This window comes from Futiania mangrovi, assembly GCF_024158125.1.
In the GTDB taxonomy this organism is placed as follows: domain Bacteria; phylum Pseudomonadota; class Alphaproteobacteria; order Futianiales; family Futianiaceae; genus Futiania; species Futiania mangrovi.
In genome coordinates this window covers 446,507-557,641 of the sequence record NZ_JAMZFT010000002.1, presented here as the reverse complement: position 1 = coordinate 557,641, position 111,135 = coordinate 446,507, and the positions used below count along the sequence as shown (strand labels likewise).

At 69.3% G+C, this 111,135-nt stretch carries 102 protein-coding genes and 3 tRNA genes (1 of these 105 running past the window's edge); 50 read left to right on the top strand and 55 right to left on the bottom strand.

What is annotated here, in order from left to right:
* Window positions 1–658: the 5' portion of a C4-dicarboxylate TRAP transporter substrate-binding protein gene (locus NJQ99_RS09540; RefSeq protein WP_269332597.1), read on the bottom strand. 383 nt of this gene lie to the left of the window's left edge; 658 of the gene's 1,041 nt are visible here — the first part of the coding sequence; it begins with the start codon at window positions 656–658; its stop codon lies beyond the left edge, outside the window.
* 131 nt (window positions 659–789) lie between these two features.
* Entirely contained in the window at window positions 790–1,950 is a 1,161-nt protein-coding gene (locus NJQ99_RS09535; protein WP_269332596.1) for an acyl-CoA dehydrogenase family protein, read from the bottom strand.
* A gap of 274 nt (window positions 1,951–2,224) precedes the next feature.
* On the opposite strand from NJQ99_RS09535, the gene NJQ99_RS09530 reads away from it, so the two are divergent.
* The gene (locus tag NJQ99_RS09530; protein ID WP_269332595.1) at window positions 2,225–3,439 is read left to right on the top strand and encodes a CaiB/BaiF CoA transferase family protein; all 1,215 of its coding nucleotides are present in this window, start codon (window positions 2,225–2,227) and stop codon (window positions 3,437–3,439) included.
* A 25-nt stretch (window positions 3,440–3,464) separates the two neighbouring features.
* Here NJQ99_RS09530 and NJQ99_RS09525 read toward each other — a convergent pair whose 3' ends face one another.
* Complete coding sequence (locus NJQ99_RS09525; RefSeq protein ID WP_269332594.1) at window positions 3,465–4,247, bottom strand: SDR family oxidoreductase; 783 nt, start codon at window positions 4,245–4,247, stop codon at window positions 3,465–3,467.
* Between the two features lie 197 nt (window positions 4,248–4,444).
* Between NJQ99_RS09525 and NJQ99_RS09520 the strand changes: the two genes are divergently transcribed.
* On the top strand, window positions 4,445–5,668 hold the full coding sequence (locus NJQ99_RS09520; RefSeq protein ID WP_269332593.1) for a CaiB/BaiF CoA transferase family protein: 1,224 nt from the start codon (window positions 4,445–4,447) through the stop codon (window positions 5,666–5,668).
* On the opposite strand, the gene NJQ99_RS09515 is transcribed toward NJQ99_RS09520, so the two are convergent.
* The gene (locus tag NJQ99_RS09515; RefSeq protein ID WP_331283307.1) at window positions 5,665–7,803 is read right to left on the bottom strand and encodes a N,N-dimethylformamidase beta subunit family domain-containing protein; all 2,139 of its coding nucleotides are present in this window, start codon (window positions 7,801–7,803) and stop codon (window positions 5,665–5,667) included. The genes NJQ99_RS09520 and NJQ99_RS09515 overlap by 4 nt on opposite strands.
* A gap of 162 nt (window positions 7,804–7,965) precedes the next feature.
* On the opposite strand from NJQ99_RS09515, the gene dapF reads away from it, so the two are divergent.
* The 4 genes from dapF to NJQ99_RS09495 all read left to right on the top strand — a co-directional run bounded on the left by dapF (window position 7,966) and on the right by NJQ99_RS09495 (window position 11,974).
* Window positions 7,966–8,856 carry a diaminopimelate epimerase gene (gene dapF / locus NJQ99_RS09510; RefSeq protein ID WP_269332592.1) on the top strand — a complete coding sequence of 297 codons (891 nt, stop codon included), beginning with the start codon at window positions 7,966–7,968 and terminating at the stop codon, window positions 8,854–8,856.
* Window positions 8,853–10,106 carry a tRNA (N(6)-L-threonylcarbamoyladenosine(37)-C(2))-methylthiotransferase MtaB gene (mtaB, locus tag NJQ99_RS09505; protein ID WP_269332591.1) on the top strand — a complete coding sequence of 418 codons (1,254 nt, stop codon included), beginning with the start codon at window positions 8,853–8,855 and terminating at the stop codon, window positions 10,104–10,106. Before dapF ends, mtaB begins: the two co-directional genes overlap by 4 nt.
* On the top strand, window positions 10,106–11,302 hold the full coding sequence (gene ftsY, locus NJQ99_RS09500; RefSeq protein WP_269332590.1) for a signal recognition particle-docking protein FtsY: 1,197 nt from the start codon (window positions 10,106–10,108) through the stop codon (window positions 11,300–11,302). Before mtaB ends, ftsY begins: the two co-directional genes overlap by 1 nt.
* Before the next feature lie 63 nt (window positions 11,303–11,365).
* Window positions 11,366–11,974, top strand: coding sequence for a septation protein A (locus NJQ99_RS09495; RefSeq protein WP_269332589.1), 609 nt, complete (start codon window positions 11,366–11,368; stop codon window positions 11,972–11,974).
* A gap of 4 nt (window positions 11,975–11,978) precedes the next feature.
* Here NJQ99_RS09495 and NJQ99_RS09490 read toward each other — a convergent pair whose 3' ends face one another.
* The 7 genes from NJQ99_RS09490 to ccmA form a co-directional block, all read right to left on the bottom strand.
* Window positions 11,979–12,371: a DUF2237 family protein gene (locus tag NJQ99_RS09490; protein WP_269332588.1), complete on the bottom strand. Its 393-nt coding sequence runs from the start codon at window positions 12,369–12,371 to the stop codon at window positions 11,979–11,981.
* A complete protein-coding gene (locus NJQ99_RS09485; protein ID WP_269332587.1) occupies window positions 12,368–12,943 on the bottom strand; it encodes an NUDIX hydrolase in 576 nt (191 codons plus the stop codon). Before NJQ99_RS09485 ends, NJQ99_RS09490 begins: the two co-directional genes overlap by 4 nt.
* 72 nt (window positions 12,944–13,015) lie before the next feature.
* On the bottom strand, window positions 13,016–13,573 hold the full coding sequence (locus NJQ99_RS09480; protein ID WP_269332586.1) for a DsbE family thiol:disulfide interchange protein: 558 nt from the start codon (window positions 13,571–13,573) through the stop codon (window positions 13,016–13,018).
* A complete protein-coding gene (gene ccmD, locus NJQ99_RS09475) occupies window positions 13,570–13,779 on the bottom strand; it encodes a heme exporter protein CcmD (RefSeq protein ID WP_269332585.1) in 210 nt (69 codons plus the stop codon). The genes NJQ99_RS09480 and ccmD overlap by 4 nt, the downstream gene beginning before the upstream one ends.
* Window positions 13,776–14,525 (bottom strand): heme ABC transporter permease, encoded by a 750-nt coding sequence (locus tag NJQ99_RS09470; protein ID WP_269332584.1) that lies wholly within the window; start codon window positions 14,523–14,525, stop codon window positions 13,776–13,778. Before NJQ99_RS09470 ends, ccmD begins: the two co-directional genes overlap by 4 nt.
* 47 nt (window positions 14,526–14,572) lie before the next feature.
* Window positions 14,573–15,277: a heme exporter protein CcmB gene (ccmB, locus tag NJQ99_RS09465; protein WP_269332583.1), complete on the bottom strand. Its 705-nt coding sequence runs from the start codon at window positions 15,275–15,277 to the stop codon at window positions 14,573–14,575.
* Window positions 15,274–15,957 carry a heme ABC exporter ATP-binding protein CcmA gene (gene ccmA, locus NJQ99_RS09460; RefSeq protein ID WP_269332582.1) on the bottom strand — a complete coding sequence of 228 codons (684 nt, stop codon included), beginning with the start codon at window positions 15,955–15,957 and terminating at the stop codon, window positions 15,274–15,276. The genes ccmB and ccmA overlap by 4 nt, the downstream gene beginning before the upstream one ends.
* A gap of 207 nt (window positions 15,958–16,164) precedes the next feature.
* Here ccmA and acnA point away from each other — a divergent pair, with 207 nt between their 5' ends.
* Complete coding sequence (gene acnA / locus NJQ99_RS09455; RefSeq protein WP_269332581.1) at window positions 16,165–18,843, top strand: aconitate hydratase AcnA; 2,679 nt, start codon at window positions 16,165–16,167, stop codon at window positions 18,841–18,843.
* Window positions 18,844–18,955: 112 nt separating this feature from the next.
* Here the strand turns inward: acnA and NJQ99_RS09450 are convergent, their stop codons facing one another.
* Genes NJQ99_RS09450 through NJQ99_RS09440 form a run of 3 tightly spaced genes read right to left on the bottom strand, consistent with a single transcriptional unit; the run spans window position 18,956 to window position 22,967 of the window.
* Entirely contained in the window at window positions 18,956–19,525 is a 570-nt protein-coding gene (locus NJQ99_RS09450) for a hypothetical protein (protein ID WP_269332580.1), read from the bottom strand.
* Window positions 19,522–22,158, bottom strand: a complete 2,637-nt coding sequence (locus NJQ99_RS09445; protein ID WP_269332579.1) for a GldG family protein — start codon at window positions 22,156–22,158, stop codon at window positions 19,522–19,524. The genes NJQ99_RS09450 and NJQ99_RS09445 overlap by 4 nt, the downstream gene beginning before the upstream one ends.
* Window positions 22,155–22,967 (bottom strand): ABC transporter ATP-binding protein, encoded by an 813-nt coding sequence (locus NJQ99_RS09440; RefSeq protein WP_269332578.1) that lies wholly within the window; start codon window positions 22,965–22,967, stop codon window positions 22,155–22,157. Before NJQ99_RS09440 ends, NJQ99_RS09445 begins: the two co-directional genes overlap by 4 nt.
* Between NJQ99_RS09440 and NJQ99_RS16310 the strand changes: the two genes are divergently transcribed.
* A complete protein-coding gene (locus NJQ99_RS16310) occupies window positions 22,900–23,712 on the top strand; it encodes a DUF2794 domain-containing protein (RefSeq protein WP_331283306.1) in 813 nt (270 codons plus the stop codon). The two genes, NJQ99_RS09440 and NJQ99_RS16310, sit on opposite strands and share 68 nt — an antisense overlap.
* 93 nt (window positions 23,713–23,805) lie before the next feature.
* On the opposite strand, the gene NJQ99_RS09430 is transcribed toward NJQ99_RS16310, so the two are convergent.
* From NJQ99_RS09430 to NJQ99_RS09420, 3 genes are all read right to left on the bottom strand, one after another.
* The gene (locus tag NJQ99_RS09430; protein ID WP_269332576.1) at window positions 23,806–24,519 is read right to left on the bottom strand and encodes a Bax inhibitor-1/YccA family protein; all 714 of its coding nucleotides are present in this window, start codon (window positions 24,517–24,519) and stop codon (window positions 23,806–23,808) included.
* A gap of 137 nt (window positions 24,520–24,656) precedes the next feature.
* Window positions 24,657–27,230 (bottom strand): ABC transporter permease, encoded by a 2,574-nt coding sequence (locus NJQ99_RS09425; protein ID WP_269332575.1) that lies wholly within the window; start codon window positions 27,228–27,230, stop codon window positions 24,657–24,659.
* A gap of 4 nt (window positions 27,231–27,234) precedes the next feature.
* On the bottom strand, window positions 27,235–27,984 hold the full coding sequence (locus tag NJQ99_RS09420; protein ID WP_269332574.1) for an ABC transporter ATP-binding protein: 750 nt from the start codon (window positions 27,982–27,984) through the stop codon (window positions 27,235–27,237).
* 18 nt (window positions 27,985–28,002) lie between these two features.
* On the opposite strand from NJQ99_RS09420, the gene NJQ99_RS09415 reads away from it, so the two are divergent.
* The 3 genes from NJQ99_RS09415 to thpR all read left to right on the top strand — a co-directional run bounded on the left by NJQ99_RS09415 (window position 28,003) and on the right by thpR (window position 30,426).
* A complete protein-coding gene (locus tag NJQ99_RS09415) occupies window positions 28,003–28,746 on the top strand; it encodes an arylesterase (RefSeq protein WP_269332573.1) in 744 nt (247 codons plus the stop codon).
* Between the two features lie 69 nt (window positions 28,747–28,815).
* Window positions 28,816–29,856 carry an aldo/keto reductase gene (locus NJQ99_RS09410; protein WP_269332572.1) on the top strand — a complete coding sequence of 347 codons (1,041 nt, stop codon included), beginning with the start codon at window positions 28,816–28,818 and terminating at the stop codon, window positions 29,854–29,856.
* Window positions 29,857–29,892: 36 nt separating this feature from the next.
* Window positions 29,893–30,426 (top strand): RNA 2',3'-cyclic phosphodiesterase, encoded by a 534-nt coding sequence (gene thpR, locus NJQ99_RS09405; RefSeq protein ID WP_269332571.1) that lies wholly within the window; start codon window positions 29,893–29,895, stop codon window positions 30,424–30,426.
* A gap of 9 nt (window positions 30,427–30,435) precedes the next feature.
* Here thpR and NJQ99_RS09400 read toward each other — a convergent pair whose 3' ends face one another.
* Together NJQ99_RS09400 and NJQ99_RS09395 are read right to left on the bottom strand one after the other, a co-directional pair.
* The gene (locus NJQ99_RS09400) at window positions 30,436–31,035 is read right to left on the bottom strand and encodes a hypothetical protein (RefSeq protein ID WP_269332570.1); all 600 of its coding nucleotides are present in this window, start codon (window positions 31,033–31,035) and stop codon (window positions 30,436–30,438) included.
* Window positions 31,036–31,128: 93 nt separating this feature from the next.
* Complete coding sequence (locus tag NJQ99_RS09395; protein WP_269332569.1) at window positions 31,129–31,683, bottom strand: hypothetical protein; 555 nt, start codon at window positions 31,681–31,683, stop codon at window positions 31,129–31,131.
* Window positions 31,684–31,843: 160 nt separating this feature from the next.
* Here NJQ99_RS09395 and NJQ99_RS09390 point away from each other — a divergent pair, with 160 nt between their 5' ends.
* Window positions 31,844–32,572 carry an NAD-dependent deacylase gene (locus NJQ99_RS09390; RefSeq protein ID WP_269332568.1) on the top strand — a complete coding sequence of 243 codons (729 nt, stop codon included), beginning with the start codon at window positions 31,844–31,846 and terminating at the stop codon, window positions 32,570–32,572.
* Window positions 32,573–32,593: 21 nt separating this feature from the next.
* On the opposite strand, the gene NJQ99_RS09385 is transcribed toward NJQ99_RS09390, so the two are convergent.
* A complete protein-coding gene (locus tag NJQ99_RS09385) occupies window positions 32,594–33,022 on the bottom strand; it encodes a metallopeptidase family protein (RefSeq protein WP_269332567.1) in 429 nt (142 codons plus the stop codon).
* Window positions 33,023–33,149: 127 nt separating this feature from the next.
* Here NJQ99_RS09385 and NJQ99_RS09380 point away from each other — a divergent pair, with 127 nt between their 5' ends.
* Window positions 33,150–33,443: a 4a-hydroxytetrahydrobiopterin dehydratase gene (locus NJQ99_RS09380; protein ID WP_269332566.1), complete on the top strand. Its 294-nt coding sequence runs from the start codon at window positions 33,150–33,152 to the stop codon at window positions 33,441–33,443.
* Window positions 33,444–33,449: 6 nt separating this feature from the next.
* Here NJQ99_RS09380 and NJQ99_RS09375 read toward each other — a convergent pair whose 3' ends face one another.
* Window positions 33,450–34,217: a 3-hydroxyacyl-CoA dehydrogenase gene (locus NJQ99_RS09375; RefSeq protein WP_269332565.1), complete on the bottom strand. Its 768-nt coding sequence runs from the start codon at window positions 34,215–34,217 to the stop codon at window positions 33,450–33,452.
* A 166-nt stretch (window positions 34,218–34,383) separates the two neighbouring features.
* On the opposite strand from NJQ99_RS09375, the gene NJQ99_RS09370 reads away from it, so the two are divergent.
* A complete protein-coding gene (locus NJQ99_RS09370; RefSeq protein ID WP_269332564.1) occupies window positions 34,384–34,782 on the top strand; it encodes a YkvA family protein in 399 nt (132 codons plus the stop codon).
* 11 nt (window positions 34,783–34,793) lie between these two features.
* Here NJQ99_RS09370 and NJQ99_RS09365 read toward each other — a convergent pair whose 3' ends face one another.
* A complete protein-coding gene (locus NJQ99_RS09365) occupies window positions 34,794–35,861 on the bottom strand; it encodes an asparaginase (protein WP_269332563.1) in 1,068 nt (355 codons plus the stop codon).
* Window positions 35,862–36,084: 223 nt separating this feature from the next.
* On the opposite strand from NJQ99_RS09365, the gene NJQ99_RS09360 reads away from it, so the two are divergent.
* The 4 genes from NJQ99_RS09360 (at window position 36,085) to NJQ99_RS09345 (ending at window position 39,565) form a co-directional block, all read left to right on the top strand.
* Window positions 36,085–36,627, top strand: coding sequence for an invasion associated locus B family protein (locus NJQ99_RS09360; RefSeq protein WP_269332562.1), 543 nt, complete (start codon window positions 36,085–36,087; stop codon window positions 36,625–36,627).
* A gap of 37 nt (window positions 36,628–36,664) precedes the next feature.
* A complete protein-coding gene (rlmN, locus tag NJQ99_RS09355) occupies window positions 36,665–37,825 on the top strand; it encodes a 23S rRNA (adenine(2503)-C(2))-methyltransferase RlmN (RefSeq protein WP_269332561.1) in 1,161 nt (386 codons plus the stop codon).
* Between the two features lie 4 nt (window positions 37,826–37,829).
* A complete protein-coding gene (locus NJQ99_RS09350; RefSeq protein WP_269332560.1) occupies window positions 37,830–38,237 on the top strand; it encodes a P-loop NTPase family protein in 408 nt (135 codons plus the stop codon).
* 107 nt (window positions 38,238–38,344) lie between these two features.
* A complete protein-coding gene (locus NJQ99_RS09345; RefSeq protein ID WP_269332559.1) occupies window positions 38,345–39,565 on the top strand; it encodes an argininosuccinate synthase in 1,221 nt (406 codons plus the stop codon).
* Window positions 39,566–39,633: 68 nt separating this feature from the next.
* Here NJQ99_RS09345 and folD read toward each other — a convergent pair whose 3' ends face one another.
* The 3 genes from folD to NJQ99_RS09330 are packed head-to-tail and all read right to left on the bottom strand — an operon-like array spanning window position 39,634 to window position 41,131.
* Window positions 39,634–40,524: a bifunctional methylenetetrahydrofolate dehydrogenase/methenyltetrahydrofolate cyclohydrolase FolD gene (folD, locus tag NJQ99_RS09340; RefSeq protein WP_269332558.1), complete on the bottom strand. Its 891-nt coding sequence runs from the start codon at window positions 40,522–40,524 to the stop codon at window positions 39,634–39,636.
* Window positions 40,521–40,844, bottom strand: coding sequence for a DUF167 domain-containing protein (locus NJQ99_RS09335; protein WP_269332557.1), 324 nt, complete (start codon window positions 40,842–40,844; stop codon window positions 40,521–40,523). Before NJQ99_RS09335 ends, folD begins: the two co-directional genes overlap by 4 nt.
* Window positions 40,841–41,131 carry a YggT family protein gene (locus NJQ99_RS09330; RefSeq protein ID WP_269332556.1) on the bottom strand — a complete coding sequence of 97 codons (291 nt, stop codon included), beginning with the start codon at window positions 41,129–41,131 and terminating at the stop codon, window positions 40,841–40,843. The genes NJQ99_RS09335 and NJQ99_RS09330 overlap by 4 nt, the downstream gene beginning before the upstream one ends.
* Before the next feature lie 206 nt (window positions 41,132–41,337).
* Between NJQ99_RS09330 and NJQ99_RS09325 the strand changes: the two genes are divergently transcribed.
* Window positions 41,338–41,413 (top strand) — tRNA-Ala (locus NJQ99_RS09325).
* A gap of 63 nt (window positions 41,414–41,476) precedes the next feature.
* Here NJQ99_RS09325 and NJQ99_RS09320 read toward each other — a convergent pair.
* The 8 genes from NJQ99_RS09320 to NJQ99_RS09285 all read right to left on the bottom strand — a co-directional run bounded on the left by NJQ99_RS09320 (window position 41,477) and on the right by NJQ99_RS09285 (window position 53,434).
* On the bottom strand, window positions 41,477–42,211 hold the full coding sequence (locus tag NJQ99_RS09320; RefSeq protein ID WP_269332555.1) for a glutamine amidotransferase-related protein: 735 nt from the start codon (window positions 42,209–42,211) through the stop codon (window positions 41,477–41,479).
* Between the two features lie 36 nt (window positions 42,212–42,247).
* On the bottom strand, window positions 42,248–43,033 hold the full coding sequence (locus tag NJQ99_RS09315) for a glucose 1-dehydrogenase (RefSeq protein WP_269332554.1): 786 nt from the start codon (window positions 43,031–43,033) through the stop codon (window positions 42,248–42,250).
* Window positions 43,034–43,158: 125 nt separating this feature from the next.
* Complete coding sequence (locus tag NJQ99_RS09310) at window positions 43,159–43,980, bottom strand: peptidylprolyl isomerase (RefSeq protein WP_269332553.1); 822 nt, start codon at window positions 43,978–43,980, stop codon at window positions 43,159–43,161.
* Between the two features lie 5 nt (window positions 43,981–43,985).
* A complete protein-coding gene (narI, locus tag NJQ99_RS09305; protein ID WP_269332552.1) occupies window positions 43,986–44,708 on the bottom strand; it encodes a respiratory nitrate reductase subunit gamma in 723 nt (240 codons plus the stop codon).
* A gap of 11 nt (window positions 44,709–44,719) precedes the next feature.
* Window positions 44,720–45,424 carry a nitrate reductase molybdenum cofactor assembly chaperone gene (gene narJ, locus NJQ99_RS09300; RefSeq protein WP_269332551.1) on the bottom strand — a complete coding sequence of 235 codons (705 nt, stop codon included), beginning with the start codon at window positions 45,422–45,424 and terminating at the stop codon, window positions 44,720–44,722.
* Window positions 45,424–46,947 carry a nitrate reductase subunit beta gene (gene narH / locus NJQ99_RS09295; protein ID WP_269332550.1) on the bottom strand — a complete coding sequence of 508 codons (1,524 nt, stop codon included), beginning with the start codon at window positions 46,945–46,947 and terminating at the stop codon, window positions 45,424–45,426. The genes narJ and narH overlap by 1 nt, the downstream gene beginning before the upstream one ends.
* A complete protein-coding gene (locus tag NJQ99_RS09290) occupies window positions 46,944–50,696 on the bottom strand; it encodes a nitrate reductase subunit alpha (RefSeq protein ID WP_269332549.1) in 3,753 nt (1,250 codons plus the stop codon). The genes narH and NJQ99_RS09290 overlap by 4 nt, the downstream gene beginning before the upstream one ends.
* Window positions 50,697–50,713: 17 nt before the next feature.
* The gene (locus NJQ99_RS09285; protein ID WP_407933368.1) at window positions 50,714–53,434 is read right to left on the bottom strand and encodes a nitrate/nitrite transporter; all 2,721 of its coding nucleotides are present in this window, start codon (window positions 53,432–53,434) and stop codon (window positions 50,714–50,716) included.
* Window positions 53,435–53,698: 264 nt separating this feature from the next.
* Between NJQ99_RS09285 and NJQ99_RS09280 the strand changes: the two genes are divergently transcribed.
* The gene (locus tag NJQ99_RS09280) at window positions 53,699–54,397 is read left to right on the top strand and encodes a cyclic nucleotide-binding domain-containing protein (RefSeq protein WP_269332547.1); all 699 of its coding nucleotides are present in this window, start codon (window positions 53,699–53,701) and stop codon (window positions 54,395–54,397) included.
* A gap of 140 nt (window positions 54,398–54,537) precedes the next feature.
* Here the strand turns inward: NJQ99_RS09280 and NJQ99_RS09275 are convergent.
* The 5 genes from NJQ99_RS09275 to hemC form a co-directional block, all read right to left on the bottom strand.
* Window positions 54,538–54,612, bottom strand: a tRNA-Thr gene (locus tag NJQ99_RS09275).
* Window positions 54,613–54,748: 136 nt separating this feature from the next.
* Window positions 54,749–56,335 carry a heme biosynthesis protein HemY gene (locus tag NJQ99_RS09270; RefSeq protein ID WP_269332546.1) on the bottom strand — a complete coding sequence of 529 codons (1,587 nt, stop codon included), beginning with the start codon at window positions 56,333–56,335 and terminating at the stop codon, window positions 54,749–54,751.
* Entirely contained in the window at window positions 56,332–57,639 is a 1,308-nt protein-coding gene (locus NJQ99_RS09265) for a COG4223 family protein (protein WP_269332545.1), read from the bottom strand. The genes NJQ99_RS09270 and NJQ99_RS09265 overlap by 4 nt, the downstream gene beginning before the upstream one ends.
* A gap of 95 nt (window positions 57,640–57,734) precedes the next feature.
* Window positions 57,735–58,445: a uroporphyrinogen-III synthase gene (locus tag NJQ99_RS09260; RefSeq protein WP_269332544.1), complete on the bottom strand. Its 711-nt coding sequence runs from the start codon at window positions 58,443–58,445 to the stop codon at window positions 57,735–57,737.
* A gap of 16 nt (window positions 58,446–58,461) precedes the next feature.
* A complete protein-coding gene (gene hemC, locus NJQ99_RS09255) occupies window positions 58,462–59,388 on the bottom strand; it encodes a hydroxymethylbilane synthase (protein ID WP_269332543.1) in 927 nt (308 codons plus the stop codon).
* A gap of 125 nt (window positions 59,389–59,513) precedes the next feature.
* On the opposite strand from hemC, the gene tsaD reads away from it, so the two are divergent.
* From tsaD to NJQ99_RS09220, 7 genes are all read left to right on the top strand, one after another.
* The gene (tsaD, locus tag NJQ99_RS09250) at window positions 59,514–60,575 is read left to right on the top strand and encodes a tRNA (adenosine(37)-N6)-threonylcarbamoyltransferase complex transferase subunit TsaD (protein ID WP_269333210.1); all 1,062 of its coding nucleotides are present in this window, start codon (window positions 59,514–59,516) and stop codon (window positions 60,573–60,575) included.
* Between the two features lie 103 nt (window positions 60,576–60,678).
* On the top strand, window positions 60,679–61,677 hold the full coding sequence (locus tag NJQ99_RS09245) for an NAD(P)H-dependent glycerol-3-phosphate dehydrogenase (protein ID WP_269332542.1): 999 nt from the start codon (window positions 60,679–60,681) through the stop codon (window positions 61,675–61,677).
* A 17-nt stretch (window positions 61,678–61,694) separates the two neighbouring features.
* A complete protein-coding gene (locus NJQ99_RS09240; RefSeq protein WP_269332541.1) occupies window positions 61,695–62,135 on the top strand; it encodes an EVE domain-containing protein in 441 nt (146 codons plus the stop codon).
* Complete coding sequence (locus NJQ99_RS09235) at window positions 62,132–63,493, top strand: MFS transporter (RefSeq protein ID WP_269332540.1); 1,362 nt, start codon at window positions 62,132–62,134, stop codon at window positions 63,491–63,493. The genes NJQ99_RS09240 and NJQ99_RS09235 overlap by 4 nt, the downstream gene beginning before the upstream one ends.
* Window positions 63,490–63,846 (top strand): Rieske (2Fe-2S) protein, encoded by a 357-nt coding sequence (locus tag NJQ99_RS09230; RefSeq protein WP_269332539.1) that lies wholly within the window; start codon window positions 63,490–63,492, stop codon window positions 63,844–63,846. The genes NJQ99_RS09235 and NJQ99_RS09230 overlap by 4 nt, the downstream gene beginning before the upstream one ends.
* Before the next feature lie 219 nt (window positions 63,847–64,065).
* Window positions 64,066–66,000 (top strand): acetate--CoA ligase, encoded by a 1,935-nt coding sequence (gene acs, locus NJQ99_RS09225; protein ID WP_269332538.1) that lies wholly within the window; start codon window positions 64,066–64,068, stop codon window positions 65,998–66,000.
* Window positions 66,001–66,142: 142 nt separating this feature from the next.
* The gene (locus NJQ99_RS09220) at window positions 66,143–67,069 is read left to right on the top strand and encodes a sterol desaturase family protein (protein ID WP_269332537.1); all 927 of its coding nucleotides are present in this window, start codon (window positions 66,143–66,145) and stop codon (window positions 67,067–67,069) included.
* A gap of 12 nt (window positions 67,070–67,081) precedes the next feature.
* Here NJQ99_RS09220 and NJQ99_RS09215 read toward each other — a convergent pair whose 3' ends face one another.
* Window positions 67,082–67,276 carry a DUF1674 domain-containing protein gene (locus NJQ99_RS09215; protein ID WP_269332536.1) on the bottom strand — a complete coding sequence of 65 codons (195 nt, stop codon included), beginning with the start codon at window positions 67,274–67,276 and terminating at the stop codon, window positions 67,082–67,084.
* A 103-nt stretch (window positions 67,277–67,379) separates the two neighbouring features.
* On the opposite strand from NJQ99_RS09215, the gene htpX reads away from it, so the two are divergent.
* Genes htpX through purH form a run of 4 tightly spaced genes read left to right on the top strand, consistent with a single transcriptional unit; the run spans window position 67,380 to window position 72,967 of the window.
* Complete coding sequence (gene htpX / locus NJQ99_RS09210) at window positions 67,380–68,258, top strand: zinc metalloprotease HtpX (RefSeq protein ID WP_269332535.1); 879 nt, start codon at window positions 67,380–67,382, stop codon at window positions 68,256–68,258.
* Window positions 68,242–69,588 carry a transcription antitermination factor NusB gene (locus NJQ99_RS09205; protein WP_269332534.1) on the top strand — a complete coding sequence of 449 codons (1,347 nt, stop codon included), beginning with the start codon at window positions 68,242–68,244 and terminating at the stop codon, window positions 69,586–69,588. Before htpX ends, NJQ99_RS09205 begins: the two co-directional genes overlap by 17 nt.
* Window positions 69,589–69,639: 51 nt before the next feature.
* Window positions 69,640–71,337 carry a heparinase II/III family protein gene (locus tag NJQ99_RS09200; RefSeq protein WP_269332533.1) on the top strand — a complete coding sequence of 566 codons (1,698 nt, stop codon included), beginning with the start codon at window positions 69,640–69,642 and terminating at the stop codon, window positions 71,335–71,337.
* A gap of 55 nt (window positions 71,338–71,392) precedes the next feature.
* The gene (gene purH / locus NJQ99_RS09195) at window positions 71,393–72,967 is read left to right on the top strand and encodes a bifunctional phosphoribosylaminoimidazolecarboxamide formyltransferase/IMP cyclohydrolase (protein WP_269332532.1); all 1,575 of its coding nucleotides are present in this window, start codon (window positions 71,393–71,395) and stop codon (window positions 72,965–72,967) included.
* An 87-nt stretch (window positions 72,968–73,054) separates the two neighbouring features.
* Here the strand turns inward: purH and NJQ99_RS09190 are convergent, their stop codons facing one another.
* The gene (locus tag NJQ99_RS09190; RefSeq protein ID WP_269332531.1) at window positions 73,055–77,887 is read right to left on the bottom strand and encodes an NAD-glutamate dehydrogenase; all 4,833 of its coding nucleotides are present in this window, start codon (window positions 77,885–77,887) and stop codon (window positions 73,055–73,057) included.
* Between the two features lie 376 nt (window positions 77,888–78,263).
* Between NJQ99_RS09190 and NJQ99_RS09185 the strand changes: the two genes are divergently transcribed.
* The gene (locus tag NJQ99_RS09185) at window positions 78,264–78,467 is read left to right on the top strand and encodes a cold-shock protein (protein WP_269332530.1); all 204 of its coding nucleotides are present in this window, start codon (window positions 78,264–78,266) and stop codon (window positions 78,465–78,467) included.
* A gap of 76 nt (window positions 78,468–78,543) precedes the next feature.
* On the opposite strand, the gene NJQ99_RS09180 is transcribed toward NJQ99_RS09185, so the two are convergent.
* The gene (locus NJQ99_RS09180; protein WP_269332529.1) at window positions 78,544–79,578 is read right to left on the bottom strand and encodes a polysaccharide pyruvyl transferase family protein; all 1,035 of its coding nucleotides are present in this window, start codon (window positions 79,576–79,578) and stop codon (window positions 78,544–78,546) included.
* Window positions 79,579–79,716: 138 nt separating this feature from the next.
* On the opposite strand from NJQ99_RS09180, the gene NJQ99_RS09175 reads away from it, so the two are divergent.
* Window positions 79,717–80,793: an ELM1/GtrOC1 family putative glycosyltransferase gene (locus NJQ99_RS09175; protein ID WP_269332528.1), complete on the top strand. Its 1,077-nt coding sequence runs from the start codon at window positions 79,717–79,719 to the stop codon at window positions 80,791–80,793.
* A gap of 6 nt (window positions 80,794–80,799) precedes the next feature.
* Here NJQ99_RS09175 and NJQ99_RS09170 read toward each other — a convergent pair whose 3' ends face one another.
* Window positions 80,800–81,642 (bottom strand): hypothetical protein, encoded by an 843-nt coding sequence (locus NJQ99_RS09170; protein ID WP_269332527.1) that lies wholly within the window; start codon window positions 81,640–81,642, stop codon window positions 80,800–80,802.
* Between the two features lie 143 nt (window positions 81,643–81,785).
* On the opposite strand from NJQ99_RS09170, the gene NJQ99_RS09165 reads away from it, so the two are divergent.
* From NJQ99_RS09165 to NJQ99_RS09130, 8 genes are all read left to right on the top strand, one after another.
* Entirely contained in the window at window positions 81,786–82,586 is an 801-nt protein-coding gene (locus tag NJQ99_RS09165) for an IclR family transcriptional regulator (protein WP_269332526.1), read from the top strand.
* Entirely contained in the window at window positions 82,583–83,599 is a 1,017-nt protein-coding gene (locus NJQ99_RS09160) for a thiamine pyrophosphate-dependent dehydrogenase E1 component subunit alpha (protein WP_269332525.1), read from the top strand. The genes NJQ99_RS09165 and NJQ99_RS09160 overlap by 4 nt, the downstream gene beginning before the upstream one ends.
* Window positions 83,599–84,603: an alpha-ketoacid dehydrogenase subunit beta gene (locus NJQ99_RS09155; protein WP_269332524.1), complete on the top strand. Its 1,005-nt coding sequence runs from the start codon at window positions 83,599–83,601 to the stop codon at window positions 84,601–84,603. The genes NJQ99_RS09160 and NJQ99_RS09155 overlap by 1 nt, the downstream gene beginning before the upstream one ends.
* Window positions 84,604–84,670: 67 nt before the next feature.
* The gene (locus tag NJQ99_RS09150; RefSeq protein WP_269332523.1) at window positions 84,671–85,696 is read left to right on the top strand and encodes a DctP family TRAP transporter solute-binding subunit; all 1,026 of its coding nucleotides are present in this window, start codon (window positions 84,671–84,673) and stop codon (window positions 85,694–85,696) included.
* A 109-nt stretch (window positions 85,697–85,805) separates the two neighbouring features.
* Complete coding sequence (locus tag NJQ99_RS09145; RefSeq protein ID WP_269332522.1) at window positions 85,806–86,333, top strand: TRAP transporter small permease; 528 nt, start codon at window positions 85,806–85,808, stop codon at window positions 86,331–86,333.
* Window positions 86,333–87,628: a TRAP transporter large permease gene (locus NJQ99_RS09140; protein WP_269332521.1), complete on the top strand. Its 1,296-nt coding sequence runs from the start codon at window positions 86,333–86,335 to the stop codon at window positions 87,626–87,628. The genes NJQ99_RS09145 and NJQ99_RS09140 overlap by 1 nt, the downstream gene beginning before the upstream one ends.
* 50 nt (window positions 87,629–87,678) lie before the next feature.
* Entirely contained in the window at window positions 87,679–89,406 is a 1,728-nt protein-coding gene (locus NJQ99_RS09135; protein ID WP_269333209.1) for a thiamine pyrophosphate-binding protein, read from the top strand.
* A 189-nt stretch (window positions 89,407–89,595) separates the two neighbouring features.
* Complete coding sequence (locus NJQ99_RS09130; RefSeq protein WP_269332520.1) at window positions 89,596–90,960, top strand: malonyl-CoA decarboxylase; 1,365 nt, start codon at window positions 89,596–89,598, stop codon at window positions 90,958–90,960.
* A gap of 48 nt (window positions 90,961–91,008) precedes the next feature.
* Here NJQ99_RS09130 and NJQ99_RS09125 read toward each other — a convergent pair whose 3' ends face one another.
* The 4 genes from NJQ99_RS09125 to NJQ99_RS09110 all read right to left on the bottom strand — a co-directional run bounded on the left by NJQ99_RS09125 (window position 91,009) and on the right by NJQ99_RS09110 (window position 95,413).
* Window positions 91,009–92,526 carry a malonate--CoA ligase gene (locus tag NJQ99_RS09125; RefSeq protein WP_269332519.1) on the bottom strand — a complete coding sequence of 506 codons (1,518 nt, stop codon included), beginning with the start codon at window positions 92,524–92,526 and terminating at the stop codon, window positions 91,009–91,011.
* 58 nt (window positions 92,527–92,584) lie between these two features.
* Window positions 92,585–94,036, bottom strand: coding sequence for an amidase (locus NJQ99_RS09120; RefSeq protein ID WP_269332518.1), 1,452 nt, complete (start codon window positions 94,034–94,036; stop codon window positions 92,585–92,587).
* Window positions 94,037–94,106: 70 nt separating this feature from the next.
* Window positions 94,107–94,985, bottom strand: coding sequence for an MBL fold metallo-hydrolase (locus NJQ99_RS09115; RefSeq protein ID WP_269332517.1), 879 nt, complete (start codon window positions 94,983–94,985; stop codon window positions 94,107–94,109).
* A gap of 119 nt (window positions 94,986–95,104) precedes the next feature.
* On the bottom strand, window positions 95,105–95,413 hold the full coding sequence (locus NJQ99_RS09110; protein ID WP_269332516.1) for a hypothetical protein: 309 nt from the start codon (window positions 95,411–95,413) through the stop codon (window positions 95,105–95,107).
* A gap of 209 nt (window positions 95,414–95,622) precedes the next feature.
* Between NJQ99_RS09110 and NJQ99_RS09105 the strand changes: the two genes are divergently transcribed.
* From NJQ99_RS09105 to NJQ99_RS09095, 3 genes are all read left to right on the top strand, one after another.
* On the top strand, window positions 95,623–96,243 hold the full coding sequence (locus tag NJQ99_RS09105; RefSeq protein WP_269332515.1) for a glutathione S-transferase family protein: 621 nt from the start codon (window positions 95,623–95,625) through the stop codon (window positions 96,241–96,243).
* Window positions 96,244–96,389: 146 nt separating this feature from the next.
* Window positions 96,390–96,803 carry a universal stress protein gene (locus NJQ99_RS09100; protein ID WP_269332514.1) on the top strand — a complete coding sequence of 138 codons (414 nt, stop codon included), beginning with the start codon at window positions 96,390–96,392 and terminating at the stop codon, window positions 96,801–96,803.
* Window positions 96,804–96,883: 80 nt separating this feature from the next.
* A complete protein-coding gene (locus NJQ99_RS09095) occupies window positions 96,884–98,503 on the top strand; it encodes a BCCT family transporter (protein ID WP_269332513.1) in 1,620 nt (539 codons plus the stop codon).
* A gap of 86 nt (window positions 98,504–98,589) precedes the next feature.
* On the opposite strand, the gene NJQ99_RS09090 is transcribed toward NJQ99_RS09095, so the two are convergent.
* The 3 genes from NJQ99_RS09090 to NJQ99_RS09080 all read right to left on the bottom strand — a co-directional run bounded on the left by NJQ99_RS09090 (window position 98,590) and on the right by NJQ99_RS09080 (window position 102,067).
* A complete protein-coding gene (locus tag NJQ99_RS09090) occupies window positions 98,590–99,294 on the bottom strand; it encodes a transglutaminase-like domain-containing protein (protein WP_269332512.1) in 705 nt (234 codons plus the stop codon).
* Window positions 99,291–100,886 carry a GNAT family N-acetyltransferase gene (locus tag NJQ99_RS09085; protein WP_331283303.1) on the bottom strand — a complete coding sequence of 532 codons (1,596 nt, stop codon included), beginning with the start codon at window positions 100,884–100,886 and terminating at the stop codon, window positions 99,291–99,293. The genes NJQ99_RS09090 and NJQ99_RS09085 overlap by 4 nt, the downstream gene beginning before the upstream one ends.
* Window positions 100,887–100,999: 113 nt before the next feature.
* Window positions 101,000–102,067: an SDR family oxidoreductase gene (locus tag NJQ99_RS09080; RefSeq protein WP_269332511.1), complete on the bottom strand. Its 1,068-nt coding sequence runs from the start codon at window positions 102,065–102,067 to the stop codon at window positions 101,000–101,002.
* 203 nt (window positions 102,068–102,270) lie between these two features.
* On the opposite strand from NJQ99_RS09080, the gene NJQ99_RS09075 reads away from it, so the two are divergent.
* The gene (locus NJQ99_RS09075; protein ID WP_269332510.1) at window positions 102,271–103,020 is read left to right on the top strand and encodes a TSUP family transporter; all 750 of its coding nucleotides are present in this window, start codon (window positions 102,271–102,273) and stop codon (window positions 103,018–103,020) included.
* A gap of 40 nt (window positions 103,021–103,060) precedes the next feature.
* Here NJQ99_RS09075 and NJQ99_RS09070 read toward each other — a convergent pair whose 3' ends face one another.
* The 4 genes from NJQ99_RS09070 to NJQ99_RS09055 form a co-directional block, all read right to left on the bottom strand.
* On the bottom strand, window positions 103,061–104,044 hold the full coding sequence (locus NJQ99_RS09070) for an NAD(P)H-dependent flavin oxidoreductase (protein WP_269332509.1): 984 nt from the start codon (window positions 104,042–104,044) through the stop codon (window positions 103,061–103,063).
* 74 nt (window positions 104,045–104,118) lie between these two features.
* A complete protein-coding gene (locus NJQ99_RS09065) occupies window positions 104,119–105,651 on the bottom strand; it encodes an inorganic phosphate transporter (protein WP_269332508.1) in 1,533 nt (510 codons plus the stop codon).
* A 12-nt stretch (window positions 105,652–105,663) separates the two neighbouring features.
* Entirely contained in the window at window positions 105,664–106,278 is a 615-nt protein-coding gene (locus NJQ99_RS09060) for an NUDIX hydrolase (protein WP_269332507.1), read from the bottom strand.
* A gap of 115 nt (window positions 106,279–106,393) precedes the next feature.
* Window positions 106,394–106,468 (bottom strand) — tRNA-Gly (locus tag NJQ99_RS09055).
* A gap of 227 nt (window positions 106,469–106,695) precedes the next feature.
* Here NJQ99_RS09055 and NJQ99_RS09050 point away from each other — a divergent pair.
* From NJQ99_RS09050 to NJQ99_RS09030, 5 genes are all read left to right on the top strand, one after another.
* Entirely contained in the window at window positions 106,696–107,220 is a 525-nt protein-coding gene (locus NJQ99_RS09050) for a prolyl-tRNA synthetase associated domain-containing protein (protein ID WP_269332506.1), read from the top strand.
* Between the two features lie 73 nt (window positions 107,221–107,293).
* On the top strand, window positions 107,294–108,232 hold the full coding sequence (trxA, locus tag NJQ99_RS09045) for a thioredoxin (protein ID WP_269332505.1): 939 nt from the start codon (window positions 107,294–107,296) through the stop codon (window positions 108,230–108,232).
* Window positions 108,232–108,909, top strand: a complete 678-nt coding sequence (locus NJQ99_RS09040) for an LON peptidase substrate-binding domain-containing protein (RefSeq protein WP_269332504.1) — start codon at window positions 108,232–108,234, stop codon at window positions 108,907–108,909. The genes trxA and NJQ99_RS09040 overlap by 1 nt, the downstream gene beginning before the upstream one ends.
* A gap of 12 nt (window positions 108,910–108,921) precedes the next feature.
* Window positions 108,922–109,125, top strand: coding sequence for a Trm112 family protein (locus NJQ99_RS09035; protein WP_269332503.1), 204 nt, complete (start codon window positions 108,922–108,924; stop codon window positions 109,123–109,125).
* Window positions 109,122–109,493: a DUF971 domain-containing protein gene (locus tag NJQ99_RS09030; protein ID WP_269332502.1), complete on the top strand. Its 372-nt coding sequence runs from the start codon at window positions 109,122–109,124 to the stop codon at window positions 109,491–109,493. The genes NJQ99_RS09035 and NJQ99_RS09030 overlap by 4 nt, the downstream gene beginning before the upstream one ends.
* A gap of 12 nt (window positions 109,494–109,505) precedes the next feature.
* Here the strand turns inward: NJQ99_RS09030 and NJQ99_RS09025 are convergent, their stop codons facing one another.
* Window positions 109,506–110,006 (bottom strand): L,D-transpeptidase family protein, encoded by a 501-nt coding sequence (locus tag NJQ99_RS09025; RefSeq protein WP_269332501.1) that lies wholly within the window; start codon window positions 110,004–110,006, stop codon window positions 109,506–109,508.
* Window positions 110,006–111,109, bottom strand: coding sequence for a GTP cyclohydrolase II (gene ribA / locus NJQ99_RS09020; protein ID WP_269332500.1), 1,104 nt, complete (start codon window positions 111,107–111,109; stop codon window positions 110,006–110,008). The genes NJQ99_RS09025 and ribA overlap by 1 nt, the downstream gene beginning before the upstream one ends.
* Window positions 111,110–111,135: the final 26 nt, after the last annotated feature.

Genomic DNA, 111,135 nt, shown 5'->3' with positions numbered 1-111,135 from the left:
GGGCGTAGGTGTAGGGGAACGAGGCCGCGTCGACCGTGCCCCGCTCCATCGAGGTGTAGACCTCCGTCGCCGGAACCGTGGTGCGGGTCGCGCCCAGCACTTCCATGGCGAGACCGAGGCCACCGCCCGCACGCACCCGCTTGCCGTTCCAGTCCGAGAGCTTGAGCGGCGGCTCGCCGCGGCCCAGGAACTCGTACTGCGGCAGCAGCGCCGACATGTACGGCATGGCGTTCCAGCCATCCATGTCCGCGATGAAGGCCGGATGCTTGTACATCGCGCGCGTCACCTTCTCGCGCACGTCCCAGTCGCCGATTGGCAGGAACGGCATGGTGAAGATCATCCACGCGGGGTTCTTGCCCGGATGGTAGAAGTTGCAGAGCTGCGCGGCGTCGAACGCGCCGAGCTTGATGCCGTCCAGGTTCTCCCGGGCCTTGGACAGCGCCTCGCCATAGAAGATCTCGATGGTGAAGTTGCCGCCGGTGCGCTCCTTGACCACCTCGGCGATATGCTCGATCCCCTTGGTGAATGCCCGGGGGTTGCCCCAGGTGGAAAGCTTCCAGCTCACCTTCGGTCCCTCGACCGTCTGGGCGCCTGCCGGCAGGGCGAACGCTGCCGCTGCGGCAACCGCCGCCGCGAGCGCAAGTACCTTAGTCTTCATGTGCTCAACCTCCCTTGTCTTAAGCACTGATTTTCTTGAATTTCGTTGACGTGCCGATGAGCCTCAAACGCTAGCACGAAGCCCGCACCCCAACAAGCGCGCGAGAGCACGGCCCCGCGCGGAGTCCCGCGTCACCGGCGCTGGTCGAACCGCTTGCCGGCCAGTGCCGCGGCGATGTTGACCTTCTGGATGTCGATGGCGCCGCCGGCGATGCCCCAGCCCCAGGCGTCCCGGAACCGCTGCTCGGCCGGGTATTCCTTGGAGTAGCCGTAGCCGCCCATCAGCTGCATCGCCTTGCCGGTCACATCGCGCACCATCTCGTTGGAGAAGCACTTGGCGATGGAACTGTTGGCGATGGAGGGGAAGCCGTGCTCGGCCTGCGTCACGGCGCGCCAGATCAGCAGGCGCGCGGCGTCGACCTGCATCGCCATCTCGGCGATCTTCATCTGGACCGCCTGGAACTCGATCAGCGGCTTGCCGAACTGGGTGCGCTCCTTGACGTAGGCGAGCGCCTCGTCGAGCGCGGCCTGCGCGATGCCGAGGCACATGGTCGAGTTGCCGCAGCGTTCCAGGTCGAAGGCCTGCATCAGCTTCGGGAACCCGCCTTCCGGCACGACCACGTGGTCGAGCGGCACCTCCACCTTGTCGAAGAACATGTCGGCCGAATAAATGCCGCGGAAGCCCATCAGCTGCTCGCGCTTGCCGAAGGTCAGGCCCTGCGCGTCGCCCGGCACGTAGACCGCGCCGATCCCCTTGGCCCCCGCGCCGTCGCCCATGCGCGAATAGACGAGGTAGCCGTCCGCCTTGCCCCCGCCGGAGCACCAGCGCTTCGTGCCCGTGACGACGACCTTGTCGCCCTTGATCTCCGCGCGCGTCTTAAGGTCGGTGAGCGCGGTTCCCGCCTCGGGCTCCGACATGGCGACGGCGACGACCGCGTCGCCGGTCGCGACGCGCGGCAGCAGGTCCTTCTTCAGGCTGTCGGTCCCGAACTTCTCGATTGCCTTGATCGGGCCGACGCTCGCCTCGAAGATCGGGAAGGCGACCCCCGGGTGCACCTGCACGAACTGCTCCAGCACCAGCAAAGCGTCGAGGTCGGAGAGGCCGAGCCCGCCATATTCCTTCGGCAGATTGACGCCCAGGAAGCCCATCTCGCCGTACTTGTGCTTCCATTCGCGCGAGAGGGGTTCGCTCGTCGCCTCGATCTCCCTGGCGACCGGCGCCATCTGTTCGCGGGCGAAGGTGCGCGCGGCCTCGCGCAGCTCCTTCTGGTCGGCCGTCAGTTCGAAATCCATGCGATGCATCTCCTTGGCAAGGACGTGTCTTGTCTTGTGATTGCGGCGCACGGACGGGGTCGTTGCCCCGGCGCCGGTAAAGGGTCGGGTTCACACGGCGGAAGGTACGCGGGCGCCCTCCTGCGGCATGGGGCGGAATGCGCGCGCGCTGGCGCATGTGCGCGCGGCGAGCGCCTGCTCCACGGTCAACGAAGTGGTCGTTTCGGTCATCTGTTGCTAAAAGCGCCGTCGCCAGTGAAACGATGTTCCGCAATTTCCTAACGGGTGAATTCAGATGGCACAAGGGCCCTTGGCAGGGATCAGGGTGGTGGACCTCACATCGGTGGTTCTCGGCCCCTACGCGACGCAGACCCTGGGCGACATGGGCGCCGACGTCATCAAGGTCGAGGCTCCCGAAGGCGACGTTCTGCGCGGCATCGCCCCCCTGCGCTCGCCCGGCATGGGCGCGGTGTTCATGAACGCCAACCGCAACAAGCGCTCGGTCGCGCTGGACCTGAAGCAGAAGGCGGCGCGCGCCGCACTGCTGCGCCTCGTCGCGGGCGCGGACGTCTTCGTCCATTCGATGCGGCCCAGGGCCATCGCCCGGCTGGGCCTCGCGTGGGAGGATCTGAAGGCCGTCAACCCGCGCCTCGTTTATTGCTCGGCCTGGGGCTTCGGCCAGGGCGGGCCCTACGAGGACAAACCCGCCTATGACGACGTGATCCAGGCCATGTCGGGCGTGGCCGACCTTGCCGCCCGCCAGCGCGCCGACGGGGAGCCGCGATACGCCCCGACCATCCTCGCCGACAAGACGGCGGGCCTCACCGTCACCTGGGCCATCGCCATGGCGCTCTTCCACCGGGAGCGGACGGGCGAGGGCCAGGAGGTCGAGGTCCCGATGTTCGAGACGCTGACCTCCTTCGTGCTGCTGGAGCACATGGCGGGCGCGGTATTCGACCCGCCGGGAGGGCCGATGGGCTACGACCGCGTGCTCGCGCCCCATCGCCGGCCCTATGCGACCGCCGACGGGCACATCACGGTCATGCCCTACACGACGAAGCAGTGGCAGCGCTTCTTCGTGGCCGCCGGGCGGCCCGAAATGGCAGACGACGTGCGCGTCACCGACGCCGGCGCGCGCAGCCGCGCCATTGCCGAGCTTTACGGCATGATCGCCGACGCGATGCCCGCGCGTCCCACCGCCGAGTGGCTCGCGACCTTCGAGGAGGCGGACATCCCCGCCATGCCGGTCAACCGGCTGGAGGACCTGCCGGAGGACCCGCACCTCAAGGCCACGGGCTTCTTCCAGCGCCTCGACCACCCGACCGAGGGACCGCTCGTCACAACCGCGATCCCGGTGCGCTTCAAGGCATCGCCCGGCGCGATCCGGCGCGGCGCCCCCCGGCTCGGCGCCCACACGCGCGAGGTGCTGGCCGAGGCGGGGCTCAGCTCGGGCGAGATCGACGCCCTGCTCGCCACCGGCGCGGGCCGCCAGGCGGAGGATGCCGCCTGACGGTGTCTTCTGCGGGAGCCAGGCCTCAGACCGCGCGGATATAGCCGCCGTCGACCCGCATCAGCGTGCCGGTGACATAGCTCGCCTGCTCCGAGCACAGGAAGGCCGCGGCGTCACCGAACTCCTTCGGCTGGCCGTAGCGCGCCGCCGGGATGCCGGCCAGCGCCTGCGCCCGCACCTGGTCGACGGTCCGGCCCTCGCGCCTGGCCTTCGCCTCGTCGAGCTGGTCGACCCGGTCGGTCTGGATCCGGCCCGGCAGGATCACGTTGCAGGTGACCCCGTCCGCCGCCACTTCGGCGGCAAGCGTCTTGTTCCACGCCAGGAGACCCGCGCGCAGGCTGTTCGACAGCGCCATGTGCGGCAAGGGCTGCACCGCCGCCGAGGACGCGACCGTCACCAGCCGCCCCCAGCCGCGCGCCCGCATGTCGGGCAGGAAGGCGCCCGCCACGTGTATCAGCGTCTCTACCATGCGCTCGAACCACAGCTTCCAATCCGCGCCGGAGATCTCGATGGCCGGGGCGGGCGGCGGGCCCCCACCGTTGAGCACGAGCACGTCCACGCCCCCCAGCTTCTGCTGCACCACGCGGATCAGGTCGTCGACCTGCGCGCGGTCGTGCAGGTCGCACAGGATGCCGTGCACCTGCGCGCCGGTCTGCGCGGCGATCTCGGAAGCCGCCTTGTCCGCGCCGTCGCGCCCGCAGATCACGACCTCGGCCCCCTCCGCGGCGAGCGAGGTGGCGATCGCCCGTCCCAAACCGCGTGTCGAGGCGAGCACCAGCGCGCGGCGTCCCTTCAGTCCGAAATCCATGGTTCCCTCATCCCTAGCCGGTCTACGGTCCTGTCCGGTGCCGGAAGGTGGACCGATCCAGCGCGCCAGGCAAGCCGCTCAGCCCCCCGGCAAGCCTGCCATGCCGCCGCCCGCGATGGACAAGGCCGCGCGCTTGCCCCAGAAGGCGCGGTGAACCACATGCGCGAGAAGGCGCTATACGCAAGGGGTGAGTGAGGATGCCTGGACCGCTCGGTCACATCAGGGTGCTGGATCTGTCGCGGGTGCTGGCGGGGCCGTGGGCCACGCAGTTCCTGGCCGACATGGGCGCGGACGTCGTCAAGGTGGAGCGTCCCAAGCAGGGCGACGACACCCGCACCTGGGGGCCGCCCTGGCTCGTCGAGCCGACCGACAAGGACCCGGGCCTCTCGGCCTACACCATCGCCGCGAACCGCGGGAAACGCTCCGTAACCATCGACTTCACGACGCCGGAGGGGCAGGCACTCGTCCGCAAGCTGGCGGAGAAGGCCGACGTGGTGGTCGAGAACTACAAGGTCGGCGGCCTGAAGAAATACGGCCTCGACGCCGACAGCCTGCGCGCCATCAACCCGCGGCTCGTCTATTGCTCGGTCACGGGCTTCGGCCAGACCGGACCCTATGCGAAGCGGGCGGGCTACGACTTCCTGATCCAGGCCATGAGCGGGCTGATGAGCATCACCGGCCAGCCGGACGGCGCGCCGGGCGCCGAGCCCATGAAGATCGGCGTCGCCATGTCGGACCTCACGACCGGGCTCTACGCCACCGCGGCGATCCTGACCGCGCTCGTCAAGCGCGACCACACCGGCGAGGGCGAGACGATCGACGTGGCCCTCCTCGACTGCCAGATCGCGGCGCTCGCCAACCAGGCGTCGAACTATCTCGTCTCCGGCAAGGCGCCGGTGCGCATGGGCAACCGGCATCCGAACGTGGTGCCCTACCAGGTGTTCGCGACCGCCGACGGCCACATCATCCTCGCCGTCGGCAACGACGCGCAGTTCGCCAAGTTCTGCAAGGCGGCGGGCCTCGACGCGGTGGGGGCCGACCCGCGCTTCACCCGCAACGTGGACCGGGTCATCAACCGCGACGCGCTGACCGACCTGCTGGGCGGGGCCATCGCCGGGCGAACCTCGGCCGACTGGATTGCGCTGCTGGAGCAGCACGGCGTGCCCTGCGGCCCGATCAACGACATCGAGGCGGTGTTCGCCGACCCGCACGTCAAGGCGCGCGGGCTGCAGCGCGACTATCCGGACGACCGCGCGGGCACCATCCCGCAGGTCGGCAACCCGGTGAAGTTCGCCAGCACCGACACGACCGCGCCGACGCCGCCGCCCTATCTCGGCCAGCACGCCCGCGAGGTGCTGACCGGCGAGCTTGGCCTCACTGACGCGGAGATTGCGGACCTCAAGGCGAAGGGTGTGCTCTAGTCCCTCAGGAACCGCCGCATCACGTTCTCGAGGACGCGGCTCACATTGTTCTCGAACCCGTTGTGCGGAAGGCTGCCGCAGAAGGTGATGGAGCCGGTGGCGAACACCTCGCCGCCGCCCGGCGCCCTGAAATAGGCCATGTCGGCGCGGATCAGCTTCTGCCAGGGCTCGCCGGGCCAGGTGGTGATGTGGGTCAGCTGCTCCTCGGGCACCAGCACGAAGGTGGACCCGTGCGCCTCGGAGCTGGCGACCACCTCGATGTCCTCGGGCGAGCCTAGGCGGACGTCCGCGCGGTCCAGCTCGAACCCCGCCGCACCCCCGGCGCTCAGCCCGAAATTGCCGATGATCTCGTCGTCGACGCCCTCGAAGATCCAGGCGGCCGACGGCGGCGCGTCCGGCCCGATCCGGCGGCGGTAGTAGGACGCCTCGAACTGGCCCTGCGCGGAGAAGCCGATCCCCGCCAGCATCTGCGGCGGCCGCCCGCTGCGCCGCCACAGGCCGCCATAGGCCCCGTCGAAGGCGTTGTAGTATTCGCCGGGCTCCGCCGCCCAGGCGCGGATGCCGCCCTCGCCGCGCCGGATCTCCAGGATGTCCGGGTTCTCCGGGTGCACGGCGATGCGCCAGTAGAAGCCGTTGCCGCCGAGATAGATCAGCCGCCCGCCCGTGTCGCGGTAGGTCTGCAGCGCGTCCAGCGTCTCGCGCGTGTGATATTCGGGGTGGGTGCCCGTCACGACGGCCTTGTAGCCCGCGATGGCCGCCCCGCCCTCCTCGTGCAACTCCCGGTCGGTGACGATGTCGTAATCGATGCCCTTGGCGTGAAGCCAGGCGATCAGATGCGTGTCCGCCGGGAAGTGCCTGAGGCCCGACCCCTCGCCATAGCCGAAGGTCAGATAGCCGGGCTTCAGGTTCATCAGCGGCCGCAGGTGGCTGCCGTGGCAGATGCCCGACCGGTCGGAGTGGTAGTTGTAGGTCGACAGCCCGTACTCCGGATGCTCCGCCGGGTTCCAGGGATAGGCATTCCACGCCTCGAACCGCGCCTTCCATGCCGGCACGAAGTCGGGCCGCGCATGGTTGCCGTAGATCGCGTAGGTGAAGGTGGAAACCAGCACGCAGAGCCGCGCGCGACGCTCCCCCCTTGGCGGCGCCACGAAGAACGGGATCGCGTCCTCGTGCGCGCCGCAGGCGATGCGCGCTGCATAGATGCCGGACGGCAGGTCCTCCGGGATGGTGAAGCTGAAATCGGTCTCCCAGCCTGCGTCGTAGAGGTCGTCGTCGTGGAAATGGATCGCGCCGTACTGGCCGGGTGCGTGCCGCCAGCACATCTCCTCGCCGGTCCAGGACGCACCGGTCATCGCGCGCGCCGGGTAATTGAACAATTGCCCGTGAAGGCCCTTCGGCCCCGTGTCGACGATCCGGGTCGAGGACATCTCGCGTGCGAAGTCCCAGCGCAGGGCGAGCGCGGCCTCCGCCCCGTCCGCATCGGCGTGGATCGCCGGGGCCTCGATCTTGCCGTTGAAGACATGGCGCGTGTCGCCCTCCCACGCCTCGGCGGCGACCGTGACCGGCGCAGGGGCCAGGCCCGGCAATGCCTCCATCGGCGCGCTGGCCGCCCGCGGCGCCTCGCCGCCGTGGCCCAGCGGGTCGGCGCCGACGCTCAGGGTCCGTCCGTCGGCGCTGAGGCTCATCCAGGCGCTGTACCAGTGCCGCCCATGCAGCTTTCCGTGCGCCTGCACGACCGTGTCACCCACCCGGGCTTCCAGCAGGCCACCCGGCGCGAGATCCAGCGCGACCGGCCCCCAGGCGAGGACGGTCTGCCGGTCGGACACCTCGTCCGTGCGCGTCGGCCAGATCAGGGCGGAGAGGCGCAGCCCGCGTGCGCCATCGAGGTCGAGCGTCCCGTCGGACCGACCCCAGGAGCCGGGCTTCAAGGGCTGCACACGCGAGGGGTACTCCCCTGCGAAATCCGCCGGCACCTGCTCCTCCAGGATGCCGGGGCCGGCCGGATTGGGGTCGGAGCAGACGATGCGGACGAGGCTTGCCGTGAAGGGCTCGCCCCCCGCGCTCGATACCTTGAAGCCGATGGTGTCGCCCGGCCGGCCCGACAGCCGGTCCGCATAGCCGATCAGCGGTATCATGCGCATCATCCCCCCTCGCTTGCGTTTTCGCCTTCCCCTCACTCTAGGAACCCGCGCCCGCGGCGAAAAGGGCACGCACGCACCCCGATGTGGCTCCCGCGCCATTTGTGCCGCCGCGTGCGATCCCATATAAGCGGCGGCAGTTCGAGCGTGGAGACGACCATGACCGGCCTCGGCTTCGTGAAGGCGCATGGCCTCGGAAACGATTTCGTTGTGATCGACCGGCGGGAAACCCCCTGCCCGGTGACGCCCGCGCTCGCCCGCGCCATCGCCGACCGGCACCGCGGTGTGGGCTTCGACCAGCTCATCACCGTGGACCGGCATCCGCAGGTTGCCGCCACCGTGACCTTCTGGAACTCCGACGGCTCGGAATCGGGCGCCTGCGGCAACGGGACGCGCTGCGTGGCAGGCCTGCTGATGACGGAGCTTGAGACCGACGCCGTGACGCTCAAGACCGAGCGCGGCCTCCTCGTCTGCCGCGACGCCGGAGAGGGCCAGATCACGGTCGACATGCTGGAGCCGCGCCTCGAATGGGACCAGATCCCGCTGGCCGAGCGCATGGACACCCGCGGCATCGACCTGAAGCTCGGGCCGATCGACGCGCCGACGCTGCATTCGCCGGGCTGCGTCAACATGGGCAATCCGCACGCGGTGTTCTTCGTGGACGACGTCGCCGCCCACGACATCGCGCGCGCCGGGCCGTTCCTGGAGAACCATTTCCTCTTCCCGGAGCGCGCCAACATCGGCTTCGCGCAGGTCCGCGATCCGGGCCGCATCCGGCTCAGGGTTTGGGAGCGGGGCGCAGGGCTGACGCTCGCCTGCGGGTCGGGCGCGTGCGCCGCGGTCGTCGCGGGCGTGCGCAAGCAATTGCTCGACCGCACCGTGGAGGTGGAGGTCGACGGCGGAACCCTCACCGTCACCTGGCGGGAGAGCGACGGCCACGTGCTGATGACCGGGCCGTGGTCCCGCGTCTTCGATGCGGAGTTCGACGCCGACTGGCTCGCCGCCGTGCGGGCGGAGGCGGAGGCCGGAGGCCCGGGGCAGGCGGCATGAGCGTTGACATCGTCACCTTCGGCTGCCGCCTCAACACCTACGAATCCGAGGTGATGCGCCGCAATGCGCAGGATGCGGGCCTCGACAACGCCATCGTGTTCAACACCTGCGCGGTCACGGCGGAGGCCGTGCGCCAGGCCCGCCAGGCGATCCGGCGCGCGCGGCGCGAGAACCCGGACGCGCGCATCATCGTCACGGGCTGCGCCGCGCAGATCGACCCCGCCCGCTTCGCCGCCATGCCGGAGGTGGACCGCGTGCTCGGCAATGCCGAGAAGCTGGAGGCGCGCCACTTCGCCCCCGACTTCGGCACGGGCGTGGCCGAGCAGGTGCGCGTCAACGACATCATGTCGGTGCGGGAGACCGCGGCCCACATGGTCGACAGCTTCGACGGACGCGCCCGCGCCTATGTGCAGGTGCAGAACGGCTGCGACCACCGCTGCACCTTCTGCATCATCCCGTTCGGGCGCGGCAACTCCCGCTCCGTCCCCGCCGGGCCGGTGGTGGAGGAGGTGCGCCGCCTCGCCGCCGCGGGCTTCGCGGAGGTGGTGCTGACCGGCGTCGACCTCACCTCCTACGGCGCGGACCTGCCGGGCAGGCCCACGCTCGGCGATCTCTGCCAGCGCATCTTCCGGCTGGTGCCGGAGTTGCAGCGGCTGCGGCTCTCCTCTCTCGACGCGGTGGAGGTGGACGAGACGCTGTTCCGCCTGATCGCGGAGGAGAAGCGCCTGATGCCGCACCTGCACCTGTCGCTGCAGGCGGGCGACGACATGATCCTGAAGCGCATGAAGCGCCGCCACCTGCGCGCCGACGCCATCGCCTTCTGCGAGAAGGTGCGCACGGTCCGCCCCGACGTCGCCTTCGGCGCCGACATCATCGCGGGCTTCCCGACCGAGACGGACGCGATGTTCGAGGGCTCTCTGCGCCTGCTCGACGAGTGCGCCATCGCCTATGCCCATGTCTTCCCCTTTTCGGCGCGTGAGGGCACGCCCGCGGCCCGCATGCCGCAGCTTCCCCGCGAGGTCGTGAAGGCGCGCGCCCAGGCGCTGCGGGCGGCGGCGGCCGCGCGGCTGGCCGCCCATCTCGATACCAAGATCGGCCAGATCGACCGCGTGCTGGTGGAGAAGCCGGGCGAGGCGCGGGCGGAGGATTTCTCGACCGTTGCCGTGCCCGACACACTCGCCCCCGGCACGGTCGCGGCGGTGCGGCACATCCGGCACGACGGCACACGGACCTACGCGGAGGCGGCGTAATGGCACTCTGGCCCTTCGGAAAGAAGAAGCCCGCCCCGGAGGAGGCGAAAGAGGCGCCCCGGCCCGACGTCACACCTGACGAGACCGGCGAGGAGCGTCCGCCGGAGGACACCGGACAGGCCGCGGTCGAACCTGAACCCCAACCCGAGGCCGCACGGGAACCGGCCCCCGAGCCCCAGCCCGTGGCTGCGCCCGCGCCCGCCACGAAAGCCCCCGTCTTCGCGCGCGCCGAAGATACGCCCGCACCGGAACCCGAACCCGCCCGCAAGCCGGGCTTCTTCGCGCGGCTGACGCGCGGCCTCACCCGCTCCTCCTCCCGCCTGTCGGAGGGGATCGGCGCGATCTTCACCAAGCGCAAGCTCGACGACGACACGCTGGAGGAGCTTGAGGAGCTGCTGATCTCTGCCGACCTCGGCGTAAAGGCGGCCTCGCGCATCACCGCCGCGCTCGCCAAGGGCCGCTTCGGCAAGGAGCTTGCGCCGGAGGAAGTGCGCGGCGCGCTCGCCGCGGAGATCGCACGCACGCTCGAACCGGTGGCGAAGCCCCTGCCGCTGCGCGCGGATGCAAAACCCTACGTCATCATGTTCGTGGGCGTGAACGGGACCGGCAAGACCACGACCATCGGAAAGCTCGCGAGCCAGCTGAAGGGCGCGGGTCTCAAGGTCATGCTCGCCGCCGGGGACACTTTCCGCGCCGCCGCGATCGAGCAGTTGCAGGTCTGGGGCGAACGCTCCGGCCTACCCGTCGTCTCGGGAAAGGTGGGCGCGGACGCCGCCGGCCTCGCCTATGACGCACTGACGCGGGCGAAGGCGGAAGGCATGGACGTTCTGATGATCGACACCGCTGGCCGCCTGCAGAACAAGACGGACCTCATGGCGGAACTGCAGAAGATCGGCCGCGTCGTGAAGAAGATCGACGTGGACGCGCCGCACGCCACGCTGCTCGTGCTCGACGCCACCACGGGGCAGAACGCGATCAACCAGGCGGAGGTGTTCCGCGAGATGGCGGACGTGACCGGCCTCGTGGTGACGAAACTCGACGGATCCGCCAAGGGCGGCGTGCTGGTCTCCATCGCGGAGCAGACGGGCCTGCCGGTGCACGCCGTCGGCGTGGGCGAGGGGATCGACGATCTGCAGCCCTTCGACCCGATGGATTATGCCCGCGCGATCACCGGCGCAGCGCCGGGGACGTCTTAAGGGGACGGCAAGCCGCCCCGCGCTATGTCACGGGCCCAGACGCGGCCCGGAGAGGGAGAACGGATGAACGCGCTCGTCAAACTGCTGCTCGAGGTCGGACCGCTCGGCGTCTTCTTCCTGACCTTCACGCAGGCTCCGCCCATGACCATCGGCGGGACCGAGTATGCGCCCATCGTGCTCGCCACGGGCACCTTCATGATCGCGACGGCCGTTTCGCTGACCACGTCCTACATCATGGTGCGCAAGCTGCCGGTCATGCCCATGGTCTCGGGCATCGTGGTGTTCGTGTTCGGCGGCCTGACGATCTTCCTCAACGACGAGCTGTTCATCAAGCTCAAGCCGACCATCGTGAACGGCCTGTTTGCGGCGATCCTGCTGGGCGGGCTCGGCTTCGGCAAGTCGCTGCTGAAGCCCCTTCTGGAAGAAGCCTTCCCCATGACGGCCGAGGGCTGGCGCACGCTGACGCTGCGCTGGGGGCTGTTCTTCGTCTTCCTCGCGGTCCTCAACGAGGTCGTGTGGCGCAATTTCTCGACCGAGACCTGGGTCAGCTTCAAGACCTTCGGCGTGATGCCGATCACGCTGATCTTCACCTTCGCGCAGATCCCGCTGATGAACCGCTCGATGACCGAGGCGGAAGCGGAGGCGGAAGCGGGCGCGCGTCCCCGTGCCTGACGCCTCAGCTCAGGTCGCGCGCGCATTCCTTGAGCGCGGCCAGCGGCACGATGGCGAGCGTCGCCTCGTTCGTCGCGCGCAGGAAGACCGGCGCCGGGCAGCCCTCGTCATAGGCCTGGTACCAGCGCGCCGCGCACACGCACCAGCGGTCACCGGGCTTCAGCCCCGCGAAGCCGAACTCCGGCCGCGGCGTCGAGAGATCGTTGCCCACATATTTCGAGAAGGCGAGGAACTCCGCCGTCATCTCCGCGCACACCGTGTGCACGCCATGGTCGCCGGCGCCGGTGTTGCAGCAGCCGTCGCGGTAGAAGCCCGTCAGCGGCGAGGTCGAGCAGGTCTCCAGCGCCTCGCCCAGCACGTTCCGCTGCGTTTCCGTCTCGGTTTCGCGTCCGCTCATGCGCCCTCTCCCTTGATACGTCCTGCCCGCCGCATGTCGCCCGTGGCGCCCGGCGGATTGGTGTAGGGGGCGAACCCCGCCCGGCCCCGGCTTTCGTCCCAGGCGGCCAGCGCCCAGTGCACGCTGGGGAACGCGATCCGGTCCCACGGGATATCGTCCCAGGCGAAGAGTCCGACCTCCTCGCTCTCCGGGCCCGGCGCGACCTCGGGCCGCGTGAGTCGCGCCCGGTAGATCAGCTGCACCTGGCTGATCCGTGGGATCGAATAGACCGCGAGCAGCTGGTCGATCTCGATCTCGGCGCGCGCCTCTTCCCATGCCTCGCGGACCGCCCCCGCCTCCGTCGCCTCGCCCAGCTCCAGGTATCCGGCGGGCAGCGTCCAGAAGCCGCGCCGCGGCTCGATCGCGCGGCGGCAGAGCAGCAGCCTCGCGCCGTGGCTCACGACCGCGCCGACGACGATCTTCGGGTTCTCGTAGTCGACGAAGCCGCAATCGCTGCACACGCGCCGCTCCCGGTCGTCGCCGTCGGGCACGCGCCGCACGAAGCGGTGGGGGTCGGCTGGAAGCTCGCTCATGGTCACGAGATGTGGCGCGAATCGGGGGCCGCGTCCAGCCCTCGCGGGCCGGGTCAATCCGCTCAGCCCGGCTCAGCCTTGCGGCGGGGTCGCGCGCGCCTTCTCCAGCGCAGGCAAGATCTTGCCCTCGATATCGCCGGGGACGAGCGGGCCGATATGCTTGTAGACGATGCGGCCCGCCCCATCGACGACGAAGGTTTCCGGCACACCGTAGACGCCCCAGTCGATGCCGGTGCGCCCGTTGCGGTCGACGCCCACCTTGTCGAACGGGTCGCCCAGCTCGTCGAGGAAGGCGCGCGCATCCTCCGGGTCGTTCTTGTAGTTGAGGCCGTAGAGCGGCGCGAGCCCGCGCTCACGGATCTCCATCAGCAATTCATGCTCGGCCCGGCACGGCACGCACCAGGACGCCCAGACGTTCACGATGGACGCCTCGCCCTGCATGAGGTCGGCGGTGGCGAAGCGTTCGGCCCCTTCGGCGAGCGGGGCGAGATCGAACTGCGGCGCGGGCCGCCCGATCAGCGCGGAGGGCACTTCGCGCGCATTGCCGAAATAGAGGCCCCAGAGAAACGCCCCGGCGATGCCCAGGAACACGAGCACCGGCAGCAGGACGAGGATGCGCGTGCGGTTCACGATGCCTCCTCCGCCCCGGCAGCCGCCGTTTCCATGGCGGCCCGGCGCCGGGGTCCGCGGCGCGCCTCCTCCCGTTCCAGCGCGGCAGCGACCGAGCGGGCCTTCAGCGCATAGGCGAGCGAAAGCCCCCCAAGCACCAGCACCGTCACGCCCCAGGAGGGCCAGACATAGGCCGCGTATCCGCCCATCGCCAGGAAATCGCTCATGCGGCCCGCGCCTCCCCGGCAGCACCGTGCGCGCGCGCCACCCGCAGCGCATGCAGCCGCCGCGCCCTGACCTCCGTCCGCATGCCGACGAACAGCAGCGTCACGAACACCAGCTGGAACGCCAGCCCCATCACCAGCAGCGGCCACAACATGTCGGGATGGATCGTCGGGCCGTCGAGACGCAGCACCGAGGCCGGCTGGTGCAGCGTGTTCCACCAGTCGACCGAGAACTTGATGACCGGCAGGTTGATCGCGCCCGCGAGGCCGAGGATCGCCGCCGCGCGCGCCGCCTTCGCCGGGTCCTCGATCGCCGCCCACAGCGCCATGTAGCCGAGATAGAGGAAGAACAGCAGCAGTACCGACGTCAGCCGCGCGTCCCACACCCACCAGGTGCCCCACATCGGCTCGCCCCACAGGCTTCCCGTCACCAGCGCGATCAGCGTGAAACCCGCGCCCAGCGGCGCGGCCTGCCGCGCGCAGGCGTCGGCCAGCGGGTGCCGCCAGATCAGCGAGAAGAGGCTCGCCACGGCAATCGTCGCATAGGCGAACATGGCCATCCACGCGGCGGGCACATGCACGTACATGATGCGCACCGTCTCGCCCTGCTGGTAGTCGGGCGGCGCCATGAAAGACATCGGCACGCCCACGGTCAGCGCCGCGAGCGCCAGCGCCGCCACCCACGGCAGCAGCCGGGACGACAGGCGCATGAAGCGGGCGGGATTGGCGTAACCGAACATGACGCTCATTTAGGGCGGCAGCCCCCCCTCCCGCAAGCTGAACCGGACACCGGGCCTCAGCCCAGATTGAGGCGTAGCGCCGCAGCCGCCCCCAGCGGGCAGAGCGCCAGGGCCGCGAGGCTGACCGCACCCAGCAGCGCCAGGTGCGGCCACACGGGCGCCAGCGTGATCGCCGCCTCCACCGCGCTCGCCCCGAAGATCAGCACCGGCACGAACAGCGGCAGGACCAGCAGCGACAGAAGCAGCCCGCCGCGCCGCAAGCCGACGGTCAGGGCCGCGCCCACCGCGCCGATCAGGCTGAGCGCAGGCGTCCCGATCGCCAGCGCCGCCAGCAGTGCCGGCAGTCCCGCCAGAGGCAGATTGAGCAGCAGCGCAATGAGCGGCGCCGCCGCGATCAGCGGCCAGGCCGTCGAGCTCCAGTGCGCGATGGCCTTCGCCAGCACGACGAGCGCCAGCGGCAGCCCGGAGAGCGCAAGCTGGTCGAGCGAACCGTCCTCCATGTCCGCCTGAAAGAGACGGTCGAGCGCCAGCAGCACCGACAGCAGCGCCGCGATCCATACGACCCCGCCAGCGATTCGCGCCAGCAGCTCCATCTGCGGCCCAACGCCGAAGGGCACGAGGCTCGCCACGATCACGAAGAACACGGTCGACAGCGCCCCCGCGCCTCCGCCCCGCCAAGCAAGCCGCAGGTCGCGCCGGACGAGCGCCAGGAACGGCCCGGCGAGACCCGGTTCGGCGGCCTCCGGCCCGGGCCCGCTCACCACGCCTCCTCCGGCGCGGGCGCGAACGCGCCAAGGTCCAGTGTCTCCGCCCCGTCGAGCGCGAGGTCGATGTGGGTTGCGGCGAGGATCAGCCCGCCCGCCGCCCGGTGTTCCGCCATGGCCGCCGCGAGCCGGTCCACCGAAGCGGCATCGAGCGCCACGCTCGGCTCGTCCATGAGCCAGAGCGGGCGGCGCGCCAGCAGCAGGCGGGCAAGCCCCAGCCTGCGCCGCTGCCCGGCGGACAGGATCTGCACGGCCATGTCGGACAGACCGTCGAGCGCGAAGGCTTCGAGCGCGGCGGCAACCCGTTCAGCCCGCAACGCCCGCGGCACGCCGAAGAGCGCCGCCCAGTCGCCCAGTGTCTCCTCCACCGTCAGCACGGGCTTCACCGCGTCGAGGTGGCCCGCATAGGACGCGATGCGGGCGCGGGCGTCCAGATGGCGCGTGATGTCCTGTCCGCCCCATGAGATCGTGCCGCCCGCTGCCGGCAGGAGCCCCGCCACGAGACGCAGCAGCGTCGACTTGCCGGACCCGTTGGGGCCGCGCAGCACCAGCGCGCCGCCGGGCGCCACCTCGGCGTCCAGCCCGGCGAAGACGCCCCGTCCGCCGCGCCTGCAGGCAAGCCCCCGCAGGCCGAGCGCGGCGGGCGGCGTCTGGAAGGAGAACACGGCGGATCGCATCGGCAGAAGGCACCTCGGGCGGGCCGGCCAGGGCCGGCTGCTTCGAACGGCGCGGAGTGTGACGCGGCCATGTCGCTGCGTCCAGTGGACAGACACCCGTTCTCCGCCCTATAGAGACGCGCGAAACAACCGCCTATCTCAAGGAACGCGGGGCCGCATCCGCTGGACAGGACGGACCGCAAGGGACGAAAGCGAGGGATAGCCACCGTGACCACCCCCGGCATCGATACGCTGAAGACGCGCCGCACGCTCGACGTGAACGGAAAGACCTATGCCTATTACAGCCTGCCCGCCGCGGCCGAGAAGTTCGGCGACCTGGCGCGCCTGCCCTACTCGCTGAAGGTCCTGCTGGAGAACATGCTCCGGTTCGAGGACGGGGGCACGGTCACGACCGACGACGCGAAGGCTGTCGCCGACTGGCTGAAGGATCGCCGCTCCGACCGGGAGATCGCCTATCGCCCGGCGCGCGTTCTGATGCAGGACTTCACCGGCGTGCCCGCCGTCGTCGACCTTGCCGCCATGCGCGACGCGACCGCCCGCGCCAAGGGCGATCCCAAGCGGATCAACCCGCAGGTGCCCGTCGACCTCGTCATCGACCACTCGGTCATGGTCGACGCCTTCGGCACGCCGAAGGCCTTCGCGACCAACGTCGACCTCGAGTACGAGCGCAACGGCGAGCGTTACCAGTTCCTGCGCTGGGGCCAGCAGGCGTTCGACAATTTCCGCGTCGTGCCGCCCGGCACCGGCATCTGCCACCAGGTGAACCTCGAGAACCTGGCCCAGACCGTCTGGACCTCGACCGCGCCCGACGGCGCCGAGATCGCCTATCCCGACACGCTCGTCGGCACCGACAGCCACACCACCATGGTCAACGGCCTGGCCGTGCTTGGCTGGGGTGTCGGCGGGATCGAGGCTGAGGCCGCCATGCTCGGCCAGCCGATCTCCATGTTGATCCCGGAGGTCGTGGGCTTCCGCCTCACCGGCAAGCTGAAGGAAGGCGTGACCGCGACCGACCTCGTGCTGACCGTCACGCAGATGCTCCGCAAGAAGGGTGTCGTCGGCAAGTTCGTCGAGTTCTTCGGCCCCGGCCTCGCCGACCTGCCGCTGGAAGACCGCGCGACCATCGCCAACATGGCGCCGGAATACGGTGCGACCTGCGGCTTCTTCCCCGTGGACGGCGAGACTCTGCGCTACCTCCGCGCCACGGGCCGCGAGGAGGACCGCATCGCCCTGGTCGAGGCCTATGCCAAGGCGCAGGGCATGTGGCGCGACGAGACGGTCGAGCCGGTGTTCACCGACACGCTGGAGCTGGACATGAGCACGGTCGAGGCCTCCATGGCCGGCCCGAAGCGTCCGCAGGACCGCGTGCCGCTGAAGGACGCAGCGCCGATGTTCGCCGAGGCGCTGAAGACCGAGTTCAAGAAGGACACTGCCGCCGAGGTGGCCGTCGAGGGCGCGAACTACTCGCTCTCGCACGGCGACGTGGTGATCGCGGCGATCACGAGCTGCACGAACACCTCCAACCCCAGCGTGATGGTCGGCGCGGGCCTGCTCGCCCGCAACGCCGTCGCCCGGGGCCTCAAGGTGAAGCCGTGGGTCAAGACTTCGCTCGCGCCGGGTTCCAAGGTGGTCAGCGACTATCTCCAGAAGGCAGGCCTGCAGGGCGATCTCGACCGGCTGGGCTTCAACCTCGTCGGCTACGGCTGCACGACCTGCATTGGCAACTCCGGCCCGCTCGCGGACCCGATCGCCGACGCGATCACCAAGGGCGATCTGGTGGCGTGCTCGGTCCTCTCCGGCAACCGCAACTTCGAGGGCCGCGTCAACCCGCACGTCAAGGCGAACTACCTCGCCTCGCCGCCGCTGGTCGTGGCCTACGCCATCGCGGGCAGCATGTCGGTCAACCTGACGGCGGAGCCGCTGGGCGAGGACGCGGACGGCAAGCCGGTCTACCTCAAGGACATCTGGCCCTCCTCCGCCGAGATCGCCGAGACGATCCGCGCCACGATCACGCCCGACGTGTTCGAGAAGGAGTATGGCGCGGTGTTCGACGGCGACGAGCACTGGCAGAAGATCGAGACGGCGACCGGGCTCACCTACACCTGGGACGGCGCCTCGACCTATGTCCAGAACCCGCCCTACTTCGTCGACATGAGCGCACAGGGCATCAAGCCGGTCGAGGGCGCGCGCATCCTCGGGCTCTTCGGCGACTCCATCACCACCGACCACATCAGCCCGGCCGGCTCGATCAAGGCCGACAGCCCGGCGGGCCGCTACCTGCGCGAGCACGGGGTCGAGGTGAAGGACTTCAACTCCTACGGCTCGCGCCGGGGCAATCACGAGGTCATGATGCGGGGCACCTTCGCCAACATCCGCATCAAGAACGAGATGACGCCCGGCATCGAGGGCGGTGTGACCCGGCACTACCCGAGCGGCGAGACCATGGCGATCTACGACGCCGCCATGAGATATGCCGAGACGGGCGCGCCGCTGGTGGTCATCGCCGGCAAGGAGTACGGCACGGGCTCGTCCCGCGACTGGGCGGCGAAGGGCACCAAGCTGCTCGGTGTGAAGGCCGTCATCGCGGAATCGTTCGAGCGTATCCACCGCTCCAACCTCGTCGGCATGGGCGTGCTGCCGCTGCAGTTCAAGGAGGGGACGGACCGCAAGTCTCTCGGCCTCACGGGTGCGGAAACCGTCGACGTCCTCGGGCTCTCGGAGGACCTCAAGCCCCGCCAGGACCTGACGCTGCGCATCACCTACGAGGGCGGTGCGACCCGCGAGGTGCCGGTGACCTGCCGCATCGATACCGCGGACGAGATCGGGTACTACCGCGCCGGCGGCATCCTGCATTATGTGCTGAACGGGCTGAACAAGGCTGCCTGACCGGGCGGACCTTACCGGCCCTACCATGGGCCGGCCGGCTTCGGAGCGGGGCGCCAGACGGCGCCCCGTTTCCTTTTTGGGCGGGGCTGCACGGGCAGGCGGAAGCCTGGCCCTACTGGGCGGCGCGCCAGGCGTCCGGCAATGCCAGCGCATCCGGTGCACCGCGTGCCAGCCAGGCCTGCGCGGCGCCCGGACGGCGCACGAACCGCTCCCCGGGCAGGCCGGGTGCAGGCGGGATCCGCACCTTGCCGAGGATCAGGTCGGCCCGGACGCGGTCGTCGATGTCATAGACGGTTACCCGCGTCCCCCTGCCGCTATCCTCCGGGTCATCGACGGCGATCAGGCCATACCGCTCCGGAAGCCGGGTCTTCTCCTCCACCAGCCGAAGCTGCGCCAGGCCCCCGAGCAGGGCTGCCACGCGCGCCCCATCGGCGGCGGCGCCGTCCTCTCCGGACGCGACCTCCCAGCGCGTGCTCCCGCGGACCAGGACCGCCGCTCCCTCCGGCCCTGCAATCCGGATCCGCGCAACCGTGTCCAGTGCCGCCCCGAACCCCGGAAAGGCGAGCATCGGCTCGATCTCTTCCACCGGTAGGGCCGGCCTGACCGGAGAGGGCGCCGCCAGCGCAAGAAGGCATGCGGCACCGGCAATCGCCGAAAGCAGCAACAGGTCGCGCATCCTCATCCGGCGATCCTCCCCGCACGCCATGCCCGGGCCAGCGCGCGTCCGATGGCAGCGCCCGCCAGCAGGACAAGCGCAGCCAGCAGCGGGGCTGCGACCATGTTGAGCAGCATGAGCCGCAGTTTCAGTGTGGCGATCGCCGCATCGTATCGATGACGTACCGCCCGCAACGCTGCGCGGGAGGCGGCAACGTCCGCCCGCAGGGCCTCGATTTCCGTCTGCCGGCGACTCCCCGCGAGCGCCAGTGGACCGTCCGCCTCGGTCTCTGCCAGGCGGGCCTCGGCATCCTTCAGGCGCTGGGCGAGCGCGCTCTCCTCGGCCTGCATTTCCCGGGCTGCGGCCCGGCGCATCTCTTCGATCCTGGTAAAGCGCCGGTCGGTCACGGTGCGGCCACGCAGCGCCAGCAGGTCCGTCGAGCCCAGCATGTGATCGACCGCATTGACGAGAAACGCAGCGTTGTCGGAGGAGGGCACGCTGGCCCGCGCCCCGAAGCGGGCGCTCGGCTGGCGCCAGAGCCGGGCATCGGCGAGATCGATGTCGCCGATCAACAGCACGCTGCCGGGTCTGGGGTCGCTCCCGGCGGCCTCGCCGTCCGGTAGCGGGAAGCGGCCCGACAGGCGCACGGCGAGCATGCGCTGGCCCCGGTTATCCGCCGCACGCACCGCGGCCAGCGCAGCCTGCGGCTCGCGCAGGGCCGAGATCGGTATGGTCACCGCCGCCGGGCTGGACACCAGCACCGGTTCGGGAATGAGGCCGGGGACAAGCCCGGAGACGTCGATGGCCCCCGCACTTGCCAGCACGATCCGGGCCAACTGGCTCGCCACCGGGTCCGAGGAAGCCATGTCTTCCGTGCCCAGCGTCAGCCATACCGGGTAGAACCCGCCCTCCCCGCCAGGCCCGAGACCGGCGACCCGTGCCGCGCGCCCAGGATCGGCAACGACACGGGACCGGTCCATGGCAACGCCCCAGGAGGCAAGCACGTCCGGCAGATGGCTGGCTGCCGCGACGCCCGGCAGCCGCCGGCCGAGCGCGTCGGGTGCCGCGACCAGTTCGGAGAAGGGGTCGAGCAGGATGACCGCCTTGCCGCCGTCGGCGAGAAAGCGCGCGACCGCCCCGCCCGGCCCCTCGGAGAGCACGGGCGGATGGAGGATCAGCAGGACGCCGATGGACGGCGGCACAATCTCCAATTCCGAATTCAGTATTTCGAGATCGAAATAACTCGCCAACTCGCTCCAGATGGGAAACGGCTGCGCTTCGCCCCGCAGCGCGGCCCCGGGACCGCCGGGTCCCGTGGCGAGAGGCAGGCTCGACAGCACGCCGACCCGGGGTTTCACCACACGGTCCAGGCCATCGATCATCTGCAGCAAGTCGTATTCGAGGAGTTTTGCCCGCTCGGTCAGGAAGAAGGGTATCGCCGCACGCCCATCCACCGTGTTCGCCCCGGCGAGACCGAAATAGACGCGGCGGCCGTCGCCCGCCCCGACCGCGCGCATCCCGTCGGCCACCGCCCGGTCCTCCATTTCGGAGAAGGGCGCGGGATCCAAGATGTCCAGCACGACCTTCCCGTCGGCGGCATGCGCGATTTCCCTCAGCAGGTCCTCCACCCGCCGGGCAAAGCCTGCAAGTTCGGGCGCCTCGCGCAACGTCTCCGGCGTGCGGTAGAAGCGCAGGCTCACCGGCTCCTGCAGGCGCGAAAGGATCGTGCGCGCGGGCGCCCCCAGCGTCCATGCTCCTTCCGCGGTCAGGTCGATGCGCGCGTGCCGCAGAAACCCCGACGCAGCGACGTTGAGGGCGATGACCGTGACCGCGACCAGAATGAGCGCCGCAGCGGTCCGGACGCGGGCGAAGGGCGCACCGCCGGTCCGCCAGCCCGCGACCACGATGGCTGTCGCGGCCAGCCCCCCGCCGATCACGGTCAGGAAGTATACCGCGTCGCGCGCCTCGAGCACCCCCCGCAGGATCGCCGTGAAATGGCCGAGGATGGACAGGTCCGCAAGCGCTGCAAGCGCACGTCCCGGCAGAACCGCTGCGGCGGGCTCCAGCACCAGCGGCAATCCCGCCGCCGTCAGAAGCGCTCCTGCCGCCACGGCCGCAACGAAGGCCACGACCTGGCTCGCCGTCAGCGCCGAGGCCAGATGCCCGATCGCGAGGTATGCGCCGGCCATCAGGAGGCTCGCGAGATAGCCGGCGAGCACAACCCCATGATCCGGATTGCCGAGCCAGGCCACGGTCGCCCAAACGGGCGTCGTTGCCGCGAGCATCGTGGCTGCGAACACCCAGGTCGCCAGGAACTTCGCGCCAACGGCCGCCCAGAGGGGGAGCGGCAGGGTCAACAGCAACTCGGCGCTGCCGCTGCGCCGCTCCTCCGCCCACGCACGCATCGCCAGCGCTGGCATCAGCACCATGTGCAGGTAGGGGTGCGTCGCGAAGAAGGGGTCGAGCGTGGCCTCGCCCCGATCGAGCAGCCCGGTCGCGTGAAAGCTCAAGGCCGCCGCGAAGAAGACGAAGACCACAGCGAACAGGACGGCCAGCGGCGCGCCGAAGATGGCCGCTGCCTCGCGCAGGAACACGGCCGCGAAGCCGGACCGCCAGGCCGAACCCCCGAGGGAGGCGACGGCAGGCCCGCGCCGCGTCATGGCAGATCCCGCATGGGCGCGCTCCCGTGTCCGGTCAGGCGCGCGAACACTGCCTCGAGCCGCGTGCGCGTTCTGGCGTCGCGCGCCCCGGGCCCGGCCCCCGCCGCCGCCAGCATGGCGGGCGTGGTATCTGCGACCAGCTGCCCGCCCGCGATCACCGCGACCCGGTTGCACACCGCCTCGACCTCTTCCAGCGCATGGGTGGAGATCAGGATCGCCGTTTCCGCCTGCAGGGCGCCGATCAGCGCGCGCACCTCCCGCTTCTGGTTGGGGTCGAGACCGTCGGTCGGCTCGTCGAGCACCAGGACAGGCGGATCGTGCAGGATCGCACCGGCGAGCGCCACCCGCCTCCGGAACCCCTTGGACAGGGTGTCGATACGCTGTTCCGCCACCTCTTCCAGCGCCGTACGGGCCATCGCCCGGGCGATGGCGAAACCGGCCGCGGCACCGGACACCCCCCGCGCGCGCGCCTGGAAGGACAGGAGTGCCGCCGGCGTCATCTCTCCATAGGCCGGGGCACCTTCCGGCAGGTAGCCGAGCAGCGCCTGGGCCTGCCGCGGCGCACGGACAACATCGATCCCGGCCACTTCCACCCGACCGGCGTCCGGGGCGAGGAAGCCTGCGATCATCCGCATTGTCGTGGTCTTGCCCGCCCCGTTCGGGCCGAGAAACCCCATGACGTCCCCGCGCTCCAGCGCGAAGGACACATCATCGACCGCCGTCCGGGCGCCGAAGCGCTTGATGAGGCCGGAGACGCGGATCATGGCGCGGTCGGTCAAGGCAGTCAGCGTCCGGTCGGTTCGAATCATCCCATGGCAGTGCGCAGGCGCCTGCGTTCCCGCCGAAGGTGCGCCGGACGCGATGCCAAAATCAAGGGAAAGCCCGGGTATCGGGCCGACATGCACGGGAAGGGAAGAAGGTGCCCGGTTCCGGGGCCGCCTGCCAGCGGGGTTGGGGGGCAAAGGATGGCAGGCGGGTTTGTCCGGAACCGGGCCACATGTCGGCATCGCCAACTGCCAGCAGAGAGTGGCGGCCGCATATGGCTGCGCGCTGGCACGTTTGCGGCAAAATCGGGGCATCTGCGTCGCGTTCTGCGCGCCGTCGTGCTGGCGTCGCGGACGCAGGCCTCTTGCAATCGAAGGCGCGGGCTTTCATGCTTCCGTCCCAATGGAGGAGTCAACGCCCATACCTTTCCTCGCGCGGGCCGCGGCAGCTGCGCCGGCAGCTGCGCGGCAGGCGCCCCCGCCCATCACGTCCTTCGACCGCAGGGAGCTTGCGCAGATCTTGCGCATCTACGGGCAGATGGTCGCCGCCGGGGAATGGCGCGACTACGCGATCGACTGCCTCTCGGACAGGGCGGTCTTCTCGGTGTTCCGCCGGACCAGCGAAACGCCGCTCTACCGCATCGTGAAGGAGCCGCGCTTCGCCCGCAGGCAGGGGGCATTCGCGGTGATGACCGGCACCGGGCACATGCTGAAACGGGGGCGCGAGCTTGCCGGTGTCCTCAAGGTGCTCGAACGCAAGGCGCTGAAGGTTCTCGACGGCGCGGACTGACGCAAATGTCGCCGCATATGAAAAGGCCCCGCCGAACGCGGGGCCTTCTTCGTTTCGCAGAGCAGATACTTCAGGCAGATGAGGGCGCGTGCCCTATTCCCGGTTGCCGAAGAAATGCAGGAGCATCATGAACAGGTTGATGAAGTCGAGATAGAGCCGCAGCGCGCCCATGATCGCCTTCTTGCCTGCCGTCTCGCTGCCGTCGCTTTCGGCGTACATTTCCTTGATCGCCTGAGTGTCGTAGGCGGTCAGGCCAGTGAAGATCAGCACACCGATGACAGAGATCGCGAACTGCAGCGCGCTCGACGCGAGGAAGATGTTAACGACCATCGCGATGATCAGGCCGATCAGCCCCATGAACAGGAAGGAGCCCATGCCCGTCAGGTCGCGCTTCGTCGTGTAGCCCCACAGGCTCATCGCGCCGAACATGGCCGCCGTGATGAAGAAGGTGCGCGCGATGCTCTCGCCGGAGAAGGCCAGAAAGATCGTCGAGAACGCAACCCCGTTCACCGCCGCATAGACCCAGAATGTCGTCTGGGCAGCGGCGAAGCTCATCTTGTGGATACGGAAGCTCAGGAAGAACACGAGCCCAAGCGGCGCCAGCATGGCGACCCACATCAGCGGCGTGCCCATGACCGCGCCATAGAGCGCCGGAGTGGCCGCGAACAGCAGCGCAACCGCGCCCGTCAGCGCCAGGCCGACACCCATGTAGTTATAGACCCGCAGCATGTAGCTGCGCAGGCCCTGGTCGATCACGCCGGCTTCGGCATGCGTGCCGGCCGACATGCGACGCTCGTAGTTTGCCATCAAACGCTCCGTCAGAAGGTGAACCTCCGCGAGGATATTGGCATGCATTGGCAGCGGTTCAAGGAGAATCGGACCGAAAAGAGATCGAGTTCTCCAATGCTTACCCGTTAATTAACGCCACGGGCGCACCCGGCGCCCTATCCCGCCCCCTGGCGGAGGGGACCGGCGGGCCGCGCCGACAGCGTCCGCCAGCTGAGCGCGATGCCGATGCCGACCGTCACGACAAGCGTTCCGGCGACCGTCGCCAGCAGCGTCCAGGGCAGCACCGTGAAGCGCGCGCCCATGACCAGGTCGACCACGGCCCACGCTCCGACGGTGCCGAGCGCCGCCGACACGACGGCGGTCGCAAGCCCGAGCAGCGCGAACTCCGTCAGGTGCACCGCCGCCAGCCGCCCACGTGTCGCGCCCAGCACCTTCAGCACCACCGCGTCATAGGTCCGTGCCCGCTGTCCCGCCGCCAGCGCCCCTGCAAGCACCAGCAGGCCCGACAGGATCGTCACCGCCGAGATGCCGCGCACCGCCGCGCCCAGGTTCTCGACATAGGTCGCCACCGTCTCCAGCGCGTCGCGTACCCGGATCGCGGAGACATTGGGGAAATCCTGCGCCACCGCGCGCTCGACCGCGGCCTCGGCCGCCGGCGTCATCTCGGCCGTGGCCAGGACCGTCTGCGGTGCGCCTGCAAGCGTGTTCGGCGTGAAGATCATCAGGAAATTGATGCCGAGCGTGCGCCAGTCCAACTCGCGCAGGCTGGCGATTTCCGCCGTGATCTCGCGCCCCAGCACATTGACCGTGATCGTGTCGCCGATGCCGATGCCAAGCTCCATCGCCCCTTCCGCCTCGAACGAGACCAGCGGCGGGCCGTCGTAGTCCTCGGGCCACCACTTGCCCGCAACGATGGTCGTGCCCTCGGGCGGGCGGGCGGCATAGGTGAGACCGCGGTCCCCGCGCAGCATCCATTCCCCGCCCGGCGCGACCGTGGCCTCGCTCGCCGGCACGCCGTTGATAGCCACGAAACGGCCCCGCAGCATCGGGCTGCGGTCCACGGCACGCACGCCGGGTATGGCAGAGACCGCCTCCGCGAAGGCGTCCGACTGCGGGCCCTGGATGTCGATGAAGAAATAGGCGGGCGCGTTCTCGGGCAGGTCCTCCTGCACCTGGCGCGCGAGATTGCCGTCGACCAGCGAGACCGTTACCAGCACGGTGAGGCCGAGGCCAAGCGACAGCACGACCGAGGGCGCTGGGCTCCCGGGCCGATTGAGATTGGCGAGTGCGAGGCGCACCACCGCACCCGGCCGCAGCGCCTGCAGCGCGCGCGCCAGCCGGACCGCCAGCCATCCCGTCAGCCGCAGAAGCGCGAAGGCCGCGACCAGCCCTACCCCGAACCATATCACGAGAAGCGTGTCGCGCGCGGTCGCCAGTGTCAGCGCGGCAAGCACGATCAGCGCCCCGAACCCGAGGGCGGCGTCGCTCCACCGCACACGCCGCCCGGTCGCGGCGACGAGCGCCCGGAACAACCGCGCAGGCCGGACGTCGCGCGTCGCCGCCAGCGGCCATACCGCGAAGGCCAGCGCGACCAGGAGGCCGGATGCGCCGGCCACGGCAAGCGGCACGGGATAGAGCCCTGCCACCGCCGGAACCGGCAGAAGATCGGCCAGGAGGGCCAGTCCGACCGGCGGTATGACCGCACCAAGGACAAGCCCGCCGAGGATACCCGCGCCTGCGAACGCCAGCACTTCCAGCATGAACATGCGCACGATGAGGCCGTCCGTCGCCCCGATGCACTTCAGCGTCGCGATGGTGCCGATCTTGCCGTCGAGGTAGTCCTTCACGCCGTTCGCCACGCCAACGCCGCCGACGACCAGGGCGGTCAGTCCGACCAGCGTCAGGAACATCGCCACCCGCTCGACAAATTCGCGGACCTGCGGCGTGCCGTTGCGCCGGTCTCGCACCTGCCAACCTGCGTCCGGGAATTGCGCCTGCAGCGCAGCCCGCGCCTGTTCCACGTCCGCGCCGCGGGAGAGGGCCACACGGTAGTGGTAGTTCACGAGGCTGCCCGGCTGGATCAGCCCCGTTTCGGCGAGACTGTCGAACGCCACCATGACGCGGGGGCCCCAGGTCAGGCCTGCCGACCCGCGATCGGGGGTCGTCAAGATCTCGGCCCGCACCTCGTAGTCGAGCGTGCCGATCCGCAACGTGTCGCCGGGGGCAAGGCCCAGCCTGCGGGCGAGCGAGCCTTCGACGACGGCACCCCATGCTCCGCCAGTCTTCGCCAGCGCCGCGTCCACCGGTAGGGCCGGGTCGAACCGCGGCGTACCGTATAGCGGATAGGCCCCGTCGACCGCCGAGAGTTGCACGAGCGTGCGGCGCTCCTTCGTCCCGTCCGGCGCGATCCTTCCGGCCATCGCCCGCATGTCCGCCATCCGCGAGACGGTCCCGAGGTCTTCCAGGTAGGACTGTTGCTCCGGCGTCGCCTCGACATGGACGATGCGCACGGCGAGGTCGCCGCCGAGCAGCGCTGCGCCTTCCTTGCTGAGCCCGGCCTCGATGGAGGCGGCGAGCGAGCCGACCGCGGCGATCGCGGCAACGCCCAGCAGCAGGCAGGCCACGAAGATGCGCACGCCCTTCAGCCCGCCGCGCAGGTCGCGCCGGGCGAGCCGCGCCGCGAGGCGCCAGGAGGTCGCGGCACCCGGTTCTGCCGTACGGTCGGACATGGCCCTACTCCGCGACCGAGAGGCGTTTTTCCGGCGCCGCATGTGCGCCGGGCCGGATGCGCGCGATCAGGCCATCGTCGATCTCGATCACGCGGTCGCAACGGTCGGCAAGCGCCGGATCGTGCGTGACGAGGACCAGCGTCGTACCCTGTTCGGCATGCAGGTCGAACAGCAGCGAGACGATGTCCGCGCCCGTGCGCCCGTCGAGGTTTCCTGTCGGTTCGTCTGCGAGAAGCAGCCTGGGACGCCCCACCGTCGCGCGAGCCAGCGCGACCCGCTGCTGCTCGCCCCCTGAAAGCTGGCCGGGGTAGTGCCCCATGCGATGACCCAGACCGACGCGAACCAGCGCCGCCTCTGCCGCCTCGAACGCCTCGGGCTTTCCGGCAAGCTCCAGCGGCACGGCCACGTTTTCCAACGCGGTCATGGTGGGAATCAGGTGGAAGGACTGGAAGACTATGCCCACGGCATCGCGGCGAAAGAGCGCCAGCCGGTCCTCGTCCAGCGCCGTCAGGTCGCGCCCAAGGACCTCCACGGTCCCGGAACTCGCCCGCTCCAGCCCGCCGAGGATCATCAGCAGCGTCGACTTGCCAGACCCCGACGGCCCGACGATCCCCACCGTCTCGCCCGCGCCGACGGCAAGATCGATGCCGCGCAGGATGTTGACCGGACCGGCCTCGCTCCCCAATGTCAGGGAGAGGCCCGTCAGCCGGATGGCCGGTTCGGTGCGGTCGGCGGAACTTGATGAAACGGTCACGGGGACGTCCTCTCGACGATGCAGACGGACACAACATGCGCGGCCAGTGCCGCACTCCGGCGCGGCGGGGATGACGCGCCTTCCGGATATGGCGCCCGGGGCAGGATTCTCAATGCCGCGCGGCTTCGGACCTTATGGATTACGCTTGCTGCAGCCCTCTGGTTCATTGCTCTTGGCGCATCCGCGCAGGCGGAGGCGGTACGCATCCTCGCGTTCGGCGACAGCCTGACCGCGGGCTACGGCCTTGCACAGGGCGAGGGCTTCGTGCCCGCGCTGGAGCGGGAGTTGCGCGCCCGCGGCCATGACGTGACCGTGATCGACGGAGGCGTTTCGGGCGACACGACGGCGGGCGGCCTTGCCCGCCTCGACTGGTCGCTGGGCGAACGGGTGGACGCGGCCATCGTCGAGCTTGGGGCCAACGACGCGCTGCGCGGCCTGCCACCGGAGGCGGCGCGCGCCAACCTCGACGCCATTCTCGAAAAGCTCGCCGACCGCGGCATTCCGGTGCTGCTCGCAGGCATGCGCAGCCCGCCCAACCTGGGGCCGGAGTATCGCGCCGCGTTCGAGCCGATCTATCCCGAGCTTGCCGAGAAACACGGTACCCTCCTCTACCCCTTCTTCCTCGATGGGGTGGCAGCGGACGCCTCCCTCAACCAGGCGGACGGAATCCACCCGACCGCGGAGGGTGTGCAAGTCATCGTGGACCGCATCGCGCCCTTCGTGGAAGATCTGATCGGGCGGGTGCAGGCGCGCGCGCAATAGTCTCGTCACCAGGGCGCGCAGGGGTGTCGCGCCGCAGTCGCGTTTTCCAGCAGGGGGATACCGGACAGGATGAAGATGACGCCGCTCGGCCGCAGCGGGCTGACCGTGAGCGAGGTCTGCCTGGGCACTATGACCTTCGGGGAGCAGAACAGCCGCGAGGACGCCTTCGCCCAGCTCGATCTCGCCCAGGACCGGGGCATCAATTTCCTCGACACCGCAGAGCTTTACGCCATTCCGCCCCGTACGGAGACACACGGCAAGACCGAGGAGTACATCGGCGACTGGTTCGCCGCGCGCGGCAACCGCGACCAATGGATCGTGGCGAGCAAGGTGGTCGGCCGCTCCGCCATGGACTGGTTCCGTCCGTGGGACGGCGAGACCCGCGTCGACGAACGCAACATCCGGTATGCGATCGAGGGCAGCCTGAAGCGCCTGAAGACCGACCGCATCGACCTCTACCAGATCCACTGGCCGGACCGGCCCATGAAGATCTTCGGCGCGGTCGGCTACGACCACCAGCCGGGCGACGCCGTACCCATCGAGGAGCAGCTTGCGCTCCTCAAGGCCCTCGTGGACGAGGGCAAGATCCGCGCGGTCGGCCTGTCGAACGAGACGCCGTGGGGCGTGATGCGCTTTCTCGAGGCTGCCGACCGCCTCGGCCTGCCCCGCGTCGCCTCCGTGCAGAACGCCTACAGCCTGCTCAACCGGGTCGACGACACCGCGCTTGCCGAGGTGCTGATCCGCGAGGAGGTGGGCTACCTGCCCTACTCCCCGCTCGGCCAGGGCGTGCTGACCGGCAAGTATCTGGGCGGCGCGCGGCCCGAAGGCTCCCGCAAGGTGCTGTTCGACCGGCTGCAGCGGTACGAGACGGAAGGCGTCGAGACGGTCATCCGGGCCTATTGCGACCTTGCGCAGGCGGCTGGGCTGACGCCCGCGCAGATGGCGCTCGCCTTCGTGCGCCAGCGGCCCTTCGTCACCTCCACCATCATCGGCGCGACGACGCTTCCGCAGCTTCAGGAGAACCTGTCGGCCTTCGATGTGACGTTGAGCGCGGACGTGCTAAAAGGCATCGAGGCGATTCACCGGCTGCGTCCCAATCCCTGTCCCTGACGGGGTCCGCGGCCCGGGCGAACGGAGGGCGGCCCCATGCGGCGCATCTTTGTCGGTCTTGCCCTGCCGGAGGACGTGCGCGACCGGATCGCGATGATCCAGACCGGCCTGCCCGGCGCGCGCTGGGTGAAGCACGAGAGCCTGCACCTGACCCTCGCCTTCATCGGGGAGACGCCGGAGCACCTGATCGAGGACGCGCACAGCGCGCTCTCGGTCATCCGCGCGCCCTGCTTCGACCTGCGCCTGTCCGGCGTCGGGCAGTTCGGGGACGCGAAGCCCCGCGCGGTCTGGATCGGCGTTGAGAAATGCGACGCGCTCGTCACGCTGCAGGGCCGGGTCGAGACGGCGCTGCGCCGCGCGGGGCTCGACATCTCGGCCCGCAAGTTCATGCCACACGTGACGATCGGGCGGCTGAAGACCACGCCGCCTGACCGCGTCGGCCGCTACATCCAGCGGTTCGGCCTGTTCTCGACCGGTCCCGTGCCCGTACGGGAGTTCCACCTGTTCGAGAGCCACCTTCTCTCCGACGGAGGCGTCTACGAGGCGCTGGCCGATTACGAACTGGTCTGACGTCCCGCCTCAGAACGCACCCTGCCGCCCACCGCCGAGCGCCCAGCCGAGGGCGCCGAGAACGCCGCTCAGCACCCAGCCGAGGCCCTGGCCGATCTGGCCCATAACCTCTCCGGCGTCCCGAAGGAAAGCCCCCGCCCGCGCACCGGCGCCCGGCCGCTCGGTTCCATCGGGCTTGTAGAGATTGTCGATCTGCCCCTTGAGGTCGTCCACCTGCTCCTTCAACTCCCGCAAGCCTTCGAGTTCCTCCTCGGACAAGGCGTCGCTGCACACCGCCAGCACCGCGTCGATCGTGAACTGCAGCTGCTTCAGATCCTGATAGGCCGCCTGAACATAGGCGGATTTCTCAACCTTGTTGCCTGCCCGGTCCAGGGCATCGGCCTGGCTCAGGTTGCGCATGAAGCGATTGTAGAAGGTGTAGACGTCCGCAGCCATGGCGCGGCACGCGCGGAAGGCGCGTTCGTCGTCGGTGCTGACGGCGACCACCATGGCCGAGGCGCTTGCTGGTTGCGTGCCGGGTGCGGTCATCAGCGTTGCGAACGCGTCGGCGTCTGCCGGCGCGCCGCCGAACGCGCCGGGGGCCACGGGCGGCAAGTCGATCTGTGTCATTCGGGCTACTCCTCGAATATATCGCGGCGGAACCGAGGGGCCGGTCGGCCGCGCCGGGAAACACGAAGGTGAAATCCCACCGGGAACAGGCGATCAGAACGCGCCCTGGCGCCCGCCGCCGAGCAGCCAGCCGAGACCGCCCAGAACTGCGCCAGCCGCCCACGCAAGCCCCTGGCCGATCTGGCCCATCACCTCGCCCGCGTCCTGCAGGAAGGCGCCCGCCCGCTCGCCCAGCGTCGGCTGATCCGACTCGAAGCGGCGGAGCAGACCGTCGACACGCGCCTTGATGTCCTGCATCTCCCGGATCTCTGCGTCCGACAAGGCGCCGATCTTCACGCAGTTGCCGAGCAGTTCCTCCAGCGTCCACAAGAGTTCCTGCAGCTTGGCGTATGCCTTGTCGGCATAGCTCTGCGCCACGCGGTCCTGACCCATGTCCTTGTACTGGAGCGCAAGCCGCATGTTCTCCTGCGCCTGGCCATAGTCGCGCCGCGCATGGCCGATCAGATCGCGGCAGGCGCGGAAATCGTCGTCCTCGCCCACGCCCGCCACCAGCGTCGCTTCCGCCGGCATCAGGCTTGCGAACTCCGCCGCCTCCGGTTCTGTCGCGCCGAGCGGCGCCGCGCCGAAACCGGTCTCGATACCCGTCATAACGCAACTCCATATGCTGCCGCAGCGCTTGATCGCGCCGCGGTTTCGATGATCCTGAGATGTGAGGGAAGGTGCTGTTCACGGCGGGGTCACCCCCGCTCAGCTGGGTGCCTTATTCCAGACCTGCCCCCCGAACGCAAGACCCGGAGACGCCCCACCGATGACGCCGAACAAGCGCGCCCTGCACCCCTCGATCGTGATCCTGACCGGCGCCGGCATCTCGGCGGAATCGGGGCTTGGCACCTTCCGCGACGTGGGCGGGCTGTGGACGCGCTACAACCTTGAGGACGTCGCGACGCCGGAGGGTTTCGCGCGCGATCCCCAACTGGTCCTCGCCTTCTACTCCGCGCGGCGGGAGAACCTGGCGGGCGCACGCCCCAACCCCGCGCACCTGGCGATTGCCCGGCTGGAACGCGAGTGGGCGGGAGAGGTGCTCGTCGTGACGCAGAACGTCGACGACCTGCACGAGCAGGCGGGCAGCACGCGCCTTCTCCACATGCACGGAGAACTCGCGAAGACCCGCTGCATGGCCTGCGGCGACGTGTGCACCGACCGCGCCGCCATCGATCCCGGCAGGGCCTGCGCCGCCTGCGGTCATACCGGCGAATTGCGCCCCGACGTGGTGTGGTTCGGGGAGATGCCCTACCACATGGACGAGATCGAGGTGGCGCTTTCCGATTGCGCCCTGTTCGCGGCCATCGGCACTTCGGGCAGCGTCTATCCGGCGGCAGGCTTCGTGCGCGCGGCCCGCGCCGCGGGTGCACGCACAGTCGAACTCAATCTCGAGCCGTCGGAGGTGCGCAGCGCCTTCCACGAGGGGCGGTATGGCCCGGCGAGCGAGGTCGTACCGGCGTGGGTGGAGGATCTACTCTCGGGGCGGACCGGGTAGCCTCCCGGCCCTACCGGGCGCTCAACGGGCCGCCGCCTCGATCGCCTCCATGTCGTCGTCCGAAAGGCCGAAATGGTGCCCGATCTCGTGCACGAGCACATGGGTCACGAGATCGCCGAGCGTCTCCTCGTGCTCCGCCCAATAGTCGAGCAGCGCCCGGCGGAACAGGACGATGCGGTTGGGGGCTTCCGGCGCATCGAAGCTCGACGCGCTCGCAAGGTCGATCCCCTCGTAGAGCCCGAGGAGGTCGAACGGCGTTTCCAGTTCCAGGTCCTCGGCGGTCTGCTCGTCGGGGAACTCGACGACGAGGATCGCGATGTCGCCGCAGCGGCGCGCGAACACCTCCGGCAGGCGTGCGAAGGCGTCCTCCGCGATCTGCGCGAGGTCGTCGATGCTCGGCGCCATCATGTGCGCCCAGGCGTTTTCCCGTCCGTCTGCCCTGCTGGCCATGCTGTACCCCATCCTTGCCTGGTGCCGGAACAAACCTTGACGTGCGGCCCGCGTCCTGTTGGTCTCCGCCCCGAGCGGGGCACGGCCGCCGCCCGTCTGGCGGCACACCTAGGGAGAGGCGACCACCATGTCGAACGACAAGCTCGAAGGCGACGCGCGCGACGCGGCAATGAACACCCTCGACGGCTGGGCCGAGGTCTATGGCCGCGACGCCATCACCAAGACCTTCACCTTCCGGGACTTCAACGCGGCCTTCGGCTGGATGACCCGGGTGGCTCTGGCCGCCGAAAGGATGGATCACCATCCCGAGTGGTTCAACGTCTACCGCACGGTGGACGTTACGCTCTCGACCCATGACGCGGGCGGGCTGACGCAGCGCGACATCGACCTTGCCCGCATCATGGATCAGTTCGCGGCCTGACCGGCCCTACTTCGGCGCCATGCGGATCGCGCCGTCGAGGCGGATCACCTCGCCGTTGAGCATCGAATTCTCGGCGATGTGGACCGCCAGCGCGGCGTATTCCGCCGGGCTGCCGAGGCGCGAGGGGAACGGCACCTGCGCGCCCAGCGAGTCCTGCACCTGCTGCGGCAGCGACTGCAGCAGCGGCGTCAGGAACAGCCCCGGCGCGATCGTGCACACCCGCACGCCCAGGTTCGCGAGGTCGCGCGCGGCGGGCAGGGTCATGCCCACGATGCCGCCCTTCGAAGCCGCATAGGCCACCTGCCCGATCTGCCCGTCGAAGGCGGCGACCGAGGCCGTATTGACGATCACGCCGCGCTCCCCGTCCGCGGTCAGTGGCTCGGCTTCGCTCATGCCCGCGGCCGAGTGCGAGAGGCAGTTGAAACTGCCGATCAGGTTGACGGCGATGACCTTGTTGAACAGCGCCGGATCGTGCGCGCGGCCCTTGGAGACGGTCTTCTGTGCGGGGCCGATGCCGGCGCAATTGACGAGGACGCGCTCCTGCCCGTGCGCGGCGCGCGCTTCCGCCAGCGCCCGCTCGACGTCTTCGGGCTTCGTCACGTCGCAGGCGCAGAAGACACCGCCGATCTCGCCCGCGACCTGCGCCCCGCGCTCCGCGTTCATGTCGAACAGGGCGACCTTCACGCCCTTGGCAGCCAGCGCCCGGGCCGTCGCCTCGCCGAGGCCGGAAGCCCCGCCCGTCACCACTGCTGCAATGTTCCCGTCCAGCTTCATCGCGTCCCTCTCGTCTTGCACCCTTGTTATCCGGCCGTGCCGCCTGCCTCTTGAAGCGGCGGCGGGTGCGCGACCATATCGCGTTTCGGGACAGGCGCCAGTCCCCCTCGCCCCGCATCCGCTTGGATCGCGACAGGGGCCTTGGCCGAGGATGGAGGAAGTGCGGATGACCGCCGAGGACGTCACGCCCCGGATCGACGGCACGCCCTACCGCGTGCCCGCGCCCTCGGACCGGCACGAGCGTATCGTGAGGGAGGGCTTCTGGGCCAAGCTCGGCCGCCTGATCGCCCGCGTTCCGTTCGCGGAAGATGCCGCCGCGGCCTATTACGCCGCCTTCGATCCGCAGACGCCGCGCCGCGTGCGGCTGACGCTGCTGGCAGCGCTGGCCTATTTCGTCCTGCCCGTGGATGCCGTGCCCGACGTCATTCTGTGCCTCGGCTTCACCGACGATGCCGCCGTGCTTGCCGCTGTCCTGCGAACCGTGGGCGCCCATGTGCGCGAGGAGCACAGGCTGAAGGCCCGCGCCGCGCTGGGCCGCCTGCGCAACGGTGGTCACAGGGCGTAGCGTGGCCGGCCCTACACGGGTAGGGCCAGGTGGGACAGCGCTTCTGCCGCACGGATCGCGCCGGCCTCCTCCCCCGCGCGGCTCCTGATCGCCGGCGTCCGGAAATCGGCGACGCCCTCCGTATCCGCGGTAACGACGCCCAGCCGGACGAGGAGTTCGGAAATCACGCATTCGGAAGCGCGCGTCGCGCCGTCTGCGATCTTCACCGCCACGCCCAGCGCCGGTCGGCCGTCACCGGCAGGTATGGCCGCGGTGAACACACCCTCCGCCCCGGTCTTGAGCGCAGCGCGTCCCTCCGCCGCCTGCATCAGGACCGTGCAGGAACGGCCCGTTCCGGCCACGAACCACGGTTCGCCCGTGACGGCGCGGTAGAGCCTGAGCACGGCGGCCGCGCGGGTTCCGTCGGCAAGCGTTTCCGGCGCGGCGATCCCGGCGAAGGCACGGGCGAGCCCGCTCAAGGGGAAGGCCAGCGCAGGGGCAGAACAGCCGTCGATGCCGTTCACCATCGCATCCGCGGCAATACCGGTCATACCGGCGATCGCGTCGCAGGCCATGCGCTGCACCGGGTGGTCGGGCCGGGCATACCCCGCGATGGGAAGGCCCAGATGGCGGCAGACCGTCAGGAAGCCCGCATGCTTGCCGGAGCAATTGTTGTGCGCGCGTCGCGGCGCATGGCCCTGCCGGACGAGGTCGTCGGTGGAGCCCTCATGGTAGGGCCGGTGAGCCCCGCAGGCGAGGTCGTCTTCGCTGCAGCCGATACGGGCGAGCCAGCCACGCACCGCCTCCACATGACCCGGCTCGCCATTGTGCGAGGCGCACGCAAGCGCCAGTTCCCGGTCGGTCACTCCGAAGGCATCCGCCGCCCCGGTCTCGATCAGGGGAAGCGCCTGCAGCATCTTGTAGGACGACCGGGGAAAGACCGCCACCTCGACGTCGCCCAGTGCCGCCACGATCTCGCCACGCGAATCGGCGATGCAAAGGGCGCCGCTGTGGCGCGATTCCACCAGGCCGGCGCGGGTCACCTCGACGAGGACCGGATCGGCTGGAGACGAGACGGGGATTTTCAGGGATTCTGGCATGTTCAAGGCCTTCCCTTCCGGTGCGATTCCGTGTCTTTATGCGGCCAAGTTCCGTGGCCAGCGCGTCGCCGGCGGTTGGTATCCGCTCGCAGCCGGTCCGGCAAGCCGAACCCGGCACGGTCCCCCTCCGCGGGGTCCGCGCACCGGCGGTCAGCCGCGGAGAAGCATGCGATCCGCCGATGAGGATCGCGAGGCATGGCGAACAGTCAATCGGGAGCACGTGATGACAGGTCGGAAGGCACGATCGTTTCTTGGCAAGGTGCTGCGCGGCGCGCTGGCGGCGGGCACGGGCCTGCTGATCGCGGGCCAGGCAGCCGCGGCCGGGCCGGAGTTGCTGGGCAATTTCCGCGACTGGACGGCCTTCGCCATGACCGACGGCGGCCAGAAGACATGCTGGATGGCGACCAAGCCTGTCGAGGCACTGCCCGACAACGTCCGGCGCGGCGACATCTACCTCATGGTCACGCACCGGCCGGGCCAGTCGGTCAAGAACGAGGTGAGCGTCATCACCGGCTATACCTACGAGCCGGGCTCCAGCGTCACCGCGACCGTCGGCACGGACAACTGGTCGCTCTTCACCCAGGGCGACGGCGCGTGGCTGCGCGATGCGGTCGAGGAGCAGCGCCTGGTTGAAGCCATGAAGCGCGGCGCCAACATCCGCGTGAAGGGCCGCTCCAACCGCGGCACCGACACGACCGACACCTATTCGCTGATCGGCTTCACGGCAGCGCACAAGACGATCAGCGAGGCGTGCGGCGTGCGCTGAAGCGCGCCTGCCACCCGCGAGCCCGAGGACACCGCCCATGCCGCTCCTGCAACGCGACGCTCCCGACGCCCTGACCGCGGAGAGGCCGGTGCGCGCATCCGCGATTGGAATGGACCGGGCGGACATGGTCGCGCTGATGGCCGGGATGGGCGTGCCGGAGCGGCAGCGGAAGATGCGCGCGGCCCAGCTCTGGCACTGGGTCTACCAGCAGGGCGCGACCGACGTGAACGCCATGACGAACATGTCGAAGGCGTTCCGCGCTGAACTGGCCGAGGCGATCACTCTTGACCGGCCCCAGACGGTCACCCGGCAGATCTCGGTCGACGGGACGCGCAAGTATCTCTTCCGGCTGGCCGACGGGAACCTGGTGGAGACGGTCTTCATCCCGGACGACGGGCGCGGCACGCTCTGTATCTCCTCGCAGGTCGGTTGCACGCTGACCTGCACCTTCTGCCACACCGGCACCCAGAAGCTCGTCCGCAACCTGACGGCGGGGGAGATCGTGGCGCAGGTGATGGCGGCGCGCGACGACCTCGGCGAGTGGGACCTGCCCATCGAGGCGCGGCTGATCACCAACATCGTGCTGATGGGCATGGGCGAGCCGCTCTACAATTTCGACGCCGTGAAGAAGGCCATGCTGATCGCGCAGGACGGCGACGGCATCGCCATTTCCAAGCGGCGCATCACACTCTCGACCAGCGGAGTGGTCCCGCTGATCCCGGCGTGCGGGGCGGAGATCGGCGTCAATCTGGCGATCTCGCTCCATGCGACGACGGACGAGGTGCGCAATCTGCTCGTGCCGCTCAACAAGAAGTATCCGATCGCGGAACTGCTGGACGCCTGCCGCGCCTATCCGGGGCTGAAGAACGCACGCCGCATCACCTTCGAATATGTGATGCTGAAGGACGTGAACGACAGCGACGAGGACGCCCGCCGCCTGGTGAAGCTGATCGAGGGCATCCCGGCGAAGATCAATCTGATCCCGTTCAACCCCTGGCCGGGCAGCCCCTACGAATGTTCGGACTGGGAGCGGATCGAGGCGTTCGCCGACATCGTGAACCGCGCCGGCTATGCGAGCCCGGTGCGCACGCCGCGCGGGCGCGACATCATGGCGGCGTGCGGCCAGCTCAAGTCGGCCTCGGAACGAGCGCCGCGCGCCCGGCGTTCCCCGGCAAGCGAGACGATCAACGCGGGGTAGCATCATGTCGGACGCTGCAAGCGGCACGTCGCCGGTCATCTTCGTCGTCAGCAAGGGCTCGGGCGCGGAGCATGCGGCCGAGCAGGCGGCAACGACCCTGAAACGTCAGCTCTATCGCACCACGGGCGCCGACCTGATCGCGCCCTATGCGGGCGAAACCTCGCGCCGGGTCGAGCACCAGATCGAAATCGCACGGCGGGATGACGCGATCCTGCTCGTCCAGCGCGCCGATCCGCTGTTCGGACCCCGCGTGCCGGAGAGGCTGGACGAGAGCGAGCCGATGATGGACGGCCGCTCGATCGCGCGCCGCTTTGCCGAGGCTGGCGTGCCCGTCGTCTTCGCGCTCTCCTCCGAAGAGCTTGCCGACAGCGCCACATTCGGCACCGGCTGGACCGTGCTGCACGCGGACTGACGCGGGCCCGGCGCGCCCGGAGAGTCCCCCTTGCCGCAGGCCCCGTCTCCACTATAGTGCGCGCCCGTCGCCAATCCCCATGTGACCTGAGCGAAAGGGTGCCTCCCATGTCGGACGTGAAGAAGGTCGTGCTCGCCTATTCGGGCGGCCTCGACACCTCGGTAATCCTGAAGTGGCTTCAGACCACCTACAATTGCGAGGTCGTGACCTTCACCGCCGACCTCGGCCAGGGCGAGGAGCTTGAGCCCGCGCGCCGCAAGGCCGAAATGCTGGGCATCAAGGAGATCTATATCGAGGACCTGCGCGAGGAGTTCGTGCGCGACTTCGTGTTCCCGATGTTCCGGGCCAATGCGGTCTACGAGGGGATCTACCTGCTCGGCACCTCGATCGCGCGCCCGCTTATCGCCAAGCGCCAGATCGAGATCGCGGCCGAAACCGGCGCCGACGCCGTCTGCCACGGTGCGACCGGCAAGGGCAACGACCAGGTCCGCTTCGAGCTTGGCTATTACGCGCTCAACCCGGAGATCAAAGTGATCGCGCCGTGGCGCGAGTGGGATCTGACGAGCCGGACGAAGCTGATCGACTTCGCGGAGAAGAACCAGATCCAGGTCGCCAAGGACAAGCGCGGCGAGGCGCCGTTCTCGGTCGACGCCAACCTGCTGCACACCTCGTCGGAGGGCAAGCTGCTCGAGGATCCGGCCGAGGAAGCGCCTGCTTACGTCTATCAGCGCACCGTCGCGCCGGAAGATGCGCCGAACACGCCGGAATACATCGAGATCGGGTTCGAGAAGGGTGACGCGGTCTCGATCAATGGCGAGGCCATGAGCCCCGCGACCCTGTTGACGGCGCTCAACGAATATGGCGGCAAGCATGGCATCGGGCGGCTCGACCTCGTGGAGAACCGCTTCGTGGGCATGAAGTCGCGCGGCATCTACGAGACGCCGGGCGGCACGATCCTGCTCGCCGCGCACCGCGGCATCGAGTCGATCACGCTCGACCGCGGGGCCGCGCACCTGAAGGACGAGATCATGCCGCGCTACGCGGAGCTGATCTATTACGGCTTCTGGTTCAGCCCCGAGCGGGAGATGCTGCAGGCCCTCATCGACAAGAGCCAGGAGCACGTCACCGGCACCGTCCGCATGAAGCTCTACAAGGGCCGCGCCGACGTCGTGGGCCGGTCGAGCCCCTATTCGCTCTACTCCATGGCGCACGTCACGTTCGAGGAGGACGCCGGCGCCTACGACCAGCGCGATGCGGCGGGCTTCATCAAGCTCAACGCCCTGCGCCTGCGCCTGCTCGGAAACCGCAACCGGCGCATGGGCGGCTGAAATCGAGGGGTCGGACCGGTAGGGCCGCCACAGGCCCTACCGGCGCCCAACTTTGAAGCATCTGAAATTCAAAGAGTTTCCGGCGGCGTCAGCCTGCGCTGGCGGCAGGCGGCAACGACCGTGTTGCGCAGCAGGCAGGCGATCGTCATCGGCCCGACCCCGCCCGGAACCGGTGTGATCGCGCCCGCAACCGCCTTGGCATCCTCGAAATCCACATCGCCAGTCAGGCGCGTCTTGCCCTCGCCTGCATCCACGCGGTTGATGCCGACATCGATCACCGTCGCTCCGGGCTTGATCCAATCGGCCTTGACCATGTTCGGCCGGCCCACGGCGGCGATCAGCAGGTCGGCGCGGCGGCATACCGCCGGCAGGTCGCGCGTGCGCGAGTGGGCGACCGTCACCGTGCAGCTTTCCTTGAGCAGCAATTGCGCCATCGGCTTGCCTACGATGTTCGACCGCCCGACGACCACCGCCTCCAGCCCGGAGAGGTCGCCCAGCGTGTCGCGGGCGAGCATCAGGCAACCGAGCGGCGTGCACGGCACCAGCGCCTCCTGACCCGTGGCCAGCAGGCCCGCATTGACGACATGGAAGCCATCCACGTCCTTCGCCGGGTCGATGGTCTGGATCACCGTTTCCGCGCGGATCTGGGCGGGCAGAGGCAATTGCACCAGGATGCCGTGGATCGCCGGGTCGGCGTTCAGGGCGCGCACCAGCGCCAGCAGGTCCGCCTCGGACGTGTCTGCGGACAGGCGGTGCTCGACCGAGTGCATGCCCGCCTCGCGCGTCTGCTTCGCCTTGTTGCGCACATAGACCTGGGAGGCCGGATCCTCACCCACCAGCACCACCGCAAGACCCGGGGTCAGCCCGTGCGCGCGCACGAGACCGGCGACCGCTTCTCCCACGCGCGCCCGCAAGCCTTCCGCGAACGCCTTGCCGTCAATGATCCGTGCCTCGCTCATGCGCTGCCCTTTCCCTCACGCTCCGCAACCATCCATTCCGCAACCGCGCGCCGCGCCGCTTCTGCATCGCCGGCCACGCGCACCGTCTTCATCCGCCCCGTCGCACCCGAAACCACCTCCAGCGAGGTCCGCGGCAGCCGCCACGTCCGCGCGAGCAGGGCAACCAGGGCGGCGTTCGCCCGCCCCTTCTCCGGCGGGACCGTCACCTTCGCCTCCAGCTGCCCCTCGCCGGGCACCAGACCCTCGCGCCGCGCATTGGGCGTCACCCGGACGCGGATCAGCAGGCCCCCATCCGCCAGGCGCAGGCCGTCATCGCTCAAAAGCACACCCCGAAGGAATACTCGTAGATCAGGTTCTGCACGAAGATCAGCGCCAGGATCAGGATCACCGGCGAGATGTCGAGACCGCCAAGGTTCGGCAGGACGTTGCGGATCGGGCGCAGCACCGGCTCCGTCAGCTGGTAGAGCCCGCGCGCGATGCTCGCGACGAAGGCGTTGTGCATGTTGATCACGTTGAAGGCCAGGAGCCAGCTCATCACCGCCTGGATGATGACGACATAGATATAAAGCTGGATGACCGTGGTGATCAGGCTGAGTAGCGAACACATGGCTGCGGCTGTCCCCCCCTTGTCGGCCGGACCCGTGCGGGCCCCGAAGCGCCTCGCCGGGCTTTCCGGTCCCGTCCGATGTAGCCGCGCCCGCCGCCCGGCGCAAGGCATCGCGGCCCATGCGCCGCACTCTGGAGCCGCGCCGTCCTTGCAGCCGCTTGACAGAGCCGCGGCGCCGCCGCTACAAGTCCGCGTCCCAAGGGCGCGGGGCCGTAGCTCAGTTGGGAGAGCGCAGCATTCGCATTGCTGAGGTCAGGGGTTCGACTCCCCTCGGCTCCACCATTCCCCGCCCGCCGGTTCGCTTCCGAGACAGCGAAGAACAGACGCACCCTCGCCGGTACAGCGTCAGGCCGTCTCGCGCGGCACCGCGGCATCCATCTCGGCCCCGTGCATCCAGTGCTCGATGAAGCCGTCGAGCCACCGCCGCAGGTCCGCGTCGTGGCGGCGCCGCGCGGCAAGCTGCTCGGCGCGCGGCATGGTGCCGGGGACCGACGGGTCCGGCCGGCCGCGCTGCAGCCAGCGCTGCATCATGCCGGTCGTCAGCTCGACGTGAAACTGGATGCCATAGGCGCCGGACCCTACCCGGAAGGCCTGGTTGTCGAAGCGTTCGGAACGGGCGAGCACCTCGATCCCTGCGCCCGCCGGAAGCTCCACGCCCTCGCGGTGCCATTGGTAGACCGTCATCTCCTCGCCGAAGAGCGGTTTGCCGGGCTCCGTCGCGCGGATCGGCCAATAGCCGATCTCGACCTCGCCGGCCGGGTGCTTCACCACGCGCCCGCCCAGCACCCGCGCCATCATCTGGTGGCCGAGGCACACGCCCAGGAACGGCACATCCGTCTTCAGCGCCCGCTCGATCAGGCGCATCTCCTTGCGCAGGAAGGCAAGATGGTCGTCGTTCGCACTCATCGGGCCGCCGAACACCACGACGGCGGCATGCCCGGAGAGGTCCGGCGGCAACTCGTACCCCGCCGCGCAGCAGCGCACGTCGAGCCTGTAGCCGCGGCGCGCGATGGCCCGCCCGATCCGCCCCGGGTCCGAGGTCAGCTGATGCACCACCAGCAGAACGGGCTTGTCGGTCATGGCTGCTGTCATCCCCTGCGATCGGCCGTCAGGCGCCTATTGAGCACTGAGGCCTCCATCGAGCACCAGTTCGGCACCGGTCATCAATCTGGACTCTTCGCTCGCAAGGTAAAGGACGGCATAGGCGACGTCCTCCGGCGCGCCGATACGCCCGATGGGAATCTGCCTTTCGAGCCGGCCCCGCCCCGCCTCGTCGCCGCCGGTCAAGGGCGCGATCATCGGCGTGTCGATGAAGACCGGGTGCACGGAGTTGCAACGCACGAGCGGTTGCCCCTCGCGCGCCAGCTTCGCGCAATGGAGCGCGACCGACTTCGTCAGGTGCCGGACCGCCGCCTTGGCCGAATTGTAGGCGGCGAGGTTCGCGCCCGCGACGATGCCCGAAATCGATGAGATGTTGACGATGGACCCGCCGCCAGACGCCCGCATCAGCGGCAGTGCCGCGCGGCAGCCCAGGTAGACGCTGTCGAGGTCGACCGCGTGCATGCTCCGCCATACCTCGGGCGACGTCTCCTCCACGGTGCCAAGTTCGACGATCCCGGCGTTATTGACGAGGATGTGAAGCCCGCCGAAGCCGGCTTCCGCCGCGGCGACAGCCCTTGCCCAGCCGTCTTCGGACGTGACGTCGTGGGGAACCGCGCCGGCGGCATCGGCCCCATGCGCATTGCGGATCGCGGCAGCGACGCCTTCGGCCTTGTCCGCCTGGAGGTCGGTCAGCAGGATGCGTGCGCCCTCGTCGGCCAGCATGCGGGCGATCGCGGCCCCCAGCCCTTGCGCCGCACCCGTCACGAGCGCCACGCGCCCCTCGACCCGTCCGCCTGCCATGCGGTGCCCCGCGCCTCCGTGCTCAGCTGCGCCTGCTACAGAGCAAACGCAAGCGCGGCGCACCTGTCAAATGCCGCAGGCGGAACCTCTGGGTTGCAGCGACGGGGTGAAGGACGGGTGCGCCGTCAGCTGCCGGAAGACGTGGCGCGGTCCGCGGCGGCAAATACCACGCCCTGCACATCTGCCACCGAGACGAGGCGTTCGACGAAGGCGCGCGCTTCCCCGGCCCAACGCCGCCGCTCGATGGCCGCCGCGATGCGGTCGCGCACCGCCTCGAACGGCAGGACGGCCCCGTCGGCGCGGGCGTCGAGGCGCAGCACATGCACGCCGTAGCGCGTCTCGACCGGCTCCGGCGCCACCGTGCCGGGCTCGATCGCTTTCAGCACGGCCTCGAACTCCGGCACCGTATCGCCTTCCGCCAGCTGGCCGAGCATGCCGCCGTTCGCGCGGGAGGGGCAATCGCTCTCGGCGCGCGCGATCCGTTCGAATGCGCCCGGATCGCGGGCGATCTCGGCCAGCACCGCCGCCGCCCGCTTGCGTGCCCGCGGACGCACGGTCACATCGCGTGTGTCGTCGGCGAAGAGGATGTGGGAGGCCTCGAACAGCGCGGGTGAAACGAACCGTTCGGGGTTCGCGTCATAGACGGCACGCACCTCCTCCTCCGACGGAGGACACGCCGAGAGACGCCGGTCCAGAAGCGCCCGAAGCACGGCCTCCTCGTCCGTCTCGATACGCCCGCCCGGCAGCGCGCGGGGTTCCGGTGCGATCCCGGCCCGTGACGCCTCCTGGCGGAGCAGTTCGCGCACGGCGAGCGCGCGCGCCGCCGCATGCCACGCCCAGCCGGGCTTGCCCTTCGGCGCGGCGTGGTTCTGTGCCTCCGCAGCAATCGCACGCGCCGGGATCGTCACGCCATTGACCACGACATCGGGAAAGAGCGGCTTGTTCATGGTCACTACTCCGAGGGTTCCGGCATGGCGCGGCCGCGTGGCGGCAGCGGAGCGGTGCGGCGCGAACGCACGACCTGGTAGCCCGGCCGCCACAGGAAGCGGACCGGCGCCGACAGCATATGCACCAGCCGCGTGAACGGGAACACGAGGAAGATCGTCAGCCCGAGGAACAGGTGCAGCTTGAACAGCCAGTGCGCATCGGAAATGTAGGCCGCAGCGCCCGCCTCGAACGTGAAGATGCCCTGCGCCCACGCCATGAACTTCACCATCTCGTAGCCATCGAGGTGCTGCAGCGAGATGAAGATCGTGCCGATGCCGATCACCAGTTGCGCCACCAGCAGCGCCAGGATGGCGATATCGGCAAAGCGCGAGGTTGCGCGGATACGCGGATCGAACAGGCGGCGGTGCAGCAGCATGAGCCCGCCGACCAGCGCCATCACGCCCGCGATCCCGCCGACGACGATGGCGAGGATCTGCTTGGCGCCATGGCTGATGCCCAGCATGTCGAAGAAGGCGATCGGGGTCAGCAGGCCGACCAGGTGGCCGAAGAACACCACCAGCACACCGACATGGAACAGCACCGAGCCGATCACCAGCTGACGGCGCCGCAGCAACTGGCTGGAGCTTGTCTTCCAGGTGAAGGGGTCGCGCTCGTAGCGCGCGATCGAGCCGAGCGCCAGCACGCTAAGCGCGATGTAGGGATAGATGCCGAAAAGGAAGTCGTGCATCGCTGCCTCCGTCAGTTTGCGGCGCGGCCGGGCGCCGCGGAAACGGGCATGTCCATGCGGGCGAGCATGTCGCGCGTCGCAGGGCAGCCTGCATTGGGATCGGGGCCGAAGGTGACCTGCGCCTCCTCCCATGTCGCGTCGAGCGCGGCGAGATCGTCCGGGTCCTCCTCGGCCTCGTTCGACAGCCCGGCCAGCGCGTCGGCATCGGGCGTCGCACCGGCGATGCGGGTGAGTGCCGCGAACACCGCCGCATAGTCCGACCCGCGCCGATCCAGCCGGACGCGCAGCGCCTCGAGGATGTGCGCGGCGTCCGCCAGGATCGCGCGCGACTCCGCGAGCGGACGCACGCTCAGAAACTCGAGCAGGATCGGCAGATGATCGGGCAGTTCGTTGCCGACAGGCGCATACCCGCCCGCCCGGTAGGTTTCCAGCAGGTCCACCATCGCCCCGCCCCGGTCGCGGCTTTCGCCGTGGACATGCTCGAACAGGTTGAGCGAGAGCGTCCGCGACCGGTCGAACAGCGCGACATAGCGCTCCTCGAGCGCATAGAGGTCGTCGCGCTCAAGTTCGTCCAGCAGGGGCCCGAGCGCCCGCACGTCGCGGGGCCCGAGGAGCCCATCGCTGGCGAGCGCCGCGCGGATCTCGGGGATGGCGGCCTGAAGCTCCCGGCCGGGATAGGTCAGGAGCGCCGAGAGGGCCTTCAGTGTCATCTGCATCAGAACGCCTCCGACGGGGTTGTGTGCTTGCGCTTGCCGCCGCCGAACAGCGAGCCGCCGGAGATGCCCGTGGAACAGCCGTTGCCGTCGGTGAAGCCGCAGCCGCCGCGCAGGTCGTAGGCGTCCTCCACCACTTCGCGGTGGGTTGTCGGGATGACGAAGCGGTCCTCGTAGTCGGCGAGCGCCATGATCCGGTACATGTCCTCGACCATTGCGGGCGTGAGGCCGACGCGCTCGCATACGCCCGCGTCGATCGCGCCGTCCACGGTCTTGGCCCGCATGTAGGCCCGCATGGCGAGCATCCGCTCAAGCGCGGAGACGACCGGCGCCTCGTCGCCCGCCGTCAGCATGTTGGCGAGGTAGCGGACGGGAATGCGCAGCGAGCGCACGTCCGGCATCTCGCCGTCATGGCCGATCTTGCCCGCCTCCGCGGCGTTCTTGATCGGCGAGAGCGGCGGCACGTACCAGACCATCGGCAGGGTCCGGTATTCGGGGTGGAGCGGGAAGGCGACCTTCCAGTCCATCGCCATCTTCCAGACCGGGCTCAGCTTCGCCGCCTCGATCCAGTCCTCGGGAATGCCGTCGGCGCGCGCCATCTCCTGCACGGCCGGGTCGTTCGGGTCGAGGAAGAGATCGAGTTGCGCCTGGTAGAGATCCTTCTCGTCCGGCGCGGACGCGGCCTTCTCGATCGCGTCGGCGTCGTAGAGCATCACGCCCAGGTAGCGGATGCGCCCCACGCAGGTTTCCGAGCACACGGTCGGGTTGCCGCTCTCGATGCGCGGGTAGCAGAAGGTGCACTTCTCCGATTTGCCCGACTGCCAGTTGTAGTAGATCTTCTTGTACGGGCAGCCTGACACGCACATGCGCCAGCCGCGGCACTTCTCCTGGTCGATCAGGACGATGCCGTCCTCCTCGCGCTTGTAGATCGCGCCCGAGGGGCACGAGGCGGCGCAGGAGGGGTTGAGGCAGTGCTCGCACAGCCTCGGCAGGTACATCATGAAGGTGTTCTCGTACTGGCCGTAGATCTCCTTCTGGACGCCCTCGAAATTGTAGTCCTTCGAGCGCTTCTCGAACTCGCCGCCCAGGATCTCCTCCCAGTTGGGGCCGTACTCGATCTTCTCCATGCGCTCGCCCGTGATGCGGGAGCGCGGGCGCGCCGTCGGAAACGCCTTCATCTCGGGCGCCGACTTCAGATGGTCGTAGTCGAAGTCGAACGGCTCGTAATAGTCGTCGATCTCCGGCAGCGAGGGGTTGGCGAAGATGTTGGCGAGGATGCGCCACTTCGATCCCTGCCGCGGCTGGATCTTGCCCGACCGCAGCCGCTCCCAGCCGCCGTTCCAGCGCTTCTGGTTCTCCCAGTCGCGGGGATAGCCCACGCCGGGCTTCGTCTCGACATTGTTGAACCAGGCGTATTCGACGCCGTCGCGGCTGGTCCACACGTTCTTGCAAGTCACCGAGCAGGTGTGACACCCGATGCACTTGTCGAGGTTCAGCACCATGCCGATTTGCGCGCGAATTCTCATTCCGCCGCCTCCCCTTCGCTGGCGGAGGGGGACGCCGGCTCGTCGAGCCAGTCGACCTTCCGCATTTTCCGGACAATGACGAACTCGTCGCGGTTCGAACCTACGGTTCCGTAGTAGTTGAAGCCGTAGCTCTGCTGCGCGTAGCCGCCGATCATGTGCGTCGGCTTCAGCGTCGCCCGCGTGACGGAGTTGTGGATGCCGCCGCGCAGGCCCGTCTTCTCCGAGCCCGGCGTGTTCACGATCTTCTCCTGCGCGTGGTACATGAAGAGCGTTCCGTTCTTCATGCGCTGGGAGACGACCGCGCGCGCGGTCAGCGCGCCATTGGCGTTGTAGACCTCCACCCAGTCGTTGTCGGCGATACCGGCCTTCGCCGCATCGTCCTCCGACAGCCAGACCACCGGTCCGCCGCGGTTCAGCGTCAGCATCAGCAGGTTGTCGGAATAGGTGGAGTGGATGCCCCACTTCTGGTGCGGCGTGATGAAGTTCAGCACCACGTGCGGGCTACCGTCGCGGGCGTCCGTGTTGATCTCCCGCGTGATGGTCTTCAGGTCGACCGGCGGACGCCAGGTGCAGAAGCCCTCGCCGAACGCGCGCATCCAGAGGTGATCCTGGTAGAGCTGCTGGCGGCCGGTGAGCGTGCGCCACGGGATCAGCTCGTGCACGTTCGTGTAGCCGGCGTTGTAGCAGACCTTCTCGCTCTCGATGCCCGACCAGGTGGGCGAGGAGATGATCTTGCGCGGCTGGGCGGCGATGTCGCGGAAGCGGAGCTTCTCGTCTTCCTTCGGCAGGGCCAGGTGGGCATGCTCGCGGCCCGTCGCCTTGCTCAATGCCTCCCACGCCTTGACCGCGACCTCGCCGTTGGTCTCCGGCGCGAGCATCAGGATCACCTCGGTGGCGTCGATGTCGGTGACGATCTTCGCGCAGCCCCTGGCGGGCCCGTCGGTCCATTCGCCGTTCAGGTCGCGCAGGTGCTGGACCTCGTGCCGGGTGTTCCAGCCGATACCCTTGCCGCCGTTCCCGGCCTTGTCCATGAGCGGGCCGAGGGCCACGAATCGGTGGTAGAGGTTTGGATAGTCACGCTCCACCGCCACGAAATTGGGCGCGGTCTTGCCGGGAATCAGGTCGCACTCGCCGCGCTTCCAGTCCTTCACTTGGCCTTGCGCGATCTCGCCCGCCGTGTCGTGCAGGATCGGCACCGCGACCACGTCGGTCTCGACGCCCAGGAGTTCCGGCGCGACCTCGGAGAATTTCTTCGCGATCGCCTTGAAGATCTCCCAGTCCGACTTCGACTCGTAGGCCGGGTCCACCGCCGCCTGCAGCGGGTGGATGAACGGGTGCATGTCGGAGGTGTTGAGGTCGTTCTTCTCGTACCAGCTCGCCGTCGGCAGGACGATGTCGGAATAGACCGCCGTCGTGGACATGCGGAAGTCGATGCAGACGAGCAGGTCGAGCTTGCCGCGCGGCGCCTCCTCGTGCCAGCGCGCCTCCTGCGGCCGGTCGCGCCCCTCCTCGCCCAGGTCCTTGCCGAGCACGCCATGATCGGTGCCGAGCAGGTGCTTGAGGAAGTACTCGTGCCCCTTGCCCGAGGACCCCAGCAAGTTCGACCGCCACACGAACAGGTTGCGCGGCCAGTTCTCCGGCGCGTCCGGATCCTCGCACGCCATCTCCAGCTTGCCGGACTTCAGCTGCGCGGCAACGTACTCGGCCGGGGTCTTGCCCGCCTCCATCGCCGCCTTGCCCACCTCCAGCGGGTTGGTCCTCAGCTGCGGCGCGGACGGCAGCCAGCCCATCCGTTCGGCGCGGATGTTGTAGTCGATCAGGCTGCCGCTCCAGTCGCCCTCGGGCGCGGTCGGCGACAGGATCTCGCCCACGTTCAGCGTCTCGTAGCGCCACTGGTCGGTGTGCGCGTACCAGGCCGAGGTCGAGTTCATGTGCCGGGGCGGGCGGCCCCAGTCGAGGGCGAAGGCAAGCGGCGTCCAGCCGGTCTGCGGGCGCAGCTTCTCCTGCCCCACATAGTGGCTCCAGCCGCCGCCCGACTGGCCCACGCAGCCGCACATCACCAGCATGTTGATGATGCCGCGGTAGTTCATGTCCATGTGGTACCAGTGGTTGAGACCGGCCCCCAGGATCACCATGGACTTGCCTTGCGTCTTCTCGGCGTTGAGTGCGAACTCGCGCGCGACCGTGACGATGGCGTCCCGCTTCACGCCGGTGATCTTTTCCGCCCACGCCGGCGTGCACGGCACGTCGTCGTCGTAGGAGGTGGCGGTCCACTCCCCGCCCAGGCCGCGGTCGAGGCCGTAGTTGGCGCAGAAGAGGTCGAACACGGTCGCGGCCAGCGCCTCGGTCCCGTCCGCCAGCTTCAGCCGCCGGGCGGGCACATTGCGCGCGAGCACGCCCGGATGCGCGCACTTCACGAAGTTCTCCGTCGCCTGCCCGCCGAAATAGGGGAAGTCGACTTCAGCCACCTCGTCGTGATGACCGTCGAGGATCAACGACAGCCGCAGCTCGGTCTCGGCCTTGCCCGCGCGTTCCTCGAGGTTCCAGGCCCCCTCCTGCCCCCAGCGGAAGCCGATCGAGCCGTTCGGCGCGACGATGCTTTCGCTCTTGCCGTCGATGGCGACGGTCTTCCAGTCGGGGTTGTTCTTCTCGCCCAGCGCATTGTCGAAATCCTCGGCCCGCAGGAAGCGGCCCGGGATCAGGCGGCCGTCCTTCTCCTCCAGCCGCACCAGCATCGGCATGTCGGTGTAGCGGCGCGCGTAGTCCTCGAAATAGGGCGCCTGCCGGTCGAGGTGGAACTCGCGCAGGATCACATGGCCCATGGCAAGCGCCAGCGCCGCGTCGGTTCCCTGCTTCGGCGCGAGCCAGATGTCGCCGAACTTCGCGGCCTCCGAATAGTCCGGGCAGATGACCGCCGACTTGGTGCCGCGGTAGCGCGCCTCGGTGTAGAAATGCGCATCCGGCGTCCGCGTCTGCGGCACGTTCGAGCCCCAGAGCAGCAGGAAGCCCGCATTGTACCAGTCCGCGCTTTCCGGCACGTCGGTCTGCTCGCCCCAGGTCATGGGCGAGGCCGGCGGCAGGTCGCAATACCAGTCGTAGAAACTCATGCAGACGCCGCCGAGCAGACTGAGGTAGCGCGAGCCCGCGGCATAGGAGACCATCGACATCGCCGGGATCGGCGAGAAGCCGAACACCCGGTCGGGTCCGTAGGTCTTCGCCGTGTAGGCATTGGCCGCCGCGATGATCTCCGTCGCCTCGTCCCAGCTTGCGCGCACGAAACCGCCCTTGCCGCGCGTCGTGACATAGCGGGCGCGCAGCACGGGGTCCTGCTGCAGCTTCGCCCACGCGGCCGCCGGGCTCAGCGTCTGGCGCAGGGTGCGCCACGCCTTCATCAGGCGTCCCCGCACCAGCGGCGTCTTCACGCGGTTCGCGCTGTAGAGATACCAGCTGTAGGACGCACCGCGCGCGCAGCCCCGAGGCTCGTGGTTCGGCAGGTCGGGCCGGGTGCGCGGGTAATCGGTGTGCTGCGTCTCCCACGTCACGATCCCGGACTTCACGTAGATCTTCCAGGAGCACGAGCCCGTGCAGTTCACCCCGTGGGTGGAGCGCACGACCTTGTCGTGGCGCCAGCGGTTCCGGTAGACGTCCTCCCAGTCGCGGTTCTCCCGCGTGACCTCGCCGTGGCCGCCCGCGAAGGTTTCGAGCGACTTCGGGCTGAGGAAGTTCAGACGGTCGAGAAGATGGCTCATCTTCCGCTCCTTTCAGGTCAGGCTGCGCGAGGTGCGCCGGCCGCGGCGCGGCCACGCTCGAGATCGTGGAGAAGGCCGCCGGGGCGGGTGTAGTAGGCCCAGGTGATGACCACGCAGATCCCGTAGAACACCAGGAAGGCCCAGAGCGCCGCGATCGGCCCGCCGGTCATGGCGATGGAGGTGCCGTAGGCCTTCGGGATGAAGAACGCGCCATAGGCCGCGATCGCCGAGGTGAAGGCGATGATCGCCGCGCTCTCACGCTCGGCCTGGCGGCGGCGTTCGCCCGCTTCCAGCTGCGGCATCAGGCGCGGCACCTCGCGTCCCATGATCGCGGGGATCATCTGGAAGGTGGAGGCGTTGCCCACGCCGGTCAGGAAGAACAGCGCCATGAAGCAGGCGAAGAAGCCCCAGAAGGCCCCCGGCTGCTCCTTGATGCCGAGGAAGAAGATCACGCCGCCCACCGCCGCGATCATGCCGGCGAAGGTCCAGAAGGTGACGCGCCCGCCGCCGTACTTGTCCGACACCCAGCCCGTCGCCGCGCGCGACAGCGCACCCACGAGCGGTCCCAGGAACACGAACTGCAGCGAGTTGACGTCCGGGAACTGCGTCTTGGCGAGCAGCGGGAAACCGGCCGAGTAGCCGATGAAGCTGCCGAACGTGCCGGTGTAGAGCACGCACATCAGCCAGTTGTGCTTTCGCGAGAAGATGATCGCCTGCTCGCGGAAGCTGGCCTTGGCGTCGGCGATGTCGTTCATGCCGATCCAGGCGGCCGCGGTCGCCACAGCGATGAACGGCACCCAGATGAAGCCCGCGTTCTGCATCCACAGGCGGCCGCCGTCGCTCATCTGCTGCGGTTCGCCGGCGAGCGCGCCGAACACGCCCGCGGTGATCGCAAGCGGCACCAGGAACTGCATGACCGACACGCCCAGGTTCCCGAGCCCGGCGTTGAGGGCGAGCGCATTGCCCTTCTCGGCCTTGGGGAAGAAGAAGTTGATGTTGGCCATGGACGAGGCGAAGTTGCCGCCTCCGAGGCCACACAACAGCGCCAGCGTCATGAAGATGAGGTACGGCGTCTCCGGGTTCTGCACCGCGTAGCCGATGCCGAGTGCAGGCAGCAGCAGCGAGGCGGTCGACAGCGTCGTCCACAGGCGCCCGCCGAAGATCGGCACCATGAAGCTGTAGAAGATCCTGAGCGTCGCACCCGAAAGCCCCGGCAGCGCGGCGAGCCAGAACAGCTGGTCCGCCGTGAAGTCGAAGCCGATCGCGGGCAGCCGCGCCACGACCACCGACCACACCATCCAGACGGAGAAGGCCAGGAGCAGCGCGGGGATCGAGATCCACAGATTGCGTTGCGCGATGCGGCGGCCCTTCTGCTCCCAGAAGTCCTTGTCCTCGGGGCGCCAGTCCTCCAGCACGCGCGGCATGGCCGTCTTTTCGGGGTGGTGGATTTCCTGCATTTCGGGCAGGGCCGGAAGCTTGTCGAGCGCCTCGCCATGAGCAGCCCGCTCCATCGCGCGGATCGACAGGTGCATCCAGGCGAGCGACACCGCCACGATCACGAACAGCAGCGCGAAGCAGCTCGTGTAGATGCCCGTCAGGTCGAGCAGCGCGCCGAACGCGATCGGCAGGATGAAGCCGCCGAGGCCGCCGATCATTCCGACCAGGCCGCCCACCGCACCGACATGGCGCGGGTAGTAGACGGGGATGTGCTTGTAGACCGCCGCCTTGCCGAGGCTCATGAAGAAGCCGAGGACGAAGAGCGCCGCAACGAAGGGCCAGAGGCTCATCTCCGTCGAGAAGACGATGTCGCCTCCCTTGCCGCGGATCACGTAGCCGGTCGGCGGATAGGACAACATGAAGAGCAGGACCAGCGAGAAGCCGAAGGTCCAGTACATGACGGCACGCGCGCCGAACCGGTCCGACAGATGCCCGCCATAGGCGCGGAAGAGCGAGGCCGACAGCGAGAACGCCGCGGCTGCCATGCCGGCCGTCTTCACGTCGACGCCATAGACGTCGATCAGGTAGTGCGGCATCCACAGCGCCAGCGCGACGAAGGCGCCGAACACGAAAAAATAATAGAGCGAGAAGCGCCAGACCTGCAGGTTCTTCAGCGGCGCGAATTGCTGCGCCAGGGGCGGCGCCTTGATCCCGCGCCGGCGCCGCTCCACCAGTTCGGGATCGTCCTTGGCAAAGAGGAAGAACGCCACGCCCATCAGGGCCAGGCCGATGGCCCACACGTGGGCTACGCCCTGCCAGCCATAGGCCACCATGACGAAGGGGGCCAGGAACTTGGTCACCGCGGCGCCCACGTTGCCTGCCCCGAAGATGCCGAGCGCGGTCCCCTGGCGGCCTGCCTCGTACCAGCGCGACACGTATGCCACCCCGATGATGAACGACCCGCCGGCAAGCCCGATGCCGAGCGCGGCGACGAGGTACATCGTGTAGGTGTCGGCAAAGGTCAGCGCCCACGTCGCGGCCGCGGTCAGCAGCATCTGCGCGGAGAACACCAGCCGCCCGCCGTACCGCTCTGTCCAGACCCCAAGGAATATCCGCGTCAGAGACCCCGTCAGGATGGGTGTCGCGACAAGGATGCCGAACTCGAACTCTGTGAGGCCAAGCTCGGCCTTTATGGCCACGCCTATGATCGAAAAGATCGTCCACACGGCGAAACAGGCCGTGAAGGCAACCGTGCTCAGGGCCAGGGCCCTGTTCTGGTCGCCTGGCGTCACGCCAGCCATTGTCTGCATGAGGTCTCCTCCTCGCGCTCAGGCGGCCCGGAGCGGGCGCCACGCGACAGAGGAAGCCTTTACATGCAGCCGATTCAGTTGATCTGGATCAATGGGCCTATATCTTCGGCGCGAAATCAGTAATTTGCGAGCCTTTATCATCCACGGCCCATAAACAGATCTATGTTACTGTGGATATATTTCAAGACGACCCTTGACAAGGGTGCGTCCTCCACGTGATAAAAATCAAGCGAGCGACGGGAAGGGGGCGACGCCGTGCGGCAGGCAGACTTCGAGGACGTCCGGCACCTGCCCTTGTTCGAGGACATGTCGGACGGGAGCTTCGCTCAGCTGGTGCGCGGCGCCTATGTGCAGACCTTTCCCCCTGCGATCGAATTGGTCACCGAGGGCGATTCGCCAGACTTCCTCCATATCGTCCTGGAGGGCATGGTCGAGCTGTTCGCCACATGGAACCGGCGCGAGACGACCATGGCGACGCTGGGCCCGATGGCGACCTTCATTCTTGCAGCGACGATTCGCGATGCGCCCTATCTCATGTCGGCCCGCACGCTGGAGAAGAGCCGCATCGTGCTGCTGCCGTCCGAGGACGTGCGCACGGTCTTCCAGGCCGACAACGCCTTCGCCCGCTCCGTCGTGACCGAGCTTGCCGCGTGCTATCGCGCGGTGGTGAAGAACTCCAAGGACCTGCGCCTGCGCAATTCGGTCGAGCGGCTGGCGAACTATGTGCTGCGTCATCTCGACCGCTCTGCGGACGCGAGGGAGTTCACGCTGCCCATCGAAAAGCGGCGGCTCGCGGCCTATCTGGGCATGACGCCGGAGAACTTGTCGCGCGCGATCAGGACGCTCGGCCCCTATGGGGTCGAGGTCGACGGCAACCGCGTCATCGTGCGGGACCGCACGGATCTCCTGAAACTTGCAAAGCCGACGCCACTGATCGACGACCCGGCCCACTGAGCGCCCTCGGCCCCGGCGGCAACCGGCGACCGGCGACCGGGAAAACCGGCTGCATCGCTCCCGGAGGCCGGGCAGCGATCGCCTTCGTGCCAGAAAGATCGAGGCGCCTCTCGGGTCTTGCCCCATGCCCCTGGAATTGATGGTGCCGGTGGAGAGATTTGAACTCCCGACCTTGTCATTACGAATGACCTGCTCTACCCCTGAGCTACACCGGCATTTCGGGTATCGGACGGCCATGCGCCGTCGAGGCGGCGCGGACCATATGAACCTTTGCGCCGGGATGCAAGAGCCTAACGCCATCGCAGTGCACGCTTTTCGCGCGCCCCCGGGACGCGCGCCCGCCGCGCCCGGTCAGTAGCGGGGCGGCGCCGGCGCTGCCGTGCGGGCATCCGGGTCGATGCCCGGATCGTCCGGCCTGTGATCGAGGTCCGGCGCGCGGTTCATCCGGTCGGCGGTCGCGTCCACCGAAGCCGGCTTCGGACGCGCCGGTTCCGGCGCGGCTGACGGCGCCTCTGGCGCAGCAGCCTCCGGCACCGGCTCGGCAACGGGTACCTCCTCGACCGCGCCCGCCGCAGGCTCCTGAGTGGCAGACTCGTCGGCTGCGGTCAGCAGGGGCAGGACGGCCGGAGGCAAGGCAAGCGAGGTTTCGGCCCCCGCGGCCGGCCGCCAGGCCAGCGTGTCGAACGCGCCGCAGGACGCGCACACCGCCTCCCACCGGGCCGGTATGTGGCCACAGGACTCGCAAACCCATTGCGGTCCGCGAGGCGCCGTGAGCGCCCTGGCAAGCCATGCACGCACGATCGCTTCGTCTTCGCCGCCGCCCTTCGCGACCGTCGCCATCAGCGTGCAGACGCGCGCGTCGGCCTCTGCGGTGTCCAGACCCGAGAGGGCCTCACGCGCGGCGGTCCAGTCCTCTGCCGCAATGGCAAGCTCGGCACGGGTCAGCCGGCTTTCCGCATGGTCTGGAGCGGCCGCGAGCATCTTCTCCACGCGCTTCCGGCGGCTCGCGGTCTCCTCGTCGGGCACGAGTCCCATGCACGCGGTGGCAAGGTCCGGGTGCGGCGCCTGCGCCCAGGCCGCGCGCAGGATCTTCGCCGCCTTGCGCTGGTCGCCCGCGTCCCCCAACAGCCGCGCAGCCAAGGCCGCCGCGGGCACGAGGCCCGGTGCGGCCTTCGCAGCGTCTACGGCAAGGGCGCGGGCATCTTCCAGCCGCCCGCCATTCGCCGCATCGCGTGCCTGCACCAGGGTCAGCACCGCCTCGCGGCGCGTCGCGGTGCCCTTGTCGATGAGCTTCACCCGGCGCTGCTCCACCAGCGTACGCCGCGCGTTGGCCCAGTCCCCAAGGTCGGTCTCGAGATCGAACAGCGTCGTGTGCGCCCAGGCGGTCCGCGGGGCGCGCGCCCGCGCTTTCTCCGCGAGATCGCGGGCGAGCTGCTTGTCCCCCTTGCGCAGTGCCTGCACGATCAGGCCGCGCAAACCCAGAAGCTCCGTCTGGGACTCCTTGGCCATGGCGTCGAAATAGCGTTCGGCGCGTGCATCGTCGCCATTGAGCTGCGCGGCCTGCGCGTTCAGCAGGCGCGTCAGTGCCGGTTGCTCCAGCTTGCGTTCGGCGATGCGGGCAAACCGGTCCGCCGCCTTGCCGTCGCCCGCAGCCACCGCCACCAGGCCCCGCGACAGGGCCTCGTACCCGCTTTCCTCGCGCTTGCGCCGGAAGTACCGCCCGACCCGCCGCGGGCTGACCCACAACGTCCTCAGAAACAGGAACAGCAGACCCAGGACGCCGCCGGCGATCAGCAGGCCGAACACGGCGACCGCGGCGCTCGTCTCGATGCGCCATCCGAACCAGGTTGCCGAAACCGCACCGGGCTGCTCCGACACCCAGACAACGCCCCCCACAAGCAACAGGAGGACCGCGAGCGTAATGAGGACACGGATCATTTCGTGCCGCCCTCCGGCGCACTCCCGGTACCCGCAAGCTCCGACAGCGCCCGGGTCTCCAGCGCGTCGAGTTCGGCGAGCGCATCGAGGCGGCCCTCGGCTTTGGCCCTCCACGCGGCCATCTCTTCTGCGCCCGCGGCGGAGGGCGGCAGCGCCGTCAGATCCGCAACGGCGCCCGAAAGGTCGCCACGGGCGAGCTTGGCCTCGGCACGCGACAGGATCGCGCCGACCGACGTGCCTTCGCTGTCACCGGCTGGCCGGACGGTCACGAGTGTGCGCGCACTGCCCCACAGGCGGTCGAGAAGCCCGGCATCTTCCGGCACGGCAGCTGCGCGCTGCGTCGCGCGGGCAGCCGCGGGGAAGGACCGGCGCAACGCCTCGATGTCGGGAAGACCCGTCCCCGCGTAGGCCTCCAGCGCCGGGAGCGAAACCGCATCGCCCCAGACGCCGCGGAACGTCTGCAACGAGGTGTCGAAAGCCCGCCCTTCGCCGACGTCCGAGGACAGCCGGGCCAGCGCAACCGCCTTCGCTGCGGCCGCGTCGCCGCGGGCGGCCTCGACTTCGGCGAGACGCTGGCGCAGTGTTTCGATCTCCTGGTCGAGCGCGGAGACGTTGCGCGCCTCGCGCACCGAGGCAAGCTCGCGCTCCAGGTCGGCGATGCGCGCGGTCATCGGCGCCAGCGTCTCCGCAACCGTTTGCGCTCCCGCCCCGCCCTCGGCAGGCTGAAGCGCCGCGATGGCGGTTTCCAGTGCCGCGATGCGGTCCAGAACCTCCTGGGGAAGCGGTGCCTGCTGCGGCTCCGCCGGCTCCGCTTCGATCCGCTCCTCGACGACGGCGAGACGCTCTGTCATGTCGGTCAGCCCTTGCGCGAGACCGCGCACCTCCTCGGGCGACGCACCCGGTTGAGGCGCGGGCTGCGCGGCAATCCGATCCCGCAGGGCAGCAATCTCGTCCTCCAGGGCAGCGACCCGCGGATCCACTGTCCGCGGCGCGACGTAATCGGCGAGCGAGGCAGGCAGGTTCCGCGCCAGCCAGGGCTGGATCGCCGCAAAGCCAACGCCGCCCGCGATCAGCAGTGCCAGCACCGCGGCAACGTAGAAGCTCGCCGGCCGGCCTTCATCGGGTTCGGAATGTTCGGCATGTTCGGACTGGTGTTCCGAGTCTGGCCCGGAGTCGTGTCCAGCGGCATCCGCGCCGGTTTCCCGGACGTCCGCAGGCGCCGTTTCCGCCCCCGGCTCCGCGGCGCCTTGCGGCGCGTCTGCCGACACCTCCTGTTCGGCGCCTGGCTCCCGCGTCTGGCTCATCTGCTGTCCTCAACTCTGTCGTGCACCTGCCGGAGGCGACCCTAGCATGTGGCATGCAGGCCTGCCACCAGCCGAAGGGCGGGTATACCTTTCCCTTATGGGACGAGCGCGGCAAGCGCTTCAACCTCGGGATGTTCCGCGATGCGGCGGGTGCGCCACGGCAGGCGCAGCGCATCGGCCACGGCACGGCTGAGGCACAGCGCGTCGAGCGACCCTGCCTGCGCCGCGAGCCCGGCAGCCGCAAGCAACTCCTCGAACACCCGCGCACTGCGCGGCGAGAAGTGCGCCACGGCATCGATCTGTCCCGCCGCCAGGGCCTTTTGCACACCGGGGTCGAGCGCCGGCACGGGCACGGCCTCATACAGGACGAGGCGGCGCACCTCGAACCCGTCGCGCGCCAGCATCGCCGCGAGGTCGCCCGCCCGGTGCGTGCCCGCGACGTGAACGAGAGGCCCGCCGTCCGGCGTCACACGCCCCCGCACCAGCGCAGCGAGCGCATGAACGTCGCCGTCGGCCGCCAGCACATCGGCAAAGCCCGCATCGCGCGCAGCGTCGGCACTCGCGGGGCCGACCGCGAGGACGCGATAGCCGCGCTCAGGCACGGCGGCGGCAAACGCGCGGGCGCCGTTCGCACTCGTGACGAGCAGGGTCTGGGCCCCCGTCAATACCTGCCGCAGAGCCTCCGGCGCGACAGTCCGCATCCGGATCTGCATCACCGGCGCGCACATCGTCTCCGCCCCTCGCCCCGCGAAGGCTGCGGCCGTGCGCGCGGCATCCTCGGCGGGCCGGGTCAGCAGCACGCGCATGGCCCGCCTCGCCCGGTCAGCCGAGATGGTCGAAGAAGCCGGGCCCGGCGCGGCTGCGAAGAAGCTGGCCCGCCTCGTACCCCAACCGCGCGCCGTCGGCTCTCGGCCCCCGCGTGGCGATCGAGTGCGCTTCGCTGCCGTCGGGGCGCAGGATCTCGCCCTGGAACACGACGTCACCGCCGTCGAGCCGGGCAAGCCCCGCGATCGGCGTGCGGCAAGAACCGTCGAGCGCGTCCAGGAAGCCCCGCTCGGTCGCCACGCAATCCGCCGTGTCGGGGTCGTCGAGCGGGGCGACCGCAAGCCGCGTCGTATCGTCGTCGGCACGGATCTCCAGCCCGATGGCCCCTTGCGCGACCGCCGGCAGCATCTCTTCGGCGGCCATCGCGCGCGTCGCGACGTCGGGACGCCCGAGCCGGTTCAGACCGGCCATCGCGAGGAAGGTGGCCGCTGCCTGCCCCTCCTCCAGCTTGCGCAGGCGCGTCTGCACATTGCCGCGGAAGGTGATCACCTGCAGGTCGGGCCTTCGGCGGCGCACCTGGGCCTGACGCCGCAGCGAGGCGGTGCCGACGATGGCGCCTTGGGGCAGATCGGCGAGCGAGCGTGCCGTGGGCGAGATGAAGGCGTCGCGCACATCCTCGCGCGGCAGGACCGCGGCGAGCGTCAGCCCCTCCGGCAAGCGGGTCGGCAGATCCTTCATGGAATGGACAGCGATGTCGATGCGACCGTCGAAGAGCGCTTCCTCGATCTCCTTGGTGAAGAGGCCCTTGCCGCCGATCTCCGACAGCGCGCGGTCGAGCACCTGGTCGCCCGTCGTCTTGATCGGCACGATCTCCACCGCCTCCGGCGGCAGGTCGTGCGCCGCGCGCAGCCGGTCGCGCGTTTCCTCGGCCTGGGCGAGCGCCAGCGGGCTCGCCCGCGTGCCCAATCGGATGATGCGTTGCAAAACCGCTCCTTGCGGGGGCTGGCCCCGCGCTATACCTCGTGCGCAGTCGGATCCGGCGCGCGCCGGACCGTCCTCCTATACGCGACGTTTCGAGAGGCATGCAATTGGACGAAGGACACCGGCCGCTGACGGTGCTGGGCATCGAGTCGAGCTGCGACGAGACGGCCGCCGCCGTCGTGCGCGGTCGGCCGGGCGCAGGCGGGGAGATCCTGGCCGAGGCGCTGCTGTCCCAGACCGCCGAGCATGCACCCTATGGCGGCGTCGTGCCGGAGATCGCGGCCCGCCAGCACGTCCGCCACATCGACCATCTCGTCATGGAAGCGATGGAGAGGGCGGGCGTCGGCTACGAGGCCCTCGACGCCGTGGCCGCGACCGCGGGGCCGGGCCTGATCGGCGGCGTGATCGTCGGCCTGATGACCGGCAAGGGGATCGCCGCGGCCACGGGCAAGCCGCTCGTCGCCGTGAACCATCTCGAAGGCCACGCGCTCTCCCCCCGGATCGCCGGGAACGCGCCCTTCCCCTATCTTCTGCTGCTCGTCTCCGGCGGGCATTGCCAGCTGCTGGCCGTCGAAGGAGTTGGGCGCTATCGCCGCCTCGGCACGACCATCGACGACGCCGCGGGCGAGGCGTTCGACAAGACCGCGAAGCTTCTGGGCCTGGGCTATCCCGGCGGACCCGCCGTGGAGCGCGCCGCGCGCGAGGGCGACCCCGCGGCCATACCGCTGCCGCGTCCGCTGCTCGACCGGCCGGGCTGCGACCTTTCCTTCTCGGGGCTCAAGACCGCCGTGCGGCGCGCGCGCGAGACACACCCCGATGCACCCGTCGCCGACATCGCCGCGGGGTTTCAGGCCGCGGTCGTGGACGTGCTGGTCGAGAAGAGCCGCCGCGCCATGGCCGCCTTCCGCGCGCTCACCGGTCAGGCCGGTAGGGCCGGCTTCGTCGTCGCCGGCGGCGTCGCGGCGAATGGCGCGCTGCGCGAGGGACTGACGGCGCTCGCCGCGCGGGAAGGCTTCGATTTCGTGGCCCCGCCGCTGCGGCTCTGTACCGACAATGCCGCGATGATTGCCTGGGCGGGGATCGAGCGGCTGGCCCTCGGCCTCACCGATCCGCTGACGGTCACGCCGCGCGCGCGCTGGCCGCTGGACACCGACGCCCCGCCCGCGCCGGGCGCAGGCGTGAAGGCCTGACCGCAAGGCGGGCGCGGCGGCGCGCCGGGGGCTTGCGCCCGTCGGCCCCGCCGCTAGTCTGCCCCGCGAGACCTGAACGCGGTCCGAATCGAGGCGGAAGGCCATGCTGAACGATGATCGGCCAGTCGCGGTGCTCGGCGCCGGGGCCTGGGGAACGGCGCTCGCGCTGCTGATTGCGCGCGGGGGACGGGCCGTGACCCTGTGGACGCGCGACCCGGCGCATGCAGCGGCACTCGCCCGCGACGGTGAGAACCGTGCCCGCCTGCCGGGCCTCGCGCTCGATCCCCGCATCCGCCCGACCGGCCGGCTGGGCGACGCCGCCGGGGCCGGGCTGATCGTCGCCGCGGTACCGGCGCAGGGCTGGCGGGGAGTGGCGGGCGAGCTTCGGCCCTACCTCGGCGCGGACGTGCCCGTCGTGCTGACTGCCAAGGGGGTGGAGCGCGGCACGGGCCTCCTGCCGCACGAGACGACGCGCGAGGTGCTGGGCGAGGTTCCGCTGGCCCTGCTGACGGGGCCGAGTTTCGCCGCCGACGTGGCACGCGGGCTGCCAACGGCGGTCACCCTCGCCATGCCGGACGAGACCACGGGGCTTGCCCTGTGCGAAGCGCTGAGCGGCCCGGCGTTCCGGCCCTACTGGTCGCCGGACCTGACGGGGGCGGCACTCGGCGGGGCGGCGAAGAACGTGCTGGCGATCGCCTGCGGCATCGTCATGGGCCGCGGCTTCGGAGAGAGCGCACGCGCCGCCCTGACCGCGCGCGGCTTCGCGGAGATCCGGCGTCTTGCCGCCGCGCTGGGCGGAGAGGAGACGACGCTCATGGGCCTGTCCGGGCTGGGCGACGTGGTGCTGACCTGCACCAGCACGCAGTCGCGGAACTACCGGTATGGCCTGGCGCTGGGCGAGGGGCAGACGCCCGCGGGCGCTGCGGACCGCGCCGGGGGCACCGTGGAAGGCGCGTGGACCGCCGCCGCCATCTGCGAGCGCGCGGACCGGGCGGGCGTCGAGATGCCTCTGGCCGCGACCGTCGCGCAGATTGTCGAGGGCCGGGAGGACGTTGACAGCGCGGCGCGGCGCCTCATGTCACGTCCGCTGAAGGCCGAATGAAGGGGGCAAGGCAGACCATGCGCTACTGGCTGTTCAAATCCGAACCGTTCAAATGGTCCTGGGACCAGCAGAAGGCCAAGGGTGACGCGGGAGAGACCTGGGACGGCGTGCGGAACTATCTTGCGCGCAACAACATGCGCGCCATGGAGATCGGCGACCGCGGGTTCTTCTACCACTCCAACGAGGGCAAGGAGATCGTCGGCATCGTCGAGGTCTGCGCCGAGGCGCACCAGGACCCCACGACCGACGACGACCGCTGGCAGTGCGTCGACATCCGCGCACTGGCCGACATGCCGCGTCCGGTGACGCTGGCCGAGGTCAAGGCGGACCCCAAGCTCGCGGAAATGGCGCTCGTCACCTCCATGCGGCTGTCGGTGCAGCCGGTCCGGCACGAGGAATGGGCCCACATCTGCGCGCTGGGCGGCATCGACCCGGACACGCTGGAGCCCGCGGGATGAGCGATGCGACCGCGCCTGCCAGCGGGTCGAGGGGCTCCGCTGCGCTCGGCGAAACGCTCTACGACATCCTGACCGGCGAGCAGCAGGGCCGGGTCTGCCGCGACATTCCGGAGGCCGCCTGCAACGACCAGCCGGGCAACTTCCTCAAGCAAGTGGCGGCGCTGGGCCTGACCAAGGCGGGCGACGGTCTCGCCGACCCGAAGCTGGTGCTCGCCTGGCTGCTGGGCGCGCTGGGCGCGCCTGCCGCCGCCGTCGGTTTCCTGGTGCCGGTTCGGGAGGCGGGCGCGCTGCTGCCGCAACTCGCCATCGCGGGCTGGATCCGGTCGCGTCCGCAGCGCAAGTGGGTGTGGGCGGTCGGCAGCGCGATCCAGGGCCTGTGCGTGCTCGCTATGGCCGCCGTCGCGCTGACCATGGAAGGGGCGGCGGCTGGCTGGAGCATCGTCGGCCTGCTCGGCGTCTTCTCCGTCGCCCGGGCGGCCTGCTCGGTCAGCCACAAGGACGTGCTGGGCAAGACGGTCTCCAAGGCGACACGCGGCGCGGCCACGGGGTCGGCGACCTCGATCTCGGCGGCTGTCGTGCTGGCCTTCGGGGCGATCCTCGCGCTCGGCCTGCTGCCGGTGAGCGTGGGCGTGGTCGCGGGCGCGCTCTGCGTCGCGGGCGTCGCGTGGATCCTCGCCGGCCTCGTCTTCACGACGCTCAAGGAAGTGCCGGGCGCGACCGGCGGCGGCGGCAATCCGCTCGCCGTGGCGCGGGAGCAGGCGGACCTTCTGCGCAAGGATCCCCAACTTGTGCGCTTCATCGTCACGCGCGGGCTTCTGGTCGGCACGGCGCTCTCGCCGCCCTTCCTGCTGGCGCTGGCCGGCCAGTCGGGCGGCAAGGCGCTGGGCACGCTGGGCCCCTTCGTGATCGCGTCCGGCCTCGCCGCCATCCTCAGTGCCCATGTCTGGGGCCGCCTGTCCGACCGGTCGAGCCGGCGGGTTCTGATGCTGTCCGGCCTCGTCGGCGCAACCGCAAACGCGACGGCGGCGCTGCTCGGCGGCCTCGCGCCCCATGTGTTCGGCGGCGGTATGACCGGTATGGCCTGGCTGCTGCCCGTCCTGCTCTTCGTCCTGATGATCGCGCACCAGGGCGTGCGGCTGGGACGGTCGACGCATGTCGTGGACATGGCCACGGCAGAGACGCGGGCGGCCTATACCGCGCTTTCCAACACGATCATCGGCGCGTGGCTGCTGGTTGGCGGTATCTTCGGCGTCATTGCCGAGGCCGCGGGCGTGCCCATGACGCTCGCCCTCTTCGCGCTGATGTGCCTCATCGCGGCGTTCATCGCGCGCGGCTTGAAGGAAGTGCAGGCGGAATGAGCGCCCTTCCGCCGCCCGGCACACCCCTCTGCGCCCTCGATGTGCTGGGCGACCCGGATGCGCGCGGCTTCGCGTTCGGCGAGGGGACCGACCTCGTGCGTCTGTTCGTCGTGCGCAAGGACGGCGTGCTGCGCGGTTACGTCAATTCCTGCCCGCACGCCTTCACCCCGCTCGACTGGGTGCCCGACCGCTTCTTCGACCGCGAGAAGCAGCATCTCCTGTGCGCGACGCATGGGGCGCTCTTCCGCGTCGCCGACGGCGTGTGCATCAGGGGGCCCTGCCTCGGCAAGGCGCTGACGCCGGTCCCGGTCGAGGCGGCAGACGGCGTGGTCCGGATATCCGCGCGCCCCTGAAATTGTTTCAGCGGGGAACTTTGCAACCGGGGGCTTCACAAGTACCCGGCGCGTGGCTTAAGCACCGGAAACCCGGGCGTCCATGTCAGCCTTCCGTCGGGTAGAAGCGCACCCGAAGGCGGCATAGGATGCAGGCCAAGAGAAACGAGGCGCGTGCCCCCGGCGGGTTTTCCGCGGCCCACGGCGCACGCCCCGGAGAAACAGAGAGGAGAGCGCCCGATGACCGACGTGTTTCCCGTGAGCGACGAGTGGGCCAAGCGGGCCTATGTGGACGACGCCAAGTACCGCGAGATGTACGAGCGCTCGGTCGCCGACCCCGAAGGCTTCTGGAAGGAGCACGGCAAGCGGGTCGACTGGATCAAGCCCTTCACGACGGTCAAGAACGTCTCCTACGCGCCGGGCAACGTCTCGATCAAATGGTACGAGGACGGCACGCTCAACGTCTCCGCCAACTGCATCGACCGGCACCTGAAGGACAAGGCCGACAAGGTCGCGATCATCTGGGAAGGCGACGAGCCGACCGACGACAAGAAGATCACCTACCGCGAGCTGCACGAGCAGGTCTGCCGCCTCGCCAATGCCATGAAGGCCAACGGCGTGAAGAAGGGCGACCGGGTCACGATCTACCTGCCCATGATCCCGGAGGCGGCCTACGCCATGCTGGCCTGCGCGCGGATCGGCGCCGTCCACTCCGTAGTGTTCGGAGGATTCTCGCCGGACGCGCTGGCCGGCCGGATCGAGGACGCGGCCTCGACCTTCGTGATCACGGCGGACGAAGGCTTGCGCGGCGGCCGCAAGATCCCGCTGAAGGCCAACACCGACAAGGCGATCGAGAAGGTCGGCGGCGTCGACAAGGTCCTCGTCGTCAAGCGCACCGGCGGCAATGTCGGCTGGAAGGACGGCCGCGACGTCTGGTACCACGACGCGGTCTCGGCAGCGTCCACCGACTGCCCGCCGGAGGAAATCTCGGCCGAGGATCCGCTCTTCATCCTCTACACCTCGGGGTCCACTGGAAAGCCCAAGGGGGTTCTGCACACCTCGGGCGGCTATCTCGTCTACGCCTCGATGACGCACCAGTACGTCTTCGACTACAAGGACGGCGACATCTACTGGTGCACGGCGGACGTCGGCTGGGTCACCGGCCACAGCTACATCGTCTACGGCCCGCTGGCGAACGGCGCGACCACGCTGATGTTCGAGGGCGTGCCGAACTATCCGGACGCGGCGCGCTTCTGGAAGGTGTGCGACAAGCACCAGGTCAACACCTTCTACACCGCGCCGACCGCGATCCGCGCGCTGATGGGCGCGGGCGAGGACCTGGTGAAGCAGACGAGCCGCAAGAGCCTGCGCCTGCTGGGCTCGGTGGGCGAGCCGATCAATCCGGAAGCCTGGCTCTGGTACCACCGGGTCGTGGGCGACGGCCGCTGCCCGATCGTCGACACCTGGTGGCAGACGGAAACGGGCGGCATCATGATCACCCCGCTGCCGGGGGCGACCCCGCTCAAGCCCGGCTCGGCGTCGCGGCCCTTCTTCGGGATCCGCCCGGCGCTGGTCGACGCCGACGGCAAGACGCTTGAGGGCAAGGCCGAGGGCAACCTCGTCATCCTCGACAGCTGGCCGGGGCAGATGCGCACGGTCTACGGCGATCACGAGCGGTTCGAGCAGACCTATTTCTCGGCCTATCCCAACACCTATTTCACCGGCGACGGCTGCCGGCGGGACGAGGATGGCTATTACTGGATCACCGGCCGCGTTGACGACGTGATCAACGTCTCCGGCCACCGCATGGGCACGGCGGAGGTCGAATCGGCCCTCGTCGCCCATCCGAAGGTCGCCGAGGCGGCGGTCGTCGGCTATCCGCACGACCTGAAGGGTCAGGGTATCTATTGCTACGTGACCCTCAACGCCGGGGAGGAGCCGACGGAGGCCCTGCGCAAGGAGTTGCGCGACTGGGTGCGCCAGGAAATCGGCCCGATCGCGTCTCCCGACCTCATCCAGTGGGCGCCGGGCCTGCCAAAGACCCGCTCGGGCAAGATCATGCGTCGCATCCTGCGCAAGATCGCGGAGAACGAGTTCTCCAATCTCGGCGACACCTCGACGCTGGCCGATCCGGGCGTCGTCGACGACCTGATCGAGAACCGCCAGAACCGTTGATCTCGACCGCCGAACGCGGTCCCATGAACGCCGGATGCGCGGGGCGGCCCTACCGGGCCGTCCCGTTGCACGTTCTGGCACGCCCCTTGCTTCTGCGAATCGCGTCTCCGGTGTATGGGAGATATCTGAAGGGGTGATCGACATGCGTGGGTTTCTTTCCGGCACATTTGCCGCCGTTCTGTTCCTTTCCAGCATCCTGGTCATGGTCCGGGCCGGGGTCGACCCGGTCGCGCTGGCCATCCATATTGCGTTCTTCGTCGCCTGCCTGACGCTCATCGGCGCGTGGGAATCGCTTGCGCCCTGGCGTGAGCGCACCGCCCGCACCGGGCGCCGCTGGCGCACCAACATCGGCGTTCTGCTGGCCCGCGACGGCTTTACCGCGCTGCTCCTCCCGCTCGGCCTGGGCGCGGTCGCCGCCGCCTGCGCAGCGCATGGGATCGGGCTCTTCAACATCGTCGAGGCGCCGGTCTGGGTGCAGTACGCAGCCACGATCATCGTGCTCGACGCGCTGGCCTGGCTCGCCCACTACCTGCTGCATCGCGTCCCGACCCTCTGGGCGATCCACGAGGTGCACCATTCCGACGAGGAACTGGACGCGACCTCGGTCCTGCGCGGCCATCCGCTGGAAGCCGCCTTCCGCCTGCTGACCTATCTCGCGGGCGTCGTCGCGCTCGGCATGCCGGCGCACGCGATCCTCGTCGCGGTCCTGCTGCGCCACGTCTTCTCGACCTTCCACCATGGGTCGATGGCCCTGCCGCCGCGCTTCGAGGCCCTGCTGCGCCTGGTCATCGTGACGCCGATCCACCACCGCATCCACCACTCGGCGGCCCAGGAAGACTACGACAGCAATTTCGCGCAGATCTTCTCCGTGTGGGACCGGGTGTTCGGCACCTGGCGGGAAGACGCCGCGGTCGGCAACGACGCGATCGCCTTCGGCCTGGGCGAGGCGCGCATGGACGATCCGGACGACCTGTGGACGCTGCTGGTCCACCCCTTCCGCCGGGCACGGGAGGCGAACGCCGGTACTGCCGCTGCACCCGCTGCCACGGGGCGCCAGGCAGCAGCCTGAGCCCTGCCCTTCTCAGAAGTCGGAGGCGATCCCCTTCTTCTCCCAGTCGCCATAGCGGGTCGGCTCCGGTCCTTCCGGGCCGCCCTGTTCGGGCGGAAGGTCGCGCGGCAGATCGGCAGCCCGGCGCGCCTCTGCCTCGGCCAGGGCCCGCCGCGCCGCCTCCTTCACGCGGGACTGGCGTTGCTCGTCGGTGGTTTTGCCGCTCATCGCGCCGCTCTCCGATTGCGGTTTTCACCCGGTTCGCCCAGATATAGGCTCGTCCGTCGGACGTGTCTCGTTTCCCGCGCGCCTTTCAGGGAGAACCCGGTCCATGAACTACGCCCGTACTGGTCTTCTGCTGGCCGCCATGACCGGCCTGTTCCTTGCCGTCGGCTACCTGATCGGGGGTACGGGCGGCATGGCGATCGCGTTCGTCGTCGCGCTCGGCACCAATGCCTTCGCGTACTGGAACGCCGACAAGATGGTCTTGCGCATGCACGGCGCACGGCAGATCACGCGCGCCGAAGCGCCGGACTTCTACGGCCTCGTCGAGCAACTGGCCGAGCGGGCGGAATTGCCCATGCCCAAGGTCTACCTGATCGATTCGCCCCAGCCCAATGCCTTCGCCACGGGCCGCAACCCGGAGAACGCGGCCGTCGCCGCGACGCGCGGGCTCCTCGACATGCTGACCGCGGAAGAGGTCGCGGGCGTCATGGCGCACGAGCTTGCCCATGTGAAGAACCGCGACACGCTGATCATGACGATCACGGCGACGATCGCGGGTGCGATCTCCATGCTCGCGCAATTCGGCCTGTTCTTCGGCGGCGGCGACAACCGGAACAACCCGCTGGGCCTGATCGGGACGATCGCGCTGATCATCCTCGCGCCGCTCGCCGCCATGCTTGTCCAGATGGCGATCAGCCGGACGCGGGAATATTCCGCCGACCGTATGGGGGCGGAAATCTGCGGCCGCCCGATGTGGCTCGCATCCGCGCTTGCAAAGATCGACCGCGCCGCCCACCAGGTCGAGAACGTGCGGGCCGAGCGCAACCCGGCGACAGCGCACATGTTCATCATCAACCCGCTGTCGGGCGCGCGCGTCGACAATCTCTTCTCCACCCACCCCAACACGGCAAACCGCATCGCCGCGCTGAAGGAACTGGCCGGCCAGATGGACGGCGTTGCAGGCGCCCGTGGCCCCTGGCGCTGACCGCCGCGCCCCGCGCGGCGGGCGGGCACACGGCCGCCGGCCTGTCGCCTCGCCTGCGCGGGCGGCCGTGCTCGACGCGCTCTCCGCGGTGTTCGAGGACGGTGCCCCGCTCGAGGACGCGCTCGCGGCCGCGCTTCCCGCCGGCACCCCGTCGCAGGACCGGCGCTTCGCGCGGATGCTGGCCGCGAGCTGCCTGCGGCGGCTGGGAGAGATCGACGCCGCGCTCGGCCCCTTGCTGGAAAAGCCCCTGCCGCGCAAGGCGGCCCGCGTGCGCGACATACTGCGCCTGGGCGCAGCCGATCTGCTGTTTCTCGACACGCCAGCCCATGCCGCCGTCGACCAGGCCGTGCGGCTGGCTCGCGCCGACCGGACAAGCGCCGGGTTCGCGGGCCTCGTGAACGCCGTCCTGCGCCGCCTCGACCGGGAGCGGCCGGCCCCCGCCGACCCGCTCCTGAACCTGCCCGGCTGGATCCGGGAACGGTGGACCGCCAGCTGGGGCGAAAAGGCGACGCGCGCGATGGCAGCCGCACTTGCATCGGTTCCGCCGCTCGACATCACCGTCCGCGACCCTGCCGGGACGAAAGGGCTGGCAGACGCGCTGGGCGCAGAGGTGCTCGCGACCGGCAGCCTGCGGCTTGCGACAGGGACTCGAATCGACACGCTTCCGGGCTTTGCCCAGGGGCACTGGTGGGTCCAGGGGGCGGCTGCGGCCCTGCCGGCCCGGCTGCTTGCCGGTGCGGTGGCGCCGGGGACGCGGGTCGCGGACCTGTGCGCGGCACCGGGTGGCAAGACACTGCAACTGGCCGCTGCGGGTCTCGAGGTAACTGCCGTCGACATCTCGGACGACCGGCTCGAACGGCTGCGCGAAAACCTGTCCCGTACCGGCCTCGCCGCGGACGTGATCGCCGCCGACGTCCGCGCGTGGACGCCGGATGTACGGTTCGACGGCATTCTGCTCGATGCGCCCTGCCTCGCCACCGGAACCGCGGGCCGCCACCCGGACGTGTTGTGGAGCAAGCGGGCACGGCAGCTCGACAGCCTCGTCTCGCTGCAGGCGGAACTGACCGAGGCGGCGATCGGAATGTTGACGCCCGGCGGTGTTCTCGTTTTCGCAACCTGCTCGCTCGAGCCCGAGGAAGGCGAAGCCCGCGCCGCGCGGCTCGCCGAAGACCCGCGCCTCATTTCCGTCCCGATCCGGGGCGAGGAGGTGGGCGGCGTACAGGCCCTGCTGACGCCCGAGGGCTGGCTGCGCACGCGGCCCGATCACGATCTTGAGGGGGCCGGGGGTCTGGAGGGCTTTTTCGCGGCGCGATTCCGTCGTACCGGATAGGTCCGCGCGCCCCGACAAGGGGCCTGTTGATTTCACAACGACGGGACTACCATGCCGGCCATGCCGACGCTGCCCACCAATTCGCTGCGCCCATCGGGGGCCCTCGGGGCCCTGCGCACGCGCGCGGAGGATGTCTTCTGGCGCAGCGCCGTCTCGGACCAGCTTCTGAAAGGACCGCTGCCCGACCGGGTCGCCTTCGCGCCGCAGGACCTCATCCCCGGCTCGCTCGACCAGGCGCGCGCGATCCTCAACGGCACATTCGTCTTCGGCACCGAAACCGTCAGCGCCGAGGGCGCGAAGATCTGGGCCGTCCCCCTGCCGTCGGAACGGTTTGCCGAGGCGCTGCACTCCTTCCGCTGGCTCCGCCACCTGCGCGCCTCCGGGGGCGCCCATGCCAGCACCGCCGCGCAGATCCTGCTCGACGGCTGGGTCGAACGGTATGGCAGGTACGACCATTTCGCCTGGCGCCCGGACGTGCTGGGCGCCCGCCTCGTCTCGATGATGCGGCACTACCGGCTGCTGTTCGAGCGCGCGGACGCGCTGGCCCGGTCGAAGGCCATGGTCGCCATCGCCCGCCAGTGTCGCTTCCTCGCCCGCCGCGCCCCGAAGATGGCCCAGGGCCCCCGCCGGCTCGACGCGCTGATCGGGCTCGTGCATGTCTGCCTCGCACTCGAGGAGGAGCGGGCACGCCTGCCTTGGGCGCTCGACCTGCTGGCCGAGGATCTGCCGCGCCATGTCTTCGCCGATGGCGGGCACCGCAGCCGCAACCCGGTCACGCACGCCCGGGTGCTGGCCGATCTCGCCGGTCTGCAGGGCGATCTGCGTAGCGCGGGCGTGACACCGGGCAAGGTCCTGGCCGACGTCACGGGACGCATGGCGGGCTGGCTGCGCCGCATGCGGCACGGCGATGGGGGCCTTGCCTGCTTCAATGGCGGCCAGGAAGCGTCCGACGGTCTCGCCGATCATGTGCTCGCTGCCGTCGACGGCGCGAAACGGGCGCCTTCCGAAGGGGAGGATAGCGGGTACTACCGCATGGCCGCCCGCCGGACTGTCGTGATCTTCGACGCGGGAAGCGCGCCTGCCCCCACCTATGCCCGGGACGCGCAGGCCGGCTGCCTCTCCTTCGAGCTGAGTTCGGGCCGCGCCCGGATCGTCGTCAATTGCGGCACCGGCGCAGGGCACGGCCTGGCGTGGGAGAAGGCGATGCGGGCGACCGCCGCGCACAGCACGCTCACCATCGCCGACCGCCCCTCCGCCACGGTCGGCAAGGCCGCGGGCGGTGTGCTCTTCGGCCCGCCGAACGTGACCGGCCGGCGCATGCCGGTGCAGGGGGGCGATGCCGTGGTCGCGCGGCACGGCGGCTATGCGGACATGGGCTTCCTGCACGAGCGCAAGCTCTTCCTGTCCGACGACGGCGACGACCTGCGCGGGGAGGACCGGATCGAGCCGGCAGGCAAGGGCAAGCCAAGCCGTGCGGAAGCACCCTGGGCGGTGCGTTTCCACCTGCATCCCGGCGCGCGGGCCAGCCGCCTTCCGAACGGCACGATCCTGATCAAGACGGCGACGGGCGAGGGCTGGACGCTGCGGACCGACGCCACCTCGCTCGACATCGAGGAGACGGCCTATCTCGGCTCCGGCGGTCGTCCGCGGCGCAGCGAGCAGATCGTTCTCTCGGGCTTGACCGAGGGGCATGAGGCCGTCATCAAGTGGGCCTTCAAGCGCGTGAAGCGCGACGATCCGAAACCCTGACGCCTCGGCCTGCCAGCGCCGGCAGGACCCGGCCCCGTTGACAGGACCCGCCCCCATGACCCAGATCCGCCGCGCCCTTCTGTCCGTCAGCGACAAGACGGGCCTCGTCGAGCTTGCCCGTGCGCTGCACGCTGCGGGCGTCACGCTGCTGTCGACGGGTGGAACATCGCGCGCGATTGCGGATGCGGGCGTACCCGTCACCGACGTCTCGGACTACACGGGCTTTCCGGAGATGATGGACGGCCGCATCAAGACGCTGCACCCGCGCGTCCATGGCGGTCTCCTGTCGCGCCGGTCGAACGCCGAAGACCGCGCGTCGATGGACGCGCACGGGATCGAGGGCATCGACCTGCTGGTCGTCAACCTCTACCCGTTCGAGGCGACCGTCGCGAAGGGCGCGCCGTTCGACGATTGCGTGGAGAACATCGACATCGGCGGCCCCGCGATGATCCGCGCCGCGGCCAAGAACCACGCCGACGTGACAGTTGTCGTCGAGCCCGAAGACTACGCGGCCGTGCTGGAGGAACTGAAGACGCAGGGCGGCACGACGCCCGGGACGCGCAAGCGCCTCGCCGCCAAGGCCTTCGCCCGCACAGCGGCCTACGATGCCGCGATCCAGACCTGGTTCCACGGCGTCCTCGGCGAGGAGACGCCGCCCTGGCACGCCGTCGGCGGGCACCTGAAGGCGCGGCTGCGCTATGGCGAGAACCCGCACCAGACCGCGGGCTTCTACGTCGGCGGCCCGGTCCGCCCCGGTGTCGCGACGGCGGAGCAGGTGCAGGGCAAGGAGCTGTCCTACAACAACATCAACGACACGGACGCCGCCTTCGAGCTGGTGGCCGAGCTTGAGACCGAGCGGCCCGCCGTCGCCATCATCAAGCACGCGAACCCGTGCGGCGTGGCGCAGGGCGCAAGCCTCGTGGCGGCCTATGAGGCGGCGCTGCGCTGCGATCCCGTCTCGGCCTTCGGGGGCATCATCGCGGCCAACCGCCCGCTCGACCGTACGGCCGCGGAAGCCATGACCGGTATCTTCACCGAGGTCGTCATCGCACCGGATGCGGATGAAGAGGCACGCGCGATCTTCGCGGCCAAGAAGAACCTGCGCCTGCTGCTGACCGGCGGCCTGCCGGATCCGGAACAGGCGGGCATGACCGTGCGCACCGTCGCCGGAGGCTATCTGCTGCAGAACCGGGACGCAGGGCGCGTGGGGCGCGCCGATCTGAAGGTCGTGACGAAGCGCGCACCGACCGACCGGGAACTCGCCGACCTGCTGTTCGCCTTCCGCATTGCAAAGCACGTGAAGTCCAACACCATCGTCTATGCCAAGGACGGCGCGACCGTGGGCATCGGCGCAGGCCAGATGAGCCGGGTAGACGCCGCCCGCATCGCCGCGGTCAAGGCGCGCGAGGCGGCGGAGGCCGCGGGCCTCTCCGAACCGCTCACCCGGGGCTCGGTGGTCGCCTCCGATGCGTTCTTCCCCTTTGCGGACGGGCTCCTGACCGCGATCGAGGCGGGCGCCACAGCGGTCATCCAGCCGGGCGGTTCGGTCCGCGACGCAGAGGTGATCGCGGCCGCCGACGAGGCTGGCGTCGCAATGGTCTTCACGGGCATGCGCCACTTCCGCCACTGACGGCGGTGGAGCAGGAGAAAAAAGGGCGCGGAGGGTTCCGATCCCTCCGCGCCCTTTCTCGTTTGCAGACCGGACCGCCGCGTGCGGCTAGTTCGCGATCAGCGTCCTCAGTTGACTGGCTGCAACCGCGATCTTGGCCAGCGTGAGGCTGCCTGCGGTCCGCAGCTCCTCCACCAGGCGCTCGGCCCGGTCCACGACTTCCGGATTCGCAGAAGCCCAGGCTTCGACCGCAGCGACACCGGCCTTGCCCTTTGCCGCTTCCAGCGAACGGGCCGCCAGCGCGGATTGGTGCGCGCGCACATCGGCGACCAGCCGGCCGAGGGCGATCCGCTCCCAATGGTCCGAGACGTCGATGTCGCGCGCACTGGCCCGCAGCCAGTCAAGGCCGAGCCGCGCACCTGCCGCGAAATAGGTCGCGGCGACGTCGGACACATCCCGCTGCTGTCGACGGGCGACGCGCACCACGTCACAGGCACCGCCCAGGAACTCCAGTCCGCAGATCCGCTGGGCCAGCGCCTCGGGCAGGCCGCCCGCGACGAGCGGCTCCACCCGCACGGCAAGCGCACCGCGCCCGAACTCGGAGAGCATTCCCGGAAGGGCCTCCGCGATCGCCGCGACATCGTCCTTGAAGAAGGCGGTCGCATCCGCCACCGGCTCCCGCGTGCGGCCGTGCTGCAACTGCCACAGGGTCTGTATCGTCAGGCTGTCGGCAATCGCGAGGTGCGCACGGATCTGCGCGCCTGCATCGGCCTTCGTGTCGAGCGCGTTCACCCCCGCGGCAAGCTGCGGCAGACCGAACACCTCGCGCGCGACCACGAAGGCGCGGGCGATCTCGCCCGTCGTGGCACCCGCTTCCTCCTTCAGGCGGTGGACGAAGGTGATCCCGCCCTCGTTGACCATCGCGTTGCCGAGCACCGTGGCGATGATCTCGCGCCGCAGACGGTGCGAAAGCACCGCGTCCCGGTATGTCGAGCGCAAGGGCGCCGGCATGTAGTCGAGGAGATAGCGGACAAGCGCCTCGTCGTCCGGGGCGTCCGACGCGCACAACTCGTCGAAAAGCTGGATCTTCGCATAGGCCATGAGCACGGCGATTTCCGGCCGGGTCAGACCGCGTCCGCCATTGGCCCGGTCGTGCAGCGCCTCTTCGTTGGGCAGCATCTCGACCTCGCGGTCGAGGCGGCCCTCCCGCTCCAGCGTCCGCATCAGGCGCGCGTGCACGTCGAGGCGGCGGGGTGCGCGCGCCTCCGCCATCGAGATGGCCAGCGTCTGGTCGTAGTTGGTGGCAAGCACGAGGTCCGCCACCTCGTCCGTCATGTCCGCGAGCAGCAGGTTGCGCTGCTTTTCGGTCATGTCGCCCGCCTCGACCACGCGGCCGAGTGCGATCTTGATGTTCACCTCGTGGTCGGAGCAGTCGACGCCCGCGGAATTGTCGACAGCGTCGGTATTGATGCGGCCGCCCTTCAGCGCGAAGGCGATCCGACCGCGCTGGGTCAGGCCGAGGTTGGCCCCCTCGCCGATCACCTTGGCCCGAACACCTTCCGCATCGACGCGAATCGCGTCGTTCGCGCGGTCGCCGACATCGGCGTGGCTCTCGCTCCGCGCCTTGATGTAAGTCCCGATGCCACCGAACCAGAGAAGGTCCACATCGGCGCGCAGGATCGCCTGCATGACCTCTTGCGGCGCGGGCTTCTCCGAACGGATGCCAAGGAGCGCGCGCGCCTCGGTCGACAGCGGGACAGACTTCAGCCCGCGCGAATAGACGCCGCCGCCCTTCGAGACGAGCTTGCCGTCGTAATCCGCCCAGGACGACCGCGGCAGGGCGAAGAGCCGCTGGCGCTCGGCAAAGCTTGCCGCCGGATCCGGATCGGGATCGATGAAGATGTCGCGGTGATCGAAGGCGGCAACGAGACGGATCCTGTCCGAGAGCAGCATGCCGTTGCCGAACACGTCGCCGGACATGTCGCCCACGCCCGCCACAGTGAAGGCCTCGGCTTGCGTATCGTGGCCCATCTCGCGGAAGTGCCGCTTCACCGCCTCCCACGCACCGCGGGCGGTAATACCCATCTTCTTGTGGTCGTACCCCTGGCTGCCACCGCTCGCGAAGGCATCGTCGAGCCAGAAGCCATACTCCCGCGCCACTCCGTTCGCGATGTCGGAGAAGGTCGCCGTGCCCTTGTCGGCGGCGACCACGAGATACGGGTCGTCATCGTCGAAGCGCACTACATCCTTCGGCGGTACCACCTCCTCGCCGCGCAGATTGTCCGTGATGTCGAGCAGCGCGGAAATGAAGGTCTTGTAGGCCTCGATCGCGGCCGCGACCGTCTCCTCCCGCCCCGCACCCACCGGCAGCGCCTTCGGCAGGAAGCCACCCTTCGCGCCGACCGGAACGATGACCGCGTTCTTCACGATCTGCGCCTTGACGAGACCGAGTATCTCGGTGCGGTAGTCCTCCTTCCGGTCGGACCAGCGCAGGCCGCCGCGCGCGACGGGACCGCCACGCAGGTGAACACCCTCGACCGCGCGGGAATAGACGAAGATCTCGCGCCACGGCCGCGGCAGGGGCAGATCCTCGAGTTGCCCGGAATCGAACTTGAGCGACAGGTAGGGCCTGGTCTGACCGTCCGGCCCCTTTTGCCAGGCGTTGGTCCGCAAGGTGGACAGGATCGCGTTGCGGAAGCGGCGCACGATCCGGTCCTCGTCGAGCGATGAAACCGCGTCGAGCTGCGCCTCGATCTCGGCCGCAAGGCGGTCGCTTTCGGCCCGGCGTTTGTCCGCCGCTGTGCCGAGCGAGGGGTCGAAACGCGCATGGAACAGCGCGACCAGCGTACGCGCGATCACCGGGTGCGCGGCGAGCGCATCTTCCATGTAGGCCTGGCTGAACGGGATGTTCGTCTGGCGCAGGAACTTCGCGTAGGCCCTGAGCACGTTGATGTCGGCAGGGTCGATCCCGGCCCGCAGCACGAGCCGGTTGAAGCGGTCGTCGTCGAGCTGGCCCGCCCAAACCCCTGCGAAGGTCGCCTCCAGCTTCTCCCGAAGCGCGGCGAGGTCCACCTCCTCGCTCTCTCGCGGCAGCATCGAGAAGTCGTGGATGTAGACACACCCACCGGCATGACCCACCTCGTAGGGCCGCTCCTCCATCACGCGCAGCCCCATGTTCTCGAGAACGGGCAGGCAGTCCGAAAGCGGCAAGGGCGCGCCGAGGTGATAGAGCTTAAGCCGCACGATCGATCCGTCGTCCTCAAGGCGCCGGTAGAACTTCAGGCCGACGTCGGCGGGCCCCGCAAGGCGTTCCATCGTCTCGATGTCGGCAATGGCGACCGCGGCGGGATAATCCTCCCGGTAGTGCGCCGGGAAGCCGTGGCCATACCGGTCGAACAGGCGGTTGCCCGCATCCTCCCCCAGCCGCTCGACCAGGACGTCGTGCAGATCGTCGGTCCAGAGGCGGGTGGCGGCGCGCACCTGCTCGTTCAGCGCCGCGACATCGACCTCCGGCACCGCGCCAGGCCGGGTCGCGATGATGTAGTGCACGCGCGCCAGCGGCCCGTCCCCATAGGCGGGGTAGTAGGACGACACCCGGCCGTCATAGGCCTCTGCCAGCAGCTTGCCGACATGGATGCGCAGATCGGTATTGAAGCGTTCGCGCGGGAAGAAGACGAGCGCGGACATGAACCGGCCGAACCGGTCGGGCCGGACGAACACCTTGGTGCGCGGCCGCGTCTCGAGGTGCAGCGCGCCCAGCGCCGTCTCGAGCAAAAGCTCCTCCGGCACCTGGAAAAGCTCGTCGCGCGGGAAGTTCTCAAGCACGTTCGCCAGCGCCTTGCCGTCGTGGCTGTCCGGGTTCAGGCCGGCGCGCGCGATGACATTGGCGATCTTCCGCCGCAGCAGCGGGATGGAGAACGGGCTGCGGTTATAGACCGCGGCGGTGAACAGGCCCACCAGCCTGCGCTCGCCCGTCACCTTGCCCTCGCGGCTGTAGACCTTGATCCCGATGTAGTCGAGATGGGTCGTGCGGTGCACCGTCGAGCGGCGGTTCGCCTTGAGGATCAGCAGGGGAGAGGTGTCCGCGATGAAGGCATCCGCCTCGGGTGCCCAATCCACGAAATTGCCGTCCGCATCGCGCAGGATGTTGTAGCCGGGATCGCGCATAAGCCCGAGTCCGGATCCCTCGACCGGCGTGACCGGCTTGCCCTTGCCGCCCAGCCGGTAGTCGCGCCAGCCAAGGATCGTGAAGTGGTTGTCGGCAAGCCAGTCGAGGAAGGCCACGGATTCCTCGACCGCGGCACGATCGGCATCCTTCGGCGTGGCTGCCTCGAGATCGCGTGCGGCTTCGCGCAGGCGTGCGGTCATGTCCGGCCAGTCGCGCACGGCCATGCGCACATCGGCGAGCACCGAACGGATCGCCGTCTCGATCTCTGCGATGCGTGACGGATCGCCGATCTGGTCCACCTGGATCTGCATCACCGACTCGGCATGCTCGACGCCGCCCGGTTCGCCCGGCCCGAGCCTGCGGCCGTCCTTGCCGCGCCGGACACGGAAGATCGGGTGAAGGATCGCGTGGATCCCCAGCCCGCGGTCGGTCAGGTGATGCGTTACCGAATCGACGAGGAAGGGCATGTCGTCGTTGACGATCTCCAGCACGCTGTGCCCGCTTTCCCAGCCGTGCTCCTCGATCCGGGGATTGTAGAAGCGCACGCGCGGCTCGTCGGGTGCGCGCCGCTCCGCCAGCCGCCACAACGACAGGGTTGCACCATAGAGTTCCTCGGTGCCCGGCTCTGTCACGTCGTCGACGGGAGCATTGGCGAACACCTGCTCCACGAAGGCGAGGAAATCGGCGCGGTCCTTGCCGGTCACACGGGTTTCTGCGAGCGCCCGAAGCTGGTCCAGCTTCTCGCGGATGCGGTCTGCGTCGTTGCGATACATGAGTTGTGCCTTGCTCGTAGGCTGGAGCCTTTGCGGCCTTGTGTCCCGACCGGCGCCCCGCGGGCGCGGCCGTCCCGGTGCGGCGAACCTACCGCAGCGGCAGGCGCGCCGCAAAGATCATATTCTCCTCAGAGGTGTAGATTTCGACAACGGCACACCGGCTGCAACACATGCCAAACGGCAAGAGTCGCCGGTTGGACATTGCAAAAGACGCCAGCTGGGCCTATATGCCTCCTCATTCGAGTTTCTAGCTTCACTTGCGACCTGCCCTTCGGGGCCCCTCAAGACGACGCGGAAGCCGGATCGGCGGCTTGCGCGATGAGCGTGCTTGCCGCCCCCAGTGCGCGACGAGCGCGTGAGACCTGAGGAGGCCAAGATGGCAACGGGTACTGTTAAGTGGTTCAATTCGCAAAAGGGTTTCGGCTTCATCGAGCCGAGCGACGGCGGCAAGGACGTGTTCGTCCACATCAGCGCGGTTGAGCGCGCCGGCATGTCGACGCTGAACGAAGGTCAGAAGGTCTCCTACGAGATCGTGACCGAGCGCGGCCGCAGCTCTGCGGGCAACCTGCAGGCGGCGTGACGCGCCTGTCCTGTCCGTCCGGACAGGACAACGGCATAATGGGAAAGCCCGGCATCCTCGCGGATGCCGGGTTTTTTCATGTCCTGGCGCCAGCTCCCCGGATGTCGCGGATGTCGGCCGCGATCGTCTGCATCATGTCGTGCGCCCCACGTTCGGCATGCGCCAGCAGGGCGTCGAGGTGCCGCTCCTCGTCCGCCGTGTAGATCGGAACCGGCGCGGGAAGCCCCTCCGCTTCGAGCCGGTCGAGCGTCATCTCGCGTGCGGGCAGCCCCGCATCTGCCAGCAGCGCGCCGCTCTTCGACGTGTTGCCCGCCACCGCGAGCACCGGGATCCGCATCCTCAGGGCGAGGCAAAGACCGTGGTAGCGCCCCGCCACCAGGCCTGACGCATCCTCGGCGAGCGTTCGCGCGAACGCTTCGACGCTGCCGAACGGATCGGCATAGCGCGCGGCCCATGGCGACGGCGGCAAGACGCGGGCCAGAAGGCGCTTCCAGAAAAGACCGCGGCGGCGCCGGTTGGCGCGTCCGTCCGCAGCATGGGGCGGCGTGGTCCGCAGGCTGACGAAGCGTGCGCCCCCGTGGCCTTGCGAGAGGTCGAACAGGCGGCGCGAGGTCTTAGTTTCCGACGCATCGGTCACGTAGAGCCGCCGCCCGCCGCCGGTCCACCGCGGCGCATCTGCCCAGGAGAGCGTCAGGTCCGGAACGACCTCGGCTGCGATCCCTGCATCGGCGAGCGAATCGGCACTCGCCCGGTCGCGCACATAGCAGCGGCGGAAGGCAGCGAGACCCGCGCGCACCTCCGCCCCATTGGCCTCCTCGCTCGCATTGACCAGATATGCAGGCAAGCCGGCTTCCGCGAGGCGGACGGCAAGTCGTGCCACCCGCCGGGCCGTCGCGCTGTCGTGATGGATCGAGCCCTCGCCGTTGACGATCACCGCATCCCAGCGGTCCGCCGCGAACTCCTCTGCCTCGACGCGCTCCCAGCCCCAGCCGGTCTGCAGGTACGCATCCTGGTCGCCAGCCAGTTCGACAAGCCGCCGGACGACGAGCGCGGAGCCGAAGTGACCCAGCAGCGAGGTGTCGTTCGCAAGCAGGATGCGTAGCTGCGCCATATCGCTCGTATCTCCGTCGCGCGGCGATTTCCGCCCCCAAGACTTCCTCCTTTACACGGCTTCCCCGCATTGGCGAAACATGGCATCGATCGGTATCACGGGATCCCTTGCGGTGCCGGCAACGCGAAGGATACGCCCATGAACGGCCCTACCGCCCCCAATCCGGCCCTGCCGGCAGACCGCCCCTGGCGGATCCTGCTGCTGTCGGACGGCCGGCCCGGGCACTACCGGCAGAGCGAGGCTGTCCTGCTGGCGCTGTCGCGGCGGCATGCACTCGCCGTCGACCGGCAGGAGATCCGTTTGCGCCGGGGCAAGCTCGCGCGGCCATTGGGCTGGCTGTTCGCCAGGGGCCTGCTCTCCGCACGGAGCCTGCTCTCCCTATCTTTCAGCCTCGATCCGGACGGGATCGACCGGCCGGACCTCGTGATCAGCACGGGCGGAACGACCCGTCTTGCCAATGTCGCTCTGGCCCGGCACTACCGCGTGCCGAACGTGTACGCGGGCACGCTGCGCGGCCTGCCGCCGCGGCTGTTCTCGGCCATACTCCTGCCCTACCGCGAGGCAGAGGGACGAACGAACCATGTCATCACGCTCAAGCCCTCTCCGGTCGATCCCGACGACATGCCTCCTGCCCGCCCCTGGACCGGCACAGCGGCGGAGGAAGGGCGCAGGATCGCCGTGCTGGTCGGCGGCCCCTCCGGCGCGCACCGGTTCGACGACGCGGACTGGGAGGGCCTGCTCGGTTTGCTCGGCCATACCGGGTGGCCGGCGGGCATCCGGCTGCTGGTTACCAATTCGCCGCGCACGCCCGAAGCGGTCAGCGACCGTCTGGCCGAGGCGGCCCTGCGGCACCCCGCCCTTGTCGAGGAGTTCGTGGATTTCCGCACCGCGGGCCCCGGCTCGATCCTGAGGTTGCTCTCCCGGGCCGACGCAGTGCTGTGCACCGAGGATTCCTCGTCCATGATCGTGGAGGCGATCTGCGCCCGGCGCCCGGTTGTCGCGCTGGTGCCCGAGGGGCGAAGCCTGCGGGCTGACGAGGCGCGGATGCTCGACGATCTGGCCGCCGATCGCCTCATGGCGCCGTTGCCGCTCAAGTCCGCCAATCCCGAGCGCCTGTCTGCGGCGCTCACGGACCTGCGCCCGCTGACGGCGAACCCGCTCGACACGCTGGCCGATGGCATCCTGGCCCAGCTCGATCGGGCGGCGCGCGGGTAGGGCCGCTCAGGTTCCGTCCACGGTGCGCAACTTGAGGATCGCGTCGCGCGCGGCCATACCGGCGGCAATACCGAGGGCTGCTGCCCGCGCGTTGACGTGCGAGACGAGGCCGTCCTCGAAGCTCGACAGCGCGTCGCCGATCCGCGCACTGTCCGTGTCGACCGTGAAGGCTGCAACGCCGCGCGCGTCCAGCACGGGCAGCCGCGTGATGCCCCAGCCGTCTGCGCCCATGCCCGCATCGTTGAACACGGCGGCAAAGGCGTCTGCCTTCAGCGCCTTGGCGGGGTTGTTGCCGATCAGCCCGCCGTGCGATCCCGTAACAACGATCCGGCCTGCATCCTCCGGCCCGACCAGCGAGGCGGAGTCGCAGAGCACGACGGTCCGCCCCGGTCCCGGCAGGTCGAGGTTGCGGCGCGCCTCTTCCCCCGGCTTCGCCCGCGGACCGCTGGCGAGCGGGGCGTGCGTCAGCAGCCGCGCCGCCTCCAGGCAGGTCATGCCGGGGCTCACCCCGGCAGCCGCAGCCAGTGCATTCGCCCGCGAGATGCGCCCGCGGGCCAGCATGTCGCCGGTTTCGCCGATCCGGCAGGTGTCGTGGTCCACCACCGCCGCCGCGACGCCGGCCGCCTGGCACAGCGCCAGCGACCCATAGCCCGCGCCGTCGCGCCCCCCGCCTGCATCGTTCAGGATCACGGCCCGCGCGCCCGCAGCCAGCGCCAATTGGCCCGGGTAGACCCCGCCGTGCGATCCGGAAACGACGACGGCGCCCTCGGCCTCTGGCGGCAGCAGGGTGATCGTGTCGGCAGCAACGACACCGTCGGGTAGGGCTGGCTGGACATCACGGTCGGTCATGCGGGCGGCGGGACCATGGAGGCGATTGACGGCAAAGTGTTCCGAAAATAGGATTCCCACATTCCGTTGGACGGAACAATGAAGAACAGATCCGTGGCCCGAACAACGGGCAATCGGCAAAGTACCCGAACGGGGAGGGGTGCGTGGAGGCGGAAGCGTCCGTCAAGTCGGTTCAGCGCGCGGCCGACATCCTGAAGCTGCTCGCGGGGCAACCCGTGACGGGCTGCCGACTGTCCGACGTCGCGCGCGACGCGGGTCTCGGCAAGACGACGACGCACCGGCTTCTGGCCGCGCTCGTAGACGCGGGTTTCGCCTACCAGGACAGCCGCGACCGCCGGTACCACCTGGGATACGAGTTGATCCGGCTCGGCCATCTTGCCACGCGCTACGACATCGCGGAGGTTGCCCGCCCGGCGCTGCTGCGGCTGGCGCGAGAGACGGGGGACACCGTGTTCCTGTCGGCCCGCGAGGGGCTCGAGGCCATCTGCCTCGACCGCCAGGTGGGCGACTTTCCGATCAAGACGCTCACGCTCGACGTGGGCGACCGGCGCCCGCTCGGCGTCGGCGCGGGTTCGCTCGCCCTGCTCGCCTTCCTGCCGGAGGAGGAAATCGCCGAGGTGGTGCGCGGCAACGAAGCCCGGCTCGAGGCCTATCCCGGCTTCTCGCCGAAGGCGCTGCTGCAGCTTGCCGCGGAGACGCGGGCCCGCGGCCATGCCCACAATGATGGCCGCATCGTCTCGGCAATGGCGGCGGTCGGTGTGCCGGTGTTCGACCCCAAGGGGCGGGTCGCCGCCGCATTGAGCCTCGCGGCGATCAACGAGCGCATGAGCCCTGACCGGATTGCCTGGCTCGTCGCATTGCTCACGGAAGAAGCCCGCGCGCTGGAGGCCCGGCTGGCCGGCGGCGGAAAAGGGATTCAGCCGGAGAGGAAGGGAGCCGCATGACCGCGAGGACTGCCGAAAGCCCGGGCGCACCGCCAAACTTCGACCGGCAGCGGCTGCTCGACCAGTACCGCATGATGTGCCGGATCCGCGCCTTCGAGGAGGCGGCGGTCGGCGCCATAGCCGACAAGCTGGTGCTCGGGGCGATCCATCCCTCCATCGGGCAGGAGGCCGTGGCGGTCGGCGTGTGCGGCACGCTGGACCGGGCCGATATCCTGCTGTCCACCCATCGCGGCCACGGCCATACCATGGCCAAGGGCGCCGATCCGGTCGCCATGATGTGCGAGCTGTTCGGCCGCGCGGGCGGATGCTGCTCCGGCAAGGGTGGCTCCATGCACATCGCCGACTTCGAGGTGGGCATGCTCGGCGCGAACGGCGTCGTGGGCGCGAACATCACCATCGCGGCGGGCGCGGCGCACGCCATAAAGCTGAAGGGCGAGGACCGGGTTGTCGCCTGCCTGTTCGGTGACGGCGCGATCAACCGCGGCCCGTTCCTCGAAGGGCTCAACTGGGCGCAGGTGTTCGGCCTCAACGTGCTCTTCGTGTGCGAGGACAACGGCTTCGCCGCCTCGACCCGGACCCAGGCCATGACGGCGGGCCCCGGCCCGGCCGCGCGCGCGGAAAGCCTCGGCATTCCGGCGGCCGAGGTCGACGGCAACGACGTGCTGGCGGTCGAAGCGGCGACGAAGGAGCTTCTGGCCGACGTGCGGCGCGGCAAGCCCCGCTTCCTCGTCGCCAAGACCTACCGCCTGACCGGCCATACCGGGGTCGACCCCGCGCCCTACCGCACGGCGGAAGAGGTAGCGGAGGCGTGGACGCGCGACCCGATCGCGCGGGCGCGCGGCCTGCTGGAGACCGCGGGTTACGCGGGCGACGACCTCGCGGCCATCGCCGACTCCGCGCAGCGCGAGATGCGCGCGGCCTACGACACGGCCCGGGCAGCGCCCTGGCCCGACAGCGACCTCGCCTATGCCGACGTGCAGGACGTGGGCGACCCCAGGATGGTGGCCTTCTGATGGGACGGATGACCTATATCGACGCCGCGCGGCAGACGCTGGCCGAGGAGATGCGCCGCGACCCGACGGTCTGGGCGGTCGGCGAGGATCTGGGCCGCGGCGGCGTGTTCACCCAGTACAAGGGCCTGGTGGAGGAGTTCGGGCCCGACCGGATCTCGGATGCCCCGATCTCGGAGGCGGCAATCCTCGGCGCCGCGGTCGGCGCGGCGATGATGGGAACGCGCCCCGTGGTGGAGATGCGCTTCTCCGACTTCGCGCTGTGCGCCGTCGACGAGCTTGTGAACCAGGCGGCCAAGGCGCGCTACATGTTCGGCGGCCAGTCGCGCGTGCCCATGGTGGTGCGCGAGCCGATCGGCATGTGGCGCTCGTCCGCCGCCCAGCATTCGCAGTCGCTGGAGGCGTGGTACGCGCACATTCCCGGCCTCGTCGTCGTGACCCCGGCGACGCCTGCGGACCTGCGCGTGCTGCTGGCGGGTGCGATCCGCTGCGACGACCCGGTCGTGTTCATGGAGCACAAGGATCTCTGGGCGCTGGAAGGCGAGGTGCCGGACGGACCCGTCGACGGCGATCCCATCGTGGAGCTCGGGCGCGCCCGCGTTGCGCGCGAGGGCCGCGACATCACCATCGTGAGCTGGTCTGCGGCGGTCCACGGTGCGATGGCGGCGGCCGAGACGCTCGGCACGGAGGGTATCTCGGCTGAGGTCATCGACCTTCGCACGATCTGGCCCTGGGACCGCGAGGCGGTGCTCGCCAGCGTGCGGCGGACCGGCCGCCTGCTCGTGGTGCACGAGGCGGTCGCCGCGGGCGGCTTCGGTGCGGAGATCGCGGCGACGGTCGCGGAAACCCTGCACGGGGATCTGCGTGCGCCGGTCCGGCGTCTGGGGGCGCCGCGGATCCCGATCTCCTACGCGCCGCCGCTGGAAGACCGCGTGCGGGTCACGCCGGAGGCCATCGTCGCGGCGGCCCGGAGCATGGTCGGCCAGCCGGAGGCCGCCGACGGCTGAGGCAAGCCCAAGACCGACAACAAGCCGGCACAACGAACACAGGCATCGAGCAATCGGAGGAAACGAGATGCGTATCTGGACGACACTGATGGCCGCGGCAGGCGCGGCCGCCCTGATGGCGACGGCGAGCATCGCCACGGCCCAGACCTATCGTGAGGAGTACAAGGTCTCGACCGTCGTGCCCGCGCCCTTCCCGTGGGGCATCGCGGCGGAGAAATGGGTCGAGCTGGTGCGCGAGCGCACGAACGGCCGCATCAACATGAAGGTCTATCCCGGCGTGCAACTGGTTGCCGGCGACCAGACCAAGGAATTCACCGCCATGCGCCGCGGCGTGATCGACATGGCCATCGGCTCGACCATCAACTGGTCGCCGCAGATCAAGGAACTCAACATCTTCTCCATGCCGTTCCTGATGCCGGACTATGCCGCGCTCGACGCGCTGACGCAGGGCCCGGTTGGCGAGAAGCTGTTCGACATCCTGCGCGAGAAGGGCGTGGAGCCGCTCGCCTGGGCGGAAAACGGGTTCCGGGAGGTGACCAACTCCAAGCGCGTGATCCGCAAGCCCGAGGACCTCAAGGGCCTGAAGATGCGCGTCGTGGGCTCCCCGCTGTTCAACGACATCTTCACCGCGCTCGGCGCCAACCCGACGCAGATGAGCTGGGCCGATGCCAAGCCCGCGCTGACGACGGGCGCCGTCGACGGGCAGGAGAACCCGCTGACCATCTACACCATCGCCAAGATGCACGAGGTCGGCCAGAAGTACGTCACCCAGTGGCACTATGTGGCCGATCCGCTGATCTTCGCGGTGAACAAGGACGTCTGGAACTCCTTCACCGCCGAGGACCAGAAGATCCTGCGCGAAGCGGCCGTCGAGGCGGGCGCCCACGGCATCGAGATCGCCCGCAAGGGCCTGACCGGTGACGACAACAGCGTCGTGAAGGGGATCGAGGCGCTCGGCGTCACGGTGACCGAGCTGACCGACGCGGAGCGCCAGGCCTTCGTCGATGCGACTCGCCCCGTCTACGAGGCCTGGACCGACAGGATCGGGGCCGACCTCGTCAAGATGGCCGAGGAGTCGGTCGCCAACCGCTGAGCGGCCACGGCGCGGGCGGGCCCCGGACGAGGGCGCCCGCCCGACCGCCCTTTCCGTCCGGTCCTGACCGGCCCCCTCTTGCCACCGCATTCCGCAGGAGCCACCAGAGGTGAACGAGCACGGACACCCCGACAGCGGTTCGCACGGAGCGCCGGAAAAGCCGGTGCCGCTGATCCGCCTCGACCAGGCGCTGGCCGCCGCGGCCATGGCGTTGATCTGCCTGATCAGCTTCGCCAACGTGATCGTGCGCTACATCACCGATACCTCGTTCGCCTTCACCGAGGAATATTCGGTCTTCCTGCTGGTGTTCATGACGTTCATCGGCGCGACCGCGGCCTTTGCCCGTAACGAGCACCTGCGCCTCGTCTTCTTCCGCGACCGCATGCCGCGCAGCATCGCCGCGCTGTGCGACGCCATCGCGATCGGCGCGTCCATCGTGATGTTCCTCCTGGTGATCTATCACGGCGGCACGCTCGCCTGGGACAACTACGAATTCGAGGAAACCTCGCCCGGCCTCGGCTATCCGGTCTGGATCTACACCGTCTGGTTGCCGATCCTGTCGGCCTGGATCGTCGTCCGCATCCTCTGGTTCGCCTGGCAGCGTTTCGGCGCCGGCCGTGGGCGGGAGGCCCGCTGATGGACGGCAACCTCGTCCTGCTGCTGAGCTTCGTCGGCCTGCTGCTGGTCGGCGCGCCCATCGCGGTGGCGCTCGGTCTCGCGGGCGTTGCGGCCGTTGCCATCGGGCTCAGCCCGGACATGGTGGCGATGGTGGGCTCCAACACCTACGCCTCCATCGCGAAGTATCCGCTGATCGCCATTCCGCTGTTCATCCTGACCGGCATGGTCTTCGAGCGTTCGGGCGTCGCGGGCCACCTGGTGACGCTGGCCGAATCCATCGTCGGCCCCCGGCGCGGCGGGCTGGCCATCGTAGCGACGCTCGTCTGCCTGGTCATGGGCGGCATGTCGGGCTCGGGCCCGGCGGACGCCGCCGCGGTCGCCACCATCATGATCGGCGCCATGCGCAAGGCGGGCTATCCGCCGGCCTTCTCGGCCAGCGTGATCGCTGCGTCGGCCTCCACCGCCATCCTCATTCCGCCCTCCATCGCGCTCATCGTCTATTCGATCATGGTGCCGGGCATGGACCTGCGGGCGCTGTTCGCGGCGGGCATCTTCCCCGGCCTGCTCGCCGGACTGGCGGTGATCCTGCCGACCCTCGTGATCAGCCGCCGCAAGGACTTCGGCGCGAACGAGAGCACGGTCCGTCCACCCTTCTGGCCGAGCCTGTTCAACGCCATCCCGGCCCTGATGGCGCCGGTGATCATCCTGGGCGGCCTGCGCAGCGGCCTGTTCACGCCGACCGAGGCAGCCGCGGTCGCGGCCGGCTATGGCTTCATCGTCGGCATCGTGATCTACCGCCGGCTGGGCTGGCGCGACATCTACCGGCTGCTGGTCGACAGTGCCGAGACGTCCGCCGTCATCATGATCATCATTTCGCTGGCGGGTCTCTTTACCTGGGCGGGCTCCACGCTCGGCGGGTTCGACGCGGCCGCAGCGGCCATCCTTGCGCTGAGCGAGAACGGCACCGTGGTGCTGCTGCTGGTGATGGCGCTGCTGCTGCTGGCGGGCATGGTGCTGGACGGCATCTCGATCTACCTCATCACGCTGCCCCTGCTGATCCCGATCGCGACGACGTTCGACTGGAACCTGACCTGGTTCGGCGTGCTGATGGCCATGAACATCGCCATCGGCCAGTTCACGCCGCCGGTTGCGGTCAACCTGATGGTCACGTCCCGCGTCGCGCGCGTGCCGATCGAGGCGACCGTGCCCTGGGTGATCTGGATGGTGCTGTCGATGACCGTTGCACTGCTGCTGGTCATCCTGATCCCGGAAATCACGCTCTGGCTGCCCCAGGCGCTGGGCTACCGCATCTGACCCTTGTTCCCTTGCGAAGAGGACCGACCCACGTGAGTTTTCCCAACGAGATGACCGGCGGCGAGGCTATCGTCCGCATGCTGCTCGCCCACGAGGCGGGACCGATGTTCGGCATGGGTGGCTTCCAGCTTCTGCCCTTCTACGACGCGGCCCGCCGGCTCGGCCTGCAGCACAGCCTGATCAACGACGAGCGGCTGGGCGCGTTCGCGGCGGACGCCTACGCCAAGGTCACGGGGCGGGTCGGGCTTTGCGACGCGACACTCGGACCCGGCGCCACGAACCTCGTGACCGGCCTTGTCGAGGCGCTGAACGCCGGTAGCCCGATGGTGGTGATCGTCGGCGACAGCCACCGGGCGCACTCCTGGAAGAACATGACGCAGGAGTCCCGGCAGATCGAGATCCTGCGCCCCGCCTGCAAGGAGCTGATCCGGATCGAGGAGATCGACCGCATCCCCGAACTGATCCGCCGGGCGTTCCACGTTGCGACCTCCGGCCGTCCCGGGCCGGTGGTGGTCGACGTGCCGGAGGATGTCTGCCACGGCATGACCTCGTTCTCGCCCTCCGACTTCGCCGCCGATCCCCGCCATGTCGCGGCGCCCGCGCTGCGCTGCCGTCCGGCGGCGGGCGATCTTGCCAGGGCTGCCCGCATGCTGACGGAGGCGAAGCGCCCGATGATGCTGTGCGGCGGGGGCGTGCACATCAGCGGTGCGGCGGCGACGGTTGCGGCCTTCGCGGAGGCGACGGGCATCCCCGTGGCGCACACCATGACCGGCAAGGGCGCGGTCGCCTGCACGAGCCCGAACAATGCGGGTCTCTTCGGCCGTTACGACCGGATCGCCAACACGCTGATCGCGGAGTCGGACTGCCTGTTCGTGGTCGGCTGCAAGCTGGGCGAGATCGCGACCAAGCGCTACACGGTGCCGGGTCCGGCCGCGCGGGTCATCCACCTCGACATCGTCGCGGAGGAGTTCGGCCGAACCCTTGTGCCCGAACTCGCGCTCTGGGGCGACGTGCGCGAAACGATCTCGGAGCTAGCGGGCCTGATGCAGTCCGACGCCGCCCGTCTCGCCGACGACCGCGCGCCCTATATCGCCGACGTGGCCGCGCGCATGGAGAAATGGCGCGCCTCGGTGCAGGAGAGGCTGACCTCCGACGAGACGCCCGTGCACATGGCGCGGATGCTGAACGAGCTGAACACGCTGCTGCCCGCTAATGCGGCGCTGATCGCGGACGGCGGCTTCGCGGCGCACTGGGGCGGCCTGCTCTACGACACCAAGGTGCCGGGCCGCGGCTTCGTGCCCGATCGGGGCTTTGCCTCCATCGGCTACGGCCTTCCCGGCTGCATGGGGGCGGTCCTGGGCAAGCGTGCACTGGGCGACGACGGACCCGTGTTCGGCATCACCGGCGACGGCGGCTTCAACATGACGCTGGGGGAGTTGGAGACCGCGCGGCGCATGAACCTTGGCTTCACGCTGATGGTCGTGAACAACGCGGCCTCGGGCTATGTCAAGGCGCTGCAACACCTGATGTACGGCGAGGGCAACTACCAATCGAGCGACCTGCGCGACACGAACTATGCGAAGATCGTGGAGGGCTTCGACTGCCAGGGCATCCGGGTAGAGAAGCCCGGCGACCTCGCCGCCGCGATCCGGGCCGGCATGGCGGAGCGGAACCGCCCGACGATCATCGACGTGGTGGTGACGCGCGATCCGGCGAAGATGCTGCCCGCGGTCGACAACCGCACGGTGCAGGTGCGCAAGGGCGACCGCGTCGCCTGACGCAGGCCAAGTACGGCAAACAGGCCGGCCGGGGCTTGCACGTCCCCGCCGGCCTTCTCATGTCCGGCGCATGTGGGGGATCCGAAACGACCCGGGCTTTCGCGGTCCGGGCCGTTCGGACATCCTGACATGGGTGGGCCAGTGTCCTTCGCGTCCGCCGCCCCAAGACACCGGGAAGAGGCGAAGCCGATGAATTCCTTCCTGCGCGACCTTCTGGGCGCCTTCAGCGACGGGCGCCGCTGGCTGGCCGATGTCACGGGCCGCAAGAGCGTCACGCACGACCAGCTTGTCGAGCTGGCGGAGGCGCTGCTGTCGGGCCGGGGCGAGGCCTCGGGCGTCGCCATCGCGCAAGAGGTGCTGCGCGGCTATGGCACGCTGACAGGGGAGGCGCGCACGGCCTTCTTCGCGACGCTCGCCGAGCGCTTCGGCCCCGACCGGGAGCGGCTGGCAGCGGCAGCGGAGGGCTTTCTCGCAGCGGACGGTCCCGACGCACAGGCCGAAGCCGCGCTGCAACGCGCGTCGGAGCCGCGGCGCCTCGAGCTGATCCGCCGGCTCAATCTCGCGCCGGGCGGGACCGCCGCCCTTGTCTCCATGCGCGAGGATCTGCTGGCCGTCCTGCGCGACCGGCCCGACCTCCACCCCGTCGACGCCGACTTCCAGTACCTGTTCACATCCTGGTTCAACCGGGGCTTCCTGACGCTGAGGCGCATGGACTGGGATACGCCCGCCTCGATCCTGGAAAAGATCATCCGCTACGAGGCGGTGCACGAGATCCAGGGCTGGGACGACCTGAAGCGCCGGATCGACATGCCCGACCGGCGGCTCTATGCCTTCTTCCACCCGGCGCTGGCCGACGAGCCGCTGATCTTCGTTCAGGTGGCCCTGATGGACGAGATGGCAGACGCCATCGCACCCGTGCTCGCCACCGACCGGGAGACGGTGGACGGCGGGCACGCCACGACCGCGATCTTCTACTCGATCTCGAACACGCAGGTGGGCCTGCGCGGCATTTCCTTCGGCAATTTCCTCATCAAGCAGGTGGTCGAGGACCTGTCGCGGGAGTTTCCGAGCCTCAAGACCTTTGCCACGCTTTCCCCCGTCCCGGGCTTCCGCCGCTGGCTGGACGGCGAGATCGCGAAGGGCGGCGAGGCGGTGCGCGCCCTGCCGCGTGCAGCCGATATCCTTCCACGCCTCTCGGGAGGCGACTGGATCGACGACCCCGCCGCCGACAAGGAAATGAAACCCGCCCTCCAGGCGCTCGCCTCGCACTATTTCCTCGTCGCGCGCAGCCCTACCGGCAAGGTGATCGACCCGGTCGCGCGCTTCCACCTCGGCAATGGCGCACGTCTCGAACGGATCAACTGGCGCGCCGACCTGTCGGAGAAGGGACGCCGGCAATCGCACGGCCTGATGGTAAATTATCTGTACGATCTGAAGGACATAGAGCGCAACCACGAGATCTTCGCCAACAAGGGCGAGGTGGTGGCGGCCCCTGCCATCGCAAGGCACCTCAAGGCGCTTTCGCTGCGCAAGACAGCAACGGCGCAGGAGTAGGGCCGCCCCAGCCCTACCCCTGTCCCTGCTCCTCTTGCACGCGCCGCGTCACGCGGCCTTGAAGATATCCTTGAAGCGGTCGCGCAGCGCATTCTTCTGCACCTTGCCCATGGTGTTGCGCGGCAGTTCGTCGACCACGAAGATGCGCTTGGGCTGCTTGAATCTGGCGAGCTTGCCACCGAGAGACGCGCGCAGCCGCTCCTCGTCGAGCCGGGCGCCCGCGCGCGGCACGACGACGCCCACGACGCCCTCTCCGAAATCCGGATGCGGCACACCGATCACGGCGGATTCGAGGACGCCCTCCTCCTCGTCGAGCGCCAGTTCCACCTCCTTCGGATAGATGTTGTATCCGCCGGAGATGATGAGGTCCTTGGCCCGGCCGACGATGTGGACATAGCCGTCCTCGTCGATTCGCGCGAGGTCCCCGGTGATGAAGAAGCCGTCGGCGCGAAACTCCGCCGCGGTCTTCTCCGGCATGCCCCAATAGCCCTTGAAGACGTTGCGGCCCTTCACCTCGATCACGCCGATCTCGCCCTGGGGCACTTGGCTCCCCGTCTCGGGATCGCAGATGCGCAGCTCCACGCCCGGCAGCGGGAATCCGACGGTGCCCGCGCGCCGCTCTCCCTCATAGGGGTTCGATGTGTTCATGTTGGTTTCGGTCATGCCGTAGCGTTCGAGGATCCGGTGTCCGGTGCGGGTCTCGAACTCCACGTGCGTCTCCGCGAGCAGCGGCGCACTGCCGGAGATGAAGACGCGCATGTGCGCGACGAGGTCCTTCGTCAGGCGCGGATCGGCCAGAAGGCGCGTGTAGAAGGTCGGCACGCCCATCATCGCGGTCGCCTGCGGCAAGTGTGCGATCAGCGCGTCGACGTCGGGCCCCGGCAGGAAGATCATCCTGCCGCCCACCAGCAGCATGATGTTGGTGCCGACGAAGAGCCCGTGCGTGTGGAATATCGGCAGCGCGTGCAGCAGCACGTCCTCGCCCGTGAAGCGCCAATAGTCGACCAGCGACACCGCGTTCGACAGCAGGTTGTCGTGGGTGAGCATCGCGCCCTTCGACCGTCCCGTCGTGCCGGAGGTGTAGAGGAAGGCCGCGAGGTCGTCCGGCCCCCGCTCCACGGCATCGAAGCTGCCGGGCTGGCCCGCGGCGAGGTCTGAGAGCGTGCCGGACCCGTCGGCGTCGAGCGTCAGAAGGCGGGCGCCTGCCCCCTCGGCAACTGGCTTGAGCGCGCTAGCCGCGCCGCTGTCGCAGACGAGCGCGCGGGCCTGCGCGTCGGTCACGAAATACTCGACCTCCGCCGCCGTGTAGGCGGTGTTGAGCGGCAGGAAGATCGCGCCAGCCGCCACGCAGGCGGCATAGAGGGCGAGCGCCTCGGGCGACTTCTTCACCTGCACCGCCACCCGGTCCCCGACGCCGACGCCGGAGGCGCGCAAGGCATGGGCGAAGCGCCCCGCCGTCTTCAGGAACGCGCCATAGCTGACCGTCCGCCCATCCGGCAGGATGAGGAATGTCGCATCGCTGCCTTCATGGGGACGGAACAGCGCATCGTAGAGAACATTCGCCATGGAGTGGCCGCTCCTTCTTGCTCTTGTGTGAGGCGTCTTGCAGGGCCGGTGCCCGGCCTTAGCGGATGATCGGGTCGATGGGAAGGCGGGAGGAAAGTCCCACCGCTTCCTCGATAATCTTCGCCACGGCGAGCACCTTGGCCTCGCCGCGCGGCGGACCGATGAGCTGCAGGCCGACCGGCAGACCGTCCGCGGTGAACCCGGCGGGCACCGAGATCGCCGGTAGCGCCGTGGTCGTCGCGAGGAAGGAAAAGCGCAGCCAGTCGACATAGTCCGCGACGGGCTTGCCCGCGACCGTCGCGGGGTACTCCTCCTCCACAGGACCGGGCTTGAGGCCGACCACGGCGCAGGCCAGAACGTCGTAGCCCTCGAGAAAGGTCTGCATGGCGCGGTAGAGCACCGACCGGTTGCGCTGCGCGTCGTAGATCTGCTCGGCGGTCAGACGCCGGCCGAGGTCGATGTTTTCTGAAAGCGTGCGCTTGTACTGGCGCTGCACCTCATCTGGCAGCCGGCCGGCATTGGCGGCCCAGGCCATGGCGCGCAAGGTGATGTAGGTGTCGTAAAGGCCGGTCAGGTCCGGACACGCTTCCTCGACCGTCGCGCCCAGGCCTTCGACCGCCCTCAGCGCGCCGCGCATGACCTCCTCGATTTCCGCCTCGACGGGGGCGAACCCCTTGAGATCCGGCGCATAGGCGATCCGCACCTTCGGCGTCGCGCGCGCGACCGCATCCTGGAACGGTGTCGCCGGGGCCTCGATGGACAAGGGCAAACGCGGATCGAAGCCGGACATGGCGTCGAGGAAGAGTGCCGTGTCGAGAACGGTACGCGCCATCGGCCCCTGCACGCCCTCCGTGCTGAAGGCAATGGCCGCAGGCCCACCGCCCGCCCGGCCCGGGGTCGGGCGCAGGCCCACAACCCCGCAATAGGCCGCCGGCGTGCGGAGCGAACCCGCCAGGTCCGAGCCGTGGCTGAGCCAAACTTCCCCTGTGGCGAGCGAGACCGCCGCCCCGCCCGACGAGCCGCCGGCGTTGCGGCTCGTGTCCCACGGGTTCCGCGTCATGCCGAAGACCGCGTTGAAGGTGTTGCCGCCCGCGCCCATCTCCGGCGTGTTGGTCTTGCCCATGACGAGGCCGCCCATGGCCTCGAGGCGCTCCACCAGCGGATCGCTCGCGTCGGGCGCGAAGTCCTTGAGGCCCGGCGTGCCCCAGGTGGTGCGCACGCCCTTGACCGGCGTCAGGTCCTTGATCGCGATGGGCAGTCCGCCGAGCCAACCGGGAGCATCGCCGTTCTTCCGGCGCAGCGCGATTAGCCCCCCGATCTGCTCCCGCGCGCGGTCCCCGCAGACCGTCGGGATGGCGTTGACCGCAGGCTCCACCGCCGCGATCCGGGCGAGCGACGCCTCGACCAGCTCCGAGGGCGTTACCTCGCCCTTGCGCAGCAGGTTCACGACCTCCACCGCCGTCAGCCGGCACAATTCCGGCCCCGTGAAGACCACCTGCGGCGATGTCATGCGGCGTTCCCTCCCCGACATGTCCGGTGTTGTCCATTGCGCGCCATGAGAGGGCGGCGGCGCGCGGGGGTCAAGTGCCCGGAAGGCTCAGCACCGCACGCCCGTAGGACAGGGTGCCGCCCGCGAGGTCGAAGGTCATCAGGTCCTCACCCACCACCACGGGGCCGCGGAAATCTGCCGCCACCTCGGCCAGCAGCGCCTGTCCGTCGCAGTCGGGCGGCACGAAGTGGGTGAGCGCCAGGAGCCGGACGCCGGCGCGCTCGGCAAGCTTGCCCACCTCGGTCGAGGCGGTGTGATAGGCACCGACGTTCGCAACCGTCTCGGCGGAGCGGACGCCCGGCACGACCGGCATCTCGCGGTGGATGAAGACCTCGTTGACCAGCAGGTCGGCGCCCTGGGCCGCAGCCTCCAGCGCCGGGCAGGGGCGCGTGTCGCCGGAGACGACGAGGCGTTTCCCCCCGTGCGCGAAGGAAAATCCGAACGCATGGCGCACCGGCCTGTGGTCGACGGCGAAACCGGCGATCTCCAGCCCGTCGAGGTCGAGCGTCCAGCCGTCGGCGATTTCCGTCACCTCCACCTCGAGACCGCGGGTCGAGGGGCGCGCCTCGTGCGCGATGCGCTGCGCACGCTCGGCCGCCCAGAGGTCCATGAGGCCCGTCACATAGGCGCGCGTGCCGGGCGGGCCGAAGACCCGCTGCGGCCGGTCCCGCCCCTGGTGCCAGGACGAGACGATGAGCTGGTAGAGATCGACCAGGTGGTCGGAGTGAAGGTGCGTCAGCAGCACCGCGTCGAGATCGCGCCCCGGACAGCCTGCTGCGACGAGGCGCTGGGTCACGCCGGAGCCGCAGTCCACCAGGACCGCGGCGCGATCGGTACGGACCAGCGTGGCCGGTCCGTACCTGTCGAGGCTGACGACGGGGCAGCCCGTTCCGAGCAAGGTCAGTCGCATTGCATCGCCGCTCCCGAGGTGCGGCGGGCCGCGGGGGCGTCAGCCGCCCCCGGTGCCCGCGCACAGCCCGGTCAGGAGAGCGCGGCGTGCCGCCCCCTGTCCAGCGGCAAGATGACGGATCAGGCCTGCTGGCCCTTCATCGCCTTGACGACGGTGCCGAGGATGCCAACGAGCAGGCCCCCGCCAGCCGCGCCGCCCGCCAGGTCGCCGCCGAAACCGCCCAGAAGCGCGGCAAGCTGACCGCCCGTCGGGTCCGCCCCGCCGCCCGCCAGCATCGCGAGCAGGGAGCCGCCCCCGACGCCGCCCGCGGCACCGGCGATGGTGCGCCCGAGGATGCCGAGTGCCTGCTCGCGGATCGCACCGCCGATGGCGTTCCCGCCCACCGCGCCGGTGACGAGCTGAATGATGATCGGAAGAATGGCTTCCATGTTCCCCTTGTCCCCCTTTGTCCAGACGCCGCCGGTTGTACGACCGCGGCCTCTCCTCGTACGCGCATAGGTTTTTTCGAGTCAAACCATATTCAACCATTGCGGGTTTCACGATGCGGACCGCGGAAGGGTAGTCGAGCCCCTTGCCCGGGAGAGGGCCAGAGGTGCTACTCTCCGCCGCAAAGCCGGAAAACGAGGGAGCAGCGGCGATGATCACGCTTTGGGGACGGGCCAATTCGATCAATGTGCAGAAGGTCCTCTGGACCTGCGAGGAACTGGGGCTGGAGATCGTGCGTCACGACGTGGGCGGCCCCTATGGCGGAACCGATACGCCCGAGTACCGGGCAATGAATCCGAACGGCCTCGTACCAACGCTTCAGGACGGCGACGTGACGGTCTGGGAGTCGAACGCGGTCGTGCGCTACCTCGCGGCCCGTTATGGCGCCGGGTCGCTCTGGCCGGAGGATCCGGGCGTGCGCGCCGCTGCCGACAAGTGGATGGACTGGCAGTTGTCCACGGTCCAGCCCCACCAGCGCACCCTGATCCTGCAGGTGGTCCGCACGCCGCCCGAAAAGCGCGACAAGGCAGCCGTCGCCGCCGCCATGTCGGGCGCCGCGCAGGCACTTGAACTGCTGGAGGGCGCTTTCGGCGACGGCCCCTTCGTGGCCGGTACCGGCCTGACCATCGCCGACATCGCACTGGGGCCGGTGATGCACCGCTTCGTTGCGCTCGACGTTCCACGACCCCGATTGCCGAAACTCGAGGCCTGGTACGCACGCCTGACGGACCGGCCGGGCTTCGCCCGCCACGTCATGCCGCCTCTCAGCTAGGCTCTGAGCAAGTTCTCGTCGGTAAATGTCCCTGAATTGTCGGGCTCGCGGGGTTGCCCCGGCCCGCAACCGTCTAATAGGGTCAGGTCATCCAGAGGCAAAGGACAGGATGACCAATCCATATTGGAACGGGAGGGGTTGGGGTTATGTACCGAAGAATTATGGTCCCCGTGGACCTGACACACATTGAGAGCCTGGATAAGGCACTCAATACAGCAGCCGATCTTGCCAAACATTATGACATCCCGATGTGCCTGGTCGGCGTGACTGCGGCCGCGGCAAGCCCGGTCGCGCATACGCCGGCGGAATATGCCAGCAGGCTTGCCGCGTTCGGCACCGATCAGTCGAAGCAGCGGGGCATCGAGATCGAGACGAAGGCCTACACCAGCCACGACCCGGCGATCGACCTCGACAAGACCCTGATGGGCGCGATCGAGGAACTGGACGCCGATCTCGTGGTCATGGCCTCGCACATCCCAGGCGTCCCGGATCACATCTTCGCGTCGAACGCGGGTTACCTCGCCGCCCACGCGGGCTGCTCCGTATTCGTGATCCGCTGATCCGCGCGCCAGCGCCCCGCGCTCCGGCAAGCCGAGCCCGGCGGCAATGGCATCTGCGCGCCAGACATGAGGACAAACCCATGACCGATACACCGGACCTTACCCCGGAAGGGCAGGCTGCCGTCATCGAGACCGACTACGAGGTCGGCCAGGACAACATCCAGACGCAGATCGGGCCGTTCGGGCTCGACATCCACAACCCGGTCTTCCTGATCTCCGGCCTGACGATCATCGCGTTCGTCGTGTTCACACTCGCCCTGCAACAGGAAGCGGCGGACTTCTTCGGCTGGCTCAGGCCTGCCATCACATCGACCTTCGACTGGTTCTTCCTGCTGTCGGCGAACATCTTCGTCGTGCTCTGCCTGATCCTGATCGTCTCGCCGCTCGGCAAGGTTCGCATCGGCGGCACGGAGGCGACGCCCGACTATTCCTACACCGGCTGGTTCGCCATGCTGTTCGCGGCGGGCATGGGCATCGGCCTGATGTTCTTCGGCGTGTCGGAGCCGATCTCCCACTATACCTCGTCGGTCGCCGAGGGCGCGGGTTCGCCCGACAGCTGGGCACCGCTGGCGGGCGCCGCCGGCAACGAGCTCGAGGCGCGACGCCTCGGCATGGCGGCGACGATCTTCCACTGGGGGCTGCATCCCTGGGCGATCTACGCGATCGTGGCGCTCGCGCTCGCCATCTTCGCCTACAACAAGGGCCTGCCTCTGTCGGTCCGGTCGATCTTCTATCCCATCTTCGGCGAGCGGGTGTGGGGCTGGACCGGCCACGTCATCGACACGATCGCCGTCTTTGCGACCCTGTTCGGCCTTGCGACCTCGCTCGGCTTCGGCGCGGAGCAGGCAAACTCGGGCCTCAATTTCCTGTTCGGCGTGCCCGTATCGGACGCCTCGAAGGTCGTCCTCATCACCGCCATCACCGGCGTCGCCCTGCTCTCGGTCATTGCGGGCCTCGACGCCGGCGTGAAGCGGCTGTCGGAGATCAACATGGTGCTGGCGGCGCTGCTGCTGATCTTCGTCGTGCTGGTCGGCCCGACGGTCGCGATCCTCACGGGGTTCGTCGCCAACCTGGGAGCTTATGCCGAGTATCTGCCAGCGCTCTCGATGCCGTTCGGGCGTGAGGACGCGAACTTCTCGCAAGGCTGGACGTCCTTCTACTGGGCGTGGTGGATTTCCTGGTCGCCGTTCGTCGGCATGTTCATCGCGCGCGTCAGCCGCGGCCGCACGGTGCGGGAGTTCATCGTCTGCGTGCTTCTGATCCCGTCGCTCGTCTCGGTGTTCTGGATGACGGCGTTCGGCGGCACGGCGATCAGCCAGATCGTCAACGACGGTTATCAAGCCGTTGCGGACGCCGACCTGGAACTCAAGCTCTTCGTGATGCTCGATGCCCTGCCGCTGGCGATGATCACCTCGATCATCGGCATCGTGCTCGTGATCGTGTTCTTCGTCACCTCGTCGGACTCCGGCTCGCTGGTGATCGACACCATCACGGCCGGCGGAAAGGTCGACGCGCCGGTACCGCAGCGCGTCTTCTGGGCGGTGTTCGAGGGCCTGGTCGCGATTGCCCTGCTGCTCGGCGGGGGACTGGGATCCCTGCAGGCCGCCGCGGTCTCGACCGGCCTGCCGTTCACGGCGCTTCTGCTGCTCGCCTGCTATGCGATCGTCAAGGGCCTGATGAGCGAGCCTCGCGGAAAGTAGGGCTGCCTGGCCCTACCCACCTGGATGACGAGGGCGCCGGGCCGTACAGGTCCGGCGCCCTATCGTTTGCGCGCAACGCCAGCGCATCAGCCCTGGCGGGCGGCGGTCGCCTCGGCATGGAAGTCGCCCTGAGGCGCCTGGCCCGCCACCAGCATCGGGTAGTGCGTGCGGAACGTCTCGACGATGGCCTCGTAGGGCAGATCCTCGAAGAGGCCGTGCTCCTTCAGGTATTCCATGTGCCGCCGCCCGGCCGTATCGAACGGGTGCATGATGGAATCCTCGCGCCCGTCGAATTCCAGCGGCACGACGCCGAAGCGCTCGCACAGTTCGATGTTGAAGGCAGGCGTCGCCTTCACCCAGCGGCCCTCGAGCCAGAGGCTGACATAGCCATGGTAGTAGAAGGTCTCGGTCTTCATCAGCTCGAGCAGCCGCGGCGTCGCCAGGTGGTTGCGCACGTCGGCGAAGCCGAGACGCGCGGGGATCCCGGCCGCACGTGCGACGGCGGCAAGGAACGCCGCCTTCGTGATGCAGAAGCCGTACCCTTTCTCCAGGCACGACGACCCGCGCAAGCCCTCCGCCGTCAGCGTGATGCGGTAGGGGTCGTAGCGGATCCCGTCGCGCACGGCATAGTAGAGCCGGATCGCACGTTCGAGGTCGGTCCCTTCGCCCGCGTGCTCTGCCGCGAAGGCCCGGACCTTCGGGTTGTCTGCGTCGATGAAGCGGGTAGCCGCGAGGCTGGCAGCCCCCGGCGGGACCGTCTCGTCGGTGTGGATTTCGGTAGGGCCGGTCATTCCTTTTCCTTCCAGACGGTCCGGTAGAGGTCGAAGCGGCGGTCGCCCAGGTTGCGGACCGTGCCGTGGGTGCGCGCCCAGGAGAGCTTGGCGAGATCGACGTCGGCGACCGAGACCATCTCCACGTTCTCGCTCGTCTCCGCCGCGATGCCGTCGCGCGCGAAGGGAAAGTCGCAGGGCGTGAAGATACCCGACTGGGCGTACTGGATGTCCATGTTCTCGACGTGCGGCAGGTTTCCCACATTGCCGGAGGTCACGACATAGCACTGGTTCTCTACCGCGCGGGCCTGGCAGCAGTAACGCACGCGCAGATAGCCCTGCCGCGTATCGGTGCAGAACGGCACGAACAGTATCCGCGCGCCCTGGTCGACGAGGCGGCGGGCAAGCTCCGGGAACTCGCTGTCGTAGCAGATCAGCACGCCGATCGGGCCGCAGTCGGTCTGGATCGCGTCGATGCGGTCGCCGCCCTGGATGTTCCACCAGTACCGTTCGTCCGGCGTCGGGTGCAACTTTTCCTGCGCATGCACGGATCCGTCGCGCAGGAACACGTACGCCACGTTCTGGATCTCGCCGTCATCGGTGCGCGTCGGGTGCGAGCCGCCGATGATGTTGATGTTGTAGGAAATGGCGAGCTTGTTAAGCCGCTCCACGAAGCTCCCGGTGTAGTCGGTCAGCCGCTCGATCGCCTGCTCTGGCGTCAGCCGCTCCGGCTCGCAGGCGAGAAGCTGCAGCGTGAACAGCTCCGGGAACACCACGAAGTCGGAATCGTAGTCGGAGGCGACGTCCACGAAATATTCGACGTTCCGGTAGAACTCGTCAGGCGTGGCAACTGCGCGCGCCTGGAACTGCACCGTCGTGATGCGCGCCACACCCGGTTCGCGCCGGTGACGGAACTGGCGCTGCAGCTCCGGATCGTAGTAGGGGTTGCGCCAGACCATGAGGCTCGCGTGGCCGCCGGAGTCGATGTCGGCCGGGTTGTAGTTGCGCAGCACGCGCAGCGCCTCGAACCCCGAACGGACATGGAAGGACGCGACGGGATCGCGGATCTCCTTCGCCACGACGGCGTCGAGATAGGCTTGCGGATCGGGATAGGCCTTCCGCCGCCGTGCATAGGACGGCAGCCTGCCGCCGAAGACGATGCCCTTCAGGTCGAGGTCACGCGCCAGCCGCTTGCGCGCATCGTAGAGGCGCTGGCCGATGCGCAGGCGGCGCCGGCTGCTGTCGACGCAGACCTCCATCCCGTAGAGCCAGTCGCCCTCCGGATCGTGGCGGGCCGCGAAACCGCCACCGGTGATCGCGTCCCACGTATGGTCGGAGAGCGCGAGCTTCTCCGCCACGAGGAAGGTCGCGGCATAGCCCACCACCTCCCCGTCGTAGGTGACGACGAACTGGCCTTCCGGAAAGGCGTTGATCTGTCCGCGGATCTGGGCGCGCGAGTAGGGAGGCTCCTTCGGATAGACGCGCCGGGCGAGCGCGACGATGCCCGCGATGTCGGCCTCGGTCGCATTGCGAAGGTCGAGGTTCGCGCGCTGCGCTTCCCGCGCGAGGTCGCCCGTGTCCGTCAGGGGTTCGTCATGTGCCGTCCTGTCCACGCCTGTGCTCTCTCCTTTCCCGCTGCACGGCGGCCTGCGCGCCCCGTGCCAACGCAGTGCCCTTAGCATGGGGTTCCCGCCGCCCCGTTCAAGTGCCGCACCTGCGGCCACGCTCAGGGGATGATCTTCTCTTCCCGGAACTTGCCGAACAGCCGCAGGAACATCTCCTCGCTGTCGACGACTGCATGAAAGCCATGCTGGCGCGACTTCGTGACGTTCGACATGACGTCCCAGTCGCTGCCGAACACATAGTCCGCGAAAGGCCAGGCCGCGATCTCATCGAGGCGGTAGGGCCGAAGCCCGTGCTTCGCAACGATGCGGTCCCAGAGCGGCCCCTTGTCCGCCATCATCTGGGTCAGCGAGATGGTCTGCGGCGGCGCATGGTCGAGGCCGAAGAAGTCGGCGAACTTCGGCCACAGGTGGCACCAGCGGAAATAGTCGCCATTGGTGATGTTGTACGCCTGGTTGGAACAGCGCGGCTCGGTCGCCGCCCACAGGCAGGCGTCGGCGAAATGGGCCGAGTCCGTCGCCTGGTAGATCGTGGTGTAGGCGCCGGCCTTTCCGGGGAAGCGGAACGGCAGGCCCAGCTCGCGGCAGAAGGCGGCGTAGACCCCGATCACGGGCACCACGCTCATCGGCGTGCCGGGCGCGAAGCCGCAGAGCGTCTGGGGCCGAAGCTCGACCCAGTCCCATGCCTTGCCCCTCTGCCGGTCGGTCAGCCAGTCGACCTGGTCGAAATAATAGTTGGGCGGCATGTGGCGCGGATCGTCCTCGCGCGCCGGCGTCTTGTAGGGGCCGAGGTGCACGCCATAGGTCTTGGTGCCCGTCACCAGCACGACGCGCTTCAGCGCTGGCGACAGAGGCTCGATTGCGCTGACGGCGTTGACCAGCATGCCGAGGTTGGGCGCGACATTGGTCGCATAGCCCGAGGCATGCCCCTCAACGCCCTGGAAAGCGGCGTAGAAGATGTGCGTCGCGCCTTCGCAGGCGCTCATCTTTGCGGCGACGTCGTCCTCGTTCAGCAGGTCCACCGACACGTGACGCACGCCCGGACGGTCGGGTGCCGGACGGCGCGACAGTCCGACGATGTCCCACCCGCCCTCGGCTTCGAGCCGCTCCACGATATAGCGCCCGATGACCCCCAGCGCGCCGACGACAACGGCCTTCCTGCCTTCGCTCATGTGTTCCGCATCCCTTGCCTCTTGTCTCCGCAGTTGGCCCGCGTGACGCTGCCGGCTCCCACAATGCCGGGGTGTGTCGTCCGGGGCCAGCCCAACCGCGCATGACAGCAATACCCGAACGGCCGCGACCGCCGATGGACGCCCGTCCGGCGGGAGGAGATAGTCTGGCGCACCGGTCCCGACAGCCGCGAAGGTTCCCAGCGATGCCAGAACTCGTCCCGCCGGAGCTTGGTACGATCGCCGCCTACGCCCTCGTCGGCCTCGCGGCGGTGACGTCCTTCATCACGGCGGCCTTCGGCATCGGCGGAGGGGTGGTCCTCATCGCGGTCATGGCCGTGCTGATGCCCCCGGCGGCCCTGATCCCGGTTCATGGCGTCGTCCAGTTCGGTTCGAACGTCGGCCGCTTCTTCCTGATGCTGCGCCACGTCCGCTGGGATGTTCTGGGCGCATTCGGCGCGGGAAGCGTCGCCGGGGCAGCGGGGGGAGGGCTCGTCGCGGTCGACCTCCCGCCCGCACTCGTGCAGATCGGGCTTGCCGCCTTCGTGCTCTATTCCGCCTGGGGGCCGTCGCCCGACCTGGGCCGGGCGGGCCTGCTTGCGGGCGGCGCCATCTCCAGCTTCCTCACCATGTTCTTCGGCGCGACGGGACCGTTCGTGGCGGGCGTCGTCAAGACGCTGCGGCTCGACCGGATGACGCATGTGGGCACGTTTTCCGCCTGCATGGTCCTGCAGCACGGGGTCAAGGTCGCAGCGTTCGGCGTGCTGGGCTTCGCCTTCGGGCCATGGGTCCCGCTGATGGCGGGAATGGTTGCCGCGGGCTTCCTGGGAACGCTCGCAGGCCGCGCGGTCCTGACGCGGACGGCCGACGCGCGCTTCCACCTGGTCCTCAACCTGCTGCTCACGGCGCTGGCCGCACGCCTGCTGTGGAGCGGCGTTACGGGCCTTTTCGGCTGAGCCGGAGGCCGAAGGCGCCGGTCCCCGGACGGAGGCAGTGTCAGACGATCCGCGCCGCGCCGTCCTGCATGGCCGCTTCCGCCTCCTCGACCATGCGCGCCAAGACCGCGGCAGCGGGTGGACGGTCGGCGATCAGGCCCGCAACTTCGCCCACCACCACTGCGACGGTGTCGAGATCGCCTTCGGCCCGCGCCTTGTCATAGGCGGCCCGAAGACTTCCGAAAGCCGCACGGGCCTCCGACTCGCGTCCTGCCCACTCCTCGGTCAGGCGGTTCTTCAGCATGCGATAGGAATATTGCGCCGGCCAGTCGACCCCGCGCAGCGCGTCCACGGCGGTCGTCCGCACCGTGTCGTCGCCCGACGCCCCCTGCGCCCGCGCCACCATCGCGTCGGGCGTCAGGGCTTCCCGGCTTGCCCAGAAGCGGGAGCCGACGACCGCCCCGTCCGCACCGAGCATCAGCGCCGCCGCCAGCCCCCGCCCGTCGCCGATGCCGCCCGCGGCGAGGACCAGCGTCCCGGGCGCGCGCCGTGCCACGAGGTCCGCCACCTCGGGCACGAAGGGAAGGGTCGCGCGCTGCCCGCCATGTCCGCCCGCTTCCGTCCCCTGGGCGACGACCGCCGCGGCGCCGAGATCGAGCGCCTCCTCCGCCTGCGCCAGCGTCTGCACCTGGCAGATCACCGGAACGCCGGCGTCTTCGGCCTTGCGGGCAAAAGGCCGGGCGTCCCCGAAGGAAAGGAACAGGCAGCGGGGCCGGTGCATCAGCGCCTCGTCGAGCAGCGACGGCGCGCGATCGAGCGCCCACACGATGAACCCGACCCCGACGCGGGCATTGCCCGCGGCTGCGAATTCGGCACCGAGATCGGGCTCGCCGCCCAGCATCCCGGCATAGCCGCCGCCGATCAGGCCGAGGCCGCCGGCGTTGCTGACGGCTGCCGCCAGGCGGCCGCCGGAGACGAGCGCCATGGGCGCAGACACGATCGGGTGGTCGAGACCGAAGCGCTCGGTCAGGCGGGTGCGGATCATGGCGGCGCGCTGCCTCCCCTGTCACGGAACCGGACGTCGAGGGAAGCACGCGGCATTGCGGGTGGGCAAGCCTCTCAGAACGCGGGAACGAAGGTCGTGAGGCCCCAGAACACCACGGCGGCAAGCAGTGCCGAAGCCGGGACCGTCACCACCCATGCCGCCACCACCGTCAGGAAATGGGCCCGGCGCACGAGCTTGCGGCTCATCATCTCGTCCTCCGGAATGTCCGGCAGCGGGTCGGAGTTGCGGCGCACCAGTTCACGCCGGCGCTTGCTGCGCCGCGTGTAGTACTCTCGGAAGAAACCCACGCCGAACACCGCGCCGACCGCAATGTGCGTCGAGCTGACCGGCAGGCCGAGCCATGACGCGACGATCACGGTGACCGCCGCCGACAAGGCCACGCAATACGCGCGCATCGGGTTCATCTTGGTGATCTGCGCGCCGACCATCCGGATCAGCTTGGGCCCATAGAGAAAGAGGCCAAGGCTGATGCCGAAGGCGCCGATCAGCATCACCCACATGGGGATCGCCACCTTGGCCGCCACGTCGCCGAACTGCACGCTGTGCAGGATGGCAGCCAGCGGTGCGACCGCGTTCGCGACATCGTTCGCCCCGTGCGCGAAGGACAGGAGCGCGGCAGAGAAGATCAGCGGAATCCGGAACAGCCGGCGCAGTGACTGGTTGCGGTTCTCCATGCCCCGCGACTGCCGCCGGATCAGTGGCCGCATGAGCGCCCAGACACCCGCGAAGGTACCGATCGTGACAAGCGTGATCGTCGTCGTGTCCGGCCGCCAGATCTTCTGGAAGCCCTTGATCGACAAGTACCAGGCGAACGCCCCCGCCATGATCGCCACCAGCAGCGGGATCCACTTGCGCGCAGCGGCGATCTTGTCCTCCCGGTAGATCAGGTTGACCTTGATGAAGGCGAGGAAGAGCGCGGCGATCACGCCGCCCAGTACGGGCGAGATCACCCAGCTGGCAGCGATCGCGCCCATGGTGGGCCAGTTGACGAGGCTCCAGCCGGCCGCCGCGATCCCGGCCCCCGCGACACCGCCGACGACCGCGTGCGTCGTCGACACGGGCGCCCCGACCCAGGTTGCCAGATTGACCCACAGCGCGGAGGAGACAAGGGCCGCCATCATGGCCCAGATGAATGTCTGGCTGTCCGCAACCCGCGCCGGGTCGATGATCCCCTTGGAGATGGTCGAGACGACATCGCCGCCAGCAAGGAGCGCGCCCGCGCTCTCGAAGACCGCCGCGATCAGAAGGGCACCGGTCATGGTCAGCGCACGGGCGCCGACGGCGGGTCCGACATTGTTGGCAACATCGTTGGCGCCGATGTTCAGCGCCATGTAGCCGCCGAGGATCGCGGCGAAGATGACGAGCGCGGCATCGGTGCTGACGCCCGAATAGACGCCGGCGAGCACGCCCGAACAGCCAAGGAACAGAAGCGCCAGAGCAGGCGCCGCGAAGCTTCCCGCCAGTGTCCGGGTCGCCGCCTCGACGTGGACGAGTTTCTCGAGATCCTTGTCCAGCGACGGCTTCTTCAATGCGTCACCGGGATCGCGGGCCCTGTCGCGCCGCGTTTCGCCATGCGTCGTGCTCAAGGAAGGCCCCGCCTATTTCCTGCCGGTTGTCGTTCCGGCAGAGGGGGTCACGTCCAGACCCAGAAAGTCAAGCAGAGAGGCAACCGCGCCGCGGCCCGGAGCCCGCGAGACAGCCCGGGGCGCGCGGAGATCCATGTGCGCGCGCAGGCGCCTGGCCGCATCCGGCACCAGCGAGGAAAGGAGTTCCCGCAGCTCGGGATCGTCCACCATCTGGGCCGCTTCTGACAGCCGGACCCAGCGCAGCTTGCGCTCCTTGCGCTCGCGCCACTTCAGGCGATGTTCCTCGACCTGCAGCGGATAGACGCCAACATGCGCAGGAACCGCATAGCCCTGACGCATGACCTTCTCATAGGCGTAGCTTCCGATCGGGGTCTCGGCAACGGAACCGACGACGCCCGCTTCCTGGCGCGCCTCCCGCGCCGCAGACGCCGCCGATCCGAGCCGCGCGGCAGTCCAGCCCTTGGGAAGCACCCAGCGTCCGCGCCGGCGCGACGTCACGAGCAGCACTTCCACCTCGTCGCCGAAGCATACGAAGGGCAACGCCGCAACCTGGTGCACCCGCTTGGACGGAAGGACCATCCGCCTGTTCTCCCACTGGCCGCCCGCAACAGCGCGCGGATAGGCCAAGCATCTCATGATTCGCAGGAATCTAGGCACGAATGACGTTTCGGAAAGGCAAACCGGCGCGCCGGAAATGAAAAGGGCCGCGTCGGCGCGGCCCGCGATCCTGATCCGGGAATAATGGAGCGGGCGATGAGATTCGAACTCACGACCCCAACCTTGGCAAGGTTGTGCTCTACCCCTGAGCTACGCCCGCTCAAGACCGTTGTCCGGCCAGCACCGGTGGAGTATCCCGGCGCGAGGCGGGGTTATGCCGAAAAGCGCGGTGACATGCAAGCCCCTTCTCGCAGGAAATGCGTTGCGCGGGCGCAGGACGCAACAGGCACCGCGGGCTCGGCTCTTTCCTCCCGCGGCGATGCGCACTAGGGTCGCGCGCGCCGCAAGGCAAAGCGGCAGGCGGCACGGCTGGCTGGAGCAGGGACGATGAGCACGCAACAGGACGCCCCCCTCGACGAGCAGGCGCTTCTCGCGCGCCTTTCCGGTCTCGGCATCACCGTCACCCACCACAGGCATCCGCCGCTGTTCACGGTAGAGGACAGCCAGACCCTGCGCGGCGATATACCGGGCGCGCACACGAAAAACCTCTTCCTCAAGGACAAGAAGGGCCGCATTTACCTGGTCACGACGCTGGAGGACCGGCCGATCCGCATGAAGGCGCTGGAACGGCTGATCGGCTCTGCCCGTCTCTCGTTCGGCAAGCCGGAGCTGCTGGAAGAGGTGCTGGGCGTCAAACCCGGCTCGGTGACGCCGCTTGCGGTGGTCAACGACAGGGAGGGGCTTGTCGATCTGGTGCTCGATGCCGATCTGCTGGCGCAAGGTACCGTCAACGTGCACCCCCTCCACAACGAGGCGACCCTCACCATGTCCGCTGACGATCTTGTCCGGTTCGTCGCGGAGAACGGACATGCGCCGCACATCATGAGCCTGAAGGACGCGGAGACGGACTGATCGCCCCGGGCGCCTTGGCAGGGCCTGCCGTGCGCCCCATCTTTCATCACGAACGGAATACGGAGAGACGGCAATGGCACTCTCATTCGGCGGCGGCTTCAGCGGACAGCGCGATGGCGGGCCGGGCGGCGAGGCGTCCGGCGAGGCGGCGCTGATCAAGGACGCGACCGCCGAGACCTTTGCGCGCGACGTGCTGGAGGCATCGCGCCACGCGGTCGTGCTCGTGGATTTCTGGGCGCCCTGGTGCGGCCCCTGCAAGCAGTTGACCCCGGTCCTCGAGAAGGCGGTCAAGCAGGCGGGCGGCAAGGTGCGGCTCGTCAAGATCAACATCGACGAGAACCAGATGCTGGCACAGCAGATGCGCATCCAGTCGATCCCGGCCGTGTACGCCTTCCAGAACGGACAGCCGGTCGACGGTTTCATGGGCGCGCTGCCCGAAAGCCAGGTGAAGGCGTTCATCGACAGCCTCGTCGGCCCCTCCGGCCCCGATCCTGTCGAGCAGGCGCTCGATGCGGCCGAAGCGGCGATGGCAAGCCAGCCGGAGCAGGCCGCCCAGCTCTTTGCCCGCGTTCTTCAGCACGACCAGAAGAATCTGCGCGCCATCGGCGGGCTTGCGCGGTGCTACCTGAAGCTCGGCGAGACCGACCGTGCGCGCGAGATGCTGGACACGGCGCCGGAAGACGCCGCGGACGACCCCGCGATCCAGGGGGCGAGAGCCGCGCTGCAACTGGCCGAGCAGGCGCACAAGGCAGGCGATCCGCGCGACCTGGCGGCCCGGGTCGAGCGCGATCCGAACGATCACCAGGCGCGCTTCGACCTCGCCACCGCCCTGCTCGCGCTGGGCGACCGGGAGGACGCGGTGACCCATCTGCTGGAGATTGTCCGGCGCGACCGGGAATGGAACGAGGGCGCGGCACGCACGCGGCTGCTGGAACTCTTCGAGGCGTTCGGCCCGAAGGACCCGCTCACCCAGAAGGGCCGGATGCGGCTCTCCTCGATCCTGTTTGCGTGATGAGCGGCGCGCGGCAGGGACAGCGGCGAACGGAGGCCTACCGCACGCTTGCGGACCTGCCGGCGCGCGTGCCGGTCTTTCCATTGACCGGCGCCCTGCTCCTGCCGCGCGGGCGACTGCCGCTCAACATCTTCGAGCCGCGCTATCTCGCCATGGTCAACGACGCCCTTGGCGGCGACCGGGTGATCGCCATGGTCCAGCCCACGCCCTGCCCGGCCGCAGATGCCGAAGCGCCCGACCTCTATCGGGTGGGTTGCCTGGGGCGCCTGACGCAGTTTTCCGAAACGGGCGATGGGCGCTACCTGATCACGCTGACGGGTGTGTGCCGGTTCCGGCTGGGCCGGGAACTGGCGGTCGACACGCCCTACCGCCAGGTCGTACCGGAGTATGACGACTTCCTGCGCGATCTCGGCGAGGACGACGGCGACATCTCCAACCGGCCACGGTTCCTGAAGGCGCTGAACGCCTATCTGCAGGCCAACCGGCTCGACGCCGACTGGGGCTCGATCGAGGGCGCGCCGGCGGAATCTCTGGTGAACACGCTGGCGATGCTTCTGCCCTTCGAGCCGCAGGAGAAACAGGCGCTTCTTCAGGCGCCGACCCTGACCGAGCGGGCCGACGCCCTTCTGGCCCTTCTCGAACTCGCCGCCGCAGGCCGCGCCGGCGGCATGAACTAGGACAGGAGCCCGATGACCGAGCGCACCCACCAGGTGGACCCGAAGCTTCTCGAAATCCTCGTCTGCCCGCTCACCAAGGGGCCGCTCGAGTATGACCGGGAGGGCCAGCGCCTGATCAGCCGGCGTGCGGGCCTCGCCTTCCCGATCCGGGACGGAATCCCGATCCTTCTGCCGGACGAGGCGGAAAGCCTGGAGGATACGGAGGCCGGCCGATGACCGGGACCGACGAGATCTACCCCGAAGAGATCCGGTATGACCGGGCATCCCGGGCCTTGGTCGTCCTGTTCAGCGACACGGTCGAGCGGGAATTCACCGCCGAATACCTGCGCGTGGAAAGCCCGAGCGCGGAGGTGAAGGGCCACAGCGCCAGCCAGCGGCAGTGGATCGGCGGCAAGAAGAACGTCGGCATCACCGGCATCGAGCCCGTCGGCAATTACGCGATCCGGATCCTGTTCGACGACGGGCACGACACCGGCATCTTCAGCTGGGACTACCTGCTGGAACTCGACCGGGAGCGCGACCGGCTCTGGTCCACCTATCTGGAGAAGATCGCCGAGCGCGGCCTGACCCGGGAGGGCCGGTAGTCCTCCGCCGCCCTACCCCGGAAGAACCTCGATCCCGGTCTCCGGCGTGAGCCGCGAGACGAGCCGCCTGAGATCCGCGCGTGCAAAGGCGATGCACCCCTCGGTCGGCGCGTAACCGGGCCGCGCAAGGTGCAGGAAGACCGCGCTGCCCGCCCCCGGTATGGCCGGGTCGCGATTGTGGTCGGTCACCACCACGAGGTCGTACAGATGATCGGCGCGCCAGAGGTGCTCCGCGCCCGCCCGGTAGGGATGGCGCACGGGCCCGTTGTAGGCGGGATCGCCCGGCGCGTCGCACCAGCCGTCGCCCGGACGGATCGGAGTGAGCGGCAGAGCCGTCGCGGGAGGTATGACCCGGCCCGACCGGTAGAGCACAGCCACCGGATGCACGATCCCGGCGGGCGTTGCGCCGTCGCCCTCGTGCTTGTCCGCAACCACGCCGCCCCGGCCGATGGCGCAACGCATCTCCCAGGACCCGAAGCGTGCACGCCCATCCGGCGCGACCACCAGCCGCATCAGAAGAGATGCCCCGTCTTCAGCGCCTTGGTGCGCAGATAATCCTCGTTGTGCGGGTTGGGCGTGAAGACCAGCGGCACGCGCCCCTCGACCGCGATTCCCTCTGCCTCGAGTCCCGCCACCTTCCCGGGGTTGTTGGTCAGAAGCCGCACCCGAGCGACGCCCAGATCGCGCAGCATCCGCGCGGCCAGCGCGAAATGCCGCTCGTCGATGCCGAAGCCCAACCGGACGTTCGCCTCCACCGTGTCGAAGCCCTGGTCCTGCAGATGATAGGCGCGCAGCTTGTTCAGCAGCCCGATGCCGCGTCCTTCCTGCGCGAGATAGAGAACGATGCCCGCCCCCTCGCGCCCGATCCGGGCCAGCGCGCCGCGCAATTGCGGCCCGCAGTCGCACTTGAGCGAGCCGAGCAGATCGCCGGTGAAGCACTCCGAATGCAGGCGGACGAGAACCGGCTTGCTCGCATCGATGTCGCCCACGACGATCGCGAAATGCTCCTGCCCGGCGCTGCCGTGGGGGCGATAGGCAACGATCCGCGCGTTCTCCGCCGCATCGAGCGGCAAGCGCGCCGAGACGACACGCTCCAACCCTTCCCAGTCCTCGCGCGCTGCCTCGGCGACATCGCCGGCACTGACCGACAGCAGGTCGGCGCGCAGCGGATCGTCCTGCGCGATGGGTTGCAGCAGCAATGCCGGGAGAAGCCGCATGCGCTTGGCCAGCGCGAAGCCCGCCACGGCAGCATCCCGCGCGGCGCCCGGATCGCGTTCGGCGAGGTAGGGCCCCTTCAGCGGATGGTCGAGATCGTCGGCCGGATCGACCGCTGCTGCAATGTCGTCGAGCCCCGTCTCAGGCGTCACGGGAACCAGCACTGCGCCTTCGCTGTAGCGGCGGATCTTGAGCGTGTCGGCCCGCTCCGGCGTCAGCGCGAGGAAGAGGGGTCCTGTGCGCTCACGCAAACGTGAAAGCGTGGCAGAATCTGCCTTCTCGGCCGCGAGCACGAGGAAATCACCCCCCGAAACCGCGACGATCGCGGGCAATCCGCGCCGCAGGTCGGCGCCTGCCCGTTCGGCACGGGCAATCGCGGTGGGCTTGAAACTGTCACTCATGCACGGAACATCCTCAGGGCACGGGG

What these genes read in the sequence shown, in the direction of transcription:
- NJQ99_RS09535 (WP_269332596.1), bottom strand. Translation starts at nt 1,950, where the DNA reads ATGGATTTCGAACTGACGGCCGACCAGAAGGAGCTGCGCGAGGCCGCG.
- NJQ99_RS09530 (WP_269332595.1), top strand. Translation starts at nt 2,225, where the DNA reads ATGGCACAAGGGCCCTTGGCAGGGATCAGGGTGGTGGACCTCACATCG.
- NJQ99_RS09525 (WP_269332594.1), bottom strand. Translation starts at nt 4,247, where the DNA reads ATGGATTTCGGACTGAAGGGACGCCGCGCGCTGGTGCTCGCCTCGACA.
- NJQ99_RS09520 (WP_269332593.1), top strand. Translation starts at nt 4,445, where the DNA reads ATGCCTGGACCGCTCGGTCACATCAGGGTGCTGGATCTGTCGCGGGTG.
- NJQ99_RS09515 (WP_331283307.1), bottom strand. Translation starts at nt 7,803, where the DNA reads ATGATACCGCTGATCGGCTATGCGGACCGGCTGTCGGGCCGGCCGGGC.
- dapF (WP_269332592.1), top strand. Translation starts at nt 7,966, where the DNA reads ATGACCGGCCTCGGCTTCGTGAAGGCGCATGGCCTCGGAAACGATTTC.
- mtaB (WP_269332591.1), top strand. Translation starts at nt 8,853, where the DNA reads ATGAGCGTTGACATCGTCACCTTCGGCTGCCGCCTCAACACCTACGAA.
- ftsY (WP_269332590.1), top strand. Translation starts at nt 10,106, where the DNA reads ATGGCACTCTGGCCCTTCGGAAAGAAGAAGCCCGCCCCGGAGGAGGCG.
- NJQ99_RS09495 (WP_269332589.1), top strand. Translation starts at nt 11,366, where the DNA reads ATGAACGCGCTCGTCAAACTGCTGCTCGAGGTCGGACCGCTCGGCGTC.
- NJQ99_RS09490 (WP_269332588.1), bottom strand. Translation starts at nt 12,371, where the DNA reads ATGAGCGGACGCGAAACCGAGACGGAAACGCAGCGGAACGTGCTGGGC.
- NJQ99_RS09485 (WP_269332587.1), bottom strand. Translation starts at nt 12,943, where the DNA reads ATGAGCGAGCTTCCAGCCGACCCCCACCGCTTCGTGCGGCGCGTGCCC.
- ccmD (WP_269332585.1), bottom strand. Translation starts at nt 13,779, where the DNA reads ATGAGCGATTTCCTGGCGATGGGCGGATACGCGGCCTATGTCTGGCCC.
- NJQ99_RS09470 (WP_269332584.1), bottom strand. Translation starts at nt 14,525, where the DNA reads ATGAGCGTCATGTTCGGTTACGCCAATCCCGCCCGCTTCATGCGCCTG.
- ccmA (WP_269332582.1), bottom strand. Translation starts at nt 15,957, where the DNA reads ATGCGATCCGCCGTGTTCTCCTTCCAGACGCCGCCCGCCGCGCTCGGC.
- NJQ99_RS09450 (WP_269332580.1), bottom strand. Translation starts at nt 19,525, where the DNA reads ATGAGGATGCGCGACCTGTTGCTGCTTTCGGCGATTGCCGGTGCCGCA.
- NJQ99_RS09445 (WP_269332579.1), bottom strand. Translation starts at nt 22,158, where the DNA reads ATGACGCGGCGCGGGCCTGCCGTCGCCTCCCTCGGGGGTTCGGCCTGG.
- NJQ99_RS16310 (WP_331283306.1), top strand. Translation starts at nt 22,900, where the DNA reads ATGAGGCCGGAGACGCGGATCATGGCGCGGTCGGTCAAGGCAGTCAGC.
- NJQ99_RS09440 (WP_269332578.1), bottom strand. Translation starts at nt 22,967, where the DNA reads ATGATTCGAACCGACCGGACGCTGACTGCCTTGACCGACCGCGCCATG.
- NJQ99_RS09430 (WP_269332576.1), bottom strand. Translation starts at nt 24,519, where the DNA reads ATGGCAAACTACGAGCGTCGCATGTCGGCCGGCACGCATGCCGAAGCC.
- NJQ99_RS09425 (WP_269332575.1), bottom strand. Translation starts at nt 27,230, where the DNA reads ATGTCCGACCGTACGGCAGAACCGGGTGCCGCGACCTCCTGGCGCCTC.
- NJQ99_RS09415 (WP_269332573.1), top strand. Translation starts at nt 28,003, where the DNA reads ATGCAGACGGACACAACATGCGCGGCCAGTGCCGCACTCCGGCGCGGC.
- NJQ99_RS09410 (WP_269332572.1), top strand. Translation starts at nt 28,816, where the DNA reads ATGAAGATGACGCCGCTCGGCCGCAGCGGGCTGACCGTGAGCGAGGTC.
- thpR (WP_269332571.1), top strand. Translation starts at nt 29,893, where the DNA reads ATGCGGCGCATCTTTGTCGGTCTTGCCCTGCCGGAGGACGTGCGCGAC.
- NJQ99_RS09400 (WP_269332570.1), bottom strand. Translation starts at nt 31,035, where the DNA reads ATGACACAGATCGACTTGCCGCCCGTGGCCCCCGGCGCGTTCGGCGGC.
- NJQ99_RS09395 (WP_269332569.1), bottom strand. Translation starts at nt 31,683, where the DNA reads ATGACGGGTATCGAGACCGGTTTCGGCGCGGCGCCGCTCGGCGCGACA.
- NJQ99_RS09390 (WP_269332568.1), top strand. Translation starts at nt 31,844, where the DNA reads ATGACGCCGAACAAGCGCGCCCTGCACCCCTCGATCGTGATCCTGACC.
- NJQ99_RS09385 (WP_269332567.1), bottom strand. Translation starts at nt 33,022, where the DNA reads ATGGCCAGCAGGGCAGACGGACGGGAAAACGCCTGGGCGCACATGATG.
- NJQ99_RS09380 (WP_269332566.1), top strand. Translation starts at nt 33,150, where the DNA reads ATGTCGAACGACAAGCTCGAAGGCGACGCGCGCGACGCGGCAATGAAC.
- NJQ99_RS09375 (WP_269332565.1), bottom strand. Translation starts at nt 34,217, where the DNA reads ATGAAGCTGGACGGGAACATTGCAGCAGTGGTGACGGGCGGGGCTTCC.
- NJQ99_RS09370 (WP_269332564.1), top strand. Translation starts at nt 34,384, where the DNA reads ATGACCGCCGAGGACGTCACGCCCCGGATCGACGGCACGCCCTACCGC.
- NJQ99_RS09365 (WP_269332563.1), bottom strand. Translation starts at nt 35,861, where the DNA reads ATGCCAGAATCCCTGAAAATCCCCGTCTCGTCTCCAGCCGATCCGGTC.
- NJQ99_RS09360 (WP_269332562.1), top strand. Translation starts at nt 36,085, where the DNA reads ATGACAGGTCGGAAGGCACGATCGTTTCTTGGCAAGGTGCTGCGCGGC.
- rlmN (WP_269332561.1), top strand. Translation starts at nt 36,665, where the DNA reads ATGCCGCTCCTGCAACGCGACGCTCCCGACGCCCTGACCGCGGAGAGG.
- NJQ99_RS09350 (WP_269332560.1), top strand. Translation starts at nt 37,830, where the DNA reads ATGTCGGACGCTGCAAGCGGCACGTCGCCGGTCATCTTCGTCGTCAGC.
- NJQ99_RS09345 (WP_269332559.1), top strand. Translation starts at nt 38,345, where the DNA reads ATGTCGGACGTGAAGAAGGTCGTGCTCGCCTATTCGGGCGGCCTCGAC.
- folD (WP_269332558.1), bottom strand. Translation starts at nt 40,524, where the DNA reads ATGAGCGAGGCACGGATCATTGACGGCAAGGCGTTCGCGGAAGGCTTG.
- NJQ99_RS09330 (WP_269332556.1), bottom strand. Translation starts at nt 41,131, where the DNA reads ATGTGTTCGCTACTCAGCCTGATCACCACGGTCATCCAGCTTTATATC.
- NJQ99_RS09320 (WP_269332555.1), bottom strand. Translation starts at nt 42,211, where the DNA reads ATGACCGACAAGCCCGTTCTGCTGGTGGTGCATCAGCTGACCTCGGAC.
- NJQ99_RS09315 (WP_269332554.1), bottom strand. Translation starts at nt 43,033, where the DNA reads ATGGCAGGCGGACGGGTCGAGGGGCGCGTGGCGCTCGTGACGGGTGCG.
- NJQ99_RS09310 (WP_269332553.1), bottom strand. Translation starts at nt 43,980, where the DNA reads ATGAACAAGCCGCTCTTTCCCGATGTCGTGGTCAATGGCGTGACGATC.
- narI (WP_269332552.1), bottom strand. Translation starts at nt 44,708, where the DNA reads ATGCACGACTTCCTTTTCGGCATCTATCCCTACATCGCGCTTAGCGTG.
- narJ (WP_269332551.1), bottom strand. Translation starts at nt 45,424, where the DNA reads ATGCAGATGACACTGAAGGCCCTCTCGGCGCTCCTGACCTATCCCGGC.
- narH (WP_269332550.1), bottom strand. Translation starts at nt 46,947, where the DNA reads ATGAGAATTCGCGCGCAAATCGGCATGGTGCTGAACCTCGACAAGTGC.
- NJQ99_RS09290 (WP_269332549.1), bottom strand. Translation starts at nt 50,696, where the DNA reads ATGAGCCATCTTCTCGACCGTCTGAACTTCCTCAGCCCGAAGTCGCTC.
- NJQ99_RS09285 (WP_407933368.1), bottom strand. Translation starts at nt 53,434, where the DNA reads ATGGCTGGCGTGACGCCAGGCGACCAGAACAGGGCCCTGGCCCTGAGC.
- NJQ99_RS09270 (WP_269332546.1), bottom strand. Translation starts at nt 56,335, where the DNA reads ATGATCCGTGTCCTCATTACGCTCGCGGTCCTCCTGTTGCTTGTGGGG.
- NJQ99_RS09265 (WP_269332545.1), bottom strand. Translation starts at nt 57,639, where the DNA reads ATGAGCCAGACGCGGGAGCCAGGCGCCGAACAGGAGGTGTCGGCAGAC.
- NJQ99_RS09260 (WP_269332544.1), bottom strand. Translation starts at nt 58,445, where the DNA reads ATGCGCGTGCTGCTGACCCGGCCCGCCGAGGATGCCGCGCGCACGGCC.
- NJQ99_RS09245 (WP_269332542.1), top strand. Translation starts at nt 60,679, where the DNA reads ATGCTGAACGATGATCGGCCAGTCGCGGTGCTCGGCGCCGGGGCCTGG.
- NJQ99_RS09240 (WP_269332541.1), top strand. Translation starts at nt 61,695, where the DNA reads ATGCGCTACTGGCTGTTCAAATCCGAACCGTTCAAATGGTCCTGGGAC.
- NJQ99_RS09235 (WP_269332540.1), top strand. Translation starts at nt 62,132, where the DNA reads ATGAGCGATGCGACCGCGCCTGCCAGCGGGTCGAGGGGCTCCGCTGCG.
- NJQ99_RS09230 (WP_269332539.1), top strand. Translation starts at nt 63,490, where the DNA reads ATGAGCGCCCTTCCGCCGCCCGGCACACCCCTCTGCGCCCTCGATGTG.
- acs (WP_269332538.1), top strand. Translation starts at nt 64,066, where the DNA reads ATGACCGACGTGTTTCCCGTGAGCGACGAGTGGGCCAAGCGGGCCTAT.
- NJQ99_RS09220 (WP_269332537.1), top strand. Translation starts at nt 66,143, where the DNA reads ATGCGTGGGTTTCTTTCCGGCACATTTGCCGCCGTTCTGTTCCTTTCC.
- NJQ99_RS09215 (WP_269332536.1), bottom strand. Translation starts at nt 67,276, where the DNA reads ATGAGCGGCAAAACCACCGACGAGCAACGCCAGTCCCGCGTGAAGGAG.
- htpX (WP_269332535.1), top strand. Translation starts at nt 67,380, where the DNA reads ATGAACTACGCCCGTACTGGTCTTCTGCTGGCCGCCATGACCGGCCTG.
- NJQ99_RS09200 (WP_269332533.1), top strand. Translation starts at nt 69,640, where the DNA reads ATGCCGGCCATGCCGACGCTGCCCACCAATTCGCTGCGCCCATCGGGG.
- purH (WP_269332532.1), top strand. Translation starts at nt 71,393, where the DNA reads ATGACCCAGATCCGCCGCGCCCTTCTGTCCGTCAGCGACAAGACGGGC.
- NJQ99_RS09190 (WP_269332531.1), bottom strand. Translation starts at nt 77,887, where the DNA reads ATGTATCGCAACGACGCAGACCGCATCCGCGAGAAGCTGGACCAGCTT.
- NJQ99_RS09185 (WP_269332530.1), top strand. Translation starts at nt 78,264, where the DNA reads ATGGCAACGGGTACTGTTAAGTGGTTCAATTCGCAAAAGGGTTTCGGC.
- NJQ99_RS09180 (WP_269332529.1), bottom strand. Translation starts at nt 79,578, where the DNA reads ATGGCGCAGCTACGCATCCTGCTTGCGAACGACACCTCGCTGCTGGGT.
- NJQ99_RS09175 (WP_269332528.1), top strand. Translation starts at nt 79,717, where the DNA reads ATGAACGGCCCTACCGCCCCCAATCCGGCCCTGCCGGCAGACCGCCCC.
- NJQ99_RS09170 (WP_269332527.1), bottom strand. Translation starts at nt 81,642, where the DNA reads ATGACCGACCGTGATGTCCAGCCAGCCCTACCCGACGGTGTCGTTGCT.
- NJQ99_RS09160 (WP_269332525.1), top strand. Translation starts at nt 82,583, where the DNA reads ATGACCGCGAGGACTGCCGAAAGCCCGGGCGCACCGCCAAACTTCGAC.
- NJQ99_RS09155 (WP_269332524.1), top strand. Translation starts at nt 83,599, where the DNA reads ATGGGACGGATGACCTATATCGACGCCGCGCGGCAGACGCTGGCCGAG.
- NJQ99_RS09150 (WP_269332523.1), top strand. Translation starts at nt 84,671, where the DNA reads ATGCGTATCTGGACGACACTGATGGCCGCGGCAGGCGCGGCCGCCCTG.
- NJQ99_RS09140 (WP_269332521.1), top strand. Translation starts at nt 86,333, where the DNA reads ATGGACGGCAACCTCGTCCTGCTGCTGAGCTTCGTCGGCCTGCTGCTG.
- NJQ99_RS09135 (WP_269333209.1), top strand. Translation starts at nt 87,679, where the DNA reads ATGACCGGCGGCGAGGCTATCGTCCGCATGCTGCTCGCCCACGAGGCG.
- NJQ99_RS09130 (WP_269332520.1), top strand. Translation starts at nt 89,596, where the DNA reads ATGAATTCCTTCCTGCGCGACCTTCTGGGCGCCTTCAGCGACGGGCGC.
- NJQ99_RS09125 (WP_269332519.1), bottom strand. Translation starts at nt 92,526, where the DNA reads ATGGCGAATGTTCTCTACGATGCGCTGTTCCGTCCCCATGAAGGCAGC.
- NJQ99_RS09120 (WP_269332518.1), bottom strand. Translation starts at nt 94,036, where the DNA reads ATGACATCGCCGCAGGTGGTCTTCACGGGGCCGGAATTGTGCCGGCTG.
- NJQ99_RS09115 (WP_269332517.1), bottom strand. Translation starts at nt 94,985, where the DNA reads ATGCGACTGACCTTGCTCGGAACGGGCTGCCCCGTCGTCAGCCTCGAC.
- NJQ99_RS09110 (WP_269332516.1), bottom strand. Translation starts at nt 95,413, where the DNA reads ATGGAAGCCATTCTTCCGATCATCATTCAGCTCGTCACCGGCGCGGTG.
- NJQ99_RS09105 (WP_269332515.1), top strand. Translation starts at nt 95,623, where the DNA reads ATGATCACGCTTTGGGGACGGGCCAATTCGATCAATGTGCAGAAGGTC.
- NJQ99_RS09100 (WP_269332514.1), top strand. Translation starts at nt 96,390, where the DNA reads ATGTACCGAAGAATTATGGTCCCCGTGGACCTGACACACATTGAGAGC.
- NJQ99_RS09095 (WP_269332513.1), top strand. Translation starts at nt 96,884, where the DNA reads ATGACCGATACACCGGACCTTACCCCGGAAGGGCAGGCTGCCGTCATC.
- NJQ99_RS09090 (WP_269332512.1), bottom strand. Translation starts at nt 99,294, where the DNA reads ATGACCGGCCCTACCGAAATCCACACCGACGAGACGGTCCCGCCGGGG.
- NJQ99_RS09080 (WP_269332511.1), bottom strand. Translation starts at nt 102,067, where the DNA reads ATGAGCGAAGGCAGGAAGGCCGTTGTCGTCGGCGCGCTGGGGGTCATC.
- NJQ99_RS09075 (WP_269332510.1), top strand. Translation starts at nt 102,271, where the DNA reads ATGCCAGAACTCGTCCCGCCGGAGCTTGGTACGATCGCCGCCTACGCC.
- NJQ99_RS09070 (WP_269332509.1), bottom strand. Translation starts at nt 104,044, where the DNA reads ATGATCCGCACCCGCCTGACCGAGCGCTTCGGTCTCGACCACCCGATC.
- NJQ99_RS09050 (WP_269332506.1), top strand. Translation starts at nt 106,696, where the DNA reads ATGAGCACGCAACAGGACGCCCCCCTCGACGAGCAGGCGCTTCTCGCG.
- trxA (WP_269332505.1), top strand. Translation starts at nt 107,294, where the DNA reads ATGGCACTCTCATTCGGCGGCGGCTTCAGCGGACAGCGCGATGGCGGG.
- NJQ99_RS09040 (WP_269332504.1), top strand. Translation starts at nt 108,232, where the DNA reads ATGAGCGGCGCGCGGCAGGGACAGCGGCGAACGGAGGCCTACCGCACG.
- NJQ99_RS09035 (WP_269332503.1), top strand. Translation starts at nt 108,922, where the DNA reads ATGACCGAGCGCACCCACCAGGTGGACCCGAAGCTTCTCGAAATCCTC.
- NJQ99_RS09030 (WP_269332502.1), top strand. Translation starts at nt 109,122, where the DNA reads ATGACCGGGACCGACGAGATCTACCCCGAAGAGATCCGGTATGACCGG.
- NJQ99_RS09025 (WP_269332501.1), bottom strand. Translation starts at nt 110,006, where the DNA reads ATGCGGCTGGTGGTCGCGCCGGATGGGCGTGCACGCTTCGGGTCCTGG.
- ribA (WP_269332500.1), bottom strand. Translation starts at nt 111,109, where the DNA reads ATGAGTGACAGTTTCAAGCCCACCGCGATTGCCCGTGCCGAACGGGCA.